The organism is Sphingomonas sp. AP28 (assembly GCF_056680455.1).
In genome coordinates this window covers 3,130,209-3,245,551 of record NZ_CM155283.1, presented here as the reverse complement: position 1 = coordinate 3,245,551, position 115,343 = coordinate 3,130,209, and the positions used below count along the sequence as shown (strand labels likewise).

Genomic DNA, 115,343 nt, shown 5'->3' with positions numbered 1-115,343 from the left:
CGATGATCTTCGAACCGACGATCCGTGGCTTCATGCTCGCCTGGGCGGTCGCCGAGATCGTCACCGCCGCGACCTATTGGATCATGGTCGCGAAAAGCGGTGACCTGCGCCTGCTCGCGAGCGGCCGGGGCAGCTGGCAACAGGTACGCGATGAAAATCCCGGCATCGTCCGCTTTTCGCTCAGCACCAACGCGAGTGCGACACTGGGCCTGTCGAGCAAGCAGATCCCGCTGCTGCTGGTCGGTGCGTCGATCGGCCCGGCGGCGGCGGGTGCGTTCCGGCTAGCCACGCAACTTGCGCAAGCGCTGGCGAAACTGTCGCAAATGCTGTCGCGCGCCGCCTTCCCGGAGATCGTCCGCGCGGTGCGGACTGCCGAGCCGTCGCGCCTGCGCCGTATCCTGATCCGGACGATGCTGGCCAGCACGGCGGCGGCCCTCGTCATCCTCGCCATCGTCGCGCTGGTCGGCGAACCGATCCTGAAGGTCGTCGGCGGCAAGTCGTTCGTCGGCGCGTATCCGGTGCTGTTGTGGCTCGCGGCCGCCGGGTGCTTCGACCTCGCCACCGTCAGCCTCGACACGGTGATGACCGCACTGCACCGCGCCGGCACGGTGTTCGCGATTCGCGCGGTCGGGGTGTTGTTGCTGTTCGTCACCGCGTTCGCGCTGATGCCGACCTATGATTCGACCGGAGTCGCAGCCGCGGTCGCGGTCGGTTCGGTTGCGGTGGCGATCCTGCTCGGGTTCGCCGCTGCGCGGATGACGCGTACGCCCTCCGGGCCGCAGGCGGTCGACGGAGCGTAGCGCGCGAACGACGAACGCCCCGTTCGCGTCGCAAATGTCATCTGTGCGCCGCGCTCCGGCCATCTTTTCCGCGCTTAAGTTCTGTCATGAAGACTGTGGTTTCCCTTAGCCTGGGCGCGGCGGCGCTGCTGATGCCCGTCTCAGCGCAGGCTGCCGAGGCGTGCGAAGGCACGCCCGGCGGCGGCAACGCCAAGCTGATCGTCGAGGCGACGGCGATGCACAACGCCGTCGGCGAGGTCGCGTTCACGGTCTATCCCGATGACAAGAAACGGTTTTGGCGAAGGGCGGCAAGCTGGTACGGGCGCGCGTGGCGGCAAGCAGCCCTCGCGCGTGCTTCTGGCTGAAGCCCGGCCATTATGCGGTCGCGCAATATCACGACGAGAACAGCGACCATGATTTCAACCGGACGTTGTTCGCGCCGAAAGAGGGATTCGGCTTTTCCAACGATGCGCCGACCTCGATCGGGCTGCCATCTTTCGATGCGGCGCGCACGGCCTTGGCCCCATCCGGGACCGTCGTGCGTATGAAAATGCGGTATCGCCGGTGATCCCAAATCCGCTGGTTGCAGCGGAACGGAAATCTTCCTGACACAAATTTGTAGCGGTTATGTACCGCGACGGGTATCTTATATCGTGGCCGATGCTGTTTCGAACTTCCATGCCTTTGGCGGGCACCCTCTTTCGCCACCGGCGCCGCCGGCGTGGCTGCCCGAAGGCATGTTCGATCCGTCGGCATCCGAGCGGTACGGCGTGAGTCCGCGCGACGCGGCGGCGAAGATCCGTACCGGCATCATCTGCAACCCGAAAAGCCACCGCAACCGCAGCAGCGTCGAGGCGACCAAGCCGTTCCTGTCGGGGACCGTGCTGGCCGTGACGCCGCGCACGCAGGCCGAACTCGCCGAGGTGCTGACCGATTTCGCGCGCCACGGCATCGAGTTGCTGGTGATCGACGGCGGCGACGGCACGATCCGCGACGTGATGACCGCCGCCGCGCGAGTCTGGACCGGTGCTGCGCCGCGCGTGGCGATCGTGCCGTCGGGCAAGACCAACGCGCTCGCGCTCGATCTCGGGATTCCCGACGACTGGACGCTCGACCAGGCGCTGACCGCGGCGCGCGCCGGCAACGTCAAGATCCGCAGCCCGATCGAGGTCGTCCGCAAGGATACCGGTGCGCGGCTGCACGGCTTCCTGCTGGGTGCGGGCGCGTTCGTCGATGCGACCGCGTTGGCGCAGCGCACCCACCGCGCGGGCGCCTTCAACGGCGTCGCGGTCGGTCTCGCACTGTGCTGGGCGATCCTCCAGACCCTGTTCGGGGGCGCGAACAGTTCGTGGCGCGCGGGCAACCGGATGCGGATCCGCTTCCAGTCCCGCGGTGACGAGGGCGTCCATGCCGCGGGTAGGAATGCCGAAAGCGATCGCGCACGATACATTCTGCTCGCCTCAACTCTGAAGCGGATGCCGATCGGAATTCGACCCTTTGGCGTGCCGCGTGCCGGACTGAAGACATTGCTGGTCGATGCGCCGCCGCGCTGGCTCGCCGCCGCGACGCCGCTGATCGTCGCCGGTTCGCCGGCCGCGTGGCTCGATCGCGCTGGGTATCACCGGATCGATTCGCCGAGCTTCGACCTGTCGATGGACTCGGGCTTCATCCTCGACGGCGAAGTCTATCCGGGCGGCGACCTGACCATCCGCGAGGCACGCGGGCTGCGTTTCGTCGTTCCGTGATCACGCTCGGCGACGTCGTCCGCCGCCAGTTGCACGTCCCGACCATCGCCGCCGTCCGCGACGTCGCGGCGATACTTGCAGGGGACGCGCCCGAGACCGCGGCGGTGCTGTTCTACGGTTCCAACCTGCGCACCGGCGAGACCGAGGGCGTGCTCGACTTCTACGTGCTGACCGCCGGCCCGCCCGAGCGCGGCCTGTGGCCGACCGTCAGCTACCGCGAGTTCGACCTCCACGGCGAGACGTTGCGCGCGAAGATCGCGACGATGCGGCTGGCGACGTTCGCCAAGGCGGCCGCTGCGCAGACGCTCGACACGACGATCTGGACGCGTTTCGTCCAACCCTCCGCGCTTGTCTGGGTCCGCGATCCGGCAACCGCGAACCGGGTAGCCATGGCGATCGGCGATGCGGCGAAGTCCGCCGCACGCTTTGCCGCGGCGCTCGGGCCGGAGTCGGGTACCGCCGACGATTATTGGCGGGCGCTGTTCCGCCAGACCTATGCCGCCGAACTTCGTGTCGAGCGCAAGGGCCGCGAGGGTCAGATCCTCGGCTTCGATCCGGGTCGCTATGCTGAGCTCCTGCCGCTCGCCTGGACCGCCGACGGGATCGCCTATCGCGATGAAGCCGGCATGCTGAAACCCGACCTGTCGCCAGCGCGTCGAAACGCGTTGCTGCGCGCGTGGGGCCGTCGCCGTCGTGCGGGCAAGCCGCTCAACGTCGCACGACTGGTGCGGGCGGCGTTCACCTTCGAAGGGGCTGCGCGCTACGGCGTGTGGAAGGTCGAGCGGCATACCGGCGTCGCGGTGCCGCTGACCCCGTGGCGTGAGAAGCATCCGATCCTCGCCGCGCCGGGCGTGTTCTGGCGGGTCTGGCGGGCGCGTGCGCAAACCGGGCCGAAAACGGTATGAGCGCGGATGGTCGAGGCTTCAACGCGCTGATCCTCGCCGGCTCACGCGGCGGCGTTGATCCGGTCGCGGCCTATGCGGGCGTGTCGCACAAGGCGCTGATCGTGCTCGACGGCGAGACGTTGCTGGCCCGCGTCGCGCAGGCTTTGCGAGAAGCTGGCGCGCGCACGATCGCGGTATCGGTGTCGGACGACGCGGTCCGTGCCGCGGCAAATGCGCTCGGCCTCATCGTGCTCGACGCGGCATCCGGTCCGAGCCGCAGCGTCCGCGACGGAATCGAAGCGCTCGGCGCGCCCTTATTGGTCACGACCGCCGATCACGCGCTGTTGCAGCCCGAATGGGTCACGCGTTTCCTCGCCGACGTCCCCGCACAGGCCGATGTCGGTGCCCTGCTCGCACGTCAGGACGTCATCGAAGCCGCTGCGCCGGGCACGCGCCGCACTTATTTGCGCTTTGCCGACGGGGCGTGGTCGGGGTGCAACCTGTTCTACTTCGCAACGCCGCGCTCGGTCGCCGCACTCGATCTCTGGGCGCAGGTCGAGGCGGACCGCAAGCGGCCATGGCGGATCGTCCGCCGGCTCGGGATCGGCACGTTGATTCGGTATCTGTCGGGTCGCCTGACGCTGGTCGCGGCGATCGCGCATCTCGGTCGCCTTGCCGGTCTCGACGCCGCGGCGGTCGCCGGCCCGTTCGGCCTGGCCGCGGTCGACGTCGACAAGCCCGTCGATCTCGAGCTGGTTCGGACGCTCGTCGAGAAGACCTGAGCCGCCAACCGCCTGCGCCAATTCCGCGAAGAATTAGCTCGGCCTGCCGTTCGCCCCTGTTTCCGAAGGCCGGGTTGGTGCAAAGCGCCGCGCATGCAAACGCTCGCGCCCCAACCCGCCTCATCCGCCATCACGACGACCTCGATCGGCATCTATGGTAGCGCCGGACGCATGGGCCGCGCGATCGTCGAGGCGATCGAGGCGGCCGGCGCATCGCTCGCCGGCGGCGTCGACGCGCGCGAGGATCCGAACCCGCTCGCCCGGATCGCCGACGTGCTGGTCGATTTCTCGACGCCCTCCGCAGTCGAGGCGCATCTCGCCGCCGCGCGCGCCGCTGGTACCGCTATCGTCATCGGCACGACCGGCCTGTCGCCGCAGCACCAGTCGATGATCGACGAGGCGGCCAAGGACATCGCGATCCTGCAGACCGGCAACACCTCGCTCGGTGTCACGTTGCTCGGTATCCTCGTCCGCGAGGCCGCCGCGAGGCTCGGCCCCGACTGGGACGTCGAGATCGTCGAGATGCACCACAAGCACAAGGTCGACGCGCCGTCGGGTACCGCGCTCCTGCTCGGCGATGCGGCAGCGAAGGGCCGCGGCACGACGCTCGCCGAACTCCGCGTCGACAGCCGCGCGGGGCTCGTCGGCGCGCGCACCGAAGGCACGATCGGCTTTGCATCACTGCGCGGCGGATCGGTGATCGGCGACCACAGCGTGATCTTCGCCGGCGAAGGCGAGCGGATCGAACTCAACCACCGCGGCGACGATCGCTCGATCTTCGCGCGCGGTGCGGTGCGTGCGGCGATCTGGCTCGCCGGGCAGCCTGCCGGACGCTACCGGATGGGCGACGTGCTCGGGCTGTAAGGCTGTGAAGAAGGCCGACGTCATCGAGTTCTACGCGCGTCTGGCGGAAGCCGACCCGCACCCCGAGACGGAGCTGGAATTCGTCAATCCGTACACGCTGGTCGTTGCGGTCGCCCTGTCGGCGCAGGCGACCGACGTCGGCGTGAACAAGGCGACGCGCGCGCTGTTCCGCGAGGTCGACACGCCTGCAAAGATGGTCGCGCTCGGGCTCGACGAGTTAAAGCGCCACATCAAGACGATCGGGCTCTACAACACCAAGGCGAAGAACGTCATCGCGCTCTCGCAGATGCTGATCGACGACTATGGCGGCGAGGTGCCCAGCGATCGCGCCGCACTCGAGCGCCTGCCCGGCGTCGGTCGCAAGACCGCGAATGTGGTCCTAAACGTCGCGTTCGGTGCGGAGACGTTCGCCGTCGACACGCACATCTTCCGCGTCGGCAACCGTACCGGCCTCGCCCGCGGCAAGACCCCGTTCGCGGTCGAACTGAAGCTCGACAAGGCGACCCCGCAACCGTTCCGCCTGCACGCGCATCACTGGCTGATCCTGCACGGCCGCTACGTGTGCAAGGCGCGGACGCCCGAATGCTGGCGCTGCATCGTCAGCGATCTGTGCGCGTACAAACCCAAGACCCCACCGCCTAAGAGCCGAGCGCTTGCAGGCGCGGCTCCCCAGACAGACCCCGATCCGGCAACCGGCGAGGCCTGATCGCGAAAACGTCTGGCGCACCCCGGTTTGCTTTGCTAGGCGGACCGTCCGGCACCCGTAGCTCAGCTGGATAGAGCGCTGCCCTCCGAAGGCAGAGGCCACTGGTTCGAATCCAGTCGGGTGCACCAAACTCCATTTAGATTTTCTGCCGCCGAAGCGGCGTGCGCTGGCTGACCTTTGGGTATGTCCGAGGATGCGTTGCCAGGATCGCTGCTTGGCGCGTAGCGTGGTGCGTTGGCGAGTGGCCATATGGCTTGTCGGCAGGCTTGGCTCGGCCGCGTGTTCTGCGACGCCATTTCGGTCTGCGCGGCAATACTGCCCGGCTCCGTATTGCCGCGAGCTTGGGCTCGGCGGGCCATGTATCGGGCGGATATTCCTGTGGGTACCACCTGTGTGAGCGCGGGCGCGCCAGCCGACGGCGTGGCGTTGCCGCCATGGGACCTTCCACCGCATCGCACGCTTCCCTGCCGCATGATCGATGCCGGACGTGGCGCGACGGGCTTGCCGCCCTGTCTACAGCGCGCGTCTAGAGACGCTTCAACCGGACCAGTGCCGCGTCGAGTGCCGAGAGGAACGCCGAACGGTCGGTCTTCGAAAACGGCGCGGGGCCGCCGATGATGTCGCCGCCCGCGCGCAGGTCGGCCATGATCGCGCGGGTGGCGATCGCGCCGCCAATCGAGCTGGTGGTGAAGGGCTTGCCGGTGTTGGCCAGCACGGTCGCGCCCGCCTTCACGCAGCGATCGGCGAGCAGGATGTCGGCGGTGATCACGACCGACTTCGCATCGACCTGTTCGGCGATCCAGTCGTCGGCGGCGTCGAAGCCGTCACTGACGACAACGCGCGAGATCAGCGGGTGGACGGGGATGCGGAAATGGCTGTTCGCGACGATCGTCACGGGGACTTCGTGGCGCCACGCGACCTTGTAGATCTCGTCCTTCACCGGGCATGCGTCGGCGTCGACGAGGATGCGGAGGGTTGAGGCATCAGCCATTCAAATCCTCCCCCGCCAGGGGGAGGTGGCAGGCGTAGCCTGACGGAGGGGGAGGCATCCACCACATCTGTCGCGTATCCTCCCCCTCCGTCACCTTCGGCGACACCTCCCCCTTGCGGGGGAGGATCACGTTAGCTCAGCTACGCTCGCGATTACCGCGGTACGGGGGCTTCCGCGCAGGAGCCGGACCGCCACGCGGGGCCGCACGGTGCAGCGTCGAGCGGGGACCGCTCGCATTGCTGCGACCACCGCCACCGCCATCATGCCGCGCACCGCTCTCGGGCGCACCCTGCATTGCCTCGATCGCCACGCCGCTCTCCTCCTCGCCAGCCTGCGCCGTACGCTCGATCGCCGCCGAGAAGCGCGAGGCCACAGCGCGCGGAATCTCGAACGCCGTCTCGTTCGGCCCGATGCGGATCGCACCGATCTCGGACTTGGTGATGTGCCCGCGACGGCAGATCAGCGGCAGGATCCAGCGCGGATCGGCGTTCTGGCGACGACCGATGTCCATGCGGAACCAGACGGTGTCCTCGAAGCCCGCGCGCGGACCCTGCGAACGCTCGTCCTGAGTCGGCTGCTTGCTCTGGTCGATCAGATCCTCGGCCTGCGGCATCGTCGAACGGTGCATGTGCACCAGCGCGGCGGCGATATCCTCCGGGGTCTTCTCGGCCATCAGGCGGACGGCGAGTGCGCGATCCTCCTCCTCGACCTCGACCGGCTGCAACAGCATGCCGATCAGCCGCTCGTGATCGCTCTTGCGGATGTCCTCGGCGGTCGGGGCGTTGACCCACTCCGCGTTGATCTTCGCACCACGGAGCATCATCTCGACGCGACGGCGACGCGGGAACGGCACGATCAGGACGGCGGTGCCCTTCTTGCCCGCACGACCGGTACGGCCCGAGCGATGCTGGAGCGTCTCGGCATCGCGCGGCAGTTCGACGTGTACGACGAGGCTCAGCGTCGGCAGATCGATGCCGCGAGCCGCGACGTCGGTCGCGACGCAGACGCGCGCACGACGGTCACGCAAAGCCTGAAGCGCCGCGTTACGCTCGTTCTGCGAATGCTCGCCCGACAGCGCGACGGCGGCAAAGCCACGCTCGACCAGGCTGGCATGCAGGTGACGCACATTGTCACGCGTGGCGCAGAACAGCATCGCCGTCTCCGCCTCGTGGAAGCGCAGCAGGTTGATCACCGCATGCTCGATCTCGGACGGCGAGACCGTGACGGCCTGGTACGAAATGTCGCCATGACCGCGATCCTCGCCGACGGTCGAAATCCGCAGCGCATCCTTCTGGTAGCGCTTGGCAAGCGCGACGATCGGCCGCGGCATCGTCGCCGAGAACAGCAACGTGCGACGTGCTTCAGGCGACGCATCGAGGATCTGCTCGAGGTCCTCGCGGAAACCCATGTCGAGCATCTCGTCGGCCTCGTCGAGCACCGCGACCTTCAGGGCCGACAGGTCGAGCGCGCCACGCTCGAGGTGATCGCGCAGACGGCCCGGCGTGCCGACGACGATATGCGCGCCGTGCGCGAGCGAACGACGCTCCTTCGAAGCGTCCATCCCGCCGACGCAGGTCGAGATGCGCGCACCGGCCTTGGCATAGAGCCACATCAGCTCGCGGCTGACCTGGAGCGCCAACTCGCGAGTCGGTGCGATGCAGAGGACGAGCGGCTTGTGCGGTGCGGGCAGGCGCTGGACGCCGTCCTCGCCGGCTTCACCGAGCAGTTCGCCGGCCATCGCCAGGCCGAACGCCACGGTCTTGCCCGAGCCGGTCTGCGCAGACACGACGAGATCGCGACCGATCGCATTGTCCTCGATCACATGAGCCTGGACGGGGGTGAGCGCGGTATAGCCACGTGCTTCGAGCGCCTCGGAAAGAAGCGACGGAATATTTGTAAAAGGCATGTACGTCCTAATTGGTGGCCGGCTTACGCAACGGCAAGGCACTGGCGTGGTGGTCCCTACAGGACTTGACCCGCGGCCCACCCGCTCGCCCATGCCCATTGGAAGTTGTAGCCGCCGAGCCACCCTGTGACATCGACCGCTTCGCCGACTGCATACAGCATTGGTACGCGTTTGGCTTGCATTGTTTGCGAAGAGAGTTCCGCGGTGCTGATTCCGCCCGCGGTGACCTCGGCCTTGGCATAGCCTTCTGAGCCGTTTGGCGTGAATTGCCAATGACTTAGCGCGCGTTCGGCGTCCTGGAGCTTGCGGTCGGTGAGCGTGGAAATCTCGCTCGTCATGCCCAATCGCTCGCTCAAAGTCTCCGCGAGTCGGTCGGGAAGTGTGCTGCCGAGCAGTTTCCGCAGAGTCGCGCGCGGCGTGGTACGCTTGGCGGCGGGCAGCCAGCCGGACTCGCGATCGGGCAGGAAATCGATCCCGACAGGCTGGCCGTTGCGCCAATAGGACGAAACTTGGAGGATCGCGGGGCCCGACAAACCGCGGTGTGTGAACAGAGCTGCCTCACGGAATGCGGTCTTGCCGGCGGTGGCGACGACTTCGGCGGCGACTCCGGATAGTTCGCGGAACAGTGTCTCGTCACCGCCCAGCGTCAGCGGGACGAGTGCGGGGCGCGGTTCGACGACCTTCAACCCGAACTGCCGCGCGAGGTCATAGGCGAACCCGGTCGCGCCCATTTTCGGGATCGATGGGCCGCCGGTTGCGATGACGAGCGCGGGTGCGGTGACAGTGCGGCCGTCGAGCGACACGCGATAGCGGCCGTCTGCGTGGTCGACTCCGGTGACCGCGCGGCCGAGCGACAGGTCGACGCGGCCCTTGTCGCATTCGTCGAGCAGCATCCCGACGATCTGCTTGGCGGAGCCGTCGCAGAAGAGTTGGCCTAGCGTTTTCTCGTGCCACGCTATTCCGTAGGACTCGACGAGTGCGAGGAAGTCTTGCGCGGTGTAGCGACCGAGCGCGGACTTGGCGAAATGCGGGTTGGCGGAGATGTAGCGGTCGGCGGCGGTGTGGACGTTGGTGAAATTGCATCGTCCGCCGCCGGAGATCAGGATCTTCTTGCCCGCTTGGTCGGCGTGATCGACGAGCAGGATTTTTCGGCCACGCTGGCCGGCGACGGCGGCGCACATGAGGCCGGCGGCGCCTGCACCGAGGATGATCGCGTCGTATTCGGACAAGTGTCGCTCCGTGCGGCGTGGTTGGGCGAGCCGCTAGTCAAGAATGTTTCCCCGCGAAGGCGGGGACCCAGACTGGGCTCCCGCCTTCGCGGGAGAACAAGAAGGGATGGTCGCTGTAGCGTGTTCGAGGTGTGCCACAAAGGTGGTGAGGCGTTCGTAAGTTTACGAAACAATATGCCATATAGCCCACCCCGGCGAAGGCCGGGGCCCAGTTGGGGGCCGGCAGTGGCGCAAGTTGCGCCTCGTTACAACGACCTTTCCAACTGGGCCCCGGCCTCCGCCGGGGTGGCGGCACGTGATATGGTAGCGTGTGAAAGAGCAACAATCTCCGATGGCGCCGTGGAACATAGCGGAGCGAGCGCCCCCTTCACTCCCTCTTCCCTCCGGGGAGAGGGTCGGGGTGAGGGGCAGCCAAGCAATGCACCGCCAAGAACAGCCCCTCACCCAACCCTCTCCCCGGAGGGGAGAGGGCTAAGCATCCACAAACTACCGCAGCTTGGCGATATTCAGCGAGTCTTCCTTCGCCCGAACCTTCACCGACTCCTCGCTCCGGGTCAGCGCCTTGGCGATCGCCTTCAACGCCATGCCCTTCTTGGCGAGCGTGTGCAGCTTCTGGATCTCGTCCTGCGTCCACGCCTGACGATGCCGTTCGAATTTCGCTTCAGCCATCAGCCGTCATCCTTGTCGATCTCCAGAACCTCGATCGCGTCCGGCTTGTCCGCAAACGCGACCGTCTCGCCAACCGCAGCCCCCATCAGCACCCGCGCCAATGGTGCCGAGAACGCCAGCCGGTCCTCGCCGGGCTCGGCCTCGTCACCACCGACGATCGCGATCACGCGCTCAACCCCGTTCATCCGAACACGAACGCGCGATCCGATCCCGACTTCATCATCCTCGGGCGAAGGCGCGAGTTCGGCCGTCGTCTGGCGCGTGTGCCAATACCGCAGGTCGCGCAGCAACAGCTTACGCGCCTCCTCGTCCGTCTCCGCCGCAACCGCCGCCTCGATCTCGGTCACCCGCTCGCCAAGCAACCGCAGCCCCCGCGCCGTGACCAGATTGGGCCCCGGCGCGATCGGCTGTTCGAACTTGGGTTCGAGATGTTCCTCGTCACTCTCGCGACGAAAGGCGACGCTCATGGCTTCACTTCAGGCACGCGACGATCCCGGCGATCGCCGCCAGCGTACCGTCGACGTTCTTCACCTTCACGACGTCCAGCCCAAGCTGCTCCGCCGGATAATCATTCCCGCCCGGGAAGATCGCGTCGCCGATGAACATCATCTTGTCGAGCGCAATGCCGCTCGCCTCGTTGAGCTTCTTCAGACCATACGCCTTGTCGACACCCTCACGCGTGATGTCGATCGAGGTCGCGCCGCCCATGTTGATCGACAACCCCGGCAGGCGCTTCTGCAAGTCCGCCTGAATCACCTTCCGCTTGGCGAAATCGGGATCCCAGCTGTGCTTGGCGTCGATCGGCGCTTCCTGGCCGAGTGCCGAGAACGTGATCTGACTGCCCCGATCCTCGATCCGCTCGCCCCAGGTCTTCTCCGGCACGAAACCGGTCGCTTCCAGAGACTCGTCGAACGCCTTCAGGATCTTCTGCTTCTCGTCGTCCTCGAACAGCTCGGCATACACCGCGCGCCATTCGCCATCGAACCGGTACAGCTTGGTCCCCGTCGTCGGCATCAGCCACAGCTTGGTGCGATCGGCCCGCTCGGGCAGGCGCGACGCGACCTGCTTCTCGAACTGCGGCCAGTCGCCGCCCGAGATCACCGCGACATGCGCGACGTCGAGCAGGTTCGCCAACGCCTCGCCCATCGGCTCCTGCAAGGACTGCTTGCTCTCGGCCAGCGTTCCATCGAGGTCGAAGGCAACCAACTCTTTCATGCGGAAACTCCAGTAAGTATAAACGTGTCGATCGCGTGCGCGACGCCGTCGGCATCGTTCGCGCTGGTAATCTCGTGCGCGACGTCGCGGACGGCTTGCGGTGCGTTGCCCATCGCGATCGCCAGCTTGGCGCGCTTGAGCATCGCGATGTCGTTGGCCTGATCGCCGATCGCCGCGGTCTCGGTCAACGAGATGCCGAACGCGTCCGCCAGTTCCTCGATCCCGCTGCCCTTGTTGCCAGCGACAGGCGTGATGTCGAGATAATAGGTCTGCGACTGGACGATCGTCGCCTTTGTATCGAACTTGGCGGCGACCTTGGCGTGCAGGTCGCGCAACAGGTCCTCGTCATCGCTGACGAAGGTTACCTTGTCCGCCTTGGCGAGCAGGTCGGTAAAGTCGGAGACGATCACCGGGTCCTGCGCGGAAGCCTTCTTCTCGCTGCCGACATGCCCGCCCTGGTCGGTGCTGGCGTACCAGACGTCGTCCGCGAAGAACCACGTGTCGACCGGCGCATCGCCGATGATCTCCATCGCACCGCGCACGACGTCGACGTCGATCATGTGGTGCTCGATCACGGTGCCGTCGCGCTTGAAGACGATGCCGCCGTTGAAAGCGCCCATTGGCTCGTCGATGCCGAGCAATTCCGCGATCGGCATCATCCCCGAGCGCGGCCGTGCGCTGATGATCGTGAAGCCGAGGCCAGCAGCCTTCAACCGCTTGACCGCATCGACGGTCGCGGGTGTGACCTTCTTCTCCTTGTCGACGAGCGTGCCGTCGACATCGGAGACCAGCAGCTTGATACCAGAACTCACCTGGGCGCTCACTGGGGCATCTCGACATGACCGCCAAAGCCATAGCGCATCGCCGACAACAGCTTGTCGCCGAACGTATGGTCCACGCGGCTGCGATAGCGCGCATACAGCGCGGCGCTCAGCACGTTGGCCGGCACCTTCTCTTCCATTGCCGCATCGATCGTCCACTGGCCCTCGCCCGAATCCGCGACGCTGCCGCTGAAGCCTTCGAGCGTGCCGTCCTTTGCCAGCGCGATCGCCGACAGGTCGAGCAGCCACGACGAGATCACGCTGCCGCGGCGCCAGACTTCGGCGACGTCGGTCAGGTTGATATCGAAGCGCTCTTCCTCGACGACATGCTCGCCCGACTTGCCCTTGAGGATGTCGAAGCCCTCGGCATAGGCCTGCATCAGGCCGTATTCGATGCCGTTATGGACCATCTTGACGAAGTGCCCGGCGCCCGAGGGGCCTGCGTGGATATAGCCCTTCTCCGCGCGCGGATCGGCTTGCCCTTCGACGCGACCCGGCGTGCGGACGATCGTTCCCATGCCCGGCGCGAGCGTCTCGAAGATCGGATCGAGCAGGTCGACCGTTTCCTTGTCGCCGCCGATCATCATGCAATAGCCGCGCTCCAGCCCCCACACGCCGCCCGACGTGCCGACGTCGACATAGTGGATGCCCTTTTCGGCCAGTTCCTTCGCGCGGCGGACGTCGTCCTTGTAGAAGCTGTTGCCGCCGTCGATGATGATATCGCCCGAGTTCGACTTCGCGGCGATCGCCTGGACGGTGCTCTCGGTCGGCTCGCCTGCGGGGACCATGACCCACCAGATCGCCGGGGTGTCGAGCTTGGCATGCATGTCGTCGAGCGAGTCCGCGCTGATCGCGCCATCGGCGGCGAGCTTCTTCACGGCTTCGGCATCGCGGTCGAACGCGACGACCTCATGGCCGTTCTTCATCAACCGGCGCGCGATATTGCCGCCCATCCGGCCGAGGCCGATCAGTCCGATCTTCATGGGGAATTCCTTGCTTACCCCCTCTCCCCGCCGGGGAGAGGGTTGGGGTGAAGGGCAGTTGGGGAGGGCAGCGCTCGTGGCGCCCCTCACCCCAGCCCTCTCCCCAAAGGGAGAGGGAGCAGAAGTTTACGCCGTCGCGGGCTGCTTCTTGGCGATCGAGCCAAGCAGGTCGTCGAACGCCTTTACGAACGAGGCGACGCCCTCCTCGACCAGCTTGCCGGTCACGCCATTGAGGTCGAGACCCAAGCGCTCGGCTTCGGCGAGCGTGTGCTTGGCGCCCTCGACGTCCTGCGTGATCGTCTCCGCTGCAGTGCCGTGGTCGCGGAACGCGTCCATCGTCTTCGGCGGCATCGTGTTGACGGTGTCCTTGCCGATCAGCGTGTCGATGTAGAGCGTATCGGGATAGCTCGGATCCTTCACGCCGGTCGACGCCCACAGCAGGCGCTGCGGCTGCGCACCCTTGGCGGCAAGCGCCTGCCAGCGATCCGACTTCAGGAAGTCGAGATACCATTGATACGCCATCTTCGCGTTGGCGATCGCGACTTTGCCGCGCACTGCCTTCAGCGCCTCGGCTTCGGCATCGCCCTTCTCCAGACGCGCATCGATCTCTTTGTCGATCGACGAGTCGATCCGGCTGACGAAGAAGCTCGCCACGCTGGCGATCTTGTCGATCGGCTGCCCCTGCTTGACGCGCTCTTCCAAACCCGCAGCATACGCCTCCGCAACGCGGATGTAGGCGTCGAGCGCGAACAGCAGCGTGACGTTGACGTTGATCCCGCTCGCGATCGTCGACGAGATCGCCGGACCGCCCGCGAGCGTCCCCGGGATCTTGATCATCAGGTTCGGCCGATCGACCATCCCCCAAAGCTTCTTCGCCTCGGCGATCGTCGCGTCGGTATCGTCCGAGATATACGGCGACACCTCGAGGCTGACATAGCCATCCTTCGCGTCGAGCTTGTCATAGACCGGCTTCAACGTCTCCGCCGCCGCCTTGATATCCTGGATCGCCAGATGCTCGTAGCGGTCGATCGTCGCCGCGCCGGCATGCTGCTTGTCGTACTCGGCGAGCGTCGAATCATAGGCATCGCCATGACCCATCGCCTTTTCGAAGATCGACGGGTTCGACGTGACGCCGGTCAGCCCATCCTCGTCGACCAGCTTCTGGAGACCGCCGGCCTCCAGGAACTTCCGGTCGACGAAATCGAGCCATACCGCTTGGCCGAAGCCTTCGAGATCGTTGAGCGCACCCATCACTTGGTCTCCATCACTTGGCGGGCGACCTTGACGACATTGTCGACGGTGAACCCGAACTTGTCCTGCAGCTTGGCGAGCGGTGCCGAAGCCCCGAAGGTCGACATCGTCACGGTCGCGCCGTCGAGGCCGACATAGCGGTCCCAACCGATCGACCCGGCCATCTCGACCGCAACGCGCGCCCGCACTTCGCGGGGCAACACGCTTTCCTTGTACGCGGCGTCCTGCAGTTCGTAGCGATACCAGCTCGGCATCGACACGACCCGGCTCTTCACGCCGTCCGCCGTCAGCTTCTCGTGCGCCTCGACGACCAGCGACACTTCGCTGCCCGTCGCGATCAGGATCACGTCGGGAGTGCCGTCGCTGTCAGCCAGCACATAGCCGCCTTTCTCGAGCCCGTCGGCACTCGCATACTTGGTCCGGTCGAGCGTCGGCAGGGCCTGGCGCGACATGATCAGCGCGGCTGGCGTGCTGGCGTCCTTCAGGACAGCCTTCCACGCCGCGACGACTTCGTTCGCGTCGCTCGGACGGATCGTGTCGAGGCCGGGGATCGCGCGCAGCGTGGCGAGATGCTCGATCGGCTGGTGCGTCGGGCCGTCCTCGCCGACACCGATCGAGTCGTGCGTGAACACCCAGATCGCGCCGACCTCCATGATCGCGGACAGGCGCACCGGCGCGCGCATGTAATCGGCGAACACCAGAAAGGTGGAGCCGTACGAACGCAAATGCGACAGCGCCATGCCGTTGACGATCGCGCCCATCCCATGTTCGCGGATGCCGAAGTGGAAGTTCCGGCCGGCGTAGTTCTCCGCCTCGAACGAGGGCTGACCCTTGATGTCGGTCTTGGTCGACGGCGCGAGATCGGCCGAACCACCGATCAGCCACGGCACCTTGGCCGCGATCGCGTTGAGCACCTTGCCGCCCGAGTCACGGCTGGCGACGCCCTTGGCATCCGCCTCGAAGGTCGGGATATCGGCATCCCAGCCCTCGGGCAGCTCGTCCTTGAGCAACAGGTCGAGCTCGGCGGACAGCTCGGGATAGGCGCCGCGATACTTGTCGGTCAGTGCGACCCACTCGTCACGTAGCTTGGCGCCACGGTCGGCGATCGCTCCGTTGAAATGCTCGATCACGCCGTCGGGCACGTAGAACGACTTGTCCTCGGGCCAGCCATAGGCCTGCTTGGTGAGGCGGATATTCTCCTCGCCAAGCGGCTCGCCGTGCGCCTTCTCGCTGCCCGCCTTGGGGCTGCCGTAACCGATCACCGAATGCACGACGATGAAGGTCGGCTTGTCGTTGGTCGCCTTGAACGTCTCGATCGCGCGGCTCAGCGCGGCGGTGTCGTTCGCGTCGTCGATGTGGATGACGTTCCAGCCATACGCATCGAAGCGCAGACCGACATCCTCGTCGAACGCGAGATCGGTCGCGCCTTCGATCGAGATGTGGTTGCTGTCGTAGATCCAGCACAGATTGCTGAGCTTGAGGTGGCCGGCGAGGCTCGCGGCCTCGGCCGAGACGCCTTCCATCATGTCGCCGTCGCCGCAGATCGTGTAGACGTCATGGTCGAACAGCGTGAAGCCGTCCTTGTTGTAGCGCGCCGCGAGCCAACGCTCGGCGATCGCCATGCCGACCGAATTGCCGCAACCCTGGCCGAGCGGCCCCGTCGTGGTCTCTACGCCGGTGGTGTGACGGTATTCCGGGTGACCCGGCGTCTTCGACGACAGCTGGCGGAACTGCTCGATATCGGCGAGGCTGACGGCTTCCTTGCCGGTCTTGTTACCCTCGGCGTCGATCTCTTCGATCTTGGCGAGGTGGATCAGCGAATAGAGCAACATCGACGCATGGCCGACCGACAGCACGAAGCGGTCGCGGTTGGGCCAGTCAGCGTGCTTAGGATCGTAGCGCAGGAACTTCGACCAGAGCGTGTAGCCGACCGGCGCGAGCGCCATCGGCGTGCCGGGGTGGCCCGAATTGGCCTTCTGCACCGCGTCCATCGACAGCGTGCGGATGGTATCGATCGCCAGACGCTCGGGGGAGCCGTCCTCGTGCAGCATAGGGTCCGCCTTGGTGGGGGCGGTTGCGGTATCGGTCATGGAAGAAGCCTCGCTCTAGACGGTGACCGAACGCCGCGCATCCGATCTGGTTGCCAACATAGGATGCCTTTAGTCGGATGCATCCATCCGTTCCAGTCGCGTAACGATGCCATTCGTAGCAATATACGCGGCGTCGACCTCGTCGAGGAACAGGCCGTGGCCTAGAATGCCGGGGATCGCAGAGAGCGTGGCGGCGGTTGCGCGGGGGTCATCGAGAATTGCGAAGTGGCAGTCGATGACGAGATTGCCTTGGTCGGTCCGGTAGTTGTCGCGGATGACGGGCACGCCGCCGATGTCGGTGAGCACGCGCATGACGTAGGCGCTGGCGAAGGGGAGCACCTCGACCGGCAGCTTGGCCGCGCCGATCCGGTCGACTCGCTTGGAGCCGTCGGCGATCACGACCATCCGTGCCGAGCTTGCGGCGACGATCTTCTCCCGCAGCATCGCCCCGCCTGCGCCCTTGATGGCGAAACACCGCGAGTCGATCTCGTCCGCGCCGTCTATCGTGAGGTCGACTTGGGCGATGGTGGCGAAGTCGAGGATCTCGATGCCCAGTTCGCGGGCAAGTCTGCCGGAGGCTTCGGAGGTGACGACGGCGTGGATTTGCAGGCCTTGGGCCACGCGATCGCCGAGCGCCTGGATTGCAAACGCCGCGGTAGATCCGGTGCCGAGTCCCACGAGCATCCCCTCCCGAACTTCCGCCACGGCAGCAACCGCCGCGGCCTTCTTGTCGTCATCGATCGAAGCCATCAGCCCACCCTTCTGTCATGCCGGGCTCGTTCCGGCATCCACGCTTGAACACATCCCAGAGGATTTAGTTTGGAGGACCCGCACAAGAAGCACCACCCCGGCGGAGGCCGGGGCCCAGTAGGAAAGGTCGCAGTAACGACGGACCGCGCTCCGTTAGCAAGGTCGCCCAACTGGGCCCCGGCCTCCGCCGGGGTGGTGTAATAGCGCAAGGGCTATGCGGTGGTTCTCAATCGCGGTGGCTGCATGGTGGTGAGTGTGAGTGCGGGAACACACTCCTCCTTGTTCTCCCGCGAAGGCGGGAGCCCAGCCTGGGTCCCCGCCTTCGCGGGGAAACAATCCTCCTTGCTTGACGCGCTTCCCCCCCAAACGATCAAACAGGTTACTCTTTCTTCCCTATTTCTCACCCGCGCTTTTCAACTGACATACTTCTGGTACATCCTCGTGGTTTAGGCCGACCAACAGCTGCCACCACCGATCGCGAGCGGATACCAAACTTGATAGCCACACGATTTTCCACGCGACGGTGCGCCATCCTGCTGGTGCCCGCACTGGCGCTCGCCGCCTGCTCCGGCGGCGATGACAAGGCCCAAGGCAAAGCCGGCCGCGGTGGCCAGCCGGGCCAGGGCACGCCGACCGTCGGCTATGTCGTCGTCCAGCCGACCAGCGTCGCGATGACCACCGAACTGAGCGGCCGCACCACCGCGTTCGAAAGCTCGGACGTCCGCCCCCAGGTCACCGGCATCATCCGCCGCCGCTTCTTCACCGAGGGTACGCTCGTCAAGAAGGGCCAGCCGCTCTACGAGATCGACCCGCGTCTCTATCGCGCCGCCGCCAACGAAGCGCAGGCCAACCTGCAAAGCGCACGCGCCAACCAGCAGGCGCAGACCATCCTCGCACAGCGCTACAAGCCGCTCGCCGAGATGGAGGCGATCAGCAAGCAGGATTATACCAACGCGGTCGCCACCTCGCGCCAGGCCACCGCCTCGGTCGCGCAGACGCGCGCCGCGCTGGAAACCGCGCAGATCAATCTCAAGTTCACCACCGTCCCCGCACCGATCACCGGTCGCATCGGCCGGTCGCTGTTCACCGTCGGTGCGCTTGTCTCGGCGACGCAGACCGATCCGCTCGCGCAGATCCAGCGGCTCGACCCGATGTTCGTCGACATCCAGCAATCCTCGGGCGACCTGCTCGCGCTCCGCCGCTCGCTCGGCCAGAACGGCATCGTCGCCACCCGCGCCGAAGTCCGCCTGACGCTCGAGGACGGCAGCGAATATGGCGCGACCGGCACCGTCGAGTTCGCCGAAGCTCTGGTCAACACCGAGACCGGCACCGTGACGCTGCGCGCACGCTTCCCCAATCCACAGGGGCTGCTCCTCCCCGGCATGTTCGTCCAGGCCAAGTTCGCGCAGGCGATCAACCAGCGCGCGTTCCTCGTCCCGCAGGCGGGCGTGTCGCGCGATGCGAAGGGCAATGCGACGGTCTATGTCGTCGATGCGAACAACAAGGCGGTACAGAAGAAGATCAAGGCGGACCGCACGCAGGGCGCGTTCTGGGTGGTCACCAGCGGGCTCAACCCCGGCGACAAGATCATCACGCAAGGGTTGTCGAAGATCGCGCCGAACCAAGGCGTGAAGCCGGTGCCTGAAAACACCGCGCAAAAGATCGAAGCGCCCAAGGACGACTCCTCAGGGGGCCAGTCCAGCCAGAAAAAGGCCGGCTAAGCCCTTATGTTATCCCGTGTCTTCATCGATCGCCCGATCTTCGCCTGGGTGCTCGCGATCATCGTGATGCTTGGCGGCATCGGCGCGATCATGAGCCTGCCGATCGCGCAGTACCCCGACGTCGCGCCGCCGCAGGTGACCGTCCGCGCGTCCTTCCCCGGCGCGAACGCGCAGACGATCCAGAACAGCGTCACGCAGGTCGTCGAGCAGTCGCTGACGGGTATCGACGGGCTGATCTATTTCAGCTCGTCCTCGTCGTCGCGCGGCTCGGTGAACATCACTGTGACGTTCGAGAAGGGCACCGATCCCGACATCGCGCAGGTCCAGGTCCAGAACCAGGTCCAGCAGACGCTGTCCCGCCTGCCGCAACAGGTCCAGCAGCAGGGCCTCGTTGTCCGCAAATCGAATCCGGACAACCTCCTGATCGTCGGCGTCTATGACGAGACCGACAAGCTGACCAACCAGGACGTCTCGGACTATCTCGTCTCGAACCTGCAGGACCCGCTCGGCCGTATTCCCGGCATCGGCGACAGCAACGTGTTCGGCGCGCAATACGCGATGCGGATCTGGCTGAACCCCAACAAGCTCGCCAGCTACCAGCTGATCCCGAGCGACGTGACGACCGCGATCCAGGCGCAGAACACCGAAGTCGCCGCCGGCGAACTCGGCGGGCAACCCCAGCCCGACACGCAGATGCTGAACGCGACCGTCACCGCCCAGTCGCGTCTCCAGACGCCCGAGCAGTTCGCCAACATCATCCTGAAGACCACCAACGACAGCGCCGTGGTCAAGCTGCGCGATGTCGCCCGGATCGAGCTTGGCGCGGAGAACTACAACGCGCGCAGCCGCGTCAACGCGCATCCCGGCGCGGGTATCGCGGTGCTGCTCGCGCCGGGCGCCGACGCGCTCAAGACCGCCGAACTGGTCAAGGCGTTCGTCGCCAAGTCCGCCAAGAGCTTCCCGCCCGGCCTCAAATTCGCCTACGCCAACGACACCACCGACTTCATCAAGCTGTCGATCGACGAGGTCGTCAAGACGCTGATCGAGGCCGTCATCCTCGTCGTCATCGTCATGTTCGTGTTCCTGCAAAGCTGGCGCGCGACGCTGATCCCGACGATCGCGGTCCCGGTCGTGCTGCTCGGCACGTTCGGCGTGTTCTATCTCGCCGGCTTCTCGATCAACACGTTGACGCTGTTCGGGCTGGTGCTCGCGATCGGCCTACTGGTCGACGACGCGATCGTCGTGGTCGAGAACGTCGAGCGCCTGATGGAGGAAAATCCCGAGATGACGCCTCGGGAGGCGACGATCGAGTCGATGAACGAGATCACCGTCGCATTGGTCGCGATCGCGCTGGTGCTGTCTGCGGTGTTCCTGCCGATGGCGTTCTTCGGCGGCTCGACCGGCGTGATCTACCGCCAGTTCTCGCTGACGATGGTGTCGGCGATGGTCCTGTCGGTGCTGGTCGCGCTGATCCTCTCGCCCGCCCTCACCGCGACGCTGCTCAAGCAGAAGAAGAAGGACGCCGACGGCAACACCGAGAAGAGCTGGGGCGAACGTAAATTCCCGAAAGTAGCGCATTTCTTCACGCGCGCTGGCGACAAGTTCAACAGCGGGTTCGAAAAGGGCACGCAGAAATACACCAGTGCCGTGCAGTCGGTGATCGACCGCAAATGGCTGTTCCTGCTGATCTACGCGGTGATCGTCGCGGTGCTCGCGGTGCTGTTCCTGCGGCTGCCGACGGGCTTCCTGCCGACCGAGGACCAGGGCTCGGGCATCGTCCAGTTCCAGCTTCCCGCGGGCGCCACGCAAGGCCGCACCTTCGCGCTGCAGAAGCAGATCGAGCAGTATTACTTCACGCAGGAAAAGGCGAACGTCCGCACGATGTTCACCGTCAGCGGTGGCGGCGGTGGCGGCGCGAGCGGCCAGAACACGGGGCAAGGCTTCGTCTCGTTCGCGCCGTGGGAAGACCGTCACGGCAAGGAAAATACCGCCGAAGCGATCACCGGGCGCGCCTCGAAGGCATTCGCAGGCTTCCGCGACGCGCAGGTCTACTCGCTGGTGCCACCGGCGGTCCGCGGTCTTGGTTCGTCGAACGGCTTCACGATGGAGCTGCAGAACGCCGCCGGGCTCAGCCAGGTCGAGTTCAACGCCGCGCGCGACAAGCTGCTCGCGCTCGCACGCGCCGACTCGTCGCTGACCGCGATCCGTCTGACCGAACTGCCCGACGTCGCCACGTTGCGCGTCGATGCCGACCAGCAGAAGCTGTCCACGCTCGGCCTCACGCAGGCGAACGTGAACTCGACGCTGTCGACCGCCTGGGGTGGTCAGTACGTCAACGACTTCATCGACCGCGGCCGCGTCAAGCGCGTCTATGTCCAGGGCGACGCGCAGTTCCGCGCGCAGCCGTCCGACCTCAGCCAGTGGTTCGTGCGCGGTTCGAACGGCCAGATGGCGCCGTTCTCGTCGTTCGCGAAGACCAGTTGGGGCCAGGCACCGACGACGCTGTCGCGGTTCAACGGGATAGCCTCGTACGAGATCCAGGGGTCGGGCGCGCCCGGCGTCAGTTCGGGCGACGCGATGAACCGAATCGCCGAGCTTGCTGGGCAGATCCCCGGCACCTCGGTGGCATGGTCGGGCCTGTCGTATCAGGAACGCCTGTCCTCGGGTCAGGCACCGATCCTCTACGGCCTGTCGCTGCTGGTCGTGTTCCTGTGCCTCGCCGCGCTGTACGAAAGCTGGTCGATCCCGATCGCGGTGCTCCTCGTGATCCCGTTGGGCCTCGTCGGCGCGATCCTCGCGGTGACGCTGAGGGGCCTCATCAACGACGTGTATCTCCAGATCGGCCTGCTGACGACGATGGGCCTGGCGGCGAAGAACGCGATCCTGATGATCGAGTTCGCCGAGCAGGAGGAGAAGAAGGGCAAGCGAGTCATCGAGGCGGCCCTGTCCGCGGCGAAGATCCGGTTGCGCCCGATCCTGATGACCTCGTTCGCGTTCATCCTCGGCGTGTTGCCGCTCGCACTGTCGACCGGCGCCGGTGCGAACAGCCGTATCGCGATCGGGACGGCAGTGGTCGGCGGCATGCTGACCGCAACGATCCTCGCGATCTTCTACATCCCGCTGTTCTTCGTCCTCGTCCGCCGTGGCGCGCGCGACGGCATCGCCAAGCTGCGGGGCAAGCCGACCGGTCATCAGGGTGGCCACCACGATACCGGTGGCGATCACAACGAACCATTGGGTCCGCCCGAACCACAGGGCCCTCACCGGCCGGAGCCCGCATGATGCGCTCGCTAGTCCTGATCCTCGCCGCCTCGACCGCACTCGCCGGCTGCTCGCTCGCGCCGAAATACGCGCGGACCGAACTCCCGGTGCCGCCCTCGCTCCCGGTCGGCGACGCGTATCTGCGCCAGTCCGAGGCGGCGCTGCCCGCGATCACCTACCGCGACGTCTTCAGGGACCCGCGGCTCCAGCAGATCATCGTCCAGGCGCTCGCCAACAACCGCGATCTCCGCGTCGCCGCCGCCAACATCGCGTCGACCCGCGCGCAATACCGCATCCAGCGCGCCGACCTTTTGCCGCAGGTCGATGCCAGCGGCCGGTACAGCTATTCGGGCGGCGGCAGGGGTACCCGCAACACCGTTACGAGCGGCGGAACGGGCGGTAATACGGGGACCGGAACGGGCACCGGAAATACTGGAACGGGTACCGGTACGGGCGGCGTCGGTTCGGGCGGAACAGGTACCAGCACCGGATCGGTCGTCAGTTCGTCGAGCTCTAACAGCGCCTTCTCGGTCGACCTCGGCACGACCGCGTTCGAGCTCGACCTGTTCGGCCGCATTCGCTCGCTCACCAGCGCCGCGCTCGATCGCTATTTCGCGACCGAAGCCGCCGCGCGCGCCACCCGCCTGACGCTGGTCGGCGACATCGCGGATGCGTGGCTTACCTATGCGTCGGACCAGAGCCTGCTCAAGATTGCGCAGGACACGGTGACGAGTTCGCAACGCAGCGTCACGCTGACCAACGCGCGGCTGCGCGGCGGCGTCGCCCCGCGTACCGATCTCCGCCAGGCGCAGCAGATCCTGTTCACCGCGCAGTCCGACCTTGCGCAGCAACGCACCGCGCTCGCGCAGGACGTCAACGCGCTGCAACTGCTCGTCGGCGCGCCGGTCGATGCCAGCCTGCTGCCCGCGTCGATCGAGCAGGCTTTGCCGACCGTCGCCACGCTGCCGGCCGGGCTCGACAGCGGCATCCTCCTGCGCCGTCCCGACGTCGTCGAATCCGAATACCAGCTCCGCGCCACCAATGCCGAGATCGGCGCAGCGCGCGCGGAACTGTTCCCGAAGATCTCGCTCACCGGCATCCTCGGGTTCGCCAGCACGTCGCTCACCTCGCTGTTCAGCGGCGGCGCGTTCAACTATTCGGTCGCGCCCTCGGTCAGCTACCCGATCTTCCGCGCCGGCGCCGGGATCGCCGGCGTCGCCTATTCGAAGGCGCAACGCGACGCCGCGCTCGCGACCTATGAGAAGACGATCCAGACCGCGTTCCAGGAAACCGCCGATGCGCTCGCACGCCAGGGCACGATCGCCGACCAGTTGAAGGCGAACCAGAATTTCTCGGAAGCGGCCCTCGATACATACCGCTTGTCCGACGCGCGCTATCGCGGCGGGATCGACACCTTCCTCAATTCGCTCGACGCGCAACGCTCGCTCTACACCGCACAGCGCAACCTGGTCGCGACGCAACTCGTCGGGGCTAGCAACCGCGTGACGCTGTACCGGGTCCTCGGCGGCGATTCGACGTTGGAGGCCACCGCGGGCGGGCCGCAGCCCGTGACGATGAGCGGTGCACCGCGCGCGGAGACGAACTGACGCGGCGCGGGGATCTAGCGCGGGCGATGCGGCGTCCGGTCCCTCCACCAATGTAACGCACTGATCGAACCGAGATTTTTTCGGCCGCCGCCAATCTTACCATATCAGCAAGATATTCCAGTCAGAACGGCTGGATGTACGCCCCCCTCCCCGTCGCGGATCGCCGCGCGCGCGATCGATCGCCAGCCCCCGCCGTGTTCGGGCTACGCGAGGACCCGCGCGAACAGGTTGTCGAACTGCTCGATCGCAAGCTCGCGCAGGTCGCCGAAACCTGGCCGATCGCGGTCGCCACGCAGATGGTCGGCTGCGTCCTCCTCGTCGCGCTTGCGCTGATCGCGCCGCCCGCCGCCGGTCTTGCCACCATCGTCGCGTCGATCGGCATCCATGCCGCGATCCTCGCTGTGATGTCCGCAGGCCTGTTCGGCGTGTTGCGCCTGCCGGGACTGCGCGAATGGCCCGCCTACAAGCGCAACCGCGCGCTCACCGCCGGTGTCGCAGGTGTCGCCGCGCTATCTCTGTCGCTGTTGTGGACCGTCGAGCGTGTACCGTCGGGATCGCTGCAACTCGCCTGCAGCATCGCGGTGCTGGGCATGATCGCGGTCACCGCGGTCAGCGTCCACGCGGTCCGCGCCGCGACGCTCGGCCTCGGCGCCGGGATCGTCGTGATGCTCGCGGTATGTGCGGGGATCGGCGTGCCGCTGGTGGTCGCGATCCTGTTCCTCGGTTGCCTGGGGGTCGTCGCGCACCGTCTCGCACGGATCGACGTCGCGCAGGAGCTAAACCGTGCCGAGGACGCCAACGAGGGCCGCCTGGCAATCCGCATGATCGCCGAATTCGAGGACCAGGGTACCGGCTGGTTCTGGGAAGCCGATCGCCAGGGTCGGCTGACCTATCTGTCCGCCAAGGTCACGACCGAGCTCGGCCTCGCAAATGATCCGGTCGGGCAATCGGTCACCGACCTGTTCCGCATGGACAACGACGTGCCCGGCACCGAGCGGACGCTTGCCTTCCACATCGCCTCGCGTACGTCGTTCACCGACTATTCGGTGTGCGCCGCGACCTCGCTCGAATGCCAACGGTGGTGGTCGATCTCGGGGCGGCCGGTGGTCGACGATCTCGGCCGCTTCCAGGGGTTCATCGGCTCGGGCCGCGACCTCACCGAACAGCGCAAGTCGGAGGCGGAGATCACGCGGCTGGCGCTGTTCGACGGGCTCACCGGGCTGGCGAACCGCCAGCGGATGCGCTCGTCGCTCGACAAGACGCTCGCGCAGAAGACCGGGCCCTACCGCGCGACGTCGCTGTTCCTGATGGATCTCGATCGGTTCAAGGCGGTCAACGATACGCTGGGCCACCAGGCGGGCGACACGCTGTTGAAGCAGGTCGCGCAACGGCTCCAGCGCGGGATCGCGGACGCGGGGCTGGTCGGGCGGCTGGGTGGCGACGAGTTCCAGGTCGTGCTGCCCGGCATCGACAACCGCGAGACGCTGGCCGCGTTGTCTCGCGAAGTCATCGCCTCGCTGTCCGAACCCTATTTCATCAGCGGGACGTCGGTCACGATCGGCTGCTCGATCGGCATCGCGATCGCCCCCGACGACGGCGACGATGCCGAGACGCTGGTCCGCAACGCCGATCTCGCACTTTACGCGGCAAAGGCCGACGGCCGCGGCGTCCATCGCTTCTATTCGGACGACATGCTGACCGGCGCGCGCACGCGGAAACTGCTCGAGGACGATCTGCGCGCGGCGATCTCCGACGGCGCGTTCCACCTCTGCTACCAGCCGATCGTCAGCACGAAATCGTCTCAGATCGTCGGCTACGAAGCGCTGATCCGCTGGAACCATCCGACGCGCGGGCTCGTCTCGCCCGCCGACTTCATCCCGGTCGCGGAGGAATGCGGGCTGATCGAGGCGATCGGCGAATGGGTGTTGCGGACCGCGTGCCTGGAGGCGGCGCGCTGGCCCGGCTCGGTCCGCGTCGCGGTCAACGTGTCGCCGATCCAGTTCGCCAACCCTGCCCTGCCTTCGCTCGTCACCAGCGCGCTCGCGCAGTCGGGGATCGCCGCAGGGCGCCTCGAACTAGAGATCACGGAAGGCGTGTTCCTCGACGAGACGCGCTCGTCCGAACAGATGTTCCGGGCACTGAAGGGGCTCGGCGTGCGGCTTGCGCTCGACGATTTCGGTACCGGCTATTCGTCGCTGGGCTATTTGCGCAACGCACCGTTCGACAAGATCAAGATCGACCAGTCGTTCGTCCGCGGTGCCGCCGAGCCGGGCAACCGCAACGCCGCGATCATCAAGGCGATCGTCACGCTCGCCGACACGCTCGGGATGGAGACGACCGCCGAAGGCGTCGAGGTGCAGGACGAGATCGACCTGATCCGCGACCTCGGGTGCAGCCATATCCAGGGTTATGTCTATGGCCGCCCGGTCCGTGCGGACGAGGCGTTGCGGCAGGTGGGGGTCGACAACGGCACCGCCGCCGCGAGCGGCTTCAAGGTGAGCCGCGCACCGCGCACCAAGATGCTGCGCTCCGCCCGCATCGCGATCGACGGGGTTCGCGGCGACGTCCGCATCCGCGACATCTCGACGTCGGGCGCAATGCTCGACGGACTCCGGATCGACGGCAACCCCGATGGCGTCGAGATGCAGATCGAACTGGTCGAGGACCAGATGTTCGGCGCCCGCATCCGCTGGGCCCGCGCCGGCAAGGCGGGCATCGAGTTTCACGAAGCGTTCAATCTGGAACGTCTGAACCAGGGGCATTCCGCGCGTCTTCGCCGGACTGGGTGAGTTAGGCGAGAACAATAAAAGTCCACCACCCCGGCGGAGGCCGGGGCCCAGTTGGGAAACGTGGATTGGCGAACGCCGTCTTTCGTTATTACGACCTTCCCAACTGGGCCCCGGCCTCCGCCGGGGTGGGTCAACGTAAGGGACCGAGCGTAAGAATCCCCGCTCAACGCCGGCCTGCGCAAAGGCCCGGAAGTCCCCCATTCCCGGGAACCAACCGCCGCCTCCCACCGTCTCACCCTCATGGTACATCGCGCCCCGATCAAAGCCCTCGCGTTCGACGTGTTCGGCACCGTGGTCGACTGGCGTTCGGGCATCGCACGCGACGCCGCACCCGTGCTCGCGCGCCTCGGCCGCACCGATATCGACCCGAACCGCTTCGCCGACGGCTGGCGCAAACGCTATCAGCCCGCGCTCGAGGAGGTCCGCAGCGGACGACGACCGTTCGTCATCCTCGACACGCTCCACCGCGAGGCACTCGAAGACCTGCTTCGTCACTACGGCATCGACCCGGCCACGCTGGACGAAAACACGCTCACCGACCTGACCCACGCCTGGCACCGGCTCGATCCCTGGCCCGACTCGGTCAAGGGCCTCACCCGCCTCAAGACGCGGTATCCGATCGTTACGCTCAGCAACGGCAACATCGCACTGATGCTGGAGATGGCACGCCGCGGTGGCCTGCCCTGGGATGCGATTCTCGGGGCGGAAGTCATCCGAGTCTACAAGCCGCTCCCGGAATCCTACCTCGCCACCGCGCGGTTTCTTGGCATCGCGCCTGGCGAACTCTGCCTCGTCGCCGCGCACCACAGCGACCTCGCCGCGGCGCGCGCCGCTGGCCTGCAGACCGCCTATGTCGACCGCCCGCACGAATATGGCGGCCGGCCCGCGCCCGACGCGGATGCCGTCCAGGAGTGGGACCATAGCGTCGACAGCCTGACGCGCCTAGCGGACGAACTGTGCCGATGACCCGCCGACCTGCCCGCGAACCGGTGGAAACGCGCGACGCGTCCCCGTATCGACCGCCCGTATCGAACGCGCACCGGCGTAAAATTCGGCCCGGCGTGCGACCCGGCAGGAATTTGGGATGACCACACAGACGGCCGAGGCCGATTTCCTGACCGGCGGCGGCGAGATGGCCGAGATGATCCGCGCGCATGACTGGTCGACGTCGCCGCTGGGGCCGATCGAGCACTGGCCGCAGTCGCTGCGCTCGATCGTCTCGCTGATGCTCGCCTCGGAATTGGCGATGTGCCTCGCCTGGGGCCCCGAGCTCGGCTTCCTTTACAACGACCATTACGCGCGCATCATGCACGACAAGCACCCGCAGGCGCTCGGCCAGCGGTTCGCCGACGTGTGGGCGGATGTCTGGGACGATATCAGCCCCCTGGTCGACAAGGCATTGGCGGGCGAAGCGTCGTTCTTTGAGAACCTGCCGCTCGTCACCGACCGCAAGGGCTATGCCGAGCATGCCTGGTTCACCTTCTCCTACTCGCCCGTCCGCGACGAAAGCGGCGCGATCGCGGGCATGTTCTGCTCGACCTACGAGAGCACCGAGCGCGTCGTGACCGAACGCGCGCTGCGCGACGAGCGCGAGCGGATGAGCCAGATGTTCGCGCAGGCGCCGACCTTCATGGCGATGCTGCGCGGGCCCGAACACCGGGTCGAGTTGACCAACCCCGGCTACGACAAGCTGATCGGCCACCGCGAGGTACTCGGCCGCACCGTTGCGGAGGCGTTGCCCGACGCGGTCGAACAGGGGTTTGTCGACCTGCTCGATCGTGTGTTCGCGAGCGGCGATGCGTTCACCGCGAGCGGGATGCTTTATGCGGTTCAGGCGGAGCCTGGCGGCGCGGTCCACGATCGCTACGTCGATTTCGTCTTCCAGCCGATCCGAGACGCAACCGGGACGGTGGTCGGCATTTTCGTCGAGGGCGCCGACGTGACCGATCGCAAGCGGCTCGAACGCGATCTGCAATCGCTCAACGCCGACCTCGAACAGCGCGTGCGCGACCGCACCCAGGAACTGATCGAGGCGCAGGAGGCCCTCCGCCAGGCACAGAAGATGGAGGCGGTCGGGCAACTCACCGGCGGCATCGCACACGACTTCAACAACCTGCTCCAGGGCATCACCGGCAGCCTGGAGATCGTCCAGCGCCGCGTCGCACAAGGGCGGGTAAGCGAACTCGATCGCTTCATCACCGGCGCGACCACCGCCGCCAACCGCGCCGCCTCGCTCACCCACCGCCTGCTGGCGTTCTCGCGCCGCCAGCCACTCGATCCGCGCCCGGTCAAGGTCAATCCGCTGTTCGCGTCGCTCGAAGACCTGCTCCGCCGCACCACGGGTGAGCAGATCGAACTCGAGTTGGTGCTCGGCGCCGGCCTGTGGACGACATTGTGCGATCCCAACCAGCTCGAGAACTCGCTGCTGAACCTCGTCATCAACGCGCGCGACGCGATGCCGCATGGGGGCAAGCTCACGATCGAGACCTGCAACGCGCAGCTCGACGACCATTTCGCCGCCAGTCAGCGCGACGTCCGGCCCGGCCATTACGTCTGCATCTGCGTGTCCGACACCGGCACCGGCATGTCCGCCGACACCATCGCGAAGGCATTCGAGCCGTTCTTCACGACCAAGCCGATCGGCCAGGGTACCGGGCTCGGCCTGTCGATGATCTACGGCTTCGCGCGCCAGTCCGAAGGCTATGCGAGGATCTATAGCGAGCTCGGCCAGGGCACGACGATCAAGCTGTATTTGCCGCGCCATTACGGCGACGCGGAGCAGGACGAGGCGCTGCCCGGCCTGACGCAGGAGCATGTCACCGATGCTGGCGAGATCGTGCTGGTGGTCGAGGACGATTCGGTCGTCCGCGCGCTGATCGTCGAGGTGCTGGGCGAATTGGGCTATCAGGCGGTCGAGGCGCATGACGGCCCTGCCGGGCTTGAGCGCCTGCGCACGATGGAGCGCGTCGACCTGCTCGTCACCGACATCGGCCTGCCCGGCCTGAACGGGCGGCAGGTCGCCGATGCGGGTCGTGCGCTGCGTCCAGGGCTCCGCGTGCTGTTCATGACAGGCTATGCGGAGAATGCTGCGCTGGCGTCGGGTTTTCTGGAGCCTGGGATGTCGATGATCACCAAGCCGTTTGCGATGGAGGCGTTGGCGACGCAGATCCGGACGATGATCGAGGGGTAAGGCGGACAGAACGCGCCAACCAACCGCCACCATTCCCGCCAACCGCCACCACCCCGGCGGAGGCCGGGACCCAGTTGGAAAGGTCGCAGTAACGACACGCATCGCTCAGTTGGCAACGTCCCCCAACTGGGCCCCGGCATTCGCCGGGGTGGTGAGGTTTTGGCGAGGTGGTGCTCCCGTTTTGGAAGTGGAAGAACGCCCTATCCCGTTCCCCCGCGAAGGCGGGGGTCCAGGAATCGAGCAGGACGACGTTCGTGGCTCCTGGGCCCCCGCCTTCGCGGGGGAACTAGAGCGGTCCCCCCATATCTAGCCCCACTCCCACACCTCCCTCCGAAGCAACATTTGCCATCTTCCCCGCCGAAATAATTTTTCGTTCCCGCTTCGCCCCCTTGCGCTTCACGAACCCCGCAGAAGTCCACGCGTCGCGAATATCCCGCCCGGCCGACCCGCACGCGAACGCGACGAACCGAGCCCCCGACCACCCCCACACCCCCTTGCGTCTCTTCGCGCTTTGGCACAATCTCTTGGGGTTGCGTTCGGGGGCGGACCCAATCGCTGGTAGAACAACCCTCGCATAGCTATATGCGATATGACCGTAAGCGCGCCTTCCACCGCCGCGATGGTCACTTTTTGTTCTCCCGTTAGGGGCCGTCCGATGGTAGCATGGCGACATGACGCCGATTCGAACGAATACAGAACACTAGGAGCGGTTTCGATGGATTTCAGAGACAGCAGCCGGGATAGCGACATGACCACAGACACGATCGAACAGACCACCGCCACGCCCGCCGCCGAGGCTCCGAAGGCCCCACGCCAAGCGCAGGACAGCCACTCCGTGCGCGCACAGATCTACCCGGTCGAGGTCGATCACAGCCGCGACGCGCTCCTGACCGAATTCGGCAAGGACACGCTGAAGGATCGCTATCTGCTCCCGGGCGAGAGCTACCAGGACCTGTTCGTCCGCGTTGCATCGGCCTACGCCGATGACGCCGGCCACGCGCAGCGCCTGTACGACGCGATCTCGAAGCTCTGGTTCATGCCCGCCACGCCCGTTCTCTCGAACGGCGGCACCGGCCGCGGCCTGCCGATCTCGTGCTACCTCAACTCGGTCCCCGACAGCCTCGGCGGGATCGTCGACACCTGGAACGAGAATGTCTGGCTCGCCTCGCGCGGCGGCGGCATCGGCACCTATTGGGGCAACGTCCGCGGCATCGGCGAGCCGGTCGGCCTCAACGGCAAGACCAGCGGCATCATCCCGTTCGTCCGCGTCATGGATTCGCTGACGCTCGCGATCAGTCAGGGCTCGCTGCGCCGTGGTTCGGCCGCCGTGTACCTCGACGTCTCGCACCCCGAGATCGAGGAATTCCTCGAGATCCGCAAACCCTCGGGCGATTTCAACCGCAAGGCGCTCAACCTCCACCACGGCGTGCTGATCACCGACGACTTCATGGAAGCCGTCCGCAACGGCGAGGAATGGCATCTCCGCTCGCCGAAGGACCAGGCGATCCGCGCCACCGTCGACGCGCGCTCGCTGTTCCAGAAGCTCGTCGAGACCCGCCTCCAGACCGGCGAGCCGTACATCGTCTTCGCCGATCACGTGAACAAGGCGATGCCCAAGCATCACCGCGAGCTCGGCCTCAAGGTCTCGACCTCGAACCTGTGCTCCGAGATCACGCTGCCGACCGGCAAGGATCACCTCGGCAACGAGCGGACCGCGGTATGCTGCCTGTCGTCGCTGAACCTCGAGACATGGGATCAGTGGAAGGACGAGAAGGGCCTGATCGAGGACGTCATGCGCTTCCTCGACAACGTCCTGCAGGACTACATCGACCGCCACGAGCCGGGCATGGAACGCGCTGCCTACAGCGCGGGCCGCGAACGCTCGGTCGGTCTCGGCGTGATGGGCTTCCACAGCTTCCTCCAGGCACGCGGCATCCCGTTCGAGGGTGCGATGGCGAAGTCGTGGAACCTGCGCATGTTCAAGCACATCAGCAGCCAGGCCAACGAAGCCTCGATGCAGCTCGCGATCGAGCGCGGCCCCTGCCCCGATGCCGCCGATGTCGGCGCAATGGAGCGGTTCAGCTGCAAGATGGCGATCGCGCCGACCGCGTCGATCTCGATCATCTGCGGCGGCACATCGGCGTGCATCGAGCCGATCCCGGCGAACATCTACACGCACAAGACGCTCTCGGGCAGCTTCTCGATCAAGAATCCGTATCTCGAAAAGATGCTGAGCGAGAAGTCGAAGAACAGCGATGCCGTCTGGAACTCGATCCTCGAGCAGGGCGGTTCGGTCCAGCATCTCGACTTCCTCTCGGTCGAGGAAAAGGACTGCTACAAGACGTCGTTCGAGATCGACCAGCGCTGGCTGCTCGAACTCGCCGCGGATCGCACGCCCTATATCGACCAGGCGCAGTCGCTGAACCTGTTCATCCCCGCGGACGTCGAGAAGTGGGACCTGCTCATGCTCCACTTCCGCGCGTGGGAGCTCGGCATCAAGTCGCTCTATTACCTGCGTTCGAAGTCGGTCCAGCGCGCGGGCTTCGCCGGCGGCGTCGAGGCCGACAACACCATCGACCTGCGCCAGATCGACGTCGAGTCGAAGGATTACGATGAGTGCCTTGCCTGCCAGTAAGGCCTCTCGGCGTTCAAGCGTGACCCCGGCCCGTGCATCACGGACCGGGGCGCGCCTGACGCAAAAAACCCCGGCCCGCACGAAGCGGACCGGGGCTCGGACTGGCTATGCGGCGCGTGTCGAACGCACCGCGTTCGCGTCAGGCCTCTTCTTCGAACGTCACCGCCACGTCGGCGTTGGCGGAAAGCCGGACCTTGCCGTCCTCGATATCCGCGACCAGCCCGAGCGAGATGAAGTGATGATGCCCTTCATGGCTGCCCGTGCCCTCGACGACCTGCGCGCCCGAGTCCTTCTTGGTCAGCTTGATGCGGTTGCCTTCGACCTTGTCGACGGTGCCGACATGGACGCCGTCCGCGCCGATGACTTCGGCATGTTCCTGGATCTTGGTTGCATCGACCATGGTCGTTCTCCTGTGTTGGGTTCGGGTGCTGAACGCGCGCCGGGCGAGTTGGTCGCATGACGTATGGTTCAGCTATCATGTTCGTGGTCGCGGGCGTGCTCGGAATCGTCGGCACCGCGATGCTGCTCCGTTTGCGCAGCCCGAGCATCACCGAGCAACAGACCTACGCGTTCCGCATGATCGGCATCATGCTCACCTCGGGCGCGATCGTCCTCGCGATGTCCGCCGCCGCGATGTGGCAGTGGAGCACCGAGACATGAGGCACGCGACCTGATCTCACCAGTTTCCCGATATAAAACCCATCTTCCGAAAGGCCTACCATGTCCCTCCTTCACGCCTCCAAGCAGTACAAGCCGTTCGAATACCCCTGGGCATTCGAGTTCTGGAAGCGCCAGCAGCAGCTCCACTGGCTCCCCGAGGAAGTGCCCTTGGGCGAGGATTGCCGCGATTGGGCGCAGAAGCTCAGCGATCACGAGCGCAACCTGCTCACGCAGATCTTCCGCTTCTTCACGCAGGCCGACGTCGAGGTGCAGGATTGCTACCACGAGAAATACGGCCGCGTGTTCAAGCCGACCGAGATCAAGATGATGCTGACCTCGTTCAGCAACATGGAGACGGTCCACATCGCCGCCTACAGCCATCTGCTCGACACCATCGGCATGCCCGAGAGCGAGTACGGCGCCTTTCTCGAATATGCCGAGATGAAGGAAAAGCATGACTACATGCAGCAGTTCACCGTCGACAACGACGAGGACATCGCGCGCACGCTGGCCATGTTCGGCGGCTTCACCGAGGGCGTCCAGCTGTTCGCGTCGTTCGCGATGCTGATGAACTTCCCGCGCTTCAACAAGATGAAGGGCATGGGCCAGATCGTCACCTGGTCGATCCGCGACGAGAGCCTCCACTGCGAGGGCATCATCAAGATGTTCCACACCTTCTGTCAGGAGCGCCAGTGCCTGACCAAGGCGGTCAAGGACGACATCGCCGACGTCTGCCAGACGACGATCCGCCTCGAGGACAATTTCATCGACCTCGCCTTCGAGATGGGCCCGGTCAACGGCATGACCCCCAAGGAGATCAAGAAGTACATCCGCTTCATCGCCGACTGGCGCATGACTCAGCTCGGCCTGAAGCCGATCTACATGATCGACGAGCACCCGCTGCCCTGGCTCGCCCCGATGCTCAACGGCGTCGAGCACGCCAACTTCTTCGAACAGCGCGCAACGGAGTATTCGAAGGCCGCGACCAAGGGCCAGTGGAACGACGTCTGGGACTCGTTCGACAAGCGCCAGACCGCAAAGAAGGGGCCGATCGCGAATGTGGACCTGAGTGAAGTTCGGGACATGTTCAGTGATGCACAAGTAGCAGCTGAATAAAATACACAGTGCTCTTGCAAAATGGTTAGGTAACAGCCAATTAAGAATTGCTCTCCAGATAGCTGGGGAGGGAAGAGGTAATCTCCGTCAACCAATTCCACACAGGACTTGCACGACCGTGAGTACCGCCGCGACGATCTCGATGATCCGAGCGACGATGCACAAGGTGCCTACTTCATCATTATAGCGCATCGCGTAATTTGCGACGTCTGAATTGGAGGCTTCTTGCACAAGGCAGCCACAAGAGGGGGCGGAATAAGTTGGATCCGGGAGAGACATTGGTGGACGCGTTACCTGCGCTCTCCCAGACTTGCTAGCTGATGAAACGTCGCGACAAGCAAGACGGATGGTTCTCCGTACGCGGGTACCCACATCTAGATCGCCCGCTGTCTTTCGCTAGTGCAAAGGCGCTAGTGACGAGTCCTGAGCGCGTAGCTCGGCATAGCTTTTTACCGTTATTAAGCTACACTGACAAAAATCGCCAGTTCAGGACGGATAACTCCGACCGAACGATTCCAAAAAAGCTCAGGCCTCGTATATTTAAAGATAAAGAACGTAAAATAAAATATGCATCGCATGCCGATGCCTCGATATTTTCGTTTTATGCTATGAAGCTTCAAGAATTTTACGAGTCTTGGCTGCAAAAGCACAACCTTCAAGATAGTGTTATTGGCTATCGCTCCGGCCTAGGCTCAAATGTCGACATGGCGGCGGAAGCATTTTCGGAAGCGGCTTCGCGCGGCACTGTCACCGCGCTGTGCTTTGATATTTCCAACTTCTTCCCATCGATATCGCACAGTGAGCTAAAAAACACATTGGAATTGGTGACAAATCAAAGGCCTTTACCATTGGATTGGTATAAGGTTTTTCGATCCTGTACAAAATTCTCCCATGTAGATCTTGAAGATCTAAGCAAACTCCTGGGGTTTTCGCTAGATCCTTCTCCCCGACCGCTAGTTGACGATCTGCCAATGTCGATGAAGTTAATCAGAAGATCTGATTTACTGAAGACCAACAATTCTAAGGTTGAGATCCCTCAAGGCACACCAATATCTGCAGTGATGGCCAATGTGTCCATGGCAAGTTTTGATATTAAAGTATCATCTTGGGCGCTAAACAATAGCGCCTTCTATCGTAGATACTCTGATGACATACTTTTACTCGTTTCGCCCGACCTAGAAGAATCAGCCATAACCGTAATCACTACGGCGGCAGGTGAAACAGGTGAAGGGCTTGAGATAAACCCTGACAAAACAGAAATAAGTCGATTCAAACGCGATGCCGGGCAAATTCACGTCGATAGACCGATGACATACCTTGGTTTCACGTTCGACGGCCAAGCTGTTACAATCCGGGCTAGAACTTTATCGCGTTACTATCGTAGAATGACTTACGCTGCGAGAGGTACGGTAAAAGGTGCTGGCAAGGCTGGACAACCCGCGTCTAAAGCATTCCGCCGAACTATCTATCGCGACCTGACGCACTTAGGGTCCGCCAATTTCTACCAATACGCAAAACGGGCCGATTCTAAATTCCACCAATCGAGTGTGAAACGCCAGCTGCGTCGTCATTTCAGAATTCTAATTCGCAAGCTTGAAAACAGAGGCCGGTAACGATCACCTCTAGATTGGCGATGGCATCGTCCGTCCAGACTATGCGCAACTAATCGCCGACGCGGGGGCGGGGGCGGGGTAGAGGCTGCGGCGAACTCCATGACGATAGCCAGCGCTTCACTGCATCGTGACTGATCAACCGTCCGCTGTGCACGGCTGCATCTGCACGCGCATCGGCCTCAGCCTCCGCAGCGGGATCGCTCGTATCGAACAGGGCATCATCGCGGGCCATCGGTTGAGGAATACACCTCGATGGCAATCACGACCAGCGGCAACTCACGCACATCCACACCAAGGCGAGCGCTTGCCGCCGCCATAGCGGCGCAAGTCCGGGGCGGACCAGTATCGCCCCCAGCGACACCCCGCCCCTCTCAACGATACGCAGTTTGCGGCCTTAGCGATCGACGTCGCGCTTGATCTGGGTCAGCGTGAGGGAGCCGGCGTTGAGCAGCGGCTGCATCTTCAGCGTCGCCGCCTGCCCCAGCCGTGCTTGGCGGGCGCAGCGCGGCGGGTGGGTCTCGGCGTGTTGATGTCGGCGATGCGGATCTTGGTGCCCGCCATCCAGAACGTGTCGCCGTCGACCATGCAGTCGATCCGCTTGGCGTGACCGCAGATCGTGATGCGTGCGGAGACCGCCTTGCCGTCCGACAGTGCGGAGGCGGCCACCGCCGCCGTCGACGTCGCACTGGCAACACTCGCCGCGGCCGAAGTTCCTCGCCGATCCCACGTACGAACTCCACACGACCACACATTACCCCATACTCTCAACCGCCGCGGAGCAGGCGCATCACCAGTGTTCGGATACGCCCGTGATTCTCCTTCGACGCGCCGAGCACGCCGTGGCGTTCGGGCGGGAGGAATGCGAGCGGGTGGCCGTCGGGGCGGAACACGTAATGATCGAACCACGCGCGCCACGCTGCGCGCTCGGCCGGCGGGCGTTCGGCGATCGTCAGCAGCGATAGCAGCATGGCGGTGTAGGGCTGGTCCGGGCCTGCGCTGAACCCGTCCCACCAGAAATTGACCAGGACGTTGACGTCGCCGACCGCCTCGACCTGATGCCACCAGAGTTTCGGCACGTAGAGCGCATCGCCGGGCTCCAGTTCGACGACCAGCGCGCGGTCGCGGGCGTTTTCGAAGCGGGGGAAGCGCGGGTCGCCGGGCTCGCTGCCGACCGCAAGGCTGATCGGCTGGCCGGCGAGCGTGTGGTCGATCGGTCCGACATACAGGTCGCGGATCGCGTCGGGCGGGAACAGCGTGAAGCGCCGCCGCCCCGCCGCGACGCACGCGACGTTGTCCATCGTGTCGTAATGACAGGCGACCGTCGAGGCGTGGCCGACCCAGAACCGGGGGCGCACCGCGGGCGGTACGAACGGCAGGCGGGTCGTCTCCTCGATACCGGGGAAATACGTCTCCGCGGTCATCGACCCCATGTACATGCTGGTCCGGCCGGGGTCCGCCGCACTGTCGAGAATCCGCGTCAGCGCCTCGCCGAACGGCACGGAGCTGCGGTCGAAATTGAACCCGGCAAGCGTCGCGTCGTAATTGTACCGCGCGCCGATCTCGGGCTTGCCGACGAACACTTCCGCGAGCTTGCCGATGTCGAAACGGCGAAGCTGCGCCACCACGCCGTCCAGCGCAGCACCCGGCGTCGTCGCGCCCGACAGCATCGGCCAATCCCGCGCCGCGCCGCGCAGCACCGCCGGCTCACACCGCGCCATTACCTCGGCCTGGAAAGTTTCCGGATCGCGCAACGCGTCGGCGGGCGGTTCGAATATCATCAGCCGACGTCCGCCAGCCGGTCGTTGCGGATCCGGCCGAGCGTCCGCAGATGGCGGATCGACCCGGCCTGCGCATAGGCGAGTTGCAGGTCGCCGCGGCGAAACAAGTCGAGCACCGCGGCATCGGGCAATGCGTGCAGCGCGTCGAGGCTGATCGTGTAGAGCCCTTCGAGCGTCAGATGTTCGCCGTCGTCGAAGCTCATCGTCACGTCGATCGGCTCGAGCAGGCGATGCGCGAGAAAACGCTCGATCAGCGCATCGGTCTCGGGAATGCCCGACTGGAGGACGTGCAGCGCCTGCTGAATGCGCTTGAGTGGTAGCGCTGCCTCACCGTTCATGTCGAACAAAAGCTGGCCGTCTGGCTCCGCAAAGACACCGTGTTCGCGGTCGACGACCAGTTGCCCGTCGGTGATGTAGAAGCCCTGGCGTTCGAGGTCGGCGGGCCGGTAGTCGGGCAACGCCCCCTTCACCGCCATCAGGTTGCGGCCCGGCTCCAGGCCCATCACGACACCGGCGTAGAAGGCGCCGGTTTCCGGGTGTTTCGTGAACAGAATCGCATAATAGGGGGCAGCCTGGAGAAATTCGTCCGCGACGATCTGCGCGAATTGCCGCTCGCCATCGTGCGCGCGCGACACGCGCAACGCCGCGTGCTGCGCATGGTTCAGCATCTCCCAGATCGGCATCCATCTCTCTCCCTATAGTCTTCTTGACCGAGAGATCGCACATGGCGCCCCGGTTGCAAAGCCTCGCCGCGACCACTCATACAAATGCTTGCATTGATTGTTAGCCTGACTATTGTGAGCGCTACCGTCGATGACCGAAACGGTGCGGAAACGCGCATGAGTCGATCGTCGAACCAACTTTGTCGTGAACGCCTCTCAGAAGAAGGGCGGTACGGCGCCGCATGAGGGGATGTTTGACCGTGACCACCAATACGCGCGCTCTCGGCTTTCGAGGACTGGCCCACCCATCGAGCGCACTCGCCTGCGCGACCAGCGTGCTGGCGATGATGTGGTCGCTCCCGGCGATGGCGCAGGATCAGGGCAATCTGCAGAACAGCACGACCGCTCGCCCGGCCGCGCCACAGCCAGCGGTGCCGGCGACCGCGAACACGACGACCGCGTCGGAGGCCGGACAGCCACAGGACGCCGCGACCGCGCCGGACGTGTCGCAGGGCAATACGGTCCAGGGCGGCGCGGCACAGAGCGACGACATCATCGTCACCGGCCTGCGCGGTTCGCTCCAGCGCAACCTCGACCTGAAGCGCACCTCGTCGGGCGTGGTCGACGTGATCTCGGCCGAGGACATCGGCAAGTTCCCGGATTCGAACGTCGCGGCGTCGCTGCAGCGCCTGCCGGGCGTCTCGATCCAGCGCTCGGGTTCGCGCGGCGAGCCGACCGGCATCACGGTTCGCGGCTTCGGCGGCGATTTCAACACGACGCTGTACGATGGCCGCCGCATCTCGACCGCGACCGGCGGACGACAGATCGATTTCAGCACCGTCGGCGTCGATTTCATCGGCCAGCTGAGCGTGTTCAAGACGCCGGACGTGACGCTTGCTTCGAGCTCGATCGGTGCAACGGTCAACATCCAGTTCCCCAAGCCGTTCGATCATCCCGGCTTCCGCCTTGCCGCCACCGGCTCGGGGTCGATCCAGGATCGCTCGGGCAAGATCGTACCGACGACCGGCCTGCTCATCAGCAGCACGAATGCGGACGAGACGTTCGGCGTATTGGCCGACGCGATCTACACGCGCCGCGATACCGAGACCAATCGCGTCTACGTGTCGGGCTGGCCGGGCGGTAACTTCGCCCCTTGCCAGCTGACCGGGAACGCCGGTGCCGCGACCTGCGCGCCGACCAGCAATGCGGCGTCGCCAGCCTACGCCAACCCCAACAACCGACAGAACCTGCCCGGCTGGTTCCCGCAGCAATATGGTGCGGAACAGCAGCGCGTGAAGGACGAGCGCGTCGATGCGCGCGTAGCATTCCAGTATCACCCGACCGACGACCTGATGGTTACGCTGGACAACAATTTCTCGCGCCAGACGATCAACCAGGACAATTACGCGTTCGGCGTGTGGTTCAGCCAGGGCGATCTGCGCAACGTCACGCTCGACAAGAACGGCACGGCGGTCGACTTCACGCAGGCCGGTAGCCCGACCGATTTCACCGCGGCGGAAAACAAGCAGATCCTGCAGACCAACCAGACCGGCCTGAACGTCAAGTACGACGCGACAGAACATCTGACGCTGGAAGCAGACGGCTCCTACGCGAAGAGCTGGCTCAATCCCGGCAACGTGATCGGCAGCAAGAATGGCGACATCGGGTACGGCAACACGCTGGGCAACGTCCTGCGCTTCAAGGTCGACGGCAAGAGCAGCGACGCCTTCCCGACGATCAGCAACTTCGGACCCGCTGGCAACGGCGCTCGCTGGGCCGACCAGTCGGTGATCGGTACACACGTCACCGTCAACCAGACGCAAAAGAATACCGACGAGCTCATCCAGTTCCGCGGCAACGCCACGTGGAAGCAGGATGACCTGACGATCAAGGCCGGCGGCCAATATTACCAGGACACGTTCAACTTCCGCAATCAGAGCACGTTCACCAACAATTTCTGGCAGGCCTATGCGGGCTATGGCGGTCCATCCGGACGGACGACGGGCATCTCGCCGGTCCCTGCGAACATCTACCAGGGCTCGATCAGCCTCGATAACTTCATCCCGGGCTTCAACGGCAGCCTGCCACCATCGGTGTTCGTGTTCAGCCCGACCGCGTATCAGAACTACTTGACGAGCCTCGGCAATCCATACGCCAAGAACATTCCGGGCTTCAATTATCCAAGCCCGACGAGCGGCGACGGTCTGCTCGGCTTCCGTGGCGCGTTCGACGAGGCGGTCGATCCGGGCAGCGTTCTGAACGTACGCGAGCGGACCTGGTCGCTATACTTCAACGTGAACTTCAAGGCCGACATCGGCGACATGCCGTTCACGTTCAACGCGGGCGTTCGCAACGAGACGACGAACCTGCGCGCGACCGGGCAGGGCCGCCTGCCGACCTCGATCACGACGAGCACCGCGGATCCGTCGTTGCTCGGTATCCCGACCTACACAGCGATCGTGCCGAACGTAGCGAACAGCTCGTATTCGTATCTGTTGCCCAGCATCGATGCGAAGCTCGAAATCACCAACACGTTGCTGTTGCGCTTCGACGCATCGCGCACGTTGACCCGGCCGAGCCTCAGCGTGCTCAACCCGGTGCTGAACGTCGGCAATGGTCAGCGCGTCGGCGCGCTGACGGCCAGCGGCGGCAACCCGAATTTGAAGCCGTATCTCGCGGACAATTTCGACGTCGCCGCCGAATGGTATTATCAGCGCAACTCGTATCTGTCGGTCGACTTCTTCCTGAAGAACGTCAGCAACTTCATCATCGGCGGCGTGACGCGGCAGTCGATCAACGGGCTCGTTGACCCGACAACGGGCACCTTGGCGAGCTTTGCCGTATCGCAGCAGGTCAACGGACCCAACGCGACCGTCCGCGGCGTCGAGCTGGCGTGGCAGCAGGTGTTCGGCAGCTCGGGCTTCGGGTTCCAGGCCAACGCGACGTTCGTCAACACCAACCGGCCGTATGACGACAAGAACATCTCGCAGACCGGCTTTGCGGTCACGGGACTGGCGAATTCGGCGAACTTCGTCGGCTTCTACGACAAGGGTGGGTTCCAGTTCCGGACCGCGCTCAACTGGCGCGACAAGTATCTGCTCCAGTTCGGCCAGAACCAGAACACCGGTGCGTTCGGGTCCGAACCGACCTTCGTCGACCAGAGCTTCCAGGTCGATCTTTCGACGAGCTACGACATCAACAAGCAGTTCAGCGTCTTTGCCGAAGCGCTGAACGTCAACAACAACCAGCAGAGCACGCACGGTCGGTACGACAACCAGTTGCTCGACGTGTTCGACTATGGTCGCCGCTACACCGCGGGCGTTCGCTTCCGCTTCTGATCCCCCTCCCCCTGGCGGAGCACGACCTGTTCGTGCTCCGCCTTTTTTGACTATGCTGCGCCATGCATGAGATTCAGAACATCGTTATCGTCGGCGGCGGCACCGCAGGGTGGCTGACCGCGGGCGTGATCGCGGCCAAGCACCAGGCACGACGCCAGCACGGCTTCACCGTGACGCTGGTGGAATCGCCCAACGTGCCGACGATCGGCGTGGGCGAAGGCACGTGGCCGACGCTGCGCTCGACGCTGAAGAAGATGGGCGTGTCGGAAACCGAATTGTTCCGGCAATGCGACGCCTCGTTCAAGCAGGGCGCACGGTTCAATCGCTGGACCACCGGTGCGCCGGACGACGGCTATTATCACCCGCTGATGCTACCGCAGCATTTCGGCCAGGTGAACCTCGCGCCGCACTGGCTGGCGGACGAGGGCAGCGCGACGTTCTGCGACGCGGTGACGCCGCAAGGCCGGATCTGCGACGAAGGGCTCGGCCCCAAGACGATCGTGACGCCCGAATATGACGGCCATGCGAACTACGCCTATCACCTCGACGCGGGAAAATTCTCGCATTTCCTCCAGCGGCATTGCTGCGACACGCTCGGCGTCCGCCATGTGAAGGCCGACGTTACCGAGGTGCATCTCGACGAGAGCGGCGACATCGCCAGCCTCGATACCGAACAGGGCATGTCGATCGCGGGCGACCTGTTCGTCGATTGCACCGGGTTCGCCGCGCTGCTGATCGGCGGCGCGATGAAGGTGCCGTTCCGCAGTTGCACCGACATATTGTTCTGCGACACCGCGCTGGCGATGCAGGTGCCCTATGACCTGCCCGACGCACCGATCGCGAGCCACACGATCTCGACCGCGCAGTCCGCTGGCTGGATCTGGGACATTGGCCTGCCGACGCGGCGCGGAGTCGGTCATGTCTTCTCCAGCAACCACATCAGCGCGGACGCCGCCGAGCAGGAATTGCGCGATTATATCGGCCCCGCGGCGCGCGACCTGACCGCGCGTCGACTGGCGATCCGTGCCGGTCACCGCGAACAATTCTGGGTGCGCAACTGCGTCGCGGTCGGGCTCGCCGCGGGCTTCCTCGAGCCGCTGGAAGCCTCCGCGATCGTCCTGATCGAGCTGTCCGCGAAGATGATCGCCGAGCAGATGCCGGCCTGTCGCGAAGTGATGGACGTCGTCGCGCACCGCTTCAACGACACGGCGCATTACCGCTGGGGCCGGATCATCGACTTCCTCAAGCTGCATTATGCGCTGACCAAGCGGACCGACACCGCGTTCTGGCGCGACAATGTCCGGCCGGAGTCGATCCCCGACCGGCTGGCGGGCCTGATGGAACTCTGGCGGTTCCAGTCGCCCTGGGTCCATGACGAATTCGATCGCGCCGAGGAGGTCTTCCCGTCGGCGAGCTATCAATATGTGCTGTACGGCATGGGCGCGCGGACCGCGGTGATGCCGGGGTCGATCGACGACGATGTCGCGCTGGCTCGGCGCGCGCGGCACGACAACCAGGTGCAGACTCAGCGGCTGGTGAACAGCCTGCCGGGGCACCGCGATCTCATCGACAAGATCAAGCGGCACGGGCTTCAGGCAATCTAGCCGTCAGGGGAACAGACTATGCGGACCGTCACAGCGTGCCTGGCCATGGGCGCAATCCTGGCCACCGGCGCGACCGCCGCGTCGGCGGCTCCGCGCCTCGACGGCGTCATGGGCGATCACGCGGTCATCCAGCGCGGGCAGCCGATCGTGCTGACCGGACAGGCCGCGGCGGGCGAAACCGTGATGATCACGCTGGCGGGGCGCAGCGTCACCGCCAAGGCCGCGCGCGACGGCAGCTTTTCGGCGAGCCTGCCGGCCCTCCCCGCCGGCGGTCCGTACGACCTGACGATCGCGGCGCCGAGCGGTGCGGCCGTCCTGCGCGATATCCTGGTCGGCGACGTGTTCCTCTGTTCGGGGCAGAGCAACATGGAACTCCGCGTCGAGCAGGGACAGAGCCTGTTTCCCGACGCGCACCCGGAGGTCGACGATAAGCTCCGCCTGCTGACGATCGCCAAAGTCTCCGCCGCCGCACCGGTCGCGCGATTTGCCGAACAGCCCCGCTGGACGGTGTCCGGCCCGACGACCGCGCCAAGCTTCTCGGCCGCCTGTTTCTACATGGTCCAGGCGCTGCGCCGGACGTCGGGCGTACCGATCGGCGCGGTGCATTCGAGCTGGGGCGGGTCGCGGATCAGCGCGTGGATGAGCGATCCTGCGCTGCGCCAGGCCGGGCTCGGCGCCCCCGCCGACCTGCTCGCGCTCTATGCCCGCGATCCCGCCGCCGCCAACCGGCAGGCATCGACGATCTGGGAAAGCTGGTGGCGCGACGGCTCGGGCGACGCCGCCGGCCGCGAGCCGTGGCAGCCTGATGCCGCGCTCGACTGGCATCCGGTGCCCGCGATGACCAATTTCGAGACCTGGGGCGTGCCCGAACTCGCCAATTACAACGGCATGATCTGGTACCAGCACGAGGTCCAGCTGACTGCCGAGCAGGCACGGGGCCCCGCGACGCTGGTGCTGGGCATGGTCGACGACGCTGACCGCAGCTGGGTCAACGGCGTAGGTGTCGGCGGCAGCAGCCTCGCGTCGCAATCGCGGGTCTACGCGCTGCCCGCGGGCAGCCTTAAGGCCGGGCGCAACGTCATCACCGTCAACGACGACGACGTCTATGCCTATGGCGGGATGACCGGCCCGGCGGATTCGATGCGGCTGTCGTTCGCCGACGGGACCAGCGTGCCGCTCGGTACCGGCTGGCGCTATGCGATCGCCAAGCGGCTCGCTGGCGCCGCCCCGCGCGTGCCGTGGGACGACATCAACGGCGCGGGCACGCTCTACAACGCGATGATCGCGCCGCTCGGTGCTACGAAGTTCGCCGGGATGGCCTGGTACCAGGGCGAGTCCGACACCGGCATCCCCGGTTACGACCGCCGGATGACCGCGTTGATCGCCGACTGGCGCCACCGCTTCGGCACGCCCGAGACCGGGTTCGGCATCGTCCAGCTCGCCAATTACGGCAGCCCGGCGATCGCGCCGAGTGAGAGCGGCTGGGGCGACGTCCGCGATGCGCAGCGACGCGTCGCGGCGGCGGATCCGCATGCCGGCATCGCCGTCGCGCTCGACCTCGGCGACGCGCTCGACATCCATCCCGGCGAGAAGCACGAGGTCGGGCAAAGGCTCGCCCGCGTGATGCGCGCCGCAGTCTACGGCGAGAAAATCGCGCCGTCCGGCCCTGCCGTCGCCGATGCGCGGCGTAGTGCGGATGGCGGCGTCACGGTGCGGTTCAGCGGTGTGACGGGCGCGTTGCATGCCCGCAGTGCAGCACAGGCGATCGGCTTCGAACTGTGCGGCGCCGCGGTCGGCACTTGCCGCTACGCTGCGGGCAAGGTCGTGGGGTCCGAGGTTATGCTGCCCGGCGACGGTCAACCCGTCACACGCGTCCGCTATGCGTGGGCCGACGCCCCGGCGACCAACCTCGCCGACGACGCACCGCTGCCCGTCGGCACGTTCGAAGTGCCGGTCCTGCCGGCGCGGTAAGCTCTGAACGGGTGCGAAGAACAAGAACGGCCGCCACAGCGCGCCGCAACGGGAGAGACTGACGATGCGCATGACCATGAAGGCGAAAGCCCTGGCGACGGCCGGGCTCGCGCTCGCATTCTCCCCGGCGATCGCGCGCGAGCCGGCCGCTGCACCGAGCCAGCGAACCACCGCCGACCCCGCCGAGCAGATGGCGCGGACGATGGTGTCGCGGATGACGCTCGACGAAAAACTGCCGCAGTTGCTCAACGTCGCGCCCGCGATCCCTCGGCTCGGCGTGCCCGCATATAACTGGTGGACGGAATCGCTGCACGGCGCGCTGGGGCCGCTCGCGACCACCAACTTCCCCGAACCGATCGGCCTCGCTGCAAGCTTCGACGCGCCGATCGTCCATGACGTCGCGGGCGCGATCAGCGCGGAGGTGCGCGGGCTGCACACGCTCAGCCGCGAGACCGGCAGGAACGGGCATATCGGCACCGGGCTCGACACCTGGTCGCCCAACATCAACATCTTCCGCGATCCGCGCTGGGGCCGCGGGCAGGAGACCTATGGCGAGGATCCGTTCCTGACCGCGACGATGGGCGTCGCGTTCGTGACCGGGATGCAGGGCCCCAACCCCGATCGCCCGCAAGTGATCGCCACGCCCAAGCACTTCGCGGTCCACAGCGGGCCCGAGGGCACGCGCCACCAGGCCAACGTCTACATCTCCGCGCACGACCTAGAGGACACCTACCTCCCCGCCTTCCGCGCGGCTCTCGTCGACGGGCACGCAGGCTCGGTGATGTGCGCCTACAACCGCATCGACGGCCAGCCGGCCTGCGCCAGCGACCTGTTGCTCAAGGAGCACTTACGCGGCGCGTGGGGCTTCAAGGGCTATGTCGTGTCCGATTGCGACGCGGTGAAGGACATCGCCGACAACCATAAATACGCCCCCGACAGCGCCGCCGCGGTCGCCGCCGCGATGCGCGCGGGCGTCGACAACGAGTGCAACGGCGAGACGCTGGGCGATACCGCAGGCCTGGAGACCCGGTACCGCGAGGCGCTAAGCCGCGACCTGATCACCGAGGCGGACGTCGACCAGAGCCTCGTCCGACTGTTCACCGCGCGATACCGCAACGGCGATCTGCCCGGACTCGCCGGCGCCCCCAAGGCGTTGCCAACCAGCGTCGTCGGTGCCCCCGAGCATCGGCGACTGGCGCTGGCTGCGGCCGAGCGATCGATGGTGCTGCTGAAGAACGACGGTATCCTGCCGCTCAAGCCCGGCGTGAAGCTAGCCGTGATCGGCCCGCTCGGCGATGCGACGCGCGTGCTGCGCGGCAATTATTCATCGCCGCTATCGGGCCAGCCGGTATCGGTTCTGGAGGGGCTGAAGACCGCGCTCGGTGCAAGCCAGGTCACGCTCTTGCCGTTCGGCGAGTCCGTCACGGACGGCGACCGCGTACCGACATCCGCGCTGCTGACCCCCGACGGCAAGCCCGGCCTGCTCGCGCGCTACTATAATCCGACGACGCCGATGCCCGCGCAATATGCCCGCGGCACGCGCGAGAAGCTCGTCGCCGCCGCCAAGTATCAGGCGCAGCCGGTGGTCACGCGCATCGAGCCCGACGTCGGCGATCGCAACCTCGATCTGGCGCGTGTCACCGACGTCCACCACACCGAATGGACCGGCTTCCTGGTGCCCCCCGAAAGCGGCACCTACCGCGTCGGCCTGTCGGGATCGGGCGGCACGCTGACGCTCGACGGCAAGATGATCTCCGACCGGCGCAAGGCGCGCTGGAACGACCTGCCCGGCATGACGACCCTGAAACTCGAGGGCGGCAGGCGTTATGCGATCCACGCCGAGGGCAGCGGGATCGACCTGGTGTGGAAGCGCGTGTCGGATGCGCCGTCCGCCGAGCTTCGTCGCGCCGCCGCTGGCGCCGACGTGCTGGTCGCGGTGGTCGGCCTCACCTCCGACCTGGAGGCAGAGGAAACAGGCGTGACGGTGCCGGGCTTCTCGGGCGGCGACAAGACCACGCTCGACCTCCCCGCGGACCAGATTGCGATGCTCGAACAGGCCAAGGCTACCGGCAAGCCGATCGTGCTCGTCACGATGAACGGCAGCCCGATCAACCTCGCCTGGGCGAAGGACAATGCCGCCGCCGTGCTGGAGGCCTGGTATCCGGGCGAGACCGGGGGCACCGCTGCGGCGAACATCCTGACCGGCCGCACCAACCCGTCGGGCCGCCTGCCGCTCACCTTCTATCGCAGCGTCGGCGACCTGCCGCCGTTCGGCGATTACGCGATGAAGGGCCGCACCTATCGCTATTTCGCGGGCACGCCGGTCTATCCGTTCGGCCACGGGCTCAGCTACACGAAGTTCGGCTATGCGCCGCTGACCGTCACGCCCGCCCGCGGCGGCCCCGGGAACGGCCTGCGCGTCACCACGCGACTGACCAACCAGGGCGATCGACCCGGCGAGGAGGTCGCGCAACTCTATCTCGACTTCCCCGATCGGCCCGGCACCCCGCGGATCGCGCTGCGCGGGTTCCAGCGCGTTGCCCTCCGCCCCGGCGAAGCGCGCAGCCTGACGTTCGACCTGTCGCCGCGCGATCTGAGTTCGGTGGCGCTCGACGGCGCGCGCTCGGTTGCCGCCGGCACCTACCGCGTGACGGTCGGCGCGGGGCAGCCCGGCATGGGGGTCGCAGGGCAGACGGCGAGCTTCACGGCGCGCCAGTCGGCGGAGCTGCCGAAGTGAGCCGCGTACGGACACTCGCGACGCTCGGCACCGCGCTGGTCGCGCTCTGCACGCCGATCGCGGTACTGGCGGATCCGCTGACCCCGACCGGCAAATGGAGCGCGAATACGGATGGCTCGGCCCCGGTACCGCCGATGGGCTGGAGTTCGTGGAACGCCTTCAACAGCGACGTCGACGAGGAGAAGGTGCTCGCCTCGGCGCAGGCGCTGATCGACACCAAGTTACGCGACATCGGCTATCGCTACGTCAATATCGACGATGGCTGGTGGCTGAAGCGTCGCCAGCCCGACGGCCGGCTGCTGATCCGTACCAGCCACTTCCCGTCCGCCGCGACCAGCGCGGACACGAGCTTCCGCCCGTTCACCGACCGGCTCCACGCGATGGGCCTCAAGGTCGGCATCTATTCGGACATCGGCCGCAACAGCTGCGGCCAGATCTACACCCCCGATTTCAAGAACCAGCCCGAGGGCAGCGTCGCCGAGCGCGAGGTCGGGCTGTACGGCCATGTCGAGCAGGACATCGCGCTGTTCTTCGCCGAATGGAACTTCGATTTCCTGAAGGTCGACGGCTGCGGCGCGCGCGGCCTGCCAGTGGACGCACCGCGCGTGAAGTCCGGCCTGTACCGCGCGTTGACGCCCCTCGTCGACATGCAGTCGCTCGGCGGAACGGACATCGCCGGCATCCGCCGCCTCTACGAACAGGTTCGCACGGCTCTGCGCACGCACGCCGGCGACCGCGCGTACGTCTATTCGCTATGCCTGTGGGGCGCGGGCGACGTGCGCGCCTGGGGCAAGGACGTCGGCAACACCTCGCGCACGAGCGACGACATCCAGCCGGTCTGGCCGCGGATGCTGACCAACCTCGACACCGTCACGCACCGCGCGCTCTATGCGCATCCGGGATCGTGGAACGACCCCGACATGCTGTTCGTCGGCACCGGCGATTTCGACGCGGCGCACAGCGCGGAGGCACGCTCGCACTTCGCATTGTGGGCGATGCTCAATGCGCCGCTGATCATCGGCTACGACTTGCGCAAGCTTACACCGGACCTGCTCGCGATCTTCGGCAACGCGGATATCGTCGCGCTGAACCAGGATTCGGCGGGCAACCAGGCAGTGCTGGCCTATGACTCGTCGGAGGTGCAGACCTTCGTCAAGACGCTCGCGGACGGCAGCAAGGGCGTTGCGCTGTTCAACCGAACCGCCTCGCCCGCCAAGGCCGTGCTGACCGCCGAGCAACTCAAGATGCTGCCGACCGCCGACGTGCGCCTGAAGGACCTCTGGACCAAGAAGGAGCAGAGCTTCCGCAAGGAGATCGCGGTGACGCTCGAGCCGCACGAGACGCTGATCTTCCGCGCGACCGGCACGCGGCGGTTGCCCGGCGGACTATACCTTTCGGAGCAGACCGGACGCGTCAATCCGGCGACCGACGGCGTGGTCGTGCCGCAGCCGGATCCGACGATCTACCAGTCGATCACGCCGTGGACGGGCACGCGCGGCGGCGGCGAGCACCCGCAATATGGCGGCTGGGGAGGCGCCGAAGCCGACCGCGCACCATACGGCAAGCTCTTGCGCGTGGCCGGCACCGACTCCGACACGGGGATCGGCGTACTGGCGAACTCCCGCCTCGAAGTCCGCAACCAGGGCTACGCGCGGTTCGCGGCCAAGGTGGGCATCAACGATTCCGGCCAGCCGCGGTCGGGCACGACGGTGTTCGAAATCTGGGGCAACGGTCGCCTCCTCGCCAAGTCCCGCCCAATGGGGTTCGGCGAGGCCGCGGTACCGCTTGAGGCGAACGTGACAGGTGTGCGGATCGTCGAACTGGTGGCGCGGGGGAGCGGTGTGGCGAATGCCGGGACGCCGCAACCTGCGACATGGGCGGACGCGGCGCTCTACAAATAGCGATGGGAGAAGCCCCCCCTGGAGGCAGGCCCCCCTCCCCGTTCGCCCTGAGCGTAGTCGAAGGGTACCCCACCACCAGCGTACACGCCCGTTGAGAGAGGTGCTTCGACTTCGCTCAGCACGAACGGGAGTTAACGCACCCGCGCCGGCGCCCCCGGCGGCAACGCCGACAGCGTGAACCGGTCGACATCCAGCCACCCCCGGCTCTCCGCCGGCGCATAGCAGAACAGCGCAAGCTGCTCGCCCTGGAACGTCCCCGTCCGCCACGCGAACGCGAGCGGGAAGTCGCCGCCGAGCCCGGTCCAGCGCCGTCCGTCCACACTATACGCCACGCGCGCGCGGTCGGTCGTGAAGTCCATGTCGGTCCGCAACCACAGCGCCTCGGTCCGCGGCAACGGCGCGGTGGCGCCAACCTCCGTCCGGGCACCGGCGACCAAGTCTTCGGTCACCTCCATCGCCAGCGTCGCCTTGCCGCCCGCCGCGCCCTGCACCGTGATATTCCCGCTGAACTGCCCGAACGTCCCGAACCCGCAGCGATCGCCCGGTGCCAGATGGCGGATGTCGAGCTTCACCTCGGCCCGGCTTGCCGGCCCCTGCCCCTTCTGCACCAGCGTATTGCGCGCGCTCCAGAACCCGCTCGCGACCGTCGGCTTCAACCGCAACCAACCCGGCCGCTCGGACAAAGACCAGCGCGAAGGCTCGGGATTGTGGTTCCACTGCCACTGCAACCCGAGCGTCCGCTTCCCGAAATCGTCCGACGTCGCCGGCTCCGCGAACGCCCCACCAAGGATCGGTTTCGCCGCACGCCGCGGCACGCGACCGGGTGCCTCGCGCGTGCCCCATACCGGCCAGTCGTCCTGCCAGAACACCGGGCTGAGGTTCGTCATCCGTCCGATCGCACCGCTATCCTCCATCACGAAGCCGAACCAGCGGCCATCGGGCAGGTCGACCAGCGCACCCTGATGCCCGCCCGTCTTGTCGTCGATCTGGTCGCGCGTTTCCCACGGCCCGAACAGGCTGCGCGACCGCGACACGGTCAGCCCCAGCCGCGGCGGCAGCGCGTTGAAGAGGTAGTAATACGCACCGCGCCGAATGACCTTCGACCCCTCCGCGCCCTTGATATAATGCACCTTCTGCGACGCGGTGACGTGCGCCAGCTGCTTGTCGAGCGTCAGCAGCGTGATCGTACCGTCCGCGGTACTCGCGGTCGCCAGGTACGCGCGCCCGTCGGGCTCGATGAACAGCCCCGGATCGAACGCCTCGCGCTCCAGTTCGTGATAGCGCCACGGCCCGCGCACGTCCTTCGCGTACCAGATCCGCGTCTTCTGCCCGACCGGCGTGTTGGCCAGATAATAGGTGCCGGCGTGGTAACGCAACGACGAGGCGTAGAGCCCGTGCCGGTACGCGTTGCCGCCCTTCAGATCGTATTCGGGCTTGCCCTCCAGCCGATCGACTAGGTGCGAGGCAAGCGTCCAGTTGATCAGGTCGCGACTGTGCAGGATTGTGATGCCCGGCGTGTTCGCGAACGTCGTTGTTGCGAAATAATAGTCGCTGCCGACGCGGATGATGTCGGGATCGGGATAATCCGCGAACAGCACGGGATTGCGGAAGCTCCCGTCGCCCTGGTCCGATCGCCACACCTGCGCCGACGCGGCGGTCGCCAGCAGCCCCAGCGCGACCGCCACCGCTATCCTCATTTGCCGAACGCCAGTGCGCGCGAGAAGAACGGCATCATCACGTCCTGCACGCGGCCGGCGACGCCGCTGGTATGATCGCCCGGATACACCTCGAAGCTGTTCGCGATCCCGTAGCTGTCGAGCGCGGCGTGGAGCTTGCCGGCATCGTCCTTCAGCCCGTCGCGGTCGCCGACGTCGATCCCGATCGCCGCATAACGCCGCAGATTGCCGACATATTGATCGAGCATCGCCAGCGGCGCATTGGCCGCCCAGCGCGCGATCACGTCGGGCTGCGGCACGCCGTCCTTGACCGGGAGATCAAGGTACAGCGGCGGCGCCTTGGGGTTGGGCGACCATGCAGCAGCCGTCGCGAGTTGTGCGCGCTGCCCCCATGACAGGGTCGCGCTGTCCGCGGGCGAACGCAGCGCGCGGATCGCCGTCTCGGTCGCCGCATCGGGCGTGCCGAGCGCGCGCGTCGAGAGGCAGCACGGGCTCATCATGTAGAGCGCGCCGAACACATCGGGATGCTTCATGCCGATCCGCGCGGTGCCGTAGCCACCCATCGAATGCCCCGCGAGCCCGCGGCTGCGGCGGTCCGCGATCGTCCGGTAATGGCCGTCGACATAGCCGACGAGGTCGCGCGCGACGAACGTCTCGAAATCGCCGACCGTCACCGAACTCGAATAGAAGGAGCCGTTATGCGCGGTCTTGCTGTCGGGGATCACGACGATCATCTCGCGCGCGCCCTTCGCGAACGCGCCCTCGATCGTCTGCGGCACGTGGATTTCGCCGATCCACTGCTCCGCGCCGATCGAATAGCCGTGCAGCGCGTAGACGACCGGATAGCGCCGCGTCGGATTGGCGCGGTAGCTCGGCGGCAGGACCACCAGCACCGCGCGGTCGGGGCTCTCGCCTTCGAGATTGCCCTCGATCGCGGGCGAGTGGACCGTGATCCGCTCGATCGTGACCGGCTTCGCACCGGCAACCGGCGGCGGTCCGGGCGTCTTGACCTGCGCCGAAGCGGGGCCGGTCGACAGCATCGCCAGCGCGGTGCCGAGTGCGACAAGAAGCTTGTTCACGGACATCCCCTTTTGCTTGTTCACGCGCACCTAGAACTCGACCAGCGCGACGCCTTGGCGCGGCAAGGACAGGCCGAGCCTGCCGTTCTTCAGGCGTACATCTTCCGGCACCAGCATCGACGCACGCTTGAGCGCCGCGATCTGCGCGACCGTCGGCTTGGCCGGCGAGCCCATCGCCTGCCATGCGCCGAATGCGTTGGCGTGCGCGGGATCGACTCGCCACATTCGCCCGACCGCGGCGGGCGACACGCCGGCAACGCGGAGGTCGATCCGCGCCTCGGGACCCGCCACGTCGTCGTCGTGATAGTGCCAGAGCAGGACCGCGACCCGCCTGTCTGCACCACGCGTCGCGATCACGCCCACATCGGCCGGACCGCGCACGCCGTCGCGCAGCACCGCGTCTAGCGGTACCTGCCCGTCGCTGGACGCCGCGACGCTGTCAGGCCCTAACCGCGCGAACAGGCGGAACACGTTCATCACCGCAAGATCGACACCGTTGGTGGCAAGCTGGCGATACCCGGCAAACCAGGGCTGCCCGACGAAGGTGTACGACCAGGACAGTGCGCCCTCCAGCCGGGTTCCGCGCCGCCGCGCCAGTTCCCACAGCCGCGCATAGCTCGCCGCGGTGTAGCTCGCGTAGAGCGGCCCGTTGCGATACGCGTTGGCCGGGCCCGGGCACGCCGCGCACCCTTCCGGATCGTTCTCGCCGATCACCACCGACTTCCCGGCGAGCGCGGGTACCGCGGCGAACTTGCCGAACGCCTCGTCGGCGGTGCGCAACTGGTTGGCGATTCCCATGCGGACATGGCCGTCGACCAGCACCGGCTGACCCTTGGCGTGGAAGGACAGGAAGTCGGTCGGCGTGCCGGTGCGCCCGGTCGCGTAGTTGGTGCCGGTCGCGACGTGCTTCAGGAACCCGTCCATGAAGCTGCCCCCGGATCCGGCAAGATCGGGTCCGCCGACCCGCGCCGTCGGCAGCGCGCGGCGGATCGCATCCACTGTGACGTCGTGCAGCCGGTAGAATTCCTCGGGACCCGCGCTCCAGTAAAAGCTGAGGTTCGGCTCGTTCCAGGTCTGGAAATACCAGCGCTCTACCTCGGCACGGCCGTATCGCTCGACGTTGTGCTGCGTCCAGCGATAGACGAGGTCCGCCCAACGGCGCTGATCACGCGGCGGATAGGTCCAGCCGGCGGTCTTGCCCTTGTCGTCGATCCCCGGCGCCCAGGGCAGGCGATACGGCGTCCCCTTAGGGGCGGCACTGAGCGCTTCGGGCATGAAGCCGATTTCGAGATACGGGTGGATGCCGGCCGCGCGATAGGTGTCGATGATCCGGTCGACGATCGTCCAGTCGTATACCGGCTTGCCGTCGCGCTCGGTATAGGCGTTCGTGCTGCCCCATTTGAAATCGGGCGTACCGTCGCCGGTGGTGAGCAAATTGTGCGCGCGGAAATAGACTGTGTCGGGGCGCAACTTGCCCAGCTCGACAAGCAGTCGCCGGCCTTCCGGCACGGTCGCGTAATTGGGTTCGTCCGCGCCGAAAAAGCGCCAGATCGGCGGCAATGACGCCGTGACGCTCGCGGCGTCGACGGTGACATGCACGATCCTGTCCGGCGCGCCCTGCGACGATGCCGACATGAGCGACGCCAGCAGACAGGTCGCACCGACAAGCGCACGCCGGAGCATCATGCGCGTACGAGCCCGTTACCGCGCAACCTGACGGTCTTGCCCGGTGTCATCGTAACCTCGACACGCCGCGTGCCGAGCCGGATCACGCGGCGCCCGGGAATCTCACCGCGCACCACCGCCTCGACCAGTTCACCGCCCTGCCAACGCAGATCGACCGAACACCGCCCCCGCGCCCGCAACCCTGTCACGGACCCCGCAGGCCACGCCCCCGGCAGCGCGGGAAGCAGCAGGATCTCGTCGCCACGGCTCTGCATCAGCATTTCTGCGATCGCCCGCGTGCCCCCGAAATTGCCGTCGATCTGGAACGGCGGATGCGCGTCGAACAGATTGGGATAGGTCCGCTCGGGCCCCAGCAGGAACGCCAGGATACGGTGCGCGTGATCGCCGTCGCGCAGCCGCGCCCACAGGTTCGCACGCCACGCGGTCGCCCAGCCAGTCGATTCATCGCCGCGCAGTTCGAGCGACCGCCGCGCCGCCTGTGCCAGCGCAGGCGTGCGGTCGAGATCGATCTGGTCGCTCGGGAACAGGCCATACAGATGCGAGACATGGCGGTGATGAGGCTCGGGCGCCGCCGCGTCCCAGTCGCGCTGCCATTCCTGAAGCTGCCCCTGCGCGCCGATATGATCGGGCGCCAAGCGCGCGCGCGCCGCCGCGACTTCGGCCGCAAACGGCGCATCGACCTTGAGCAAGGCCGCTGCCTGCCCTACCTGGTCGAACAGGTCGCGGAGGATCTGCATGTCCATCGCCGGCCCCGCGCAGATCGACGCGCCCGCGGGATGGATGTTCTCGGGCGACAGCGACGGATTGGTCACCAGTGCGCCGGTCACCGGATCGGTCTGCAGCGTATCGAGGAAGAACAACGCCGCCCCGCGCATCAGCGGATAGACCGAGCGCAGATAGTCGAGGTCGCGCCCGTAGTCATAGCGATCCCACAAATGCGTGCACAGCCACGCGCCACCGGTCGGCCACAGCCCCCATTGCGCCCCGTCGATCGGCGCCGTCGCGCGCCACAGATCGGTGTTGTGATGACACACCCACCCGCGCGCACCGTACATCGTCCGCGCCGTCCGCTCACCCGTGATCGCCAGTTCGCACACCATCTGCACCAGCGGCGCGGTGCACTCGGCCAGCGCGGTCACCTCCGCCGGCCAATAGTTCATCTCGGTGTTGATATTGACGGTGTATTTGGATTCCCACGGCGGCTTGATCGCGTCGTTCCAGATACCCTGCAAGTTCGCCGGCTGCGTCCCCGGTCGCGACGACGCGATCAGCAGGTAGCGGCCATAGTCGAAATACAGCGTCGCCAGTGCCGGATCGTCGCCGGCGCGGTTGGCGCGGACGCGCTCGTCGGTCGGCTTGTCCGCCGCCGCCGTGCGCCCTAGATTGAGCGTCACACGGCGGAACAGCGCACGATGCGCGGCGCATGTCTCTGCGCGGATCCGCTCGACCCCACGCCGGCTGGCACGATCGAGCGTGGCGAGCGTCGCGGCTTCCGGGTTGCCGCTCACATCGTCGAACCGGCGATAGCTGGTCGCCATCGCCACCAGCACGGTGACCGCGCGTGCTCCCGTGATGCGAACCCGGTTGCCCTCCTTCGAGACGACACCACCCACCGTCGAAACCCGCGCGCGCGCCGCGAACCGCAACCGGCCTGTAATCCCCACCCGCTCGCCATTATGCCCGGCCAGCGTCACCGTCGCGCCGTCGACCGAGACGCTCGCGCCAAGCTGCGGCGACTGGAGGCCCACCAGCAGGTCGAACGGCATATCCCCAACAAGGTGCACCGCAATCACCTGATCCCCGGGCGACGCGAACACGTCGCGGCGAAACCATGTGCCGCCCATCGTGAAACTGGTGGTCGCGACTGCCGCGTCGAGATCGAGCTGCCGGACATAGTCGCCGACCGCCCCCGACACGCCGGGCATCTCCAGCAGCAGGTCGCCGACCGGCTGATACGCCATCTGCGTCTTGGGCAATCCCATGACCTGCGCATTGGCAAGCGCCTGCGCCTCGGCGAACTTGCCCGCGTCGATCAACCGCCGCACCTCGGGGAGTGCTGCATGCGCCGCCGGGTTGACCGGGTCATACGGCCCGCCGGTCCACAGCGTATCCTCGTTCAGCTGCAGCCGCTCGCTGGCGGTCCCGCCGAACACCATCGCGCCGAGCCGGCCATTGCCGATCGGCAACGCCTCGGTCCAGGCGACCGCGGGCTGCCGATACCAGAGCCGCGGACCATCTGCCGGTGCCGCCGCCCAAGCCTGACTCGGTCCGGCACCGGGTCCGGCAAGCGCAGCGACGGCGACCGCCGCCGCGCCTTCCAGCATGTCGCGACGCGTGGGTTCGACGGTCATCGCCCGATCAGCGGAGATCGAGGACCAGCACCGACTTCGCCGGTACGGTGAGCGTCAGAGTACCCCCCGTCACCTGCGCGCCCGTGAACGGCTGCGGCACGACCGTATCCGGCGCGTCGAAGCTGTTATGCGCGTCCATCGCGGTGCCGGTAATGATCCGCCCGCTCGCCTGCGTCGCCTGCAATCCGGCGAGTGCGACCGACACCGGCATTGCGCGGTTCGGGTCGAGGTTGACCAGCGCGACATGCACCTGCCCCGCCGCATCGCGCACCGCCGACGCACTGACCGCAGGCACCGCCACCTCGTCCTTGTGGTACCAGGGCGAGGTCACCTGGATCGGCAACGAAGTCGCGCCCTGCCACGGCTTGTAGAGGTCGAACACCCAATAGGTCGGCGTCTTGACCATCTTCGCGCCGTCGGTGAGCAGCATCGCCTGCAACACGTTCACCATCTGCGCGATCGCCGCCATCCGGACCCGATCGGCATGATGCGCGAAGATGTTGAGGTTGAGCCCGGCGACGACCGCATCGCGCAGTGAATTCTGCTGCTCGAGGAACCCGGGATTGCTGCCCGGCGTCGGATCGTACCACGTGCCCCATTCGTCGACCGCGAGCATCACGCGCTTGGCCGGATCGTACTTGTCCATGATCGCCGAATGCTTGGTGATGAACTCCTCCATCTCCAGCGTGTGCGACATGGTGGACGCCCATTCGCGCTCGGGAAAGCCGATCGCCGCGCCCTTGTCCTTCCAGTCCTTGTCGCGCGGCCGCGTGTAGTAATGCAGCCCCAGCCCATCGATGTTCTTGCCGGCGATCCGCATCATCGCCTCGGTCCACTCATAGTTCGAGTCGCTCGGGCCGCTCGCGATCTTGAGCATCGGGCCGTTCGCGGACTTGGCGAATTGCGCATAGCGGTTGGTCAGGTCGGCGGCATATTCGGCGCGCATGTTGCCACCGCAGCCCCACAGCTCGTTGCCGATGCCGAGATACTGGATCTTCCACGGCGCGGCGTGGCCGTTGCGCTCGCGCTCCTTGGCCAGCACGGTCGTGCCTTTCGCGGCGGTCATATACTCGACCCATTGCGCAGTCTCGGACGGCGGTGCGCTGCCGACGTTGGCGGAGACGTAGGTGCTGGCACCGAGACGGTCCATCAACCCGAAATACTCGTGCGTACCGAACGCGTTGTCCTCGTTGACGCCGCCCCAGTTGGTGTTGACCTTGGTCGGGCGCGCCTTGGTTGCACCGATCCCGTCACGCCAATGATATTCGTCGCCGAAACACCCGCCGGGCCAGCGCACCATCGGCACGTTGATCGCCTTCAGCGCGTCCAGCACGTCGCGACGATAGCCGCCGTCGTTCGGGATACGCGAGCCCTTGCCGACCCAGATCCCGCCATAGATCCCGTGGCCGAGATGCTCGGCGAACTGTCCGAACACGTCGCGGTGGACGACCGCACCCGGCTTGTCCGCCTGCAACGTCGCCGTCACGGTCGGTGCCGCGGCATCCTGCGCAACCGCCGGCGTCGCGAGGCCGGCCCCCGCCAGCATGAGCGGCGCGAACGTCAGCGCCGTGAGCGCGCGCTTGAGGCCGCGCGTCTGGCCGGAACCCGACTGTGAAGTGCGGTGCGTGAACAGGTTCATACTCTCCCTTTCGGCCACCATGAGGCAGCCCCATCTTTTCGATACTTGTAGGAGTAGTTCAATCTCGGCCGGCGTCAACGTTGGCCGGGATCGACTACGGCCGCTTAAAGGTCCAGCGCCCGGCGGGGCTGGCCGGATCGAACTTGGCGAGCGTCGGCGTGCTCGCGCCGATCGCGACGAGTGACAGACCCTCACGACCGCCAGGGACAGGTTTCGGCATGATCCGGTAGGTGCCGTCCGTGAGTTGATCAATCCGCCACAACTGCTCGGTCGCGCCGGAGAACGCGGGCACCGTCTCGACCTCGCCTTGCGCGTTGGCCGCCAGTACGCGCGCGGTCCCGGCGATCGTGATCGTGTAATAGGGCGCACCGAAATACCCGCCGCCGCCCGGCGCTGGCGCAATCGTCCACAATTGGTGCGGGCGGTTCATATAGTCGGCGAGATCGACGCGGATGCGGCCCTGCGGCCAGCCCGCCGAATCCTGCGCCAAAGACTGGTCGGGGATCGGCCCGACCGGATCGGTCGGCTTGGCCATGAAGGCGCGGCGCGGGTCGAACGCGATCCTGACGACATCGGTCGCGAGGCCGAGCGCGTAGCCGCTGCGTTCGGAGGCGACTTCATAGGTGCCGGGAACGAGGTTCTCCCCCGCGACCGGCCAGCCGTCGGTCCAGCGGAGCGGCTCGATCCCCAGCACGCTGCGGCCGCTGCGATCCATGTCCGCCTCGTAGTGCATCGAGAATTTCTCGACCCCGCCATCGAGCTCGATCAGCCCGAAATGACCGGGGCCGATGTTGCGACCGCGTGCACTGACGACCAGCTTGCCGCCGCCGCGCAGCAGCGGCGTCCCCATGTGATCGACATACGGCCCGAGCGAACTGCGCGATCGGCCGACGCGGATATGGTAGGTCGAATTGGGCCCGTCGCAGCACGTCCCGTGCGTCCCGAGCAAATAATACCAGCCGTCGCGGTGCATCATTGCGGTTGCTTCCATGTCGATCGCGACGTCGACCGGCTGGTTGCCCGCCACCCGTAAGCCCGTCTTGGGATCGAGTTCGATGATGCGGATCGGCCCGAAATAGGTGCCGTAAGTTAGCCACAAATGGCCGTCGACGTACAGGAATGCAGGGTCGATCGCGTCGGCGGTCTCCACCCCGTCGCTCGACGCGACCACGCCGACGTCGTGATATTCGAAGCGCGGCGATTTCGGATCGAGCGACAGCGTCCACATTATCTTGACCTGGCTCGCATGCCCGCCGGACATGCCGCCGCCCCCGACCGCATAGGCGACGTAATAGCGGTCGCCGATCTTGATCACGTCGGGCGCGACGCCGCCGCCGGGACGCTGGGGGCCGCTGCGCCACGTCCAGCCGTCGTCTGAGACCAGGCCTCCGCCGCGCGTGCCGAACGTGTAGTATTTGCCGTCGGACTCGGTCGCCGTCGAGGGATCGTGGATGAACGTCTCGCACTGCAACTGCGCGGCGGCGGGCGATGCTCCGGCGGCAAGGATCGCGGATAGCCCGAAAACGGCGGCGGCAAGACGCGTCATGAGGGTCTCCATGCTAGCGGACATCGGTCTTGAGGTCGGTGATCGGCCGGCCGGTCTCGTCGACGAAGCGGACGCAGAAGTCGCTCAGGCCGGGGCCGTTGATCACCGCGCCGCGCAGGACGTTGCGGCCCTTACGCAGCGTAACGCGGTCCGACAGCACGTCGTCCATCACCATCCGGCGATCGTTGAACAGCCCGGCCGCCTCCTTGCCGTTCAGCCACCAGATCGACGCCGAGTTCGACCCGACCGCCAGCCGCACGTCGCGCATCTCGCGCGGGCTGTCGACGATCGTCACCGCCCAGAAGATCACGCCGTAGGTCGGCTTGCCGAGGCTCTTGGCGAAGCTGAACAGCTTGACGTCGAACGCGCCGGAATCGAGCGCGTGCCAGCGTAGCGGTTGCGCCGCTTTCACGACCTGGCCGTCGCGCGGGATCGCGGTGAACTGGCCTGGGAAATACTGCGTTATCAGCGCCTGCCGGACATAGGTGGCGGTGAAGCCCGTATTGCTGCGGTTGGGCTTGTCGATCGGCTCGAGCAACAGCCAGCGACGCAGGAACCCATCGCTGTCGGGTGTCGTGGCGCCTTGCGTCACCGGCTGGAAATACGGCGCGAGACCGGTCGCCGGTGCCAGCGCCGCATCCTGCCCGTTCGCGCCGGACGACAGCCCGGCCAGCGCACCCATCGCCAGCAGCGGCGCGGCGCGCAGCCCGATCGCCCGAACCCTCGTGAAGCGCGTCATTCCCGTCTCCCCCTGCATCAATGTCATCGCCGTACGAGCATGCCGTTGGCGTCGAGCCAGTGCATGAAATCCTCGAACCAACCGGTGCTGGTCGTGCCCTTCTTGCCCAGCCCGAAGCCGTGCCCGCCTGCCTGGTAAAGGTGGAACTCGACCGACTTGCCCGCCTTCTGCCAGGACTCGATCAGGCCGAATCCCTTGTTGGCGAACAGCGGGTCGTTGGCGGCGAGCACCGCGAACAGCGGCGGGGCGTCGGCCGGCACCTTCACCGCCTCCATCGATCCATAGATCGGCGCGATGAAGGCGAGATGCGTGTCGGGCGCGGCCAGTGCGGTCGCCATCGTCGTCATCGCCCCCGCTGAGAAGCCCACCATGCCGACACGGGCGGGGTCGACCTTCCACTCGGTCGCGCGCGTCCGCACCAGGGCAACCGCGGCTCGCGCATCGGCGATCTGGTCGCCGAGGCCAGCGATCGCCTCATCCGGGCTCATCCGGCGTTGCGGCTGCGCGGCGCCCGCGAACATGGCCGTGACCGATCGCTCGAACCCGCCCATGTCCGCCGGCGTCGGCTTCAACCGATATTTCAGCACGAACGCCGCGATACCGCGGTCGGCGAGCGCCTTCGCCACGCGCCAGCCTTCATTCTCCATCGACAGCATCAGGAAACCGCCGCCGGGCGCGACGATCACCGCCGCTCCGGTCGCCTTGGCCGGATCGGGCAGGAACGGCGTCAGCGTCGCGGACGTGACGTTGCGCGTCATCGCGACGCCGTACTGCCTGAACCATGCCTCTGGAGCGACCTGCCCCTTCACGCCGCCGGTGTTGAGCGGAATCGCGGTCGGCTCGGCCGGAGCCGCCGTCGCGGTCATCCGCGCGTCCTGCGCCAACACCGGCGTCGCCAGTGCCAATGCGCTTGCCAACAACCCAAATCCGATCAACCAACGCATCGTCTTCTCCCCCACATTGTCCGTCACACCACGCTCACGACAGCAGGATACGCCGTGCGACCCCCTCGGGATCGTCGACCATGCGGCTCGTCGTATCGAACACCATCGTCTGGCAGCGCAGCGGATCGGTCGGCGTCCAGCTCAAGCCCGGCTGGCTCGGATTGCCGGTCCGCGCGAAGTTCGCCCACGCGGTCGACATGGTCCGTGCGACGCGCTGTGCTTCCGGCGCGTTGCCGGTGCCCTGGTCGCAGAGTGCGGTGTTGTCGAAGCAGAAGGCGAGATCGGCGGTGTGCCACGCACCAGCCACGCCGCCGAGTTGCGGCGACTGCCACTGGAACAGATATTGGTACACGGGCGCGCCGCGCTGCGCGTGTTTCAGGCGGACCATGTCCTGCACGCGATTGCGGTTCTGCAGGCCTTGCACGCCGTACGCCAGCGTCCGCACCGCCTTTTCGGGATGCGCCTGCTTCATCGCAGCGATCAGCCGGCCCGCCTTGTCGGCGCCCATCTGCGTGGCGAGATCGGTCCGCCACTGCGCCTCGCTCGGGTTGTAGCCCCAGCGCATGCCCTCCTCGCTGACGTTGCCGATCATCACCGGCACGTCGCGCGACACTTCCGGCGCAATGTCCGAGTATGAGCGGACGTCGATCACCTTGCCGTCGAGAGTCGGGTTCCAGCCCACGCGCGGTGTCAGCGAAGGCCCCATCGGCCCGCGCGGGCCATTGATCTCGGTCGCGACCTTGTTGCCGGCCTCGAACAGCGGCTTCCACGCGATGCGCTGGAGCGCGCCCAGATCCTTCGGCCCGATGTTCAGTTCGCGCAGCACGCGCCGCGAGAAGTCGCGCGACTGCTCGGCAGTCGGCAGCGAGCCACCGCCACCCGATTGCACCGCGGCACGGTGGATCAGCCCTTTGCTGCTCGCCATCCCCAGCATCGTCGTCACCTTCGACCCGCCGCCCGACTGACCGTAGATCATGACCTTGTCCGGGTCACCGCCGAACCGCGCGATGTTCTCCTGCACCCATCGCAATGCCGCGACGCAATCGGTCATGCTGACGTTGACCGACGTGTCGTACGCGGCGCCGCCGACCTCGGTCAGGTCGAGGAACCCGAGCACGTTGAGCCGGTGGTTGATCGACACCTGCACCACGTCGTGATGCCGCGCCATCTGCGCGCCGTCGTGCGAGGCCAGTTCGTACGACGATCCGAACGCGAAACCGCCGCCGTGGAAATACACCATCACCGGCCGCTTGCCCGACAGCGACGGCGTCCAGACGTTCAGCTTCAGCATGTCCTCGCCAATGAACCCGTCGGTCCATTGCTGGAGGAACGTGTGCTCTACGGCACTAAAGTCGTGGAGCGTCTGCGGGCAGTTTGCGCCGTAGGACAGCGTGTCGCGCGTTTCGGTCCAGCGCTGCGGCGGCTTGGCGGGCAGCCAGCGGTTTTCGCCGCCGGTATCCGCACCGTAAGGCACGCCCTTGAAAATGTAGACTCCGTCCGAGACATAGCCGCGGACCGGACCGTATTGCGTCCGCGCGATCGCCGATTGCGGCGTCGAGCAGGTGCCGGTGCGCGATGCGGACGATCCGGGTGCAGCACGCGCGCGACCGATAGCGGGCAGCATCAGCCCCGCCCCTGTGGCAATCGATGCAAGCATCGCACGACGACGATCGACGGTTGGCCCGGTCATCCTCTTCTCCCTATCGGTTGCGTGCAGCCTGTTCTCCGACGTCCCGAAACCGGAACCGTCGCGTGCCCTTTGCAACCTTGTATGAGTATTAGGGTGATACCGCTATCCTGTCCATATGAGAACAGCGGCAGCGGGTGGCGTATGTGATTGTTAGCGCTATAGTCGGGGGAATAGCAGGCGAATCCAACGCCGCATGACGATACCGGAGAGGAAAAACCATGGCGGCCAAATCCGCATTCTGCCTGATCGCGACCCTGCTCGCGAGCGCCGCACCCGCGATCGCTCAGACAAGCCCGCGCACCGCGTCGACCGACCTGACGCTCAACGCCGCCGGCTATTACGAGGCGCCGGCCGCCAACGTCCTCGTATTCTCCAACTGGTATGACGGCCTGTTCGCCGATTCGAAGATCAGCGGCGTGGAAATCATCCAGCAGGGCGAACGCATCGCCACCAACGGCGACGTCCGCCTTTCTTCCACGCCGGGCCAATGGGACGCGATCGGGCGCCTCGTCGACCGCAAGATCGACGCCGCAACCGGCGCGATCACCGTCACGCTCGAATATCCCGACTATAAATGGCGCTACCGCGTGCGCTCGGAAAAGCGCGGCGGCGCGGTCGCCGTGTCGGTTATCCTCGACCAGCCTGTGCCGGCCGCGCTCGCGGGCAAGGCCGGGTTCAATCTCGAATTCCTTCCCGCCGCCTATTTCCACCACAGCTATATGGCGGACGGCGTCAGCGGTGCGTTCCCGATCTACCCAGCCGATGCGATGATCCAGACGCCGCAGCGCAATGCGGCAAGCGGTCGCGCGGAGGGCCCCGGCGCCGAACCGACCGCGATCGCCAAGGGCAGTCGCTTCGTGCTCTCACCCGAGGATCCGGCACGCCGCGTGACGATCCGCTCGACCGCCGAAGTGCAGTTGTTCGACGGTCGCAACCAGGCGCAGAATGGCTGGTTCGTGCTCCGCTCGCTGTTGCCGGCCGGACGCACCGGCACTGTCCTCGAATGGACGATCCAACCGAACAGCGTACCTGGCTGGCTTCGCCCCCCGGTGATCGCGCATTCGCAGCTCGGCTATACGCCCGACGCGCGGAAGGTCGCGACGATCGAACTCGATCGCAACGATCGCCGCACGCTGCCCGCGCGCCTGCTCCGCGTCGGCGAGGACGGCAGCATGACGCCGGTGCCGACCGCGCCCGCCAAGCGCTGGGGCGAGTATCTGCGCTACAGCTATCTACAACTCGATTTCAGCGCGGTCCGCCAGCCCGGCACCTACGTGCTCGACTATGGCACCACGCGCACCGCACCGTTCCGGATCGCCGCCGACGCCTATGCCGGCGCATGGCACCCGACGCTCGACGTCTATTTCCCGGTCGCGATGGACCATATGTTCGTCAACGAGGGCTACCGCGTCTGGCACGGCGACGCGCACCGCGACGACGCGCGGCAGGCGCCGACCGGCCACGAGCATATCGATCTCTATGCGCAGGGGCCGACCACCGACACGAAGTTCAAGTCGGGCGAGCACATCCCCGGCCTCGCGGTCGGCGGATGGTTCGATGCGGGCGACTATGACATCCGCACCCAGTCGCAATATCAGGTGATCCGCTCGCTGGTCGACAGCTGGGAGCGCTGGCACCCGATGCGCGACACGACCGCGATCGACTGGACGCGGCGCAAGACCGAGATCCACGTGCCCGACGGCACGCCCGATCTCGTCCAGCAGATCCGCCACGGCACATTGCAACTCGTCGCGCAGTTCGATGCGGTCGGCCACGCGATCCACGGCATCGTCGAGCCCGACGTCGCGCAATACACGCACCTCGGCGACGCCTCGACCAAGACCGACGGACTGGTCTACGATCCCGCGCTGAAGCTCGGCGAGGAGAAGGGAGGCCGCAGCGGGACGCCCGACGATCGCTGGGCGTTCACGACCAAGGCCTCCGCACTAAACTACGGCTCGATCGCAGGGCTCGCCGCCGCATCGCGCGCGCTTGCCGAGGCCGATCCGGCACTGTCGAAGAAGGCGCTCGGGATCGCGACGCGGACCTGGGAGGAGGAACAGTCGCACGCGCCCGATCTGTACCAGCACGGCAACACCACCGGGGGGCCGCTCGACGCCGAGCGCTTCTCCGCCGCGGTCGAGTTGCTCCGCACGACCCGCGATCCGCGCTACGTCGCGGCAGTCCAGTCGCTGTGGCCGGCGATGGAAAAGACGTTCGCCTTCAATTTGCGCGATGCGGTGGCGGCGATCCCGTTCATGGCGCCGGCCTATCGCGCGGCGATGATCCCGGCGGTGCGCGCTTATGCTGCCTCCGCCGAGACCGCGGCGAAGGCCAACCCGTTCGGCGTGCCGATCACCACCGGCGGTTGGGCGGGCAGCGGCACCGTGCTCGGCTATGCGATGAACGCGTACACGCTGCACAAGGCGTTCCCGGAGATCATGCCCGCTGACGCCGTGTTCCGCGGGCTCGAGTTCCTGGTCGGCAACCACCCCGCGTCGGACGTGTCGTTCGTCTCCGCCGTCGGCACCGTCTCGAAGGAAGTCGCCTACGGCAACAACCGCGCCGACTTCTCGTTCATCGCCGGCGGCGTGGTGCCGGGCGTGCTCATCATCAAGCCGGACTTCCCCGAGAACCATGAAGACTGGCCGTTTTTCTGGGGCGAGAACGAATACGTCATCCCCGAAGGCGCGATGTGGATCGAACTCGCGCAAGCCGCGCAGGAGCTCGCCGCAGGGACTGCATCGAAACCAGCGCAGACAGCCAGCGCAACCAAGTGAGAGCCGCCATGAAAATCCAGAAATTCGCACTGCTCGCCGGTTTCGCGCTCGGAACGCCGGCCTTCGCCAGCGACGCACCGCGGTTCAGCAGCTTCAGCTATGACGGTCATACGCAGGAGAAGGTCAGCGTCGGGCCCAATCAATATCGCAACCCGATCCTGTCGGGCTATTATCCCGACCCGTCGGTGACGCGCGTCGGCGACGACTATTACCTCGTCCTCTCCTCGTTCGCGCACTACCCCGGCCTGCCCATCTTCAAGTCGAAGGACCTGGTGAACTGGACGCAGATCGGCAATGCGATCGACCGGCCGGAGCAGCTCGACTTCATCGGCATGCGCACGTCGCAGGCGGTGTTCGCGCCCGACATCTCGTATCACGACGGCGTCTTCTACATCGTCAACACGTGCGTCGAGTGCAAAGGCAACTTCGTCATTACCGCGAAGGACCCGGGGGGACCGTGGTCTAACCCGACATGGCTGCCGTTCGAGGGCATCGACCCGTCGATCTACTGGGAAGGCGACAAGGCGTATATCGTCAACAACCGCGCCCCCGCCGAGCCACCGCGCTACGACGGCCACCGCGCGATCTGGATCCAGGAATATGACTGGCGCGCGGGGAAAATGGTCGGAGAGAGCACGCAGTTGATCAACGGCGGCGTCGACATCACCAAGAAGCCGGTCTGGATCGAAGGACCGCACATCTTCCGCAAGGACGGCTATTATTACCTGACCGCGGCAGAAGGCGGCACCAGCGTCAACCACTCGCAGGTCGCGCTGCGCTCCAAGTCGCTGCGCGGACCTTACGTCCCGTTCGCGGGCAATCCGATCCTGACGCAGCGCGATCTCGACCCTGCGCGACCCAACCCGGTCACGTCGACCGGCCATGCCAAGCTCGTCCAGACCCAGAACGGCGACTGGTACGCGACCTTCCTCGGCGTGCGGCCGTACGAGGGCGACCATTACAACATCGGCCGCGAGACGTTCTTGTTACCGGTAACATGGAAGGACGGCTGGCCGATCATCCTGCCAAAGGGCCAGCCGGTCCCGTTCGTCGGCACGAAACCCAGGCTGCCCGCGAGCCCGCCCAGCCGCATCCCGACCAGCGGCGACTTCGGCTATGTCGACAGCTTCGACGGCAGCAAACTGGCGATGCAATGGGTCGGCGTACGCACGCCCAAGACGCCCTTCTACCGGCTCGACCACGGCGACCTGATCCTCGACCGCGGCGGACGCATCGGCGATCTTTCCAAGGTGCCGTCGTTCGTCGGACGCCGCCAGCAGCATCATGTCGCGACGATGTCGACGACGGTCCGCTTCACGCCCGACACCGATGGCGATCGCGCAGGCCTGGTCGCGATGCAGAGTGACGCGAACTATGTGTTCTTCGGCATCACCCGGATTGAGGGCAAGCCTGTCGTCGCGCTCTACACCACCGACAAGGGCAAGGAACAACTGGTCGCCTCCGCACCCGTCACCGGCACGGGCCCCGTCACGCTGACGATCCGCGCGAACGGCGGCACGATGGCGTTCGACTATGATGGCGCCGGCGGCAAGAAGACTCTCGCACGCGACGTCGACGCGCGCATCCTCAGCACCAAGACCGCAGGCGGCTTCGTCGGCACGCTGGTCGGTCCCTATGCGTGGAGAAAGTGCGCCGAGTAGGTTCACATGAGACCCAGGTCGTGTCGACAGTCGTCCGCGAGGCGTGCTAAGAGTTGACACGTTTCGTACGGTAGCGCTACCGAAGCACATAGACGTTCGACACCACAGCAGATGGTGAACATTAGGAAGGACCACGCACCGATGCGTTTTAGCCTCGCGCCCACGCTCGTCATTGCCGCACTTGCCGCAACGGGGACAATCGCCGTTGCCCAGACCGCTGGGACAAACGCCCCGTCGAAAACCACATCCGCCGGCAATGAACCGCGCAGCCCCGACGGCAAGCGCTATCTGTCACAGCCTTTGGTCAACAGCATCTACACCGCCGATCCGTCGGCGCACGTCTTCGGCGGCAAGATCTACGTCTATCCGAGCCACGACATCGACGTGAAGATCCCGGATGACGACCTCGGCAACCAATATGCGATGCGCGACTATCGCGTCCTGAGCATGGACCGCATCGGCGGCCCGGTGAAGGTCAACGGCGTTGCGCTCGACGTGAAGGACGTGCCCTGGGCGTCGCAGCAGATGTGGGCCCCCGATGCCGCCTACAAGAACGGCACCTATTACCTGTACTTCCCGGCGCGCGACAAACAGCTCGACAAGAATGGCCTCGGCACGTTCCGCATCGGCGTCGCCACGTCGAAGAGCCCGGTCGGTCCGTTCAAAGCCGATCCCAAGCCGATCGCCGGCAGCTTCTCGATGGACCCCGCCGTGTTCACCGACGCGAACGGCGCCAGCTACATGTATTTCGGCGGCATCTGGGGCGGCCAGCTCCAGCGCTGGAAGGACGGCAAGTTCGACGCCAACGGCTCGGATACCGATCTCGGCAAGGACGATCAGCCCGCGCTGTCGGGCAAGATCGCCAAGCTCAACCCCGACATGAAGAGCTTCGCCGAGACGCCGCGCGACGTCCAGATCCTCGACGAAGCCGGCAAGCCCGTGCTCGGCGGCGACCATGAGCGCCGCTTTTTCGAGGCGTCGTGGGTCTTCACGCGCGGCGGCAAATATTACTACACCTACTCGACCGGCGACACGCACTTCCTGAACTACGCGACCGGCGACAACCCGTACGGCCCGTTCACCTATCGCGGCCATATCCTCAAGCCGGTACAGGGCTGGACCAGCCACCATTCGATCGTCGAGTGGAACAAGAAATGGTGGCTGTTCTATGCGGATACGCAGATGAGCAACAAGAACCACCTGCGCAACGTCAAGGTTACCGAACTCAAGTTCGCGCCCGACGGCTCGATCCCGACCATCGATCCGTTCGTCAACTGATGTTCCTTGGAATCGATATCGGCACCTCGGGTGTCAAGGCCGTGGTGCTCGACCAGCATGGCAGCGTGGTGGGCCAGGGTACCGCCGCGCTGACCGTGCAGCGGCCGCATCCGCTCTGGTCCGAACAGGATCCGGATGCGTGGTGGAAGGCGACGATCGCCGCGGTGCAGGCGATCGACCCAAGCGTCCGCCGCTCGGTGCGTGGTGTCGGGCTTGCCGGCCAGATGCATGGTGCCACCTTGCTCGACGCCGACGACAAGCCGCTGCGGCCCGCGATCCTGTGGAACGATGGGCGTTGCTTTGCCGAATGCGAGACACTGGAGCGCGCCGTTCCCGATCTGCGCACGATCTCGGGCAACATCGCGATGCCGGGCTTCACCGCACCAAAGCTGCTGTGGGTCCGCGAGCATGAGCCGGAGGTCTTCGCGAAGATTGCGACGGTATTGCTGCCCAAGGACTATGTCCGGTTGCTGATGACCGGCGACAAGGCATCGGACCTGTCGGATAGCGCGGGCACCTTGTGGCTCGACGTCGGCGGCCGCTGCTGGAGCGACGAGATCCTCACCGCCTGCGGGCTGACGCAGGCGCAGATGCCATCGCTGTACGAGGGCACGGAGATCACCGGCACGCTTACCGCCGAGGTCGCCGAACTCTGGGGCATGCCGCAGGTGCCGGTTGCGGCAGGCGGCAGCGACAATGCGGCGGGCGCGGTCGGCGTCGGCGTCGTCAAAGATGGCGATGCGCTGCTGTCGCTCGGCACGTCGGGTGTCATCTTCGTCGCGACCAACGACTTCCGCCCCAATCCGGCGCGTGCGGTCCACGCCTTCTGTCATGCGCTTCCCGGCATGTGGCACCAGATGTCGGTCCATCTGTCGGCGGCGTCGTGCATCGACTGGGTCGCGCGGATCACCGGTGCCGCCGGTGCCGCCGACCTGTTCGCGCGCGCCGAGGCAGCGGGCCCCGCCAGTGGCCCCGAGATCTTCCTCCCCTACCTCTCGGGCGAACGCACGCCGCACAACGACCCGGAGGTGCGCGGCGCGTTCCTCCGTCTCGACAACGATACCGACGCCGGCCGCCTGTCGCAGGCGGTGCTGGAAGGCGTGGCGTTCGCGCTCGCCGACGGTCTCGACGTGTTGCGTGAGGCCGGCACGACGGTCGAGCGCCTCGCGGTGATCGGCGGCGGTGCCCGCTCGCGCTATTGGGGCCAGGTGATCGCCGCGGCGATGGAGGTCGAGCTCGTCTATCTCCAGGGCGGCGAGGTCGGCCCCGCGCTCGGTGCCGCCCGCCTTGCCCAGCTCGGCGTCGACGGCGGCGACCCCGCCGAGATCTGCGTCGCGCCTCCCGTCTCGCACACCATCGTCCCCGACCCTGCCCTCGTCTCGGCGCTCGCCGAGAAGAAGGCCGCGTTCCGCCAAGCCTATTCCCGCATCACCCCCAAATCGTAGGAAGCTTTGATGTCCGACTTCTTCGCCGATATCCCCCAGATCAAATATGAGGGCCCCGACAGCACCAACGAGCTGGCGTACCGCTTCTACGACAAGGACAAGATGGTCCTCGGCAAGCGCATGGAGGATCACCTCCGCTTCGCCGCATGCTTCTGGCACACCTTCTGCTGGCCCGGCTCCGACGTGTTCGGCGGCGGCACGTTCGATCGCCCGTGGCACCGCCGCGCCAACGACAGCGCCGCCGCGGCGATGAAGCGCGAGGTCGCGTTCGAGTTCTTCAAGACGCTCGACGTGCCCTATTACTGCTTCCACGACGTCGACGTTATGGCCGACGCCGCCAACATCACCGAGCACCGCAAGTTCTTCGCTGAAGCGGTCGATCATCTCGAACAGCTCCAGGCTGCATCGGGCCGGAAACTCCTCTGGGGCACCGCCAACCTGTTCAGCCACCCGCGCTTCGCCGCTGGCGGCGCGACCAACCCCGATCCGGAAGTGTTCGCGTTCGGCGCGATGCAGGTCCGTGACGCGCTCGAAGCAACGCATCGTCTCGGAGGCCAGAACTACGTGCTGTGGGGCGGTCGCGAGGGCTACGAAACGCTGCTCAACACCGACATGAAGCGCGAACTCGACAATTTCGGCCGCTTCCTGAGCCTGGTCGTCGAGCACAAGCACAAGATCGGCTTCACCGGCACGATCCTGATCGAGCCGAAGCCGTTCGAGCCGACCAAGCACCAGTACGACTTCGACACCGCGACGGTGTACGGCTTCCTCAAGCGCTACGGCCTGGAGAACGAGGTCAAGGTCAACATCGAGGCGAACCACGCGACGCTCGCCAGCCACACGTTCGAGCATGAGATCGCGACTGCTGCGGCGCTCGGCATCTTCGGCTCGATCGACGCCAATCGCGGCGATCCGCAGAACGGCTGGGATACCGATCAATTCCCGAACTCGGTCGAGGAACTGACGCTCGCCAATCTCGAGATCATCCGCGCCGGCGGGTTCACCACCGGCGGCTTCAACTTCGATGCCAAGGTGCGGCGCCAGAGCATGGACCCGGCGGATCTGTTCTACGGTCATGTCGGCGCGATCGACGTCGTCGCGAAGGGGCTGCTCAATGCCGCCAAGCTGATCGAGGACGGTCGTATCGATGCGATCAAGACCAAGCGCTATGCCGGCTGGGACGGTGAGTTCGGTGGCGCGATCGGCGGGCTAGACCTCGCCGGCATCGCGGATCTCGCGATCCAGCGCGGCATCGATCCCAAGCCGGTCTCGGGCCAGCAGGAGCGGATCGAGAACCTCATCAACCGCGTCCTCTGATCGACTACCGCCCGATCCTGCGCCACGGCGCGGGGTCGGGCACTTTCCTACACCGTGGGAATGTCCCTCGGCTGACGGCCACACGGCATCGATACGCCGAAGACGATGCACGATACGGTCAATGTCGAGAACCGCGTGCCGGTCCACAATAGCGTGATCGACCGCAGCGACGCCCCGCCCAAGGCCTTGCACCCCCGACGATCCCCGCCGCCATCACGTGCCGCGCAATGCTACCATGCTTCGATTTCGGCCCGAATACGGACCTTGCGAGCTTCAGGACCCGAAATCTCTTATCGTCTCGCGATTGTCACGCGGCTATCACCTTGGCGATGGGAGCTTACCAATGACGAACATCAACCCCGACCAGACGAGCCCGCCGTCGGATATCCCCAGCGCATCGGACCCTGCGTCGCCCTCGGATTCCGCCACGCCCTCGGATGCCGTACTCACGGACACCACGTCTGCTCCTAGACTGCCGCGGGGCACGGGGCGACGCTTGCACGGCGCGATCGCGCACAAGCTCGGCACCGCGATCCTGTCGGGCGAGTATCTGCCGGGCGACACATTGTCGGGCGAAGTTGCATTCTCGGAAGCGCTCGACGTGTCGCGCAGTGCCTACCGCGAGGCCGTACAGGTGTTGATGGCGAAGGGATTGGTCGAAAGTCGACCGAAAACCGGTACCCGCGTGCTGCCGCGCAGCCGCTGGAACCTGCTCGATCCCGACGTGCTCGCCTGGGCCTTCGCCGGCGAACCCGACATCGCCTTCGTCCGCGGACTGTTCGAGTTGCGCGGGATCGTCGAGCCCGCCGCCGCCGCGCTGGCCGCCGAACGTCGCGATCGAGCCGACCTGACGGTGATGAAGGAGTCGCTGGCCGCGATGCGCCGCCACACGCTGGCCACCGAAGCCGGCCGTGCCGCGGACCGCGAGTTCCACAACGCGGTATTGCAGGCGACCCGCAACGATGCGCTCGTCGTACTGAGCGCCAGCATCGGCGCAGCGGTAAGCTGGACGACTCAGTTCAAGCAACGCACCCGCTCGCTGCCGCGCAACCCGATCCCCGATCATGTCCGCGTGTACGAGGCAATCGCCGCGAGCGACCCCGCCGCCGCCAACGCCGCGATGCGCAAGCTGGTGGACCTGGCGCTCGACGATACGCAGCTGGCGATGACGCGGTAGGCTTGGTTCCTACGCGGCGCTCCGGCCATGCGCGATACCCTTTTCCAGCCCGCGCAGTTCCGCCAGCCCGCGCAGCCGGCCGATCAGCGAATAGCCAGGGTTGGTGCGCTTGTTGAGATCGTCCACCATCTGGTGTCCGTGATCGGGGCGCACCGGCAGAGACCGCCCGGTGCGCGCCTGCAACGCGACCAGCTCGGTCATGATCGCGGGCATGTTCGCATCGCCCTCCAGATGCGCCGCCTCGTGAAACGCGCCACCCGGTTCGCGCTGCACCGATCGCAGATGCACGAAGCCGATGCGTTCGCCGAGCCGACGAACCATCCCCGGCAGGTCGTTGTCCGCGCGGACGCCGAACGATCCGCTGCAGAAACACAGGCCATTGGCGGCCGATGGCACCGCGGCGAACAACGCGCTGGCGTCCGCCTCGGTGCTGACCACGCGCGGCAGGCCGAAGATCGGGAACGGCGGATCGTCGGGGTGCACCACCAGCCGGATGCCCTCCGCCTCGGCGACCGGACACACCGCCTCCAGGAACGCGACATGGTTCGCACGCAGCCGCGCTGCGTCGATGTCGGCATAGGTCTCGATCTGTTCGAGCAACTGCGGCGAACTGAAGCTCTCCTCGCTACCGGGCAGCCCGGCGATGATCGTCCGCTCCAGCGTCGCGCGCGCGGCATCGTCCATCGCCGCGAACCGCTCGGCCGCACCCGCGACGACATCGGGCGCATAATCCCGCTCGGCACCGGGGCGGCGCAGGATGTGGATGTCGTAGGCGGCCAGCGCGTGCAACTCGAACCGCAGCGCCCGCGCACCGTCCGGCAACGCCCAGCGCAGGTCGGTCCGCGTCCAGTCGAGCAACGGCATGAAATTATAGGTCACCACCTCGATGCCCTGCCCCGCCAGATTCCGCAGGCTGGCGACATAGGCCTCGATCAGCCGATCCCAGTCGCCCGAACGCCGCTTCAGATCCTCGACCACGGGCAGGCTCTCGACCACTTTCCAGTCGAGCCCGGCGTCCTCGATCATCACGCGACGCGCGGCGATGGCGTCGACGGTCCAGACGTCGCCATTGGCGACCTCGTGCAGCGCCGTGACGATCCCGGTCGCGCCGGCCTGGCGGATGGCGTCGAGCGGCACCGGGTCGTTCGGGCCAAACCAGCGCATGGTCTGGGTCATCTTCATCGGCCGCTCATCCCCCTTTTCTCATGGCGGTGCAGCCACATGCTCTCACTGTCGATAGCAACGATCGAATTGGTCTGACAACCTATAAGCGCTTGATCGCCGGATGGATCAGATCGTCGGGGCGCCGCCGTAACGCTGGCGAGTCGTCGCAAGCGCCAGACGGGCCTGTTCCATCGCCATCTCCTCGGTCTGGAACAGGAGGTGGTCCATCACCGACGTCAGGTGCGCGCGCATCGCGCCCCGCGCTGCCGCCGCATCGCGCGCGCGCAAAGCATCAACGATTGCAGCATGTTCGGCGACGACCGGCCGCACCTTGGCGTTGCGCGCCTTGGCATGGAGAAGCGCGCATTCGGGCGACGTCGAGCGCAAATGCCACAAATCCTCGATCGTCCGAACCACGCCCGAATTCCGCGTCGCCTTGGCGATCGCCATGTGGAAGTCGCGATCGGCGATCTCGGTGACTTCGGTCAGCAAGTTTTCGGTCGTCATCGCCTCGACCAGTCCGTCGAGCAAGTCGATCTCGGCATCGGTGATCTGGACCGCTGCGAGCGCTGCCGCCTCACCCTCGAACATGATCCGCGCTTCGGTCAGTTCGAACGCGGTAATCGCGAAACCAGGCTCCTCGCCCTGCCCCGGCAGCCGGCAGACATACGCCCCGGAGCCGACACGGACTTCGATAAAACCCTGCACCTCCAAGGCGATGAGGGCTTCACGCACCGCCGGGCGACTGGCGCCGTAGTCGATCGCCAGCTCGCGCTCGGCGGGCAGCCGATCGCCGATCGCATAGGTGCCCGCGACCAGTTCCTCGAACAGCCGCCGCGCCAGACGCTGGTACAAGCGATCGTTCGCGGGAGCGTCGTATTTTCCGACCGCGAACAGCGCGTTCTGGGAGGCGGGCTTTGCCACTGGACTTACCAATCTAATGTCTGTGTATTGATGCTACTACGTCGCCCTTCCCAAGGAAACTGGCATCGTCGAATACCCTAAGGGATAGGCGCGCGGCGCGTTCCGTCAGGCGACGGGAACCGCGCCGAGATAGGACATCGGTACCGGGATGGTAGCCAGTACCAGCTTCTGGAGCACCATATTGTCGTCCAGCCGCCAGATCTTGATGATATGTCGGCCCGTAGCGACGTCGCCAACGCCTGTCGACAATCGTACGCCATTGTCACGCACCGCATTCGCCCAGCGTACCTTGCCAATATTGTCCGTATCGCCTCCGGTAGGCTCGAGCACCGCACGCAGGACCTGAACCATACCGCCGTTGATCGACACGCCGATGCGCGATCCGTCATGACCGAACGTGTCGAGCGTCGGCACGAGGTACAGCGTCACCGTTGCCGGTCCCGCCTTCGCCACGGTGACGTCGTATTCCAGACAGATGCCGTCACTCGCCAGCGTTGCCGGTCGACCCTGCGGCATCGCGATCACTGCACCTGCCGTCCGACCCAGATGCGGTATCGTCGTCCAGCGCAGCCCCTTGCCGTCGCGTGCGCGACTGAATGCGGGTGCTTCGAGGGCGACGATGCCGGCCTGTGTCGCGGGCGTAGGGACGAAGACCGGTTGCTGCCGACGCTTTGCCTCGGGCGTATCGGCGCCGACCCGGACGATACTCGGCATGGTCTGTTTGGTGGGATCGTTCCAGATGACATAGCTCATATGGACCTGCGCCATCATGCCGTCCCACTTGCCGCCGTTGATACTGTGATACCGCTGCGTCAGTTCGCCGTCGCGGCGGAAAGTGGTTTCGACCTGATCGGCAAAATAATTGGCGCGGGCGTCGTTCTTCGACGCCAGCAGCCGGTTCCACGCGGTGCCGTAATACAACCGGTACAGGTTCGCGACGGCTGCCACGGGAAACTCGACCAACTGGTAATAGGCGTCACGCTGATCCGGCCGCAGCGTGGTGCGAACCGTGATCATCCGTGCCTCCAGCGCGTCCCACCCTTCAACCATCGCGCCGAACTCGCCGCCATCGAGGCCCTTGGGGGTGACTCTGCCTAGCGGGAAGCTGTCCTGATCGATCAACTCCGGCTTTCGGCGTGCGACATACTGGCTGTACTGCGTGACGATCTCGCCGATCGCCCGCGACTGGTCCGGGCCGAACGTCGCCGTCGCCCATGCGCGCGGATAGTCGGCAACCGCAGCCGGGGTCATCGCATCCGGGTTCCAGGCCTGCGCTAGGAAGAAGCCCAGCGGATATTCCATCGGCTTGATATCGCCGACGTTGACGATCCAGATCTGCGCCGCACCATGCCGGTACGCGAGGTCCATCTGCTGCCAGGTCTTCTCGATCTGGTTGGTGTTGATCCACTTGTAGTTGCGCGGGGCGCCGACGTAATCGAAGTGATAATAGATGCCGTACCCACCTTTGCGCGGTAGTGCGGCGGGATCGGGCAGGCGACGGATCTGACCCCAATTATCGTCCGAGAACAACAACGTGACGTCGTCCGGCACCTTCATGCCGTGATCGTAATAGTCCTGCACTTCCTTGTAGAGCGCCCAGACCTGCGGCGTCTCGGTCGCCGGTTTGCCGGTCACGTCGGCGATGATCTTGCGCTGGTCGGCGACGACGCGTTCGAGCAGCCCGGTCGCGGTGCCCTCGGCCATCGCCTCGTCGCCATCACCGCGCATGCCGACGGTCACGACGGAGTCGTAATGCTGGCCGCCGCCCTTCGTCATCATCCGCTCGATCCCGCCGCGCCAGAATTTACGCAGGTTGGCGCCGTTCTTGTCGTAATCCCATGCGCCACCGGTCACGCCCTTGTCCTCGTGACGATGCCATTCGGCCTGCGCGCGCAGCAGCGGCTCGTGGTGCGAATTGCCCATCACGACGCCCATCGCGTCGGCCAGCACCATGCTCGCGGGGTCGTCGTCTGCGAACGCCTTGCCCCACATGGCGGGCCACAGATAATTGCCCTTCATCCGCAGCAGCAGTTCGAAGACGTGCACGTACATCGCCGAATTGACGCCACCGAACGCCTTCTTCGCCCAGCCGCTGAGGCAAGGATCCTCGTCGTTGATGAAGAACCCGCGATAGCGGACCTTGGGCTGGTCGCGCCGCGAGCCCGCAGGGATCAGCACGTCGCGCTGGCGACGGACGGGCACGTCCGCGAACCAGTTCCACGGCGAAACGCCGATCCGCTCGGATACGTCATAGGTGCCGAACACCGCGCCCCGCCGGTCCGACCCGACGATTACCAGCGCGCGCGAGACGCCCGGCATCGGGTCGTCGACCACGATTTGCCGAAACGCTTCCCATTCGCCGTGCAGGTCGGCGGCCGCGATCTTGCCCGCCGCCACGAGACCATCGATGACGGCGCTGTGGCCGAGAACGCCAATGATAACCACCGGCCCCTGCACAACGCCGCTCGCGCCATCGGTCAGGCGCGCAGCTGCGCCGCTGACCCTCTCCAAATCGGCCGCAAAATTGGTGGCGACATGCCGGACCGCACTGTCGGCGTCGGCGTCGATCATGACTGCCGCCGGAATGCCCTTTTCGATCAAGGCAAACGCGGTCCGCGGGTCGGGCGCCGCATGTGCCTCGACAGCGAGCAAGGGCAGCGTCGCGAGCGCAGCGCCACATGCGGCACCGCCCATCAGCGTACGGCGTGATACGGCCTGTGACATCGTCGTCTCTCCTGTTGTGAGCAGGCGGACAGCCCCAGCTGAAACCCGCTGGCTGCGCTTGGCGGACCTCGCGTCGGTTATCCGTAGCCCGACCGCGCGCGCGTCGGGTCTTCGCGCGAAATCTCGCCGGCCTGCGCCATTATCGTCGAACCGATCTTGCCGGATCATCGGTCGGCTTGTGCGATCGTAGACCCGGTCGGGACCACGTCTTGAGGTAAATACCGACGGTGCGGTCGCATCACGACCGCACCGTCGGGTCTACTAGAAGGTCCCGCGCAGACCGACCAGGAACTGACGACCCGGCTTGTACTGCGTGAAAGTCGCGTTCTCGAACTGGAAGTACGACCGCAACGTCGCATTGGTGAAGTTCGCGACATTGACCGTCAGCTGAGGCGCCCCGGCAAAACCGAAGATCTTGTCGAGATCGAACGACGACGAGAAGTCGTAGGTCGTATAGTCCGTACCGAACAATGCCGCTGCCGGAATGCCGTTCTGCGCCGCACCGCTGTTCTGCGAACCCTCGCGCGAGGTAGTCGACACCCGCAGCATCACGCCATGCTTTTCGTAATAGCCCGTGATGTTGTAAGTAAACGGCGCCACGCCGAACGCGGTTGCCGCCCCCTTGCTGGTCTGGTCGACGACCGTCGCATTGGCGTTGAAGCCGAACCCGGTGATGCCGATAGTCTTGGTCAGGAAGTCGAGTGGCTGGACCCACTGGAATTCGAGCCCGTTGATGGTCAGCTTGTCCGCCACGTTGACCTGCGACGTGACCTGAACCTGAGCCGTGCCGGGGCCACCACGCGAGTTGATCGCGATCTGCTGCGTCGGGTTCAGCGTGTCGTAGGTGATCCCGTATTGCGACAGGTTCGAGAACGGAACCGTGCTGATCGCGGTGTTCGTGAAGCCCTTGATCGACTTGCGGAACGCATTGAAGCTGACCACGCCTTCGCGGCCGGTATAATATTCGAAGCCCAGATCGATGTTCGTCGACATGTACGGCTCGAGCGCCGGGTTGCCGATCGACGCCTGGTCCGCCGATGGTGCGCCGAAGTTCACGCCCGGCAGCTGCGCCGACGGATCGGGACGCGTCATGGTACGCGATCCGGCGACGCGGACCACCGCGTGCTCGCTGACGTCGTAGGCGAAGGTCGCTGCGGGCAGCCACTTCGAATAGACGTTGCGCGTCGACACGATGCTGACGAGGTTCGGATAGCGGCTACCGTCCGGCAACGCGACGCCGGTCGCTGTCGTATTGCGCGGATCGGGCAACGAGACGCGACCCGTGATCGTCTGGATCGTGTTGACGTAGCGCACGCCGACGTTGAACCGCAGCATGTTGCCGCCAAGGTCCTGCTCGCCGTTCACCGTGGCGAACGCGGACTTCACCACTTCGCGAATGCCGCCGCCGCTTGCGCCCGTGGTGGACGCGCCGCTTTCCGGCGAATTGTCGTGGTAGAAGTCATAGTTGGTCGCAGCCGCGAACTTCGGCCAGTCGACCGTCACGAAACCGGCCGGCCCTGGTGTCAGGTAGCTTGGGGCCGCCGAGTTGGGAACGAGCGAGCCACCATACGTCACCGGGCCGGTCATGCCCGCGGTCGATCCGGTGCCGAACCCCGGATAGGTCGGGTAGCCGGCCGGGATAACGCCCGGCGCATTGCGGCCTTCGCAGGGCGGCTGCGAATTCGGCGAGGCGACGAACACGCTGGGATTATTGCCGCAAACCGCGTTCTGGTACGCCTGGCTATTGTCGTTGCTGCTGATCCGGCGCGACACGTCGTCGAACGCGCCGCCGATCTTCAGGTTGAGGGCCGGCTTGCCCCAGGTCAGGTCGCCGCGTGCGCCCTTGCTCTTGTTGAGCCGGCGTTCGTCGGAGATGTTGACGCGGCTGCCGGGATTCCAGCCGAAATTCGCCGGATCGTTCAGGTCCAGTGCGCTCTGGATCGTCGGGATGCCGCTGCCGTCGTTGGAATAGGTCACGGTGTTGCCGACACCCAGCGGGGTCGTCAGGCCGACCGACGGGTTCTCGCGGTGGAAGGTCGAGCGCGCGTAATTGCCCTGCAGGTTCAGCTTGAGCGTGTCGGAGATTTCCCACTCGCCGCCGGGGTTGATGCTGAAGAGCTTCGTCGTCTCGGTGTACGGGCGGAATTCGTTGAAGAACTGCGCGTTGGCGAACGTCCCGCCGGTGACGACGCAGCCGATCGTGCAGTCGGCCTTGTCGAACGTCAGGTTGGTCGGGATGATCGCGCCGTTGCGGACGATCCACGCCATGTTCTCGCGCGTCAGGTCGTTCTTCTTGTAACCGTACAGGCCATCCACGTAGAAATGCAGCGTATCGGACGGCTGCCATTCGGCACTGACGATCGCGTTGATACGGTCCCGCGGACCGCGAATGCTGGTCGAACGCCCAAGCCGCGGCAGCAATGCGTTGTCGATCTGCTGGATCGTCGCACCTGGGTTGTTCGCGAGCAGGAACGCGCTGGTGATCGGCGTACCGGCTACCAGCCCCGCACCGGCGCCGACAGGCACCACGGCCGGGATCGTCCAGTTGCCGCCACCCGTCGTGTTGCAGCCCGAAGCCGCGCCGCACTGCGCCGCCGTCAGCGCCGGATTGGTATAGCCAATCGTCTCGAACCCGCGCGTGTCGGTGAACAGGCGCTGGGCGGACACGCCTGCGAGGATACCGACCTTGTCACCGCGCCAGCTGCCGATCAGCGAGCCGCGAGCACCGATCCGGTCCTCGGGCGACTGCTTCGTACCCTGCACGTTATACGCCAGGAACGAGGTCGCGCGATCGAACGGCCGTGCCGAACGGAGGTCGATGTTACCCGCCGCACCACCTTCGAGCAGGTCCGCGGTATAGCTCTTGTTGACCGTCAGCTTGGTGAACAGATCGGTCGGGAAGAAGCTGAGATCGACCGAGCGATCGGTACCCTGCGCATCGGTCGCGCCGGACGACGCCACCGCGATCGTTGCGCCGTTGAGCGTGACGTTCGTGAAGTTCGATCCCAGGCCGCGGATCGCGACGTTCGTGCCTTCGCCGGTCACGTCGCGCGTGATGGTGATGCCGGGGATGCGGTTGAAGGATTCTGCGATGTTGGTGTCGGGGAACTTGCCGATGTCCTCGGCGAAGATCGAATCCGTGAAACCGGTCGCTGCGCGCTTGGCGTTCGTCGACTTGGCGAGGCTCGAACGATAGCCGGTGACGACGATGTCGCCGCTATCGGCCGCATCGATCGTGCCGGGGGTCTGGTCGGAGTCCGGCAGGGCCGCTGCTGGCGATGCGGCGGGCGCGGTCGGCCCGGCGGCGGCGGGCGCGGCACCTTGCGACGCCGCGGGTGCAGGGTCCTGCGTCGGCGGAATGGTTTGCGCCGCTGCAACGGTGGCCGACAGCGCTACCATCGTCGTCGCGCACAAGAGCGCAGCGCGCGTAAGACGAGGGGCCATTTTGAAAGGCGTCATGTTCAGGATCCTCTTGGAACCTCGCTGTCCGACTGGCGGCAGGAAGCGTCTCGTTGTTATGAATGCTTGAAGAAAGTCAGACGCCGGGCGCTAGGTACTGCGCGACGTACTCCACCGGCTCAGCCAACTGGCCGACGGGCATGCGACATCAATAGCGTTAAAAGCCATCCCCATTCCTCGTCACGCCCGTCTATGCGGGTCCGTTGATAGCGCTATCTCACCGCTATTGGTCGACGAGTCAAGGCGGTTCGGTTAGGCCAATACTACGCGGTCGGCTCTACCGGTTCTCATCAAAGGCCGAGCGTCACGTATTTCTTGGCGGCGCGCTGAGCGGTATGTCAGAGTGTCGAACCATATCAATGGACCGTAGAAGCGTCGGAAAATCGAGTTTGGAGGTCGACGGTCGATGGACGACGCGTCTTGCCGAAGCTCAGTCCAGTCGAGGCAAAGCCGTCGATCGGTCTTTATTATATAGCGGTATCATGCGCTCGTCGCTCGTGCCGACCAGTCGCGAGCGCCAGTCGCTGCGTCCTCGCGATGCCGCATCCACCGAGGCTCTTGATCGGATGCCCCGGGGGCCCATGCGATCGACTCGACGTCTTGAACATCGTGTTGCCGTCGCCATCCGGACCGACCGACTTTTCACGGACAACTTTGCGCTCCAGGGTCTACCGACCGACCTTCACGCCGGGCCGGCTCTTGAGGCGATGCGTACCGCCCAGGTGATCTCGGTAATCTCGATCCGAGATCATGCAAACGGTCTTCGCTCGGACGAGCGGTTCACTCGTTACCAAGCCACGACCAACGTGGCCGGGGGCGTAGATCGTCAGTCGGACGAAAACAGGACACGCTGGAACAACGCGAACATCCACTCGGTCGCCTGCGCGAACAGCGCCGGATCGTACCTTGGCCCCTCGTCGCGGAGAAACGCGTGCGCAGCGTTGACCTCATGCCATTCGTACCGCGCACCGACCTTTTCCAGGCGCTGGCGGATGAGCGCCCGGCCGGCGAACGGTACATGTGGATCTGCGCGACCGAAAACGAACAGCGCTTCGGCCTTCAGGTCCGTCATCCGCGCTAAACTGTCGTCGGCCTTGCCGAGCCCGAGCGAACCCGAATGGATATCGGTCGGATAGAAGCACGCCGCTGCCAACACGCGCGGGTCGAGCGCCGCACGATATGCCAGATGCCCGCCGAGACACACGCCGACCGTCGCCAGACTCCCCGTGCAAGCCGAATGCCCGGCGAGGAAATCCAGTCCGGCAATGGCATCGACATCGAACGCCGCAACCGGCTTGGCAATCTTCAGCGCGTTTCCGCGCTCGGTACCGGCGGTATCGTAAGCCAGCACGGTCCCGGGCGCCTCATGCTCATGATACACTTCGGGGACCGCGACACAGTATCCGTGCCCCGCGATATACGCGGCCAGCCGCCGGATCGGCGCCGTCACCTGATAGATCTCCGAGAACAGCAACACCCCCGGGAACCGCCCTTCGATCGCCGGCCGAAACAGATGGACCCGCATCACGCCACCGTCGGCCGAGAGCAGGTCGACGAATTCGTCGTTGGAGATGATCATGGCAAAGTATCCGAATTAAGCTGCCTCGCAACGCTACCGCATCGCCGAGGCTCGTCCACCGAAAATCCCGGGTACGCCACCTTTGCGTGCGGCCCGTAGGCGCACTCCACGGCTACGGGTTCCAGCATACGCGCGCGTCCGCCTTGACCCCGCTCTCTTCGACCAGCACGCTCGCCGTCATCGCCGCCCGCGCAGATCGCGGCTTCGCGACCGCCCGAGTGGGGCTTGCGCGTCGCCGGCGCGTGCAGGACCTGACGTGTGGCGCCAGCGCGGGACGGCTCGAACAGACCAGCGACGACGTGGCCGTCTTTGGCAGTTCGATACTGCTGAACGTCTTCCACGGTGGCGGATGGGGGGTCGGCGTCGCCGACGCGCCGCGCGACCAGACGGAAGCGCTGAGTCGGGTAATGTTGCTCGATGCCGATCACGACATACCGATCGCGCAAGCCGAGGCGGCAAATGCGGATGCTTCGAGTGCGCGGATGGGGATACAGTCTCAATAGCGTCGCTCAGAGATACAGTCGCCGAGTTCAAAGCTCCGGTCGAACCCGGCAGCGGCGATATCGCGGTGCACGCCAAATCGCGCAGCTTCTCGATGATGCTATTACGTCGCTGTCAGGTTAAGCGCTTGTAAGGCCAGCCTCGAATTCGGACGCTGAGCCAACGCTTCGGCTGCCAAAGACGATACCGTTCTGCCCTTAGCGGCCATCAACCTACGGCTCGCCACGGTTCTTGGGACCGTTCGGCTGCAGGGGCTCAATCTGTTCACCTGTCAGCCAGCAAAGATCATTGCTCTGCGCGCTCTTCGCCGACCTCAGTCAAATCGCCGCGCACAAATCAACAAGCCCCAACCTTAGCACGCCCTTACCGCGACAACAGTTCCTACGATACGTTCCCTGAATTTTATCGGGCGCTTGAATCCGTCAGCACTTCCTGCGCCACCTCAGCAACAGGCTTTGCTCCAAAGCGACGTGCCCAACGCCTACCCCAATTTCGGCCTGGTACTTCGACGAAGCGATACACCGGTTCCTGCACAATGAATGTGACGGGGATCGTCAAAAGCATCAGAACACCAAGACGAGTTCCACCCAACCATCCATTGCTGGTGGCCACGGTGCCGATCACCATGATAACAGACCAATGGAAAAGATAGGTCGAGTAGGAGCGTTCAGCGACGAATTGAACAAACCGAGTTTCCAAAAAGAACGACATTAGCTTGATATGGTACCGATCGATTCCGGTCGCGCAACGATCTTCTCTTAGGATGAAGCTGAATACGACCATCCAAACCGCTATCGCCGGCGCCCCCATCCAAAACACAGTAAATCCTAATCCCAAACCGGTTGCGGCAACGAAAGTTACCCGCCCAGCCAGCGAAGGGGCAGCATAACGGCAAGCGATACCGATCAAGAAAAATTTAGCAGCACCGACAAGGATACTTGGCCGATCCCATAAAGGTTTAAACTCAAGATGATATACCGCAAAACACGCCATTACGGCAACAACCAGCCATACGGACCTGGACTTGTTGCCACATAGCCAGATTGCTAGCGGCGCGATTAGATAAAACTGCCACTCCAGAGAAACACTCCAACCTGGCGGACTAAACACATATTCCGAGTTTGGAACAATTGTGTTCGGTATCAGACCATGTAGCATGGTGATGTGAGCGACTACATGTATCGGAAAATAACTGACTAGCGAGCGGTAATCTGAACCGTGCAACGGCTCAAACCAAGCCGGCGCTGCCCAGCGATTGCCGACCCTGTAAACCAAACCTCCAACGATGCACGCAACAAAGAACGCAGGAAACAGACGCATGAATCTCGGGATAATGTAGCTGAAGTAAGGTCCTGGCCGCTCAACTAAAAGATGCGTGATTACAAACCCGCTGATGATGATGAAGACGTTAACAGCCTCCCCGCCTATATCGAGTTTGATCCATGCTTCCCCGCCGCCGGCCGACGACGATTGCTGGATGATGTGCGTAATAACCACCACCCACGCCATCCATGCGCGGAGACCATCAATGGCAATGAAGCGAGGCATGGCGGCCCTGGGTACGATCGGTTCAGGCACGAGCGGAACCTTAGCATTTGAAAGTACGATCAAGATTGGCTTAAGTTGCCTTCTACCACCAGCCCAAAAAATCGATGTGGAGACTCAAAATTGTCCCGTATTTGGTCGGGAAACGGCATCTTGAATTGATATAAGCCATCTAACCCTTCTTGGTTAACCGGGGTTGCAACCCTTGTAACAATTTTGCTCATATCGAGCCTCAGCTTCGAAGCCAGTGTGCGACGTCTCCGCCTTCGCGTTATTGGCGGCAAAAAATTTTGTAGACATTAAAACGGCTCGAATGTGGGATATTGTTAGCTAGCTTATCCTACTGTAATCGCATGCGCATCGAATCCCGTCCTACCAACGTCGCCGACCCTGCAGTCAGCGACCCGCTGATCCAAACTGCACGCGGGCCCCTCGTTTTATTATTTTACGATGGCTACGAGTGGCGTGCACGCGAAGGATTTCGTGGAAGGAACCTTGCCCAAGTTCGAAGATTGGCACGATATCTCTACCGCAGCGCACGCCGAAAGCAGGTAAGGACGGGATTTTACACTGCTTTTGTTGCGTTGCGCACTTCCTTAGAGCGATACGGTTGCGATGTAAGAGTAAATGATTTTGCTACTGCGTCGGCGATGCCTGACTACCCAATTGGTATCGCCGGATATCCAAGTGTTTTGAACGCAGTACAACTCGTCAATCCAAAGGTATTCGGACCAGGAGATTACGGGCCTCCCGAAGCGGCACGATCAGTAGCGGCAGATCCCCACATCAAGCTGCTGATCCAGCCATCTGATTGGTTCCGCGATTATTATCGGCCGAGCTGTGGTGAAAAGGTGGTTACTTGGTTTGCGGGGATAGATACGCGTCGATGGCGTGAAGCCTCGGCAGCCGAAAAGTCTGTCGATGTTCTAATTTACGATAAGATACGATGGCATCGGGAAACGCAGGTTCCGGCGATCGTCAATCGACTTACCGCGCATCTCGACGCACTCGGACTATCTTATCGCATTCTTCGGTACGGTCATCATCATCAGCGGGCGTTTGCGGACGGACTAAAATCAGCGCGATCGCTTGCGTTTCTGTGCGAACACGAGACGCAGGGCCTTGCCTACCAGGAAGCCCTCGCATCGGGCGTCCCCGTTTTCGCGTGGGATGAAGGGAAGTTCGTAGATCCGCAATTGAGCCGCGATGCCTCGACGGATCTTACCGTCAGTTCCGTTCCCTATTTTGACCAGAGATGCGGAGTAAAGTTCAAGCTTAGTGAAATGGAGTCGCGGTTTACCGATTTCTGGGGTCGACTCGCTCATTTCGCCCCTCGAGCGTACGTCGAAGACACGCTGTCCCTTGATCGCTCCGCCGAGCTTTATTTGGATCTGTATAAGCGAGCCGGAGCGGCTCGCTAGTTTCACAGGCGCCGGTGTTCCCTCAGCGCACGTCGTGCCTCACGAGGAGCGGCCCGGCGATATGCCGCCTCACCGTTCAAACCTGGCGCCTCTAGGGTCAGGATTCGTTGATCAAAGCCAGACGATGACAGTGGCAGCTAGGGCGATGACGGCAAAAAACCGTCGGACACCTGTCGTAGCTGGTCGCAACGCGGCGCCAGTCCTTCAGCCGTCCGAACATGATCTCGATACGGCTACGGCGCCTGTAGCGGCGTTTGTCGTATTTGATGGTCTCGAGCCGAGACCTCCGACCTGGGATGCATGGCTGGATGCCCTTGGCCTGCAAGGCATCCTGAACCAGTCGGCGTCGTAGCCGCGGTCGCCGAGCAGCCATTGCGCGTTGGGCAGATCGTCGAGCAATGCGGCCGCACCGGTGTGGTCGCTGACCTGTCCGGCGGTCATGAAGAAGCTGAGCGGACGGCCGTTTGCGTCGGTCACGGCATGGAGCTTTGTGTTCATGCCACCTTTGGTGCGACCAATCAGGCGCCCGAGATCCCCTTTTTAACCCGCAGGCTCGATGCCGTGCGGTGCGCCTTCAGATACGTCGCGTCGATCATGACGGTCTTTGGGTCGGCATCAGCGGCAGCCAGACCCTCCATCATGCGGAGGACCACACCCATCTCACCCCACCGTTTCCAGCGATTGTAGAGCGTCTTGTGCGGGCCGTAGTCGATGGGCGCATCACGCCAGCGCAGCCCATTGCGGTTCACGAAAACGATGCCGCTCAACACCTGCCGGCCGTCAACTCGCGGCTTGCTATGGCTCTTTGGGAAATATGGCCGCAGGCGCGCCATCTGCTCGTCCGTTAGCCAGTACAGGTCGCTCATCCTCAGTCTCCTCACGGAGCCTGAATCAGATCGCGCCTCTCACATCAATGGGTCCTGACCCTCGTCTTCGAACACGAATTGCGTAGTCGACCTGACGGTTCAAAGCCCTACAAGGATGGTGTCGACGCTCTGAGGTTTTGATGTCCGATCGCCTGCTGGTCCTACTGCAATACATCCTGCCTAAGCAGCGCCTCACCGCGCTGGCAGGCCGGATCGCCAGAGCGCATGGGGGTGCGATAACAACCCGGCTAATCCGCTGGTTTGTCGGTAAATATTCCGTCGATATGAACGAAGCCGCGGATGCGGACATTCGGAGTTACAAGAGCTTCAACGAATTCTTCACCCGTCCCCTCAAAGCGGGGTCACGCCCAATCGCGGCTGCCGACTTTGTCTGTCCGGTCGACGGCGCAATCAGCCAGTTCGGCTCGATTGATGACCATCACATGCTACAAGCAAAGGGGCATCGGTTCACCACGACGCAGCTTGTTGGCGGCGACGCCGCACTGGCCAATCAGTTTCGCCACGGCAGCTTCGCAAACCTGTACCTGTCCCCCAAAGACTACCACCGCCTGCACATGCCCTGCGATGGCAGGCTTACGCGCATGATCTACGTGCCGGGTACGCTCTTTTCAGTAAACCCTGTCACAGCACGCGGTGTACCGAACCTGTTTGCGCGCAACGAGCGAATAGTTTGCGTCTTTGAATCGGTAGAGCATGGCCCGTTCGTCATGGTGCTGGTTGGCGCCACTATAGTTGGAAGCATGGCGACTGTATGGCACGGTGTCGTCAATCCAAAGCGCACGAACAGGTCGTCGGAGTGGGCATATTCCGACCAGAACATCGTGCTAAAAAAGGGTGAGGAAATGGGCCGCTTTCTCCTGGGCTCAACGATCGTGATGTTGTGGAAACGAGGCGCGATTGCGTTCAACGAAGACTGGGCGCCGGAACGGACTGTGCGCCTGGGCGAACTGATGGGGCAGCGCGCAACCTGAGCGTCCTGCGTCGAGCGAAAGACTCAGTCACGGACTCTTGGGATTAGTCGTCGCCTTCACGCCTTCGGACGCCCGTTCAACCCCTTATTGACAAGCTAGGTCTCCAGAAAAACCGGCAATACCTACGCGACCTCTCGTAAGATTGCAGGTCCGGATTGAACGTACTCGGGCGATCAGCTTTACCCCCATTATGCGAGGGAACCGTCGTCCACCGTTGATACGGTACGAAAAGTATCCGGCCATGCACGCGCTCTAGACGCGATCCCTTAGCCGCCAAACGTAACCGTGTCGGCGGCGCTGGCTGAGGCAAAGATGTCGCGGTGCCCAGCAAAATGCATCACCCCGCGATAGTGTCTATTGCCGCCCGTTACAGTGGTGTTACCGATCGACGACGAATCCGGGTCACACGGATCGACGCAGGAGGATGTTCGAAGCCCAAGGGGGGACCATCCATGATTCGCTTGCCCGTTCGTACCGCTGCCATCGCCCGGCTGCTCGCCGCCACTGCGCCCTTGTTCGTCTTCGCCACGCCCGCCCTCGCGCAGGAGCAGGTACAGGCGGGGCAAGCGGCCGGCGATACGGCGACCGACCAAGGCGTCGGCGAGATCGTCGTCACCGCGACCCGCCGCCGGGAATCGTCGAAGGACGTGCCGCTCGCAGTCACCGCGATCAGCGGCGAGAAGCTCGACGTGCTCAATTCGAGCGGCCTCGACATCCGCTTCCTCGCCGGCCGCACGCCTAGCCTGCAAGTCGAATCCTCGTTCGGCCGCACCTTCCCGCGCTTCTACATCCGCGGCCTCGGCAACACCGATTTCGATCCCAATGCCGCGCAGCCTGTGTCGGTCGTGTACGACGACGTCGCGCTAGAAAACCCGATGCTGAAGTCGTTCCCGGTCTTCGATCTGCAAAGCGTCGAAGTGCTGCGCGGGCCGCAGGGTACCTTGTTCGGGCGCAACACGCCGGCCGGCGTCGTGAAGATCGATTCCGCCAAGCCGAACCAGGACAAGGTCTCGGGCTATGCGACCGGATCCTGGGCGACCTACAACACGATCAACGGCGAGGCGGCGCTCAACTTGCCGATCGGCAACGGCTTCGCGTTTCGCGCATCGGGGATCATTCAGTCGCGCGACGACTGGGTCACCAACGATTCGACGACAGGCAACGCCGATCGCAAGCTAGAAGGCTACCGCGACGTCGCCGGCCGCTTCCAGCTCGGCTATACCAGCAGCGATTTCAACGCGTTGCTGAACGTCCATGTCCGCGACCTGACCGGCTCGCCGCGCATCTTCCGCGCCGGGCTGTTCAAGCCGGGCACCAACGACTTCAACACTGGCTTCGACCCCAAGCACGTCACGCTCGACGGCTATACCAGCCAGAGCCTGACGCAATGGGGCACCAACCTGCGGCTGGACTATCACCTCGACGGCATCGGCACCTTCTACTCGGTCACCGGCTACGAGCAGGCCAAGGTCGAGAGCACCGGCGATGTCGACGGTGGCAACAACTACACGTTCCTCGGCGGGACGATCGGCGCGATCGGCGTCGGGCTGTTCCCGTCGAACACGGGTGGCCTGACCAAGCCCAAGGAGTTCAGCCAAGAACTGCGCTACGCCAGCGAGGACATGAACGGCATCCGCCTTCAGGGTGGTCTGTATTATTTCCACCAGACGCTGCGGTACCACCAGTATGACTATGCCTTCGGAGGCACTGGATCGCGCGCGACCGATCTCGACCAGGATATCTACCACGACAACCGCAACGAGAATTACGGCGCGTTCGCCTCGATCGAGGCCAAGCCCGTCGACTTGCTGACGCTCCGCGCGGGCGTCCGCTATTCGCACGACTATCGCAACGACCTCGTCACAGCACCGATCCCCGGCACCGGGATCAGCGACACGTTGCCCGCCCGCGCGGTCGTCCGTGGCTCGAACGTGACCTGGGACGCGAGCGCGACCTATGAGCTGACGCCTGCGATCAACGTCTATTCCCGGCTCGCGACCGGCTATCAGGGCCCAGCCATCCAGGACCGCGTGACGTTCGGCAGCGTCCAGAGCACCGCGCCCAAGCAGACCACGTTCTCGGGCGAGAGCGGCTTCAAGGGCACGCTGCTCGACCGGAAAGTGAACTTCTCGCTCGACGCCTATTGGTACAGCACCAAGGATCTGCAGATCACCGCGGTCGGCGGCAGCAGCAATTCGGCCCGACTGCTCAGTGCAAACAAGGCGATCGGCTACGGCGTCGAGGGCGAGTTCGAGGCGCGTCCGCTTCCCGAACTGACGCTGACCGCGAGCGGCAGCTACAACTTCACCGAGATCCGCGATCGCGGCATCGGTGTAGGCGTGTGCGCGACCTGCACCGTGCTCGATCCGATCGTCAACGGGTTCGCGGTGATCGACGGCAACGATCTTCCCCAGGCACCGCGCTGGATCGCCAACTGGACCGCGCGCTACGGCATCCCGCTTGCGAACGGCGGCGAGGTCTATGCCTATACCGACTGGGTCTATCGCAGCCGCATCAACTTCTTCCTGTACGAAGCGGTCGAGTTCACCGGCAAGTCGTCGCTCGAAGGTGGGCTCAAGGTCGGTTATAAATCGCCGCAGGGGTATGAGATCGGCGCATTCGTCCGCAACATCACCAACCAGTATCGCAGCATCAGCGCGATCGACTTCAACAACCTGACCGGCATGATAAACGAGCCGCGGATCATCGGCGGTCAGTTCAAGATCACACTTTAAGACAAGACGCCGAACTGAGCGACCGACAGACAATATGGTGCGTAAGCGAGCCAGAGGGCCGTCGACTGATGTAACACCGCGGTAAGCGGGTGCTCTAGCTCTAGCTCTAGCTCTAGCTCTAGCTCTAGCTCGGGCCCCAGCCTTGGCGTCCGCTCTTGAGCAGACACGCCCTTTCTCCAAACCTTCCGACCAGACCCATACCCGACCGTTCCGATCAGATAGCGTTTTTCCAAAACTTACCGTCTCTTCGTTTTGGATTGGCTGAGCCAGACAACGAAGCGGTGACAGTTTTCATGTCACCGCTTCGTCCGGATCAAAAGCCGAAGGCGAGCGCGATCCGGAACACGCTGTCGTCGCCGCGGTCACCGATCGATCCCGAATAGCCCGAGGTGATCGTAATGGCCTGCGTCGGCATCCAGGCGAGATCGAGCGCCACCATTGCCGCATCGCGCGACAGCGTGGTGCCGGTCACCGAGAACGGCACGCTGGCGCCAACAAAGCGAAGCCGCGCATCAGGGCTCGCGTTGCCGAACGCGTGCTGCCAGCCGATCCGCGACCGAGCGCTCAGCCCTTCGGCGATCGGCGTCTGCCCGCGGATACCCAGCGTCGAGAGCGTGAAGCTTTCCTTGCGCGCCTCGCCCGACAGCGCCGCGCTGCCCCCGGTCTCCGTGAAGGCGTCGGTGTGGACGCGGTACGCCTCGATGCCTGCGAACGGCTCGACCGTGCCGCCGAACATCGCATGCGGCAGGCCGATCTCGGCGAACCCGTGCAGCACGTCGCCGTCATAGTTCGACGTCAGCCGTGCGGCATAGCCAGGGAAAACGACGCCGCGCGTCAGGTCGGTCTTCGTCCAGGCATAGCCTGCTCCGGTGCGCAGCACGACCGGGCCCAGCATCCCACCGGCATAGGCGAGCGCGTGCGTGCTCTCGACCTTGCCGAAGCTGTCGCGCGCGTCGATCCCGACCTTCGTGCGGGTGTAGCCGCCGGCGATCCCCACCCGCGCCTGGTCGTCAAGCGCGATGTCGACGCCGCCCACGCCGCCCCAGCCATGACGCTCGGCCGACGCAGTGCCGGTGGCGCCATCGTCCTCGCCGCTATGCCCGAGCGCCTGTGCCCAGATCCCCGAACCGGTTGTCGGCGACAGCAGCCGCGAGCGCACCGCGTCCTCGGCACCCTGCGCGTCCTTCAGCATCGTCGTGCGCAGCGACGCATGCGCTTCACCCGACAGCGCATCGAGCCCGGCGCGGACCGCATCGTCGCTCGGGATCAGCGTCAACGCGGCATAAGCGGCATTGCCGACGCCGAGTGCCGCCAGAGCCGGGGCGACCGCAGCCTGGTTCCGCGTCGCTGCAATCGACGGCAACGATGCCGCGGTGCGGGCGACGTCGACGAAGACGCCGGTCCCGGTCTGCGCCAGGCGGAACTCGGTCCCGCCGCTGGCGGTCTGGACCAGCGTGTAGGCGCCGCTGACGCCACCCGTCGCGGTCAACAGCGTGTAGCGTTGGCCGATGCCGTAAGTCCCGGTGCCGCGCGTTACCGCCAACTGCGCGCCACTCGCGATAGTCGCGGTGCCGCCGACCGTGATACGATCTGATAAGCCGGCTGCGGTAGTCTCCGCTGCGTAGATCGATCCGCTGGCCTGAGCAAAATTGCCGGTGACCGCGATCGTCCCGACGCCGGTACCCGGAGCGACGGTACCGCCGCTGGCTACGGTCAGCGCCGCGATCGTCCCGGTCCCGCCGAGCGTCGCGCCATTCGCTACGGTGACCGCAGAGGGCAGCGACCCAGCGAGAACCAGACGGCCGGCGTTGACGGCGGTCGATCCGGTGAAGCCGGTCTGGCTGCCAATGATGAGCGCACCCGCGCCCGTCTTGATCAACGCGCCCGTGCCCGACAGCGTGCCGACGACGCTGCCATCGGTCGCCTGCTGAAAAACGAGCGTGCCAGCATTCGCTATTCCGCCGGTCAGCGTCATGGTGTTGCCGGTAAGCGTCGCCGGTGCGGCTATCGTTATGCCGTTCGCAAAGGTCGATGGCGCGGTTAGCGTCCAGTTGCCCGTATTGACCGCCAACGTCTCGAAATTCACCGCGCCCGCAAAGCTGCCCGCGCCGGTGCCGCCCAGGTTGATCCGATCGTTGCCCGCGCCGCCATCGACGGTCCCGCTGATCACCGATCCGCCCTCGATGTTGAGAGTGTCGTTGCCGTCGCCCATGTCGATCGCCCCGGCCGTGCCACCGGTGATCGTGCCCGACGTCGTTATCGTGTCTGCGAAATTACCGACGAACTGGATCGCGCGGCCGGTGGTGGCGCGGATCGTGCCCGTATTCGTGATCGTCGTCGCGCCGTCGGCGACACCGCCGATATTGGTGTCGTGGTTGATCAAAATCGCGTTGCCCGCGCCGAAGATCGTGCCCGAGTTGACGATCGTACCGCCGCCCATCGCGATACCCTCGGCACTGTTCGTGCGGCCCCCCGAATCGACGCCGGTCGCGCTCAGCCCTTGGATCGTGCCGCTGTTGGTGACCGTTCCGATAAAGTCGATATCGACGCCGTCGCCGTCGCCGTTGGTGGCGATGCCGTCCCATTGGCCGGTGATCGTCCCGCGGTTGACGACCGTACCGGTGCCATCCGAACCGATGCCCGATCCATTGCGACCGGTGATCGCGCCGTCATTGGTGACGTTGACGTCGACGTCACTGGTGATGCCATGGCGCAACCCCGAGATCACGCCCGTCGTCTGATTGATGACGATGCCAGACTTTTGCTGCCAGTCGATACCATCGTAATTGTTGTTGGCGGCGCCGTCCGAGCGGATGAGTCCGGCATTGGTGACGATTGCCCTCTGCCCCGGCCGAATGCCGTCCTGTCCGACCGAACTGAGCGTCGCGCCCGCAAAATTGTTGATGATCACCGTCGCGCCGCCTGCGACCGCGTCGAAATCGAGCGCTTGGCCGCCGTTCGTGGTACGGATCGTGCCGAAATTGTCGATCCGGATGGTACCACTAGTCGGCGCCACGTTGATCCGGAACGCGTCGTCCTGCGATTCGATCAGCGCGCCCACATTGTTGACCAACGTCACGGTCCGCGCGTCATTCGCTCCCGACGCGTTGATCGCGCGACCGCCATTCGCAGTCGTTCGGATGATGCCCGAATTGGTGATTCGCAGGTCCGTGGAACTCGTCGACCAGTTGATCGCCGGGTTCGTCGTCGCCGTCAGCGTGCCGTTCGCCTGGACGGTTGCGGTATCGGTGCCCCCCACGGTCTTCGGAGCCGTATCGGTCGTACCCGACGCGACGACAATCCTCTGCTGCGCCTGCGCCGGAGCACTCGCCAGAACGACAGCGCCGAGTGCGCATGTCAGAGCCTGGGCGCTAACGCCCCACCGAAAAGACGACATGAATTAATTCCCCCGAGACAACCCATCATGGTTGAGGATCGGGGCGTTAGCGGTCGAGTTTGATAGTTATATGACAACATCTGTTCCCCGGGACAGACGGCATTCGATCGCATTCTCATGCAATGAAGCCTCGTGCGCCCCGTCGCTTAGTGCGGCCAAAAGACGACACGCAAGTCGCAACCACGCACGCCGGCCGGCCCCATAGCACGAGGCCGCTGCGCGGCAGTGGTGGTGGTGGTGATGTAGCGCAGCCTTGCTGAGGTTTGGTCCTGGGCGCATCCGATGGGCAGCACCGCCGATCAGGACGTCTGGCGCCGGCCGTCCCGCCCGGGGCCGAGCAGTCGAAAATCAAAAAACTCATAGGTGAGCATCCGCGGCCCGCGGCTTCATGCTTCTGAGGACATCGTACACCTCTCGGTGCCCGATTTCCTCCGCACCAGTGGACGTTTGGAGCAGCTCGAGCGTATCTCCAAACCAGACGTTCGTTCAGGTGTTGTCCAAAGCGTGGAATCGGCCGGTGTCAGTCATCACCGTCGGCGTACAAGCTCCAGTCAAAGAGACGCCTCAACCGATGTTAGGCCACTATCCGATCAGCGCTATACGTTGCCGACATCGAACGCAGAAAGCGCAAGGGCATCTCGCCGGGTCGGATGGAGAAGGTAAGTATGGAAACGGTGGGCTTCGGCGGCGGGTGTCATTGGTGCACCGAAGGCGTGTTCCAAATCCTGCGCGGTGTTGCCGAGGTCCAACAAGGCTTCCTGCAATCGACCGCACCCGACGATGCCTGGGCCGAAGGAGTGGTGGTCCGCTTTGATCCTGCTATCATTTCGCTCGACATTCTGATCGAGGTCCATCTGCGCAACCATTCGGCAAACAGCAACTATACGCCGAACGGGCGTTATCGCAGCGCAGTCTATGTTGGAGATGCCGACCAGAAGCATCGGACGGACACGGCGATCACCCGGCTTGGGAAGGAAGTTGACACCGCTACGCGGACGAAGGTGCTGCCGCTCGTCGGGTTCCGGTCATCGGAAGAGCGCTATCGCGACTATTACCGTACCGATCCGACCCGACCGTTTTGCCGACGCTACATCGAACCCAAACTGGTTGCGATCCGGCGTGACTTCGCCCGACATGTCCTGTCCGAGGGCGACGAAGCGCGATAGATATTCCGACGGCTGTCATGCCATCGCGCGACGGCGACCCCTGCTATTCAACGGCCCCCGCCCCGAATTTATGGCGAACTTGTCAGGACGGCCTGCTCGCCAGCCAACAGCATTTGTCAGGCCGGCATCGGCGGCTTTGCCGAAGATGCGGAAGACACTTATCTCGGCCGTTTGGCTGCTTTCCTTGCCAGCGTTATTGTCGATAGCGCATGCTGCCGTTGCTCGTCGAGGGCGGGCAGGACCCGATCGCCGGACATAGATCGGTTGGCTGCTTCGCGACTTCAGCCACTTCAGATGAATCCTTTCCGAAAGCGTCAGCGCAAACTTAACGCGTCGTGTCGCGTTGACTGAAAGGTGGGGTGCTCAGCGGGGAAGAGTCAGACTAAACTGGATGCAACGTCCTTGGCCATTACTCGGACCCGCCTCGTTTGAGCCTCATCATCACGCTGTTATCGCGCATCTAGCTAATGCTATGCACCAGAATACGGGAATGGCGGTAGCTCAAGTAACGAGCTACCGCCATTCTCTCTTTATCAGAACTTGAAGTTCGCACCTGCGCGGAACGTCCGTCCGATCAGGCCGGCATAATGCCACGTGGTGAGGAAGTTCGGCGAGCTGGCATACGACGCCGGTGCGATCGGGGCGCGGGCGCCGAGGATGTTGCCGACGTTACCGAAGAACGAGAAGTCGTCGTTCACCGCGACGGTCGCATTGAGATCGACGTTGATGAAGCTGTTCACGTAGCAGAACCGATCGACCGGCACACCGGCCTGCGACGATTTGTAGAGACTGTTGGCGCACGACGTGTCCAGGCTGCCCTGGTCGGTTGCGACAGCCTTGATCCGGCCGACATAATAGGCCGTTGCGGTCAGCGAGAACTTGCCGGCCGCGATCGTGTTCTGCCAGTTGCCACGCCAGTTCGGCGTGCCGTTGCCCGACGACAGATCATACGGGCCCATCGTGCCAGCGAACTTCTGGACGCCCTGCGCCGTGTGACGATCATACTGGATGATATAGGTCGCCTCGACCCGGCTGGTGAAGCGGATGCCCTCACCAAGCGGGATCCGCGCGGTCCCCGAGAAGTCGAGGCCCGACGTCTTGTCAAAGTTCACGTTTACGAACGGCGCGTTGATGATCAGCAGGCGGGGCAGCGCGTTCGGGAAGGCCGGATCGACGCCGTCGACCGTGTTGACCGAATAGCCCTGCCCAACCGCTGCCACCGCGGCGGTTGCTGCAGCTAGGTTCGACTGCCGGTAGTAGGCGACGATCGCATCGCCCGCGAGCGGACCGTTGGCGATCAGGTTCGACTTCTTGACGTTGTAATAGTCGACCGTCGCGCTGAACCACGATGTCGGCTCGACGATGATACCGCCGGTGAAGCTGCGCGACGTTTCTGGCTTCAGATCTGGATTGCCGACGAAACCGCGACCAACCGAATAGTTGAGGTTGTACGGGTTGCCGCCCGTGACGCAGGTGTTGGTCGCCGTCGCCGAGCCGCCATGTGCCGCACAGAAATTGCCCGGAGGCTGCGTGTTGACGAAGCCGGCATATTGCGACCGCGGACCGGACTCTGCGAACGTCGGTGCACGGAAGCCCTGCGAATAGGTCCCGCGAACCGCGAACTGGCGGATCGGCGTGAACTTGAAGCCGACCTTCGGCGAGAAGCGACCAAAGCCTTCCGAATAGTGATCGTAACGACCCGAACCGTTGATCTCGAGGATGTCGAGCACGGGCGCCTGGATCTCGAAATAACCGGCCGAGACGGTGTGCTTGCCGAACGCCGACGAGGTCGTGAGACCGTAGGTGTCGAGCAAGGCATTCTGGTTGTTGTTGACCAGCGATTCACGCCGCACCTGGCCGCCGACCGCGACCATCAGCGGGCCGCCGGGAAGGTCGAACAGCTTCTTGGTGATCGCCGCATCCAGCGAGTACATTTCCGAATTCGACGGCGTGATCTTGTCGGGCGAAACGAAGTCGCGGACCGCCTGCGAGTTCAGCGTCGGATCGACGAAGTTATACGCACCGGTGTTGATCGCGTTGAGCGTGTTGGCGATGTTCAGATAGCCACGCTGGACGATCTCCAGATTGTCGCGGGCGTAAACGCCGTCGACCTTCCAGGTCCAATCATCGCCGACCGTGCCGTGCAGACCACCGGCGAAGCGGTACACTTCGTTGGTACGGTCGCTGCCGGCGTCGATGTCGCCGAACGAATAATAGATGCGTGCTGCGCCCGCTGCAGGGGTGTTGGCGTTGGCAACGGCATAGGGGTTGTTGGGATTGAGCTGGCGGCCCGGCGCGCCGGGAACCGCGCAATTGATACCCGCGGTGCAGATATAGACCGGCAGGACGATGCCCGGGTTGCTCGATGCGAGCGACGGTGCGCCGCCATAAGGCTGAGTGTTGCGCAACGCGCGCGGCGCGTTGTTGATGCTGACATAGCTATTCGAATAGCTGCCGGTCAGGTAGCCTTCGACGTTGTCGGCCAGACGCACGCTGATGCGGCCGTTGATGGAATATTTGCGCTGGAACGGCGCGAGCTGGAAATATTCGTCTTCCAGATTGTGCTTGCAGCCGACACCGTTGGCGACGCCGGTCTGCGTGAACGTGCCCCGCGCACAATTGCCGAGATTGAGCGTCGTATAGTTGGCGTTGGCGATCGCCGTGCCGCCGCTCAACGGGTTGTTGAGGTTGGATTGCGTCGTGCGCACCACGACCGCGTTGGGGGTCGCGGTGGTCAGCGAATTGTCGGCGCCGTTATTGTCGTTGCCGCCAATCGAGGTCAGATCGCGGTTGTTGTACGGGAAGCCACGGCTGTGGTTGCTGACGCGACCGTCCTGCTGGAATTCGCCGTTCAGATAGACGTTGAAGCCCTTGTCGGCGTAATCGCCATAGCCGATCGTGAGGTTGGCACGCTGGCGCGCTGCATCGCCGTGGCTGCTGGCGCCGGCCTCGACCGTGCCGGCAATGCCGGTGAACTGCTTCTTGAGGATAAGGTTGACCACGCCGCCGATCGCGTCGGCACCATAGGTCGACGACGCGCCGTCCTTCAGGACTTCGACGCGCTCGATCAGGCTGAACGGGATCGAGTTGAGATCGACGTAGGAGTTGTGGCCATCGTCGTTGATCGGAAAGTTGGCTGAACGCAGGCCGTCGACCAGCACCAGCGTCGACGATACGCCAAGCCCGCGCAGCGATACGGCAACGCCGCCAGCCGAGAAACCGCTCTGGAAGCCCACGCCGATCGAACCACCGCTATCAGCCGAGACCGAACGGATCGCTTCAGCGGCTGTCGTGATGCCAGCCTTGGCCAGGCTGTCCGCAGTCAGCACGGTGACTGGCGACGGCGTTTCGGTATTGGTCCGGCGGAACAGTGATCCGGTGACGACAATGTCGTTTGCTTCGGGCTCAGCTGCTGGCTTGGTCAGCGCGACGCCGGGCTCTGCCGGTGCGGTCTGTGCGAATGCGGCGGTGCTTAGGCTTAGCAGGATGGCAAGCGGCGCAGCGCCGGCACACAGACGGCTAACGTTAACGCGATTGAACGAGCGCATGCAGTTCTTCCCCCAACTTTTACGATTGTCGTGATCGGCTCCACTGAGCCGCGACGCCCCCCCCGGGTGTCTGACGCGTTGTCACCTGCCTGACGACATTGCCATTGTAAAACGGCTTCGGCCGTGATTGAAACTTTGTTGTGCAGTGTCGTAATTACGCAACAAATGACGGACGCGCGTCATGAGGGATGGGTCATGAAATGTCGAAGCCGCTGCTTGCGGCGTTAGATTGTGGTTTTGGAGCACCGCTGGCGCGCTGATGCACGTGTCGCCGATGGTTCTCGGACGATGGCCTAAGCTGATAGCAATACCGCCAATGCCATGAGGAACCGTTACGGACGTTGCGGGAGATTGGACTATTCCCACTCACAAGCTTGACGTCTCGCCCCCCCGGAGCTGGCCCATGTCTAATTGTTCAGGATCAGCTTGCTACCTGTCGTCTCGAGACGTCCTCACCGGTAACTCGGGGACGCGGAGCATCGCGAGCGCCGCAAGGATCATCACGGCGGCGGCGAAGGCCATCGTCCAGATCGGTTCCGTCGGGAAGAACGCCTTCAGCACCGACCCCATCAGCGTCGCGACCAGCAACTGCGGGAGGACGATGAAGATGTTGAACAATCCCATGTAGATCCCGAGCTTGGCCTGCGGCAGGCTGGAGGCGAGGATCGCGTAGGGCATGGCTAGGATCGAGGCCCAGGCGATGCCGACGCCGACTTCGCTGACGATCAGCAACGCCGGATCGCGCACCATGAGGAAGCTCGCAAATCCCGCGGCGCCGCACAGCAGGCAGGCGATATGCGTTTTGACTCGGCCGATCCTTCTGGCCAATCGTGGCAGTATCAGTAACGCGACTAGCGCGGCGACGGCGTTGTAGACTGCGAACAGCACACCGACCCAATCGCTGCCCGCGTTGTAGGCGGCGCTCGTGGCATCGCTTGAGCCGTACATGTACTGGGCCACGACCGGCGTGGTGAAGATCCACATGATGAACAGCGCGGACCAGCTGAAGAACTGGACGAGTGCGAGGCGCTTCATGACGCTGGGCATCGCGGCGAAGTCGCCGACGATCTGGCTCAGCGCGTTGTCGCCATTGCCGCCGCGCGCAAGGACGATGGCCGCGAGGCTGGCACCGCCATAGGCGACGAGCAGGCCGCCGAGCAGGTACACTTCCTTCTGCAACGCCAGTTCGGGTACCGCGACGACGACCGCGATCCCGGCGACGATCCAGGCGATGCTGGTCGCGAAACCGCGGCTGGCAAGCGCGCGGACCGGAAAGCTGTGTGCTTCATCGCGGTCGGACTCGGCGAACGATGCCATCTGTTCGGGACTGTATTCGCGCGTGTTGCCGACCGTCCACAGGACTGCGAGCAGCAATGCCGCGCCGCCGAACCAGAAGCTGTAGCGCACGGTGTCGGGAACGCCCGCCAGCGCATCGCCCGACACGCCGAGATGCGCGAGCACGAACGGAAATATCGAGCCGACGACGGCGCCCGTGCCGATGAACGCGGTCTGGAGCGCGTAGCCTGCGGTGTGCTGATCCTTGCGCAACATGTCGCCGACGAACACGCGGAACGGCTCCATCGAGACGTTGACGGAAGCGTCGAGCACCCAGAGCGTCAGCGCGGCGAGCCACAGCATCTTCGCCTCGGGCATCACGAACAGCGCCAGCGCGGCGAGTACGGCACCGGCGAAGAAATACGGGCGGCGACGGCCGAAGCGAGTCCAGGTGCGATCGCTGTAATGGCCGATGATCGGCTGGACGAGCAGACCGGTCAGCGGCGCCGCGACCCACAGATAGGAAAGGTCGTCGAGCGATCCGCCAAGCGTCTGGAAGATCCGGCTCATATTGGCGTTCTGTAGCGCGAAGCCGATCTGGATGCCGAAAAAGCCGAAGCTGATGTTCCACAGGCCGGCAAAGCCCTGGACTGGTTTCTCGGTCAAAACGCGGCTCTCCTGATCGGTCGCCGCTTGTGTGCGTGGCGATCTGACGGACCGGCTTGACCTCAAGCGACCGGCAAAACAACTATGCATACGAATACCTTGCCCCGCCGCGCCGCCCGGCCGCATGAAGGCCGGCATGACCCAACCGCCGAAAACCACGCTTCACCTCCAAGGCGAGGAGCAGCGCCCGCTGATCGCGATCGACGATTTCTGGCCCGATCCTGACGCGCTGCGCGAGGACGCGGCGAGCCTGCGGATGGCACCGATCGGTCCGCATTATCCCGGCGTCCGCGCCGAGGTGCCGCCGCGTCTCGCCGAGACGATGCGACGCCGGATCGCGCCATTGTTGGCGAAGCATTTCGGGCTCGATCCGGCGCCGGGGGTGTCCGAAGCCTATTATTCGCTCGTTACCACGGCGCCTGGCGATCTCGCGCCGATCCAGCGATTGCCGCATTTCGACGGCGTGGAGCGGGGACGGATCGCCGTGCTGCTATTCCTCGGCCATGGCGAACAGGGTGGCACTGCGTTCTACCGCCAGCGATCGACAGCGTTCGAGACCGTCGACGCGTCGCGCCTCGGTCGGTTCAGGGCGGAACTGGAAGCGGGCGTGCAGGCGCACGGCATGCCCGAGGCGTCCTACATCGCGGGCGACACGGCGTTGTACGAACGTATTGCGGTCCAGCCGGCGCGCTTCAACCGGGCGCTCGTCTATGCAGGGAATACGCTGCACTGTGCGTATCTGCCGCCTGAGGTGACGCTCAGCACGGACCCGCTGGCCGGGCGGCTGACGCTAAACCTGTTCCTGTTCGACGACTGAGCCAAGCTGCGTGACGGGATAGTGAGCCTGCGTCATTCAAGACCCGCCCCCCCCCCGGCGAAGGCCGGTGCCCAGTTGGGAAGCACTGAGTAAGGGATCGCCGTCTTCATCCGCGCCGTTTCCCAACTGGACCCCGGCCTTCGCCGGGGAGGTGGTGATGGTCGGCTTAACGGCTGTTTTGTACCACCCACCCGTCGCCTGTGGCGCTACCACCCCGACGCGGCAGAGGGTTGTTGTCGCTACGCCCCGCTGCTCGCGCGGATCACCAGGCGGGTCGGCAAGGGCGGGTCGTCGGACACTTCGCCGCGCAGTTTCGCGAGCAGCGTACGTACCAGCGCCTCCCCTGCCCGGCGCGCGTCCTGCGTCACGGTTGTCAGCGGCGGGTTGGTGAGTTGCGCGGAGGCGATGTCGTCGAAGCCGACGATCGCGACGTCGTCGGGGATCGCTCGCCCCGCCGCCGCCAGCGCGCGCATCGCGCCGATCGCGATGCTGTCGCTGGCGGCGAAGATCGCGTCATACGCCGCGCCGCGCCGCGCGAGTTCGGCGACCGCGTCCTGCCCAGCCTCTTCGGTGGTGATCGCATCGACCTGCAACGCATCGTCCACCGTCAGCCCCGCCGCCTCCAGTGCGTCGCGATATCCGCGATACCGGTCCTCGAGTTCGGGATAGCGTCCATCCGCGGTGCCTAGGAACGCGATCCGGCGCCGCCCTTGCGCGATGAGGTGTGCGGTCGCCGCCTCGCCGCCACCACGGTTGTCCGAGCCGACCGTGATCCCGGCTGGCCCCGTACCGACTGCACCCCAGCGAACCACCTTGGTTCCTTGTTCGGTAAGGTGATCGAGGCGGGCGCGGTATGCTTCGTAATCGCCGTAGCCGAGCAGGATGATACCGTCCGCCTTGCGGCTGTCCTGGTAATCGACGTGCCAGTCGCCCGACAATTGCTGGAACGAGATCAGCAGGTCGTAGCCGGCACGGGCACAAGCGTGCGTGATCGAGCCCAGCATCGACAGGAAGAACGGGTTGATCGTCGACTCGTCTTCCGCTGGTTCCTCGAAGAACAGCAGCGCGAGCGTGTTCGCCGACTGACTGCGCAGCGACGATGCGTGCTTGTCGACGGCGTAGTGCAGGCTTTGCGCGATCGCCTCGATCCGCTGGCGGGTCTGCGCGTTGACCGATTTCGCTCCGCGCAGCGCCCGCGACACGGTCGGCTGCGACACGCCGGCCAGTTGCGCGATGTCGAACGATGTCGGACGCCTACCCATCACCCGCGCCCTAGCCCGCGCCAATGTCGGCGGGCGTGGTCCGGAAGATACACGGTCTGCATGAACCAGTGAATACGTATGCCCGTCCCTTTTGCAACGCCTCCACCCGAAATATAGCCGTGTTGCGACACCCGACGCGTCAGCACGACGTCGGGGATACCAAAACAAGCAATTGAGGATGCGCGGGATTATTCTCGCCTGAAGGGGATTTCATGAGCCAGTCTATTCCGTGCCGCCTGCGCGTCGCGTCCGGCATTTCCGTGCATGGCCGCCTCGCGCTGCACGTCAGCGCGACCGCGCTCGCCGCTGCTCTGATGCTGCCGGGCCAGGCTGCGTTCGCGCAAGCGACGCCCGGTACCGCGAATGCCAATCCGACCGCACCCGCGCAGATCGACGCGGTGCCGACCGTCGCCGCACCGACGCCGCAGCCCGCCGATGCCGTGCCGCCCGCACCGCAAGAAGATGCCGCTGGCGGTGACGAGATCGTCGTCACCGGTATCCGCGCCGGCCTGGAATCCTCCGCCAAGATCAAGCGCCAGTCTGTGCTGATCGTCGACTCGATCTCGGCCGAAGACGTCGGCAAGCTGCCCGACGTGTCGATCGCGGACTCGCTCGCTCGCCTGCCCGGCGTGACCGCGCAGCGCCTCGAAGGCCGCGACCAGCGCCTGTCGATCCGTGGTCTCGGCCCCGATTTCTCGACCACGCTGCTCAACGGCCGCGAACAGGTGACGACCGGCGACAACCGCGGCGTCGAGTTCGACCAGTATCCGTCCGAGTTCTTCAAGACCGTCAACGTCTACAAGTCGGCTGATGCCTCGCTGATCGCCGCAGGCGTCGCCGGCACCGTCGACCTGCGCATGCTGCGTCCGCTCGACCAGGCGCACCGCATCATCGCGGTCAGCGCGCGTGCGCAGATGAACGGCATCGACAAGCTGAACCCGGATGGCGATCGCTACGGCTATCGCGCGTCGGCGACCTATGTCGACAAGTTCGCCAACGACACGCTCGGCATCGCGATCGGCGTATCCGCGACGCAGACGCCGTCGCAGGACGAGCGCTACAACGCGTGGGGCTATAGCGGCGCCGGCACCGCGGCCAGCCCGTTCCTGCTCAACGGCGCCAAGCCCTATGTCCAGTCTAACGAGCTGAAGCGGTACGGCGGCGTCGCGACGATCGAGTGGCAGCCGTCCGACAGCTTCCATTCGACGTTCGACGCGCTGTATTCGCACTTTGAGGAAACGCAGATCCTGCGCGGCATCGAATTCCCGCTCGCAGGGCAGTTGACGACACCGACCTCGCCTGGCGGAACGACCGCTACCGGCGTGACAATTGCCGACGGCTTCGCGACCAGCGCGACGTTCGGCAACGTCTTCGCGGTGCAGCGCAACGACTATAACCAGCGCAAGGCGGACAATTTCTCGTTCGGCTGGAACAACGACCTCAAGCTGACCGAGTCGGTTCACCTCAACGTCGATGCGAGCTGGAGCCGTGCGAAGCGCACCGACTTCCTGCTCGAGACCAACACCGGCACCGGCTTCGCCAAGAGCGGCGTCGCCGACACCGTCACCGTCAAGCAGAACGGCAACGGCACCTACACCTTCTCGCCGACGCTGGATTACACCAACACCAACATCTTCAAGCTGACCGATCCGCAGGGTTGGGGCAACAACGGCACGCAGCAGGTCGTCCAGTCGGGCTTCCTCAACCGGCCAAGCTTCAAGGACGATCTGAAGTCGCTCCGCGCGAGCCTGAACGGCGAGTTCTCGGACAGCGTCGTCAAGGGCTGGGAAGCCGGCGGCAACTATAGCCAGCGCAAGAAGACCAGCGCCTACACGTCGTATTTCCTGTGCCCGACCGGCGGCGGCACCAACTGCACCGTGGCGAGCGGCTCGCCGCTGAGCGGCAACGTTCCCAGCGAGGCGCTGCTCGGCAAGAACGTGGCGCTCGATTATCTCGGCATCCCGCAGATGCTGACGCTCGATCCGCTGTATCTCTACAATAATTCGCTCAACGCGGCATTCGATGGCCGTCCGTCCGCGCTGGTGCGCGACAATATCGTGCTCGAGAAGGTCTGGACCGGCTATGCCAAGGTCACGATCGACGGCCTGGTCGGCGACAAGCCGCTCAAGGGATCGATCGGTGCGCAGGTGGTGCATTCGGACCAGAGCTCGACCGGCCAGATCGCCAGCGTCGTCGGCGGCGCGGTGACGATCGCACCGGTGAAGCAGTCTCTGAAATACACCAACTTCCTGCCCTCGGCGACGATGTCGGTCGAACTGATCCCGCTGGGCTTCGTCAAGGTCGGCGCCTCGCAGACGATGGTGCGTCCGCGTCTCGACCAGGAACGCGTCACGCAGGACGTCGCGATCAACCTGACCAACATCGGCCAGACGCCCGCCGGCCTGTTCCCGGTGTTCACGTCGACCGGCGGCAACGTCAACCTGAAGCCATATCAGTCGACCAACATCGATCTGTCGTTCGAGAAGTATTTCAACGGTGGCGGCTATGTCGCGCTGTCGGGCTATTTCAAGCACCTCACCGACTTCGTCGATCCGAACAATTCGCTGCCCTACGACTTCTCGGCGTTGCTGCCGGCGCTGACCGCGGCGCAGCAGGCGCAGGTGATCGCCGCCGGACAGACGATCGGCAACGTGTCGTCGCCCGCCAATACCGGTCGCGGCGAGGTGCTCGGCGTCGAGGGCACGGTGTCGCTGCCGTTCAAGGCGATCACGTCGGCGCTCGACGGCTTCGGCATCTTCGCGAGCGGCAACTACACGCAGTCGACGATCAAGTACGGCAGCAACCCGACCGAGGCGATCACCCTGCCCGGCCTGTCCAAGTGGACCGGCAGCGGCACGATCTATTTCGAGAAATGGGGCTTCCAGGCGCGGGCGAACTATCGCTACCGCTCCAGCTTCCTCGCCGAAGTCGCCGGCCTGTCCGCCAACCCGACCTATCGCACCGCGCGATCGGAGGGGATCCTGGATGCGCAGATCGGGTACGAGTTCCAGAGCGGTCCGCTCGCGAACTTCGCGATCCTGGCACAGGCGAAGAACCTGACCGACCGACCGTTCGTGACCTACCAGAACGACGATCCGCGCCAGGTGATCGACTATCAGCGCTATGGTCGCGACTACTATGTCGGCATTACGTATAAGTTCTGATGTCGATGGCGGGGCGGTTGACGCCGCCCCGCATTTGCCCCGCAGTGGCGGCACCTGACGGTTTCGAAGCGGGGACGCGGACAATGGCCAATCACCCTTTGCGTATCGTGATCGCCGGTGGCGGTACCGCCGGCTGGATGGCGGCGGCGACGTTCGCGCGGTTCCTGGAGACGGGATACGAGATCGACCTGATCGAGTCCGATGCGATCGGCACTGTCGGGGTCGGCGAGGCGACGATCCCGCAGATCCATCTGTTCAACGATGCACTCGGGCTTGACGAGGATGCGTTCCTCCGAGCGACCGGCGGCACGTTCAAGCTCGGCATCGAATTCGTCGACTGGTTCAAGCAGGGCCATCGCTACATGCACGCGTTCGGCGATGTCGGCCGCGACGTCGGCCTGTTGCCGTTCCACCAATATTGGCTGCGCGCGCGTTCGCTCGGGCTGGCCGGCGATCTCGGCGCCTATTCGCTCAACACGCATGCCGCGCTCGCCGAGCGAATGCAGCGGGGGCCTGCTCGTACCGCGCGGACGCTGCCGTCGATGCCGTACGCCTATCATTTCGATGCGGGGCTCTACGCGCGTTACCTGCGACGCTACTCGGAAACACGCGACGTCAACCGGATCGAAGGCAAGATCGTCCAGGTCACCCGCGACCGCGAGAGCGGCGACGTCTCCGGCCTCGTGCTGGAGAACGGCACCACCGTCACCGCCGACCTGTATATCGACTGCACCGGCTTTTGCGGGCTGCTGATCGAGGAGGCGCTCGGCACCGGGTACGAGGACTGGACGCACTGGCTCCCTTGCGACCGCGCGATCGCAGTGCCGTCGGCGCGCAGCGAAAAGTTCACCCCGTACACGCGCTCGACCGCGCATGCCGCCGGCTGGCAGTGGCGGATCCCGTTGCAGCACCGCACGGGTAACGGCGTCGTCTTCTCCAGCGCGCATATGAGCGAGGACGAGGCGACCGCGACGTTGCTGGCCGGGCTCGACACGCCGGCGATGGCCGATCCGCGGACGATCGCCTTCCGCACGGGTCGTCGCAAGCGGATGTGGAACCGCAACGTCGTCGCGCTCGGGCTTGCCGCCGGGTTCATGGAACCGCTCGAATCCACCAGCATCCACCTGATTCAGTCAGCGATCGCGCGATTGCTCAAGCTGTTGCCGGGCCGCGTCATCGCTGAGGCCGACCGCACCGAGTTCAACCGCCAGAGCGACTTCGAATACGAACGCATCCGCGACTTCATCATCCTGCACTACAAGGCGACGGCGCGCGACGACACGCCGTTCTGGCGCCAGTGCCGCGACATGGCCATTCCCGACACGCTCGCCGCGAAGATCGACCTGTGGCGCGGCAACGGCCACATCGTCCGTGAGCATGAGGAGCTGTTCACCGAAGTCGGCTGGCTTCAGGTGCTGGCGGGACAAGGCATCATGCCGGCGGGTCACCACCCGCTGGCCGACGCGATATCGACGAGCGACCTGGGGGAATTCATGGACACGATCGACAAGCTCAACGCGCGCGAGGCGGGCCAGATGCAGGACCACGCGGCGTTCGTCGCGCAGCATTGTGCGTCACCGGCAGGGCTCGGCGCATGAGCATCACCGCCGCCATCCTGCTCGCGCTGTCCGGCGCGGCCGCCGTGCCGCCCGCCGACTACCGCGCGCGCGCGCCACAGGACGAGGTCATCTATTTCGTCCTGCCCGACCGGTTCGAGAATGCCGACCCGAGCAACGATCGCGGCGGGATCGCGGGCGATCGGCTCAAGACCGGCTATGATCCGACCGCGAAGGGCTTCTATCACGGCGGCGACCTGAAGGGCCTGACCAGGCGGCTCGACTATATCCAGCATCTCGGCGCGACCGCGATCTGGCTCGGGCCGATCTTCAAGAACAAGGCGGTGCAGGGGTCGCCGGGCCACGAGTCCGCAGGGTATCACGGCTATTGGATCACCGACTTCACGCAGGTCGACCCGCATCTCGGCACCAATGCGGACATGACCGCGTTCGTCGACGCGGCGCACGCGCGCGGGATGAAGGTGTATATGGACATCATCATCAACCACACTGCCGACGTGATCCAATACCGCGAATGCGCGGTCGGCATGCCCTGCCCGTACCGCAATCGCGCGACCTATCCGTACCAGCGCAAGGGCGGTGTCGGCGGCAAGGCGATCAATCCGGGGTTCGTCGGCGACGGCGTGCAGACCGCGGCGAACTTCGCCAGGCTGACCGACACGACCTATGCCTACACGCTGTACGTGCCGGCCGCCGAACGCAATGTGAAGGTGCCGGCGTGGCTCAACGACCCGATCTATTACCATAATCGCGGCGACACGACTTTCATGAACGAGAGCTCGACAATGGGCGATTTCTCGGGACTCGACGACGTAATGACGGAGAACCCGCGTGTCGTGTCTGGCATGATCGACATCTTCGGATCGTGGATCGACCGGTTCAAGGTCGACGGCTTCCGCATCGATACCGCGCGCCACGTGAACCCCGAATTCTGGGCACAGTTCGTGCCCGCGATGCTGACGCGGGCGCAGGCGAACGGCATCCCCAACTTCCACATCTTCGGCGAGGTCTCCGACCACGAGGTCCGCCCGGCGGTGCTCGCGCAGCACACGATCGTCGACAAGCTACCCGCGGTGCTCGACTTCGCATTCCGCCAGGCGGTGGTCGAGACGGTCGCGGGCACGCGCGGGACCGATGCGTTCGAGGCGCTGTTCGACGGCGACGTTCTGTATGCGAAGGGCGCCGACACCGCAGCGATCCTGCCGACCTTCACCGGCAACCACGACGACGGGCGTTTCGCGACGTTCGTACGGAAGGCGTTCCCGCAGGCATCCGACGAGGAGGTGCTGAAGCGAGTCCTGCTGTCGAACGCGATGCTGCTGACCTTGCGCGGTGTGCCGACGATCTATTCGGGCGACGAACAGGGCTTCGTCGGCGACGGCAACGACCAGGACGCGCGCGAGGATATGTTCGCGTCGAAGGTCGCGATCTACAACGACAACCGCTTGCTCGGCACGACCAAGACGACCGCGACCGAGAGCTTCGGCGGGACCAATCCGCTGTTCCGCGAGATCGCCGAACTGGCGAAGGTGCGCGTCACGCATCCGGCGCTGACCCGCGGCCGGACGGTCATTCGCAGCCGTAGCGAAACGCCGGGACTGCTCGCCGTCTCGCGCTTCGATCCGACGACGGGTGCGGAAACCCTGATCGCGTTCAACACGTCGGCCAAGCCGCTCACGCAGGCGGTGCAGGTCGAGACCGGTTCCACCCGCTTCACTACGCTCGCCGGCAAATGCGCGCCTCGCGCTGCCGCCCCCGGCAGTGTCACACTAACCCTGCCCGCGTTCGGCTATGCCGTCTGCGCCGCGGAGACACGTTGATGCCTGCACGATTGCCTGAGCCCGTTGCCGACCTTCCTTGGTGGAAGGGTGCGACGATCTACCAGATCTATCCCCGTAGTTTCGCGGACTCGAACGACGACGGGATCGGCGACCTGCCGGGCATTACCGCGCATCTCGACTATGTCGCCAGCCTCGGGGTCGACGCGGTGTGGCTGTCGCCGTTCTTCACCTCGCCGATGAAGGATTTCGGCTACGACGTGTCGGACTACCGCGACGTCGATCCGATCTTCGGCACGCTCGCCGATTTCGACGCGCTGATCGCGCGCGCGCATGCGCTCGGGCTCAAGATCATCATCGATCAGGTCTATTCGCACACTTCGGAGGAGCATGACTGGTTCTGCCGGAGCCGCGCGTCGCGCAGCGGCGACAAGGCGGACTGGTATGTCTGGGCGGATGCCAAGCCCGACGGCACGCCGCCGTCGAACTGGCAGTCGGTGTTCGGCGGCCCCGCCTGGACCTGGGATGCCAGGCGCGGGCAATATTACATGCACAATTTCCTCAAGGACCAGCCGCAGCTCAACGGGCATAATCCCGCGGTGCAGGACGAGTTGATCGCGACGGCGCGGTTCTGGCTGGATCGCGGCGTCGACGGCTTCCGCCTCGATGCGATCAACTTCGCGATGCACGACCCGGCGCTGACCGACAATCCGCCCGCGCCGGCGACCAATCGCGCGCGCACGCGGTCGTTCGATTTCCAGCAGAAGCTGCACAACCAGAGCCATCCGGACATCGTCGGGTTCATCGAGCGGATCCGCGCGCTGCTCGACGAATACGGCGCCGGGTTCACCGTCGCCGAAGTCGGCGGCGACGACAGCGACCGCGAAATGAAGCTGTTCACCGGCGGCAACGGCCGGCTCAACAGCGCGTACGGCTTCGACTTCCTGTACGCGGACCGGCTGACGCCCGAACTGATCGTCGATGCGGTCGGCAACTGGCCCGATACGCCGGGTCTCGGCTGGCCGAGCTGGGCGTTCGAGAACCACGACGCACCGCGCGCGGTATCGCGCTGGACCACGCCCGACCAGCGCGAGGCATTCGCGCGGATGAAGATCCTGCTGCTCGTCGCGCTGCGCGGGAACATCTTCCTGTATCAAGGCGAGGAACTCGGTCTCACACAGGTCGACATCGCGTTCGACGACCTCCTCGATCCGGAGGCGATCGCGAACTGGCCGTTGACGTTGTCCCGGGATGGCGCACGCACGCCGATGCCGTGGATCGGTAAGGCGCCCGATCTCGGGTTCGGCAGCACCGAGCCTTGGCTGCCGTTCGGCGAGGATCACCGCGCGATCGCGGTCGACGCGCAGGAGGCGGACGCCACATCGCTGCTGCATTGGACGCGGGCGCTGATCGCCGCGCGGAAAGCGCATCCCGCGCTGCGGCTGGGGAGCCTGCGGATCGTGCACAGCGACGATGCGGTGATCGCGTTCGAGCGGGAGTCCGGCGCCGAGACGCTGCTCTGCGTGTTCAATCTCGGCGACGACGCGCGTGGCTGGCCGACCGGCATCGCCATCGACGGCGACATGCTGTTCGCGACCGACGGCGCCGACGCGACGACGCTGCCGCCGCTGTCCGGGCTGGTGCTGCGACGGTGATCGACGGGCTCGGCCAGCACATCGTCATCCTCGGCGGGGGCACCGCCGGGTGGATGACCGCGTGCCTGATCGCGCATCGCTGGCGGGATCGCGGTGTCCGCGTGACGTTGGTCGAAAGCCCCGAGATCGGCATCGTCGGCGTCGGTGAAGGATCGACACCGCAGTTGAAACACTTCTTCGACACGCTCGGCATTGCCGAAGCCGAATGGATGCCGGCGTGCGACGCGACCTACAAGCTCGGGATCGGCTTCGAGGGCTGGTCCGACCGTGAAGGGTACGAGCGCTACTTCCACCCGTTCCCCACCGCGCTCGACGGCCACACCGCGCCGCAGTTCTTCTATAACGCGCGGGCACGCCGCACCGGACGTGATGTCGACGCGCATCCCGACCAGTTCCTGCTCCCTGCCCGCCTCGCCGCTGCAAACTCCGCGCCGCAGCCTGCCGCAAACTTCCCGTTCGAGGTCAGCTACGGCTATCATTTCGACGCGTACAAGGTCGGCGCGTTCCTCGCTGCGCACGCAACCGAGACGCTGGGCGTCGTTCACCTCCAGCGCCGGATCGCCAGCGTCGAACGCAAGCAGACGGCCGACATTGCCGCGCTGATCGATACCGACGGCGAGCGTATCGCGGGCGATTTCTTCGTCGATGCCAGCGGGTTTCGCAGCACGATCTTCGGTGCGCTGGACGTGCCGTTCGTCAGCTACGCCGACGCACTGTTCAACGACCGCGCGGTAGTGATGCCGACCGCGCATACCCCCGACGCGGCGATCCCCAGCCAGACGCGCGCGACCGCGTTGTCGGCCGGCTGGGCGTGGCACATCCCGCTGACCAGTCGAAACGGCAACGGCTATGTCTATTCCAGCCGCCACCTGACCGAAGCGCAGGCAGAAGCAGAACTGCGCGCACATATCGGCGTCGACACCGGAGAAGCGCGCCACCTCAAGATGCGCGTCGGCCGCGTTCGCGATAGCTGGTCGCACAACGCGGTCGCGGTCGGGCTGGCACAAGGCTTTCTCGAACCGCTCGAAGCAACAGCGCTCCATCTCGTCATCGCCACTGCCGAAGCGTTCCTAGACATGGTCGACCAGGGCGGCGCGACCGAAGCAGCCCGCACCGCGTTCAACACGCGCATCGCCGCGCGCTACGACGGCGTCCGCGACTACATCGTCGCGCATTACCGCTTGAACCAGCGCCACGACGATCCGACCGGCTATTGGGCGGAAGCGCGCGGCCTGGACGCCCTGTCCGACGACCTGAAGATGTTGATGTCGACCTGGTTCACCGGCGCCGACATGGTCGCGGCGATCGATCGCGCCGGGCTCGCGCGTTATTATTCGGCGATCAGCTGGCACTGCCTGTTCGCCGGCTACGGCACCTTTCCCGATGCCGCGCGGCTGATCCCGCCCGGCGCCGACATCGATCCCATCGATCTGCCGAAGATCGACGACTTCCTGACCCGTTGCGCATCGAATTTCGGGTCGCACGCCTCTCGCCTCCGCGCCGCAGCGGACCACAAGGATACCGTATGAAACGCATCGCCCTCCTGCTCGCCGCCACCGCTGGCGTGTGCAGCGTGCCCGTCCAGGCGCAGACGACCACGCTTGCCGCCCCCACGCTCCTCCCGCGCAATGATGGCGTCGAGGTTCGTGCGGGCGCGACGACCATGCGGATTACCGCGATGACCGACGGGCTCGTCCGCGTGCGCGTCGCCAAGAACGGCGCGTTCGCCGAGGATGCGAGCTGGGCGGTGACGGCGGCCACCCGCAAGCAGACCGCCAAGGTGAGCGCAGCCCTAGACGGCTTCACCACCGCCAGCGTTCGCGTCCGCGTCGGTGCCGGCGGCGCGATCACCTTCGAGACACTCGACGGAAAGGTCATCTCTGCGGACGCCGCGCCCGTCGCGACCGACGGCAAGGCGTTCGCGATCGCCAAGACGCTGCCGATCGCTGAGCATTTCTACGGTCTCGGCGACAAGACTCAAGGGCTCGACCGCCGCGGGCACGGCTTCGTCGACTGGAACACCGATGCGTTCGGGTTCAGCAGCGCGGACGACCCGATCTACAAGTCGATACCCTTCTTCATCGGTACCGGCGGTGCAGGCGGCAGCTACGGCATCCTGCTCGACAACACGTATCGCACTTGGTTCGACTTCGGCCACCGCGATGCCGAGACGCTCTCGTTCGGCGGCCCCGACGGCCCGATCGACTATTACTTCATCGCCGGCCCATCGATGGCGGAGGTCACGCGGCGCTATGCCGACCTGACCGGCCACGCTCCGCTCGCACCGAAATGGGCGCTTGGCTACCAGCAGTCGCGCTACAGCTATGGCAGCGCCGACGAAGTCCGCCAGATCGCCGCGCGCCTGCGCAGCGACCGCGTGCCGACCGACGTGATCTGGCTCGACATCGGCTATCAGGATCGCAACCGCCCCTTCACCACCGACGCCAAGACCTTCCCCGACCTACCCAAGCTCACCACCGAGATGAAGGCGGACGGCATAAAGCTGGTCGCGATCACAGACCTCCACATCGCCGCGGTCGAGCAGGGTTATGCGCCGTACCAGAGCGGGATGAAGGCCGACGCGTTCATCAAGAACGCTGATGGCAGCCCCTATGTCGCGCCGGTCTGGCCCGGCCCGTCGGTGTTCCCCGACTTCACCAAGACCGCGGCAAGGACGTGGTGGGGACAGCAGTATAAGGGGTTCCTCGATGCCGGAATCGCAGGGTTCTGGAACGACATGAACGAGCCAGCGATCTTCGAGACGCCGACCAAGACGATGCCGCTCGACACGCGCCACCGCATCGACAGCGACGATTTCGCGGCCCGCATCACCGATCACCGCGAGGCGCACAACGTCTACGGCATGCAGAATACGCGCGCGACGTATGACGGCCTGCTCAAGCTGCGCCCCGACGAGCGCCCGTTCGTGATGACGCGCGCGAGTTATGCGGGCGGGCAGCGCTATGCGGTCACCTGGACCGGCGATAACAGCGCGACCTGGGATCACCTGAAGCTGTCGGTACAGCAGATCATCAACCTCGGCCTGTCCGGCTTCGGCTACAGCGCCGCCGACGTCAGCGGCTTCGCAGGCGGCCCGAGCCCCGATCTGCTCACGCGCTGGACCGAGATCGGCGCGTTCACGCCGGTGTTTCGCAACCATTCGGCGACCGGCACGCCGCGCGTGGAGCCCTGGGTCGACGGCCCCGACCATCTCGCGATCCGGCGCCGCTTCATCGAGGAGCGCTACCGGTTGATGCCGTATTTCTACGCGCTGGCGGACCAGAACGCGCGGTTCGGCGATCCGATCATGCGCCCGGTATTCTACGATTATCCCGCCGCCGCGACTGCGTCGTGCGACCAGTCGATGGCGTTCACGCTCGGCAAGTCGCTGCTGATCGCGCCGCCGCCCAAGCCGGAGTCCCCGCAGACCTACGACGTCTGCCTCCCCGCTGGCGGCTGGTATGATTACTGGACCGGACAGCGCGTCGGCACGCCCGAGCCCGCCGCCGCCGGCCCGATCCAGTCGGCGACCCAAGCGGTACCGACCGCGCGCACGCTCGGCGACCGCGTGACCGAAACGCCGCGCCTCGATCGCCTGCCGGTGTTCGTCCGCGCCGGCACGATCCTGCCCCGCCAGCCCTTGGTCCAGAGCACGAGCGAAACGCCGAACGGTCCGCTGCGGCTCGACGTCTATCCCGGCGCGGATTGCGTGGGTACGCTCTACGAGGACGACGGCCGCACGCTGGCGTACACCCGCCGCGGCTATTTCCGCCAGACGGTGCGCTGCACGATCACGCCGACTGGCCTGTCGATCGACTTCGCCAAGCCCGAGGGTGACTTCAAGCCGTGGTGGAAAACCATCGCGATCACGA

At 65.2% G+C, this 115,343-nt stretch carries 76 protein-coding genes, 1 tRNA gene and 2 pseudogenes (2 of these 79 cut by a window edge); 43 read left to right on the top strand and 36 right to left on the bottom strand.

Annotated elements, in window-relative coordinates; all coding sequences use genetic code 11:
• The 9 genes from AC1MH0_RS14820 to AC1MH0_RS14780 form a co-directional block, all read left to right on the top strand.
• On the top strand, positions 1 to 800 hold the 3' portion of the coding sequence (locus AC1MH0_RS14820; protein ID WP_480963410.1) for a lipopolysaccharide biosynthesis protein. The gene continues 553 nt to the left of window position 1, outside the view; only the last 800 of its 1,353 coding nucleotides appear in the window; its start codon lies beyond the left edge, outside the window; it ends in the stop codon at positions 798 to 800.
• An 86-nt stretch (positions 801 to 886) separates the two neighbouring features.
• Complete coding sequence (locus AC1MH0_RS14815) at positions 887 to 1,144, top strand: hypothetical protein (protein WP_480963409.1); 258 nt, start codon at positions 887 to 889, stop codon at positions 1,142 to 1,144.
• Entirely contained in the window at positions 1,075 to 1,347 is a 273-nt protein-coding gene (locus AC1MH0_RS14810; RefSeq protein ID WP_480963408.1) for a DUF2141 domain-containing protein, read from the top strand. Before AC1MH0_RS14815 ends, AC1MH0_RS14810 begins: the two co-directional genes overlap by 70 nt.
• Positions 1,348 to 1,516: 169 nt before the next feature.
• The gene (locus AC1MH0_RS14805; protein ID WP_480963407.1) at positions 1,517 to 2,524 is read left to right on the top strand and encodes a diacylglycerol/lipid kinase family protein; all 1,008 of its coding nucleotides are present in this window, start codon (positions 1,517 to 1,519) and stop codon (positions 2,522 to 2,524) included.
• Positions 2,521 to 3,429 (top strand): hypothetical protein, encoded by a 909-nt coding sequence (locus tag AC1MH0_RS14800; protein ID WP_480963406.1) that lies wholly within the window; start codon positions 2,521 to 2,523, stop codon positions 3,427 to 3,429. The genes AC1MH0_RS14805 and AC1MH0_RS14800 overlap by 4 nt, the downstream gene beginning before the upstream one ends.
• Positions 3,426 to 4,190 (top strand): nucleotidyltransferase family protein, encoded by a 765-nt coding sequence (locus AC1MH0_RS14795; protein WP_480963405.1) that lies wholly within the window; start codon positions 3,426 to 3,428, stop codon positions 4,188 to 4,190. Before AC1MH0_RS14800 ends, AC1MH0_RS14795 begins: the two co-directional genes overlap by 4 nt.
• A gap of 93 nt (positions 4,191 to 4,283) precedes the next feature.
• Positions 4,284 to 5,054, top strand: coding sequence for a 4-hydroxy-tetrahydrodipicolinate reductase (dapB, locus tag AC1MH0_RS14790; RefSeq protein WP_480963404.1), 771 nt, complete (start codon positions 4,284 to 4,286; stop codon positions 5,052 to 5,054).
• Positions 5,055 to 5,058: 4 nt separating this feature from the next.
• A complete protein-coding gene (nth, locus tag AC1MH0_RS14785; protein WP_480963403.1) occupies positions 5,059 to 5,760 on the top strand; it encodes an endonuclease III in 702 nt (233 codons plus the stop codon).
• Positions 5,761 to 5,811: 51 nt separating this feature from the next.
• A tRNA-Arg gene (locus tag AC1MH0_RS14780) sits at positions 5,812 to 5,888 on the top strand.
• Between the two features lie 398 nt (positions 5,889 to 6,286).
• On the opposite strand, the gene AC1MH0_RS14775 is transcribed toward AC1MH0_RS14780, so the two are convergent.
• From AC1MH0_RS14775 to rpiA, 11 genes are all read right to left on the bottom strand, one after another.
• Positions 6,287 to 6,751 (bottom strand): YaiI/YqxD family protein, encoded by a 465-nt coding sequence (locus AC1MH0_RS14775; RefSeq protein WP_480963402.1) that lies wholly within the window; start codon positions 6,749 to 6,751, stop codon positions 6,287 to 6,289.
• Between the two features lie 136 nt (positions 6,752 to 6,887).
• Positions 6,888 to 8,657 (bottom strand): DEAD/DEAH box helicase, encoded by a 1,770-nt coding sequence (locus tag AC1MH0_RS14770; RefSeq protein WP_480963401.1) that lies wholly within the window; start codon positions 8,655 to 8,657, stop codon positions 6,888 to 6,890.
• A 56-nt stretch (positions 8,658 to 8,713) separates the two neighbouring features.
• The gene (locus tag AC1MH0_RS14765; protein ID WP_480963400.1) at positions 8,714 to 9,886 is read right to left on the bottom strand and encodes a BaiN/RdsA family NAD(P)/FAD-dependent oxidoreductase; all 1,173 of its coding nucleotides are present in this window, start codon (positions 9,884 to 9,886) and stop codon (positions 8,714 to 8,716) included.
• Between the two features lie 486 nt (positions 9,887 to 10,372).
• A complete protein-coding gene (locus AC1MH0_RS14760; protein ID WP_055881387.1) occupies positions 10,373 to 10,555 on the bottom strand; it encodes a hypothetical protein in 183 nt (60 codons plus the stop codon).
• The gene (locus AC1MH0_RS14755; protein ID WP_480963399.1) at positions 10,555 to 11,022 is read right to left on the bottom strand and encodes a GreA/GreB family elongation factor; all 468 of its coding nucleotides are present in this window, start codon (positions 11,020 to 11,022) and stop codon (positions 10,555 to 10,557) included. The genes AC1MH0_RS14760 and AC1MH0_RS14755 overlap by 1 nt, the downstream gene beginning before the upstream one ends.
• Before the next feature lie 4 nt (positions 11,023 to 11,026).
• Positions 11,027 to 11,770 carry an HAD-IIB family hydrolase gene (locus tag AC1MH0_RS14750; RefSeq protein WP_480963398.1) on the bottom strand — a complete coding sequence of 248 codons (744 nt, stop codon included), beginning with the start codon at positions 11,768 to 11,770 and terminating at the stop codon, positions 11,027 to 11,029.
• The gene (locus AC1MH0_RS14745) at positions 11,767 to 12,582 is read right to left on the bottom strand and encodes a Cof-type HAD-IIB family hydrolase (protein WP_480963397.1); all 816 of its coding nucleotides are present in this window, start codon (positions 12,580 to 12,582) and stop codon (positions 11,767 to 11,769) included. Before AC1MH0_RS14745 ends, AC1MH0_RS14750 begins: the two co-directional genes overlap by 4 nt.
• An 8-nt stretch (positions 12,583 to 12,590) precedes the next feature.
• A complete protein-coding gene (gene gnd / locus AC1MH0_RS14740; protein ID WP_480963396.1) occupies positions 12,591 to 13,574 on the bottom strand; it encodes a phosphogluconate dehydrogenase (NAD(+)-dependent, decarboxylating) in 984 nt (327 codons plus the stop codon).
• A gap of 126 nt (positions 13,575 to 13,700) precedes the next feature.
• Positions 13,701 to 14,825 (bottom strand): transaldolase, encoded by a 1,125-nt coding sequence (tal, locus tag AC1MH0_RS14735; protein WP_333923341.1) that lies wholly within the window; start codon positions 14,823 to 14,825, stop codon positions 13,701 to 13,703.
• A complete protein-coding gene (gene tkt / locus AC1MH0_RS14730) occupies positions 14,825 to 16,915 on the bottom strand; it encodes a transketolase (RefSeq protein WP_480963395.1) in 2,091 nt (696 codons plus the stop codon). The genes tal and tkt overlap by 1 nt, the downstream gene beginning before the upstream one ends.
• A 69-nt stretch (positions 16,916 to 16,984) precedes the next feature.
• Complete coding sequence (gene rpiA, locus AC1MH0_RS14725; RefSeq protein ID WP_480963394.1) at positions 16,985 to 17,665, bottom strand: ribose-5-phosphate isomerase RpiA; 681 nt, start codon at positions 17,663 to 17,665, stop codon at positions 16,985 to 16,987.
• A 497-nt stretch (positions 17,666 to 18,162) separates the two neighbouring features.
• Between rpiA and AC1MH0_RS14720 the strand changes: the two genes are divergently transcribed.
• The 8 genes and pseudogenes from AC1MH0_RS14720 to AC1MH0_RS14685 all read left to right on the top strand — a co-directional run bounded on the left by AC1MH0_RS14720 (position 18,163) and on the right by AC1MH0_RS14685 (position 32,868).
• Positions 18,163 to 19,386 carry an efflux RND transporter periplasmic adaptor subunit gene (locus AC1MH0_RS14720; protein WP_480965759.1) on the top strand — a complete coding sequence of 408 codons (1,224 nt, stop codon included), beginning with the start codon at positions 18,163 to 18,165 and terminating at the stop codon, positions 19,384 to 19,386.
• Positions 19,387 to 19,392: 6 nt separating this feature from the next.
• Positions 19,393 to 22,668 (top strand): multidrug efflux RND transporter permease subunit, encoded by a 3,276-nt coding sequence (locus tag AC1MH0_RS14715; protein WP_480963393.1) that lies wholly within the window; start codon positions 19,393 to 19,395, stop codon positions 22,666 to 22,668.
• A complete protein-coding gene (locus tag AC1MH0_RS14710) occupies positions 22,665 to 24,254 on the top strand; it encodes an efflux transporter outer membrane subunit (RefSeq protein WP_480963392.1) in 1,590 nt (529 codons plus the stop codon). The genes AC1MH0_RS14715 and AC1MH0_RS14710 overlap by 4 nt, the downstream gene beginning before the upstream one ends.
• A 134-nt stretch (positions 24,255 to 24,388) precedes the next feature.
• Positions 24,389 to 27,043, top strand: a complete 2,655-nt coding sequence (locus tag AC1MH0_RS14705; RefSeq protein WP_480963391.1) for a putative bifunctional diguanylate cyclase/phosphodiesterase — start codon at positions 24,389 to 24,391, stop codon at positions 27,041 to 27,043.
• Between the two features lie 240 nt (positions 27,044 to 27,283).
• The gene (locus AC1MH0_RS14700) at positions 27,284 to 28,009 is read left to right on the top strand and encodes a haloacid dehalogenase type II (RefSeq protein ID WP_480963390.1); all 726 of its coding nucleotides are present in this window, start codon (positions 27,284 to 27,286) and stop codon (positions 28,007 to 28,009) included.
• A gap of 118 nt (positions 28,010 to 28,127) precedes the next feature.
• Positions 28,128 to 28,592: pseudogene (locus AC1MH0_RS14695) on the top strand (PAS domain-containing protein); the annotation flags it as partial.
• A complete protein-coding gene (locus AC1MH0_RS14690; protein WP_480965758.1) occupies positions 28,569 to 30,233 on the top strand; it encodes an ATP-binding protein in 1,665 nt (554 codons plus the stop codon). The pseudogene AC1MH0_RS14695 and the gene AC1MH0_RS14690, both read left to right, overlap by 24 nt.
• A 748-nt stretch (positions 30,234 to 30,981) precedes the next feature.
• Positions 30,982 to 32,868 (top strand): ribonucleoside-diphosphate reductase subunit alpha, encoded by a 1,887-nt coding sequence (locus AC1MH0_RS14685; protein ID WP_425275435.1) that lies wholly within the window; start codon positions 30,982 to 30,984, stop codon positions 32,866 to 32,868.
• A 139-nt stretch (positions 32,869 to 33,007) separates the two neighbouring features.
• Here AC1MH0_RS14685 and AC1MH0_RS14680 read toward each other — a convergent pair whose 3' ends face one another.
• Positions 33,008 to 33,268: a DUF2171 domain-containing protein gene (locus tag AC1MH0_RS14680; protein ID WP_056055125.1), complete on the bottom strand. Its 261-nt coding sequence runs from the start codon at positions 33,266 to 33,268 to the stop codon at positions 33,008 to 33,010.
• A 56-nt stretch (positions 33,269 to 33,324) separates the two neighbouring features.
• On the opposite strand from AC1MH0_RS14680, the gene AC1MH0_RS14675 reads away from it, so the two are divergent.
• The 3 genes from AC1MH0_RS14675 (at position 33,325) to drt2 (ending at position 36,257) form a co-directional block, all read left to right on the top strand.
• A complete protein-coding gene (locus AC1MH0_RS14675; RefSeq protein WP_132736349.1) occupies positions 33,325 to 33,528 on the top strand; it encodes a hypothetical protein in 204 nt (67 codons plus the stop codon).
• Between the two features lie 60 nt (positions 33,529 to 33,588).
• Positions 33,589 to 34,644, top strand: a complete 1,056-nt coding sequence (locus AC1MH0_RS14670; protein WP_480963389.1) for a ribonucleotide-diphosphate reductase subunit beta — start codon at positions 33,589 to 33,591, stop codon at positions 34,642 to 34,644.
• A 320-nt stretch (positions 34,645 to 34,964) separates the two neighbouring features.
• Positions 34,965 to 36,257, top strand: a complete 1,293-nt coding sequence (gene drt2, locus AC1MH0_RS14665) for an antiviral reverse transcriptase Drt2 (protein WP_480963388.1) — start codon at positions 34,965 to 34,967, stop codon at positions 36,255 to 36,257.
• 49 nt (positions 36,258 to 36,306) lie between these two features.
• Here the strand turns inward: drt2 and AC1MH0_RS14660 are convergent, their stop codons facing one another.
• From AC1MH0_RS14660 to AC1MH0_RS14645, 4 genes are all read right to left on the bottom strand, one after another.
• On the bottom strand, positions 36,307 to 36,489 hold the full coding sequence (locus tag AC1MH0_RS14660) for a hypothetical protein (RefSeq protein WP_480963387.1): 183 nt from the start codon (positions 36,487 to 36,489) through the stop codon (positions 36,307 to 36,309).
• Between the two features lie 230 nt (positions 36,490 to 36,719).
• Positions 36,720 to 36,923 carry a hypothetical protein gene (locus AC1MH0_RS14655; protein ID WP_480963386.1) on the bottom strand — a complete coding sequence of 68 codons (204 nt, stop codon included), beginning with the start codon at positions 36,921 to 36,923 and terminating at the stop codon, positions 36,720 to 36,722.
• A 98-nt stretch (positions 36,924 to 37,021) separates the two neighbouring features.
• Positions 37,022 to 38,035 carry a cupin-like domain-containing protein gene (locus AC1MH0_RS14650; protein WP_480963385.1) on the bottom strand — a complete coding sequence of 338 codons (1,014 nt, stop codon included), beginning with the start codon at positions 38,033 to 38,035 and terminating at the stop codon, positions 37,022 to 37,024.
• Positions 38,035 to 38,718, bottom strand: a complete 684-nt coding sequence (locus AC1MH0_RS14645; RefSeq protein WP_480963384.1) for a SapC family protein — start codon at positions 38,716 to 38,718, stop codon at positions 38,035 to 38,037. Before AC1MH0_RS14645 ends, AC1MH0_RS14650 begins: the two co-directional genes overlap by 1 nt.
• A gap of 323 nt (positions 38,719 to 39,041) precedes the next feature.
• On the opposite strand from AC1MH0_RS14645, the gene AC1MH0_RS14640 reads away from it, so the two are divergent.
• The 5 genes from AC1MH0_RS14640 (at position 39,042) to AC1MH0_RS14620 (ending at position 50,248) form a co-directional block, all read left to right on the top strand.
• Positions 39,042 to 42,035, top strand: coding sequence for a TonB-dependent receptor (locus AC1MH0_RS14640; RefSeq protein WP_480965757.1), 2,994 nt, complete (start codon positions 39,042 to 39,044; stop codon positions 42,033 to 42,035).
• A 62-nt stretch (positions 42,036 to 42,097) separates the two neighbouring features.
• Positions 42,098 to 43,639 (top strand): tryptophan halogenase family protein, encoded by a 1,542-nt coding sequence (locus AC1MH0_RS14635; protein WP_480963383.1) that lies wholly within the window; start codon positions 42,098 to 42,100, stop codon positions 43,637 to 43,639.
• An 18-nt stretch (positions 43,640 to 43,657) separates the two neighbouring features.
• On the top strand, positions 43,658 to 45,610 hold the full coding sequence (locus tag AC1MH0_RS14630) for a sialate O-acetylesterase (RefSeq protein WP_480963382.1): 1,953 nt from the start codon (positions 43,658 to 43,660) through the stop codon (positions 45,608 to 45,610).
• Between the two features lie 64 nt (positions 45,611 to 45,674).
• Positions 45,675 to 48,347 carry a glycoside hydrolase family 3 C-terminal domain-containing protein gene (locus AC1MH0_RS14625; RefSeq protein WP_480963381.1) on the top strand — a complete coding sequence of 891 codons (2,673 nt, stop codon included), beginning with the start codon at positions 45,675 to 45,677 and terminating at the stop codon, positions 48,345 to 48,347.
• Positions 48,344 to 50,248, top strand: a complete 1,905-nt coding sequence (locus AC1MH0_RS14620; protein ID WP_480963380.1) for an NPCBM/NEW2 domain-containing protein — start codon at positions 48,344 to 48,346, stop codon at positions 50,246 to 50,248. The genes AC1MH0_RS14625 and AC1MH0_RS14620 overlap by 4 nt, the downstream gene beginning before the upstream one ends.
• A 131-nt stretch (positions 50,249 to 50,379) precedes the next feature.
• Here the strand turns inward: AC1MH0_RS14620 and AC1MH0_RS14615 are convergent, their stop codons facing one another.
• The 9 genes from AC1MH0_RS14615 to AC1MH0_RS14575 all read right to left on the bottom strand — a co-directional run bounded on the left by AC1MH0_RS14615 (position 50,380) and on the right by AC1MH0_RS14575 (position 63,598).
• Positions 50,380 to 51,945 (bottom strand): glycoside hydrolase family 43 protein, encoded by a 1,566-nt coding sequence (locus AC1MH0_RS14615; protein WP_480963379.1) that lies wholly within the window; start codon positions 51,943 to 51,945, stop codon positions 50,380 to 50,382.
• Positions 51,942 to 52,964: an alpha/beta hydrolase gene (locus AC1MH0_RS14610; RefSeq protein ID WP_480965756.1), complete on the bottom strand. Its 1,023-nt coding sequence runs from the start codon at positions 52,962 to 52,964 to the stop codon at positions 51,942 to 51,944. The genes AC1MH0_RS14615 and AC1MH0_RS14610 overlap by 4 nt, the downstream gene beginning before the upstream one ends.
• A 69-nt stretch (positions 52,965 to 53,033) precedes the next feature.
• Positions 53,034 to 54,689, bottom strand: coding sequence for a GH39 family glycosyl hydrolase (locus AC1MH0_RS14605; RefSeq protein ID WP_480963378.1), 1,656 nt, complete (start codon positions 54,687 to 54,689; stop codon positions 53,034 to 53,036).
• The gene (locus tag AC1MH0_RS14600; protein WP_480963377.1) at positions 54,686 to 57,040 is read right to left on the bottom strand and encodes a glycoside hydrolase family 95 protein; all 2,355 of its coding nucleotides are present in this window, start codon (positions 57,038 to 57,040) and stop codon (positions 54,686 to 54,688) included. Before AC1MH0_RS14600 ends, AC1MH0_RS14605 begins: the two co-directional genes overlap by 4 nt.
• A 7-nt stretch (positions 57,041 to 57,047) precedes the next feature.
• On the bottom strand, positions 57,048 to 58,586 hold the full coding sequence (locus AC1MH0_RS14595) for an alpha-N-arabinofuranosidase (protein ID WP_480965755.1): 1,539 nt from the start codon (positions 58,584 to 58,586) through the stop codon (positions 57,048 to 57,050).
• 187 nt (positions 58,587 to 58,773) lie between these two features.
• Positions 58,774 to 60,225, bottom strand: a complete 1,452-nt coding sequence (locus AC1MH0_RS14590) for a family 43 glycosylhydrolase (RefSeq protein WP_480963376.1) — start codon at positions 60,223 to 60,225, stop codon at positions 58,774 to 58,776.
• A gap of 13 nt (positions 60,226 to 60,238) precedes the next feature.
• Positions 60,239 to 60,964, bottom strand: coding sequence for an acetylxylan esterase (locus tag AC1MH0_RS14585; RefSeq protein ID WP_480963375.1), 726 nt, complete (start codon positions 60,962 to 60,964; stop codon positions 60,239 to 60,241).
• Positions 60,965 to 60,987: 23 nt separating this feature from the next.
• Positions 60,988 to 61,908 carry an alpha/beta hydrolase gene (locus AC1MH0_RS14580; protein ID WP_480963374.1) on the bottom strand — a complete coding sequence of 307 codons (921 nt, stop codon included), beginning with the start codon at positions 61,906 to 61,908 and terminating at the stop codon, positions 60,988 to 60,990.
• A gap of 34 nt (positions 61,909 to 61,942) precedes the next feature.
• Positions 61,943 to 63,598: a carboxylesterase/lipase family protein gene (locus AC1MH0_RS14575; protein WP_480963373.1), complete on the bottom strand. Its 1,656-nt coding sequence runs from the start codon at positions 63,596 to 63,598 to the stop codon at positions 61,943 to 61,945.
• Between the two features lie 218 nt (positions 63,599 to 63,816).
• Here AC1MH0_RS14575 and AC1MH0_RS14570 point away from each other — a divergent pair, with 218 nt between their 5' ends.
• The 6 genes from AC1MH0_RS14570 (at position 63,817) to AC1MH0_RS14545 (ending at position 73,256) form a co-directional block, all read left to right on the top strand.
• On the top strand, positions 63,817 to 66,378 hold the full coding sequence (locus AC1MH0_RS14570; RefSeq protein ID WP_480963372.1) for a glycoside hydrolase family 9 protein: 2,562 nt from the start codon (positions 63,817 to 63,819) through the stop codon (positions 66,376 to 66,378).
• Positions 66,379 to 66,386: 8 nt separating this feature from the next.
• The gene (locus AC1MH0_RS14565; protein WP_480963371.1) at positions 66,387 to 68,039 is read left to right on the top strand and encodes a glycoside hydrolase family 43 protein; all 1,653 of its coding nucleotides are present in this window, start codon (positions 66,387 to 66,389) and stop codon (positions 68,037 to 68,039) included.
• 141 nt (positions 68,040 to 68,180) lie between these two features.
• Positions 68,181 to 69,317: a glycoside hydrolase family 43 protein gene (locus AC1MH0_RS14560; protein ID WP_480963370.1), complete on the top strand. Its 1,137-nt coding sequence runs from the start codon at positions 68,181 to 68,183 to the stop codon at positions 69,315 to 69,317.
• The gene (xylB, locus tag AC1MH0_RS14555) at positions 69,317 to 70,762 is read left to right on the top strand and encodes a xylulokinase (RefSeq protein WP_480963369.1); all 1,446 of its coding nucleotides are present in this window, start codon (positions 69,317 to 69,319) and stop codon (positions 70,760 to 70,762) included. The genes AC1MH0_RS14560 and xylB overlap by 1 nt, the downstream gene beginning before the upstream one ends.
• A 6-nt stretch (positions 70,763 to 70,768) precedes the next feature.
• Positions 70,769 to 72,079: a xylose isomerase gene (gene xylA, locus AC1MH0_RS14550; RefSeq protein ID WP_480963368.1), complete on the top strand. Its 1,311-nt coding sequence runs from the start codon at positions 70,769 to 70,771 to the stop codon at positions 72,077 to 72,079.
• 343 nt (positions 72,080 to 72,422) lie between these two features.
• Complete coding sequence (locus AC1MH0_RS14545; RefSeq protein WP_480963367.1) at positions 72,423 to 73,256, top strand: FadR/GntR family transcriptional regulator; 834 nt, start codon at positions 72,423 to 72,425, stop codon at positions 73,254 to 73,256.
• A gap of 9 nt (positions 73,257 to 73,265) precedes the next feature.
• Here AC1MH0_RS14545 and uxuA read toward each other — a convergent pair whose 3' ends face one another.
• From uxuA to AC1MH0_RS14520, 5 genes are all read right to left on the bottom strand, one after another.
• Positions 73,266 to 74,438: a mannonate dehydratase gene (gene uxuA / locus AC1MH0_RS14540; protein ID WP_480963366.1), complete on the bottom strand. Its 1,173-nt coding sequence runs from the start codon at positions 74,436 to 74,438 to the stop codon at positions 73,266 to 73,268.
• A gap of 108 nt (positions 74,439 to 74,546) precedes the next feature.
• On the bottom strand, positions 74,547 to 75,344 hold the full coding sequence (locus tag AC1MH0_RS14535) for a FadR/GntR family transcriptional regulator (RefSeq protein WP_480963365.1): 798 nt from the start codon (positions 75,342 to 75,344) through the stop codon (positions 74,547 to 74,549).
• Between the two features lie 105 nt (positions 75,345 to 75,449).
• Positions 75,450 to 78,068, bottom strand: coding sequence for a glycosyl hydrolase 115 family protein (locus AC1MH0_RS14530; RefSeq protein ID WP_480963364.1), 2,619 nt, complete (start codon positions 78,066 to 78,068; stop codon positions 75,450 to 75,452).
• Positions 78,069 to 78,329: 261 nt separating this feature from the next.
• The gene (locus AC1MH0_RS14525) at positions 78,330 to 81,527 is read right to left on the bottom strand and encodes a TonB-dependent receptor (RefSeq protein WP_480963363.1); all 3,198 of its coding nucleotides are present in this window, start codon (positions 81,525 to 81,527) and stop codon (positions 78,330 to 78,332) included.
• A gap of 826 nt (positions 81,528 to 82,353) precedes the next feature.
• Positions 82,354 to 83,106 carry a dienelactone hydrolase family protein gene (locus AC1MH0_RS14520; RefSeq protein ID WP_480963362.1) on the bottom strand — a complete coding sequence of 251 codons (753 nt, stop codon included), beginning with the start codon at positions 83,104 to 83,106 and terminating at the stop codon, positions 82,354 to 82,356.
• A gap of 86 nt (positions 83,107 to 83,192) precedes the next feature.
• Between AC1MH0_RS14520 and AC1MH0_RS14515 the strand changes: the two genes are divergently transcribed.
• Complete coding sequence (locus tag AC1MH0_RS14515) at positions 83,193 to 83,609, top strand: hypothetical protein (RefSeq protein ID WP_480963361.1); 417 nt, start codon at positions 83,193 to 83,195, stop codon at positions 83,607 to 83,609.
• A gap of 400 nt (positions 83,610 to 84,009) precedes the next feature.
• Here the strand turns inward: AC1MH0_RS14515 and AC1MH0_RS14510 are convergent, their stop codons facing one another.
• Positions 84,010 to 85,155, bottom strand: coding sequence for an acyltransferase family protein (locus AC1MH0_RS14510; RefSeq protein ID WP_480963360.1), 1,146 nt, complete (start codon positions 85,153 to 85,155; stop codon positions 84,010 to 84,012).
• Positions 85,156 to 85,505: 350 nt separating this feature from the next.
• Between AC1MH0_RS14510 and AC1MH0_RS14505 the strand changes: the two genes are divergently transcribed.
• A complete protein-coding gene (locus tag AC1MH0_RS14505; protein WP_480963359.1) occupies positions 85,506 to 86,573 on the top strand; it encodes a glycosyltransferase in 1,068 nt (355 codons plus the stop codon).
• Positions 86,574 to 86,684: 111 nt separating this feature from the next.
• Here the strand turns inward: AC1MH0_RS14505 and AC1MH0_RS14500 are convergent.
• Positions 86,685 to 87,439, bottom strand: a pseudogene (locus tag AC1MH0_RS14500) (IS5 family transposase).
• A gap of 140 nt (positions 87,440 to 87,579) precedes the next feature.
• Between AC1MH0_RS14500 and asd the strand changes: the two are divergent.
• A complete protein-coding gene (gene asd, locus AC1MH0_RS14495) occupies positions 87,580 to 88,431 on the top strand; it encodes an archaetidylserine decarboxylase (protein ID WP_480963358.1) in 852 nt (283 codons plus the stop codon).
• A gap of 452 nt (positions 88,432 to 88,883) precedes the next feature.
• Positions 88,884 to 91,166, top strand: a complete 2,283-nt coding sequence (locus AC1MH0_RS14490; protein ID WP_480963357.1) for a TonB-dependent receptor — start codon at positions 88,884 to 88,886, stop codon at positions 91,164 to 91,166.
• 313 nt (positions 91,167 to 91,479) lie between these two features.
• Here AC1MH0_RS14490 and AC1MH0_RS14485 read toward each other — a convergent pair whose 3' ends face one another.
• On the bottom strand, positions 91,480 to 94,563 hold the full coding sequence (locus AC1MH0_RS14485; RefSeq protein WP_480963356.1) for an autotransporter outer membrane beta-barrel domain-containing protein: 3,084 nt from the start codon (positions 94,561 to 94,563) through the stop codon (positions 91,480 to 91,482).
• A gap of 665 nt (positions 94,564 to 95,228) precedes the next feature.
• On the opposite strand from AC1MH0_RS14485, the gene AC1MH0_RS14480 reads away from it, so the two are divergent.
• Positions 95,229 to 95,729: a peptide-methionine (S)-S-oxide reductase gene (locus tag AC1MH0_RS14480; RefSeq protein WP_480963355.1), complete on the top strand. Its 501-nt coding sequence runs from the start codon at positions 95,229 to 95,231 to the stop codon at positions 95,727 to 95,729.
• 533 nt (positions 95,730 to 96,262) lie between these two features.
• Here the strand turns inward: AC1MH0_RS14480 and AC1MH0_RS14475 are convergent.
• Positions 96,263 to 99,277: a TonB-dependent receptor domain-containing protein gene (locus tag AC1MH0_RS14475; protein WP_480963354.1), complete on the bottom strand. Its 3,015-nt coding sequence runs from the start codon at positions 99,275 to 99,277 to the stop codon at positions 96,263 to 96,265.
• Between the two features lie 429 nt (positions 99,278 to 99,706).
• Complete coding sequence (locus tag AC1MH0_RS14470; protein WP_480963353.1) at positions 99,707 to 101,218, bottom strand: MFS transporter; 1,512 nt, start codon at positions 101,216 to 101,218, stop codon at positions 99,707 to 99,709.
• 136 nt (positions 101,219 to 101,354) lie between these two features.
• On the opposite strand from AC1MH0_RS14470, the gene AC1MH0_RS14465 reads away from it, so the two are divergent.
• Positions 101,355 to 102,035, top strand: coding sequence for a DUF6445 family protein (locus AC1MH0_RS14465; protein ID WP_480963352.1), 681 nt, complete (start codon positions 101,355 to 101,357; stop codon positions 102,033 to 102,035).
• 239 nt (positions 102,036 to 102,274) lie between these two features.
• On the opposite strand, the gene AC1MH0_RS14460 is transcribed toward AC1MH0_RS14465, so the two are convergent.
• Positions 102,275 to 103,297: a LacI family DNA-binding transcriptional regulator gene (locus AC1MH0_RS14460; protein WP_480963351.1), complete on the bottom strand. Its 1,023-nt coding sequence runs from the start codon at positions 103,295 to 103,297 to the stop codon at positions 102,275 to 102,277.
• A gap of 212 nt (positions 103,298 to 103,509) precedes the next feature.
• Between AC1MH0_RS14460 and AC1MH0_RS14455 the strand changes: the two genes are divergently transcribed.
• The 6 genes from AC1MH0_RS14455 to AC1MH0_RS14430 form a co-directional block, all read left to right on the top strand.
• Positions 103,510 to 106,461: a TonB-dependent receptor gene (locus AC1MH0_RS14455; RefSeq protein WP_480963350.1), complete on the top strand. Its 2,952-nt coding sequence runs from the start codon at positions 103,510 to 103,512 to the stop codon at positions 106,459 to 106,461.
• 83 nt (positions 106,462 to 106,544) lie between these two features.
• On the top strand, positions 106,545 to 108,059 hold the full coding sequence (locus tag AC1MH0_RS14450) for a tryptophan halogenase family protein (RefSeq protein WP_480963349.1): 1,515 nt from the start codon (positions 106,545 to 106,547) through the stop codon (positions 108,057 to 108,059).
• A complete protein-coding gene (locus AC1MH0_RS14445; RefSeq protein WP_480963348.1) occupies positions 108,056 to 109,858 on the top strand; it encodes an alpha-amylase family glycosyl hydrolase in 1,803 nt (600 codons plus the stop codon). The genes AC1MH0_RS14450 and AC1MH0_RS14445 overlap by 4 nt, the downstream gene beginning before the upstream one ends.
• Positions 109,858 to 111,471, top strand: coding sequence for an alpha-amylase family glycosyl hydrolase (locus AC1MH0_RS14440; protein WP_480963347.1), 1,614 nt, complete (start codon positions 109,858 to 109,860; stop codon positions 111,469 to 111,471). The genes AC1MH0_RS14445 and AC1MH0_RS14440 overlap by 1 nt, the downstream gene beginning before the upstream one ends.
• Positions 111,468 to 113,000, top strand: a complete 1,533-nt coding sequence (locus AC1MH0_RS14435) for a tryptophan halogenase family protein (RefSeq protein WP_480963346.1) — start codon at positions 111,468 to 111,470, stop codon at positions 112,998 to 113,000. The genes AC1MH0_RS14440 and AC1MH0_RS14435 overlap by 4 nt, the downstream gene beginning before the upstream one ends.
• Positions 112,997 to 115,343: the 5' portion of a glycoside hydrolase family 31 protein gene (locus AC1MH0_RS14430; RefSeq protein ID WP_480963345.1), read on the top strand. Its footprint extends 179 nt past the window's final position; only the first 2,347 of its 2,526 coding nucleotides appear in the window; the start codon lies at positions 112,997 to 112,999; its stop codon lies off the right edge, out of view. Before AC1MH0_RS14435 ends, AC1MH0_RS14430 begins: the two co-directional genes overlap by 4 nt.

What these genes read in the sequence shown, in the direction of transcription:
- AC1MH0_RS14815 (WP_480963409.1), top strand. Translation starts at nt 887, where the DNA reads ATGAAGACTGTGGTTTCCCTTAGCCTGGGCGCGGCGGCGCTGCTGATG.
- AC1MH0_RS14805 (WP_480963407.1), top strand. Translation starts at nt 1,517, where the DNA reads ATGTTCGATCCGTCGGCATCCGAGCGGTACGGCGTGAGTCCGCGCGAC.
- AC1MH0_RS14795 (WP_480963405.1), top strand. Translation starts at nt 3,426, where the DNA reads ATGAGCGCGGATGGTCGAGGCTTCAACGCGCTGATCCTCGCCGGCTCA.
- dapB (WP_480963404.1), top strand. Translation starts at nt 4,284, where the DNA reads ATGCAAACGCTCGCGCCCCAACCCGCCTCATCCGCCATCACGACGACC.
- AC1MH0_RS14775 (WP_480963402.1), bottom strand. Translation starts at nt 6,751, where the DNA reads ATGGCTGATGCCTCAACCCTCCGCATCCTCGTCGACGCCGACGCATGC.
- AC1MH0_RS14770 (WP_480963401.1), bottom strand. Translation starts at nt 8,657, where the DNA reads ATGCCTTTTACAAATATTCCGTCGCTTCTTTCCGAGGCGCTCGAAGCA.
- AC1MH0_RS14760 (WP_055881387.1), bottom strand. Translation starts at nt 10,555, where the DNA reads ATGGCTGAAGCGAAATTCGAACGGCATCGTCAGGCGTGGACGCAGGAC.
- AC1MH0_RS14755 (WP_480963399.1), bottom strand. Translation starts at nt 11,022, where the DNA reads ATGAGCGTCGCCTTTCGTCGCGAGAGTGACGAGGAACATCTCGAACCC.
- AC1MH0_RS14750 (WP_480963398.1), bottom strand. Translation starts at nt 11,770, where the DNA reads ATGAAAGAGTTGGTTGCCTTCGACCTCGATGGAACGCTGGCCGAGAGC.
- gnd (WP_480963396.1), bottom strand. Translation starts at nt 13,574, where the DNA reads ATGAAGATCGGACTGATCGGCCTCGGCCGGATGGGCGGCAATATCGCG.
- tal (WP_333923341.1), bottom strand. Translation starts at nt 14,825, where the DNA reads ATGGGTGCGCTCAACGATCTCGAAGGCTTCGGCCAAGCGGTATGGCTC.
- tkt (WP_480963395.1), bottom strand. Translation starts at nt 16,915, where the DNA reads ATGACCGATACCGCAACCGCCCCCACCAAGGCGGACCCTATGCTGCAC.
- rpiA (WP_480963394.1), bottom strand. Translation starts at nt 17,665, where the DNA reads ATGGCTTCGATCGATGACGACAAGAAGGCCGCGGCGGTTGCTGCCGTG.
- AC1MH0_RS14715 (WP_480963393.1), top strand. Translation starts at nt 19,393, where the DNA reads ATGTTATCCCGTGTCTTCATCGATCGCCCGATCTTCGCCTGGGTGCTC.
- AC1MH0_RS14710 (WP_480963392.1), top strand. Translation starts at nt 22,665, where the DNA reads ATGATGCGCTCGCTAGTCCTGATCCTCGCCGCCTCGACCGCACTCGCC.
- AC1MH0_RS14705 (WP_480963391.1), top strand. Translation starts at nt 24,389, where the DNA reads ATGTACGCCCCCCTCCCCGTCGCGGATCGCCGCGCGCGCGATCGATCG.
- AC1MH0_RS14700 (WP_480963390.1), top strand. Translation starts at nt 27,284, where the DNA reads ATGGTACATCGCGCCCCGATCAAAGCCCTCGCGTTCGACGTGTTCGGC.
- AC1MH0_RS14690 (WP_480965758.1), top strand. Translation starts at nt 28,569, where the DNA reads ATGTTCTGCTCGACCTACGAGAGCACCGAGCGCGTCGTGACCGAACGC.
- AC1MH0_RS14685 (WP_425275435.1), top strand. Translation starts at nt 30,982, where the DNA reads ATGACCACAGACACGATCGAACAGACCACCGCCACGCCCGCCGCCGAG.
- AC1MH0_RS14680 (WP_056055125.1), bottom strand. Translation starts at nt 33,268, where the DNA reads ATGGTCGATGCAACCAAGATCCAGGAACATGCCGAAGTCATCGGCGCG.
- AC1MH0_RS14675 (WP_132736349.1), top strand. Translation starts at nt 33,325, where the DNA reads ATGACGTATGGTTCAGCTATCATGTTCGTGGTCGCGGGCGTGCTCGGA.
- AC1MH0_RS14670 (WP_480963389.1), top strand. Translation starts at nt 33,589, where the DNA reads ATGTCCCTCCTTCACGCCTCCAAGCAGTACAAGCCGTTCGAATACCCC.
- drt2 (WP_480963388.1), top strand. Translation starts at nt 34,965, where the DNA reads ATGAAACGTCGCGACAAGCAAGACGGATGGTTCTCCGTACGCGGGTAC.
- AC1MH0_RS14660 (WP_480963387.1), bottom strand. Translation starts at nt 36,489, where the DNA reads ATGGCCCGCGATGATGCCCTGTTCGATACGAGCGATCCCGCTGCGGAG.
- AC1MH0_RS14650 (WP_480963385.1), bottom strand. Translation starts at nt 38,035, where the DNA reads ATGATATTCGAACCGCCCGCCGACGCGTTGCGCGATCCGGAAACTTTC.
- AC1MH0_RS14645 (WP_480963384.1), bottom strand. Translation starts at nt 38,718, where the DNA reads ATGCCGATCTGGGAGATGCTGAACCATGCGCAGCACGCGGCGTTGCGC.
- AC1MH0_RS14640 (WP_480965757.1), top strand. Translation starts at nt 39,042, where the DNA reads ATGATGTGGTCGCTCCCGGCGATGGCGCAGGATCAGGGCAATCTGCAG.
- AC1MH0_RS14635 (WP_480963383.1), top strand. Translation starts at nt 42,098, where the DNA reads ATGCATGAGATTCAGAACATCGTTATCGTCGGCGGCGGCACCGCAGGG.
- AC1MH0_RS14630 (WP_480963382.1), top strand. Translation starts at nt 43,658, where the DNA reads ATGCGGACCGTCACAGCGTGCCTGGCCATGGGCGCAATCCTGGCCACC.
- AC1MH0_RS14625 (WP_480963381.1), top strand. Translation starts at nt 45,675, where the DNA reads ATGCGCATGACCATGAAGGCGAAAGCCCTGGCGACGGCCGGGCTCGCG.
- AC1MH0_RS14615 (WP_480963379.1), bottom strand. Translation starts at nt 51,945, where the DNA reads ATGAGGATAGCGGTGGCGGTCGCGCTGGGGCTGCTGGCGACCGCCGCG.
- AC1MH0_RS14610 (WP_480965756.1), bottom strand. Translation starts at nt 52,964, where the DNA reads ATGCTGTCGACCGGCCCCGCTTCGGCGCAGGTCAAGACGCCCGGACCG.
- AC1MH0_RS14605 (WP_480963378.1), bottom strand. Translation starts at nt 54,689, where the DNA reads ATGATGCTCCGGCGTGCGCTTGTCGGTGCGACCTGTCTGCTGGCGTCG.
- AC1MH0_RS14600 (WP_480963377.1), bottom strand. Translation starts at nt 57,040, where the DNA reads ATGACCGTCGAACCCACGCGTCGCGACATGCTGGAAGGCGCGGCGGCG.
- AC1MH0_RS14595 (WP_480965755.1), bottom strand. Translation starts at nt 58,586, where the DNA reads ATGCTGGCGGGGGCCGGCCTCGCGACGCCGGCGGTTGCGCAGGATGCC.
- AC1MH0_RS14590 (WP_480963376.1), bottom strand. Translation starts at nt 60,225, where the DNA reads ATGACGCGTCTTGCCGCCGCCGTTTTCGGGCTATCCGCGATCCTTGCC.
- AC1MH0_RS14585 (WP_480963375.1), bottom strand. Translation starts at nt 60,964, where the DNA reads ATGACGCGCTTCACGAGGGTTCGGGCGATCGGGCTGCGCGCCGCGCCG.
- AC1MH0_RS14580 (WP_480963374.1), bottom strand. Translation starts at nt 61,908, where the DNA reads ATGCGTTGGTTGATCGGATTTGGGTTGTTGGCAAGCGCATTGGCACTG.
- AC1MH0_RS14575 (WP_480963373.1), bottom strand. Translation starts at nt 63,598, where the DNA reads ATGACCGGGCCAACCGTCGATCGTCGTCGTGCGATGCTTGCATCGATT.
- AC1MH0_RS14570 (WP_480963372.1), top strand. Translation starts at nt 63,817, where the DNA reads ATGGCGGCCAAATCCGCATTCTGCCTGATCGCGACCCTGCTCGCGAGC.
- AC1MH0_RS14565 (WP_480963371.1), top strand. Translation starts at nt 66,387, where the DNA reads ATGAAAATCCAGAAATTCGCACTGCTCGCCGGTTTCGCGCTCGGAACG.
- AC1MH0_RS14560 (WP_480963370.1), top strand. Translation starts at nt 68,181, where the DNA reads ATGCGTTTTAGCCTCGCGCCCACGCTCGTCATTGCCGCACTTGCCGCA.
- xylB (WP_480963369.1), top strand. Translation starts at nt 69,317, where the DNA reads ATGTTCCTTGGAATCGATATCGGCACCTCGGGTGTCAAGGCCGTGGTG.
- AC1MH0_RS14545 (WP_480963367.1), top strand. Translation starts at nt 72,423, where the DNA reads ATGACGAACATCAACCCCGACCAGACGAGCCCGCCGTCGGATATCCCC.
- uxuA (WP_480963366.1), bottom strand. Translation starts at nt 74,438, where the DNA reads ATGAAGATGACCCAGACCATGCGCTGGTTTGGCCCGAACGACCCGGTG.
- AC1MH0_RS14530 (WP_480963364.1), bottom strand. Translation starts at nt 78,068, where the DNA reads ATGTCACAGGCCGTATCACGCCGTACGCTGATGGGCGGTGCCGCATGT.
- AC1MH0_RS14525 (WP_480963363.1), bottom strand. Translation starts at nt 81,527, where the DNA reads ATGACGCCTTTCAAAATGGCCCCTCGTCTTACGCGCGCTGCGCTCTTG.
- AC1MH0_RS14520 (WP_480963362.1), bottom strand. Translation starts at nt 83,106, where the DNA reads ATGATCATCTCCAACGACGAATTCGTCGACCTGCTCTCGGCCGACGGT.
- AC1MH0_RS14510 (WP_480963360.1), bottom strand. Translation starts at nt 85,155, where the DNA reads ATGCCTCGCTTCATTGCCATTGATGGTCTCCGCGCATGGATGGCGTGG.
- AC1MH0_RS14505 (WP_480963359.1), top strand. Translation starts at nt 85,506, where the DNA reads ATGCGCATCGAATCCCGTCCTACCAACGTCGCCGACCCTGCAGTCAGC.
- asd (WP_480963358.1), top strand. Translation starts at nt 87,580, where the DNA reads ATGTCCGATCGCCTGCTGGTCCTACTGCAATACATCCTGCCTAAGCAG.
- AC1MH0_RS14490 (WP_480963357.1), top strand. Translation starts at nt 88,884, where the DNA reads ATGATTCGCTTGCCCGTTCGTACCGCTGCCATCGCCCGGCTGCTCGCC.
- AC1MH0_RS14485 (WP_480963356.1), bottom strand. Translation starts at nt 94,563, where the DNA reads ATGTCGTCTTTTCGGTGGGGCGTTAGCGCCCAGGCTCTGACATGCGCA.
- AC1MH0_RS14480 (WP_480963355.1), top strand. Translation starts at nt 95,229, where the DNA reads ATGGAAACGGTGGGCTTCGGCGGCGGGTGTCATTGGTGCACCGAAGGC.
- AC1MH0_RS14475 (WP_480963354.1), bottom strand. Translation starts at nt 99,277, where the DNA reads ATGCGCTCGTTCAATCGCGTTAACGTTAGCCGTCTGTGTGCCGGCGCT.
- AC1MH0_RS14465 (WP_480963352.1), top strand. Translation starts at nt 101,355, where the DNA reads ATGACCCAACCGCCGAAAACCACGCTTCACCTCCAAGGCGAGGAGCAG.
- AC1MH0_RS14460 (WP_480963351.1), bottom strand. Translation starts at nt 103,297, where the DNA reads ATGGGTAGGCGTCCGACATCGTTCGACATCGCGCAACTGGCCGGCGTG.
- AC1MH0_RS14455 (WP_480963350.1), top strand. Translation starts at nt 103,510, where the DNA reads ATGAGCCAGTCTATTCCGTGCCGCCTGCGCGTCGCGTCCGGCATTTCC.
- AC1MH0_RS14450 (WP_480963349.1), top strand. Translation starts at nt 106,545, where the DNA reads ATGGCCAATCACCCTTTGCGTATCGTGATCGCCGGTGGCGGTACCGCC.
- AC1MH0_RS14445 (WP_480963348.1), top strand. Translation starts at nt 108,056, where the DNA reads ATGAGCATCACCGCCGCCATCCTGCTCGCGCTGTCCGGCGCGGCCGCC.
- AC1MH0_RS14440 (WP_480963347.1), top strand. Translation starts at nt 109,858, where the DNA reads ATGCCTGCACGATTGCCTGAGCCCGTTGCCGACCTTCCTTGGTGGAAG.